This window comes from Oceanobacillus timonensis (assembly GCF_900166635.1).
GTDB lineage: Bacteria > Bacillota > Bacilli > Bacillales > Amphibacillaceae > Oceanobacillus > Oceanobacillus timonensis.
The window spans coordinates 2984138-3099480 of the sequence record NZ_LT800497.1 but is presented as its reverse complement, the minus strand read 5'-3'; the positions used below and the strand labels follow the sequence as shown (position 1 = coordinate 3099480).

Genomic DNA, 115343 nt, shown 5'->3' with positions numbered 1-115343 from the left:
CAAATACTTAATTGACTATAATCCAAATCCCAATGCCAATAATATTCTGTGGAAATGACAATATAGTTTTCCATATAAGGGTCTTTCATCGATTGCCGCAGTAATGCAGAACCAACTCCGCTGCCCCGATACTTCCGAATAATTTCAATCGCGCCTAATTCAATTAAATCCTCCATGTTATATTTGGACCATCTTTCTAATGGATCAGGATGCAAGTAAGTAACATAGCCGATAATGGTATCTGTTGTACGGGCAATAATAATTCTTGCTTCTTTTAAATCAGCAATCTCTAAGAGTGCTTCAAATTGTTTGTCTGCAGGCCTGAATGCAGTCAGTTCGTTGTGAAAATGATATTGTTCTAATTGGGAGCGTGAAACAGGACCTTCGACAGTCAGTGCACCTGCCGCTGTTTCCAAAAGGATTGAATCAAATTCCTTTGTATGTTTCATTCATCCACCACCTTTATGAGATACAACATATGCTTACCGTCTATTATACAGAAAATAGCTGCATTTTTTTAGTGTTTTTTTGAGAATTGTAAAAAAGCTTATGGTAGATAATAAAAAACTTCACGCTATAAGCAATATACCCCTATAGCGTGAAGTTTTATGAAACTGCGTGATTTAATTAATCGTCGTCGTCATCTGAACTGGATGACATACTGGCCGGAATTCCAATTTGCAGCCATTTATCTCGTTCTGTTCTTGGATAGAGCATGGAAAAGTCATCCATGTCGTCGTATCCTTCTTCTCTCAGCCAATCCGGATTAAACATAATTCCGTTGTTTCTGCTGAATGAATTTCCATCATCGTCAGATTCTAAAACGCGTCTGCTGCCTCTTGTTAAACTATTATCTTCTTCGGTCGGTACATGTTCCGAATCAAATAAATCCGTTTTAACAAGTCCTACATCCTCACATAAATCAGATGGCTCCATGCCTGAAACAGCGCAATAACTTTCCTCTACAATGCCGTCCGGACGTTCAAACGGTTTTTCTGGAGTAACTAAGGCCGGATCCACCTCTGCAGATGCATTAATAACCTCTGCCCACAATTTCATATTCCGCTCACTGTAGGAAAGATGATAAGGGTGGTTAATGGATGCAGGGGTTTCATACCCAATCCAAGTACCAAATGTAATATTCGGATTGGACGCAACAAACCAAGCATCATGATAATCTTGGGATGTTCCTGTCTTTCCTGCCCAGTCAACATTTGTATTTTGGAGCTGTGAATTCACATAACCAGCTGTTCCGTTATCAATAACATCCCGCATCATATCTACTGTTAAGTACGAGGTCTGCGGAGAAAATACTTCGACAGGGTCTGTTTCATGTTCGTAAATAACATCCCCTTCAGCGTTCGTAATTTTATCAATCATATAAGCATCTGCAAATTTGCCATCATTGCCGAATGTAGAAAAAGCATTCACATTTTCTTCTACAGATATCCCGTGATCCATTGCACCGATAGACAGCGATGGAATGGAATGGTCGCTTTCTGTTAAAGAAGTGACGCCCATCTTCTCTAAATAGGAAGCAGGGTCATCATCAATCATTTCCATATATATGGCTGCTGCCGGAATATTGTATGAATTGGTAAGTGCAGTGCGGGCAGAAACAAGCCCATAATTACCGCCTCCATAGTTTCCTGGAGAAAACGACCCTCCGGCAAATGAACGCGGATAGTCCGCAATAGGAGTTCCCGGCTGGATAATACCTTCTTCCATTGCTGGAGCATAGTCCAGTAATGGTTTAATTGTACTGCCGATAGAACGTTTTGTATCTGTAGCGAAATTCACCTGATGGTCTTCATCAAATCCGCGTCCGCCGATAAAAGAAATAATTTTTCCGGTATTATTCTCGACCATAATAGCACCTGTCTGAATTTCCTGCGTTACTTCATATTCTTCCCCTTCGCTGTTGGTTGCTGTAAAGGTTCTGGAATAACCATAGTCAGAGTAATTTTCTGCAGCTTCTTGCATGGCGTCATAGATATCTTTGTTAATTGTTGTATGAATTTGATAACCGCCGTCACGCAATTCTTTCTCTGTACGCTCTATATATTCTGCGCGCAAATCGTCATCTTCTTCCAAATCTTCTTCGGTAACGTCATCTTCTTCCATTAATATCTCTTGAATGATGTCTTTTGTGCGTTTTTGTACTTCATACGTGACATAAGGATATTCGTCTGTAGAAGAAGGGACTGCATCAATAAAGTCACTGGCAATATCATAATTAGCAGCTTCCTCCAGTTCTTCATCTGTGATAAATTCCATATCATGCATGCGATTCAACACTGTTTTCATACGATTAATACCAGGCTGTAATTCTTCTTCTGATTTTAATTCCCCTGCAGCTGTAAACGGTGTATAGGAAGATGGACCTTGCGGGAGTCCTGCCAGATACGCAGCTTGTGGAATCGTTAATTCAGAAGCTTCCACACCAAAAATACCTTTGGAGGCTGTTTGTATACCTGCAATATTACGACCGGATGAATTTCTGCCATAAGGGATAATATTTAAATAAGCTTCCATAATTTCATCTTTCGTAAAATAATTTTCCAGTCGCATTGCTAACAGTATTTCTTTCGCCTTCCGGTCAAAGGATACTTCGTCGGTCAGGACCTGATTCTTGATAAGCTGCTGTGTCAGTGTACTTCCTCCGGTCTGGACAGAAGAATTCAGAAATTCCTGTGCTGTCGCTCTTAAAATGGCTTTGGGCACAACGCCATTATGCTCCGGGAAGTATTCATCCTCTGTCGCAATAACCGCATCCGTTAATGTAGAGGAGATATTCTCAAGACCAACTTCCTCCCGATATAAATCGCTCCGGATATCCCCTAAATAAACTTCATCTGCAAAATAAATACTGGACGTTTCTGAATAATTATAAATATCATCTGCCATCGAGGCTTCACTTCTTAAAGGCTCCTCATGAACGAGAGATGCAAAGTATCCAAGCCCGATACCACCAGCAAAAATGCCGCCGATGACACCTACCACGATAGCAAATAATACCAAATTCCAAACAACGTCATACGTAATTCTTGATACTTGTTGGATAACACCTTCTTTCCACCAACTTTTAACAGTATTAAAAAAACGTTGTAGTTTTTCTTTCATAATTGACATTAGACCTCCTAATTCAACAATTATTATAACATAGAGAAAATATAGTTTGGTAGTGAGATGATAAATAGCTTGCGTAAGAAGTCCATTTATGCTATGAATAGTATTATCATATCCATTTATCTTTTATAAACATGGAAGGATCGAAGTAGCATTGGTGAATCCCTATCATAGAGAGCTGACGGGTGGTGTAAGTCAGTATATATTCCCATGCGAATTACAGTCTGGAGTTTTTCTTTTGATGAGCAGGAATAGCATTTGTTCATCAAAAGAACGGTGAAAAACATCGTTAACAAACCTTAAGTGGCTATATTATGATAGCAACAAGGGTGGTACCGCGAATCCAACTCGTCCCTTTCTTACCAGAGAGGAGGCGGGTTTTTTATTTTCTCCTTTCAAAGCGGAGAAGTAGCCGGGATTGTCAGTAAAACGAAACTATCTATTAATGGAGGAAAGAGTATGAATATTTTACAGGACTTAGAAGACAGAGGACTAGTGAATCAAGTAACAGATCGGGATGGATTAGAAAAACATCTCGAAAATAATCAAGTAACCTTATACTGTGGATTTGATCCGACAGCGGACAGCTTGCACATCGGGCATTTGGTTCCTTTAACGATGCTGCGCAGATTTCAACGGGCAGGCCATAAGCCGATTGCATTAGTCGGCGGGGGCACCGGCATGATTGGCGACCCAAGCGGGCGTTCAAGTGAACGCAGTTTAAATACCGAAGAAGTTGTTTTTGGCTTTACAGAAAGTATTCAAAAGCAAATCGCCAAAATTGTAGATATGGATGATTCCTCCAGTGATAATCAGGTTGTATCCCGTAACAATCATGACTGGCTGGGGCATATGACCATCATTGATTTTCTCCGTGGTGCAGGAAAACATTTTGGAATCAATTATATGTTGTCCAAGGATTCAGTTGCTGCAAGGCTGGCACAAGGGATTACCTTTACGGAGTTCAGCTACATGATTCTACAATCTTTAGACTTTTTACGATTATATGAAGAAGAGAATTGTACATTACAGATTGGCGGTAGTGATCAGTGGGGAAATATTACAGCCGGCATGGAACTTATTCGTCGTTCCAGGGAAAATCAAGGGGAAACAGCGGAAGTTTACGGTTTAACTGTACCATTGATTACAACGGCAGATGGAACCAAATTTGGAAAAACGGCCGGTAATGCTATTTGGTTAGATGCTAAAAAAACATCCCCATATGAATTTTATCAGTTTTGGATTAATGCGGATGACCGTGATGTTATCCGTTTTATCAAATACTTTACTTTTCTTTCTGACGAAGAAATCGCTGTGTTAGAAAAAGAAGTAGAAACACAGCCGGAAAAACGAGTTGCACAACGCCGTCTGGCAGAAGAAATGACTCGCAGTATTCATGATGAAGCTGCTCTAGAACAGGCGCAGAGAATTTCTGCAGCATTATTCAGCGGGGATATCAAACAATTAAAGCTAGATGAAGTGGAGCAGGCATTTAAAGATGTCCCAAACTATGATACGGTAAAAGAACCAATCGGACTGATTGACTTACTGGTGAATGCTTCTATCTCTTCATCCAAACGCCAAGCAAGAGAAGATGTGAAAAATGGAGCTGTCTATATCAATGGAGAACGTGTTCAAGATATAGAATATACGGTGGATGAATCGGACCGGTTAGGTGATGCTTTCACGGTAATCCGCAGAGGGAAGAAAAAATACTTCTTAATTCGTTTTCAATAAAGAAAAGACAGTCAAAAAAATAGATTTGACGTAAAAGGAAGCGTCAAATCTATTTTTATACATCGGAGTATGAAGTTCCATGTTTTATTCATTACTAAAAAATAGGGCCAGTGTTCCGGGACCGGAATGTGCACCAATGACGGAGCCGACCATTTCAATAATAATGTTTTCTTCTTTTACTCCAAATCTGTCCTGTATCATTTTTGATAGTTCCTGTGCTCGGGGTAAATCATCCCCGTGACTGATACCAATAGTTTGATTTTGTAAATCGTTGCTGCGCTTGTCCATGACATCAACCATACGTTTGAGCACTTTCTTTGTACCTCGGATTTTTTCCAGAGGAATCAGCTTTCCGCCATCCACATGCAAAAGGGGTTTAATGTTTAATAAGCCGCCGACAAAAGCTGCTGTTTTACTGACGCGGCCTCCACGATACAGATATTCCAAATTGTCTACTGTAAATATATGTTCCATCTTTGCAGCATTTTTTTCAGTTTGTTCAATAATATCGTTAAAGGAAAAATCATTCTGCGCCATTTTAGCGGCTTCTAATACTACCAAACCAAGCCCCAGGGAAGCGCATTTGGAATCAATGATATGCAGCGGTGCTTCTGGATTATTTTCTTTAAGTTCCTGCTCCACCATTTTTGCAGCTTGGCAGGTTCCTGATAATTCGGAGGAGAATGCAATATAGATCAAAGGTTTTCCTGCTTCTGCGTAGGAAGTGAAGATTTCTTTAAACTGATTGGCTGATGCTTGTGACGTTTTTGGAGCTCCGCCTTCCCGCATGGCATCATAGATCGTTTTCGGGGTAATATCGATACTGTCTTGATAGTCTTTGGATTCCAGGTGAACAGTTAATGGTATCATTTCAATATGATATTCGTTATAATAATGTTCGGATAAATCACATGCACTGTCTGCCAGAATGGTGACGGACATTATAATCACATCCATTTCTTTAAGAGTAAGATTGTATACTAAGTTTACGTTTAATAAAATAGTTAGTCAAAAATTTAATCAAGGAGGCTGTGATGTGTTTTATGTTGAAGCAAAAAGGATAAGCATTGTTATAATAGGAGCTTTATTAAATGCAGCTGCTTTAAATTTCTTTCTGATAGGTGCCAATGTATATGCCAGTGGTTTTACAGGGGCAGCTCAGCTGTTATCCAGTATTTTTAACGATTTCTTGGGGATTGGTTTATCCACAGGTATTCTCTTAGCTCTTTTAAATATTCCTGTCTTGATATTAGGTTGGATAAAAGTAGGAAAGGGATTTACGATTTATAGTATTATATCTGTCTTTTTCTCTACTTTATTTTTAGAAGTATTACCGCTCATTTCGATCTCAGAGGATATTATTTTAAATGCGGTATTTGGCGGTGTTATTGCTGGTGTCGCTGTCGGGATGACATTAAAGGCCGGGGCTTCTACAGGCGGGATGGATATTGTTGCCATGATTTTATCACGTCTGAAAGATAAACCGATTGGGAATTATTTTTTAATTATGAATTCCTTGATTATTGTTATTGCCGGTGTTTTGTATGAACCTGAAAATGCTTTATACACGATGCTGACATTGTATGTAACGACCCGGGTAATTGATGCTATTCATACCCGTTATGAAAAAGTAACTGCGTTTATTGTTACCAAGAAAACAGATGAACTGCAACAAGCTATTCATGAGACAATGGTGCGCGGGATAACCATTTTACCTGCAAAGGGAGCTTATACAAAAACAGATAAGAGTCTGATGTATCTGGTTGTCACAAGGTATGAATTATATGATTTGGAAAGAATTATTAATGAAGTGGATCCAGAGGCATTTACAAATATTGTGGAAACCGCCGGCGTTTATGGTTTCTTTAGAAAAGATTAAAAAGGTGTGGATAGGATGAAACGTTGGTATGTTATTGTTGCTGTGATAGTCTTGTTAGCAGGTTGTGGAAATAGAGGAGAAGAAGTCATTGAGCCGGCTGCTCCTGGTGAGAACGATGAAGCGGCAAGCACAGTGATGTTCCAGGAAATTGATATTACAGCAGATGGCGAACAGTTCTATATCGTTGGCCAGGCGAAGACAGATGGAGATGCTTTCTTCTATCGAGTGGAACAGGATGAAGAAACCGTGCAAGAGGAAGAAATGGTTGACTTGGAAGAATCAGATCCAGACGCTTTTCAACAATTTGAAATCATGGAGACTTTCTCGGAAGAAACACTGGAACAGGAGGAGCCTCCCATTGTCGTGATGTATGGAAAAGATGCGGATAATAATGAAATTAATCCCAATTATGTACCGATAGATACAGAAGAATAGCGTATTTTCTTCTGTCCGGTACTTTAATAAGTTATACTTATTCAGACAGTAAAAAAGAGGCGGGAAACCCCGGCCTCTTTTTAATAACCAAACTTCACAAATATTTCTTCTACTTTTGGATTGATATTTTCCCAATCCGCATCAAAATGTTTGTTGACGGTAATAAAATTTTGGTAGCCAAATACATTATCAACGTCTTCCAATTTCATTAATTCATTTAAAATTTCATGTTCGCTTACATCACCAGGCATAACAGATATACTGTTCGTCCCGGAGAAAATGATGCTGTCAGCTGTATATTTCATCGCGTTTGGATTCGGTGTCGGCGAAATATGTATTGCCATGTGCATACCTCCTCATATAATTAACCATAAGTTCATATTAACAGAAAATCAAAAAGAGATAAAGAAAGGAAAGTTGCGAATGGCAGCTTTCCTGAAATTAAATAATAATATCCTTTTTATTAAGATTTAAATATTCTTCTAAAAATATGCCAATACCATCTTCTTCATTGGATAAGGTCTGATGTTTCGATACAGAGATAAGTTCATCAATGGCATTCCCCATTGAAACGCCGACGCCGGCATAATCAATCATCTCTAAATCATTATCTTCATCGCCAAAAGCGATAATATTTTCTCTGGCTATATGGTATTCATCTGCTATACGCTTCAGACCGACTGCTTTATTCATGCCTTTTTTTATGATTTCAATAATATTCCATGGCGCTCCCCATTTACGGTGTTCGATAACCTCAGCATGGTAATCATTTAAATGCGTTCGTAAGGCTTGCACTTGCGAGGCATCTGGATAAATTAGAACGGAAGTCGGATCATATTTTAATTTTGACTTAATATCGCCGATAATGTATGGCGATTCCTCGGGGAACCCTTGAAAGATAGTCATTAAATCTTCGTTATATTGATCTAAATAAACCTGATCCTGTACCTCAGCTAATATATTATTTACTTTCACTTCGTTGGAAACATCAATAATCCGATGGGCGGTATTTAAAGGCATCGGGGTGTGAATACCTTTCCAGCTGGTATCCAGAGGATGATGCACAAATGCTCCATTAAAATTTACCATGGGCGTTTTTAATTGAAGTTCCTGGTAGTATTGTATACTGGCACGGCCAGGTCTGCCGGTAGCGATGACCACAACATGACCGTCTTCCATTGCCTGGGATATCACTTGCTTGTTCCGGTTGCTTATTTTCTTGTCATCACTTAATAAGGTACCATCCAAATCAAGTGCAATTAAATGCCTGTTTTTGTTTTCCATTCCTTCACCTCTCATCTAACTTTATCCTACCATGATTTGAAAATATGTAAAGTAAAGAAAAGTTAAATAAAAGCTGCTTTATTTGCGAAAGATATTACAAAAACTTTACAATAAAGATAGTATGTTGATAAGCGAAAGGAAGCGTGTCAAAGATGATAGGGATTTATCAGGAACCAATTAAAGGGATACCTTGTTTACATGTTGTTGATCAAAAGTATGAGGGGAAAGCACGGCCGGCTGTTATCTATTTCCATGGTTTTACAAGCGCCAAGGAACAAAATTTGCCAATTGCTTATATGCTTGCCGAAAAAGGGTTTCGTGTTTTTTTGCCGGACTCGCTGCATCATGGGGAAAGAAATGGCGGCCTATCAGATGAAAAGCGTCAGCTGGCTTTTTTTGAAATTGTGTTAAAAAACATAAGTGAACTGGAGATCTTTCATCAATATTTATTGGATCATACCCTTTTAAAAGAAGGGGCATTCGGTGTAGCCGGAACCAGTATGGGCGGGATAACAACGAGTGCTGCGCTGGTCAAATATCCTTGGGTGAACGCTGCAGCTGTTATGATGGGGACGCCAAAACTGGAAATGTACGCCAAACAATTATTGCATTATGTTGAAAAGAATGGTCAGTCTCCATTTACGCGAGCGGATTTGGATCTTTTATTCGAAAAACTGGCGGATATCGATTTGTCTACCCATATGGAGTCGCTTAAAGAACGTCCGTTAATGTTCTGGCATGGTGAAAATGATAAAGTCGTACCTTTTGAGCAGTCATACACTTTTTATCAAACGGTGCAATCATTTTATAAAAAGGAAGAGAACCTGCAATTTATTGGAGAAAAAGGCAGGGAACATAAAGTAAGTGTACCGGCAATGCATCATGCAACAGATTGGTTTGAGCGGCATCTGTTGTAAAATGATTTTATAACATGTTAAAGTATGGTTTAATAGAAGTAAGGGAAAGGAGGATAACGCACATGGATGAATCGATGAAAGAATATCTTATGGGAGCATTGGAAAATGTAATTGATCCAGAATTGGGTATTGATATTGTCAATCTTGGTTTAATATATGGTGTTGATCTGGATGAAGAAGGTATATGTGAAGTTACCATGACATTAACTGCAATGGGATGTCCACTGTCTGCGCATATTGAAGCTGATATCAAACATGCTTTATCAGATATTCCAGAAGTAAAAGAAGCCAATGTAAATATTGTCTGGGATCCACCTTGGGGTAAAGAAAATATGTCACGCTATGCGAAAATTGCCTTAGGTATTCCGGATTGATAATAATAAAGAAAGCATCTGCTGTTTTGTAGATGCTTTCTTTTATTACGAATGCTTATAGGAAAAGCAATACAAGAAGTCCAACGGCCACACAGTAGTATGCAAAATACTCCAATTTTCCGTGGCGCATGATATTCATAAACCATTTAAGGGCAAAATAGCTGGCGATAAATGCTGTCATAAATGCTACCAGATAGGGTGCCCATAGATAACTTATTGCTGGATCTTGAGCGATTTCCGGAATTTCAAGAATACCTGTCCCGAGACTTACCGGGATATAAAGCAGGAAAGAGAATCGTAAAGCTGTTTCTTTCTTCATTCCGACAAGCATAGAAGCGACAATTGTAGCACCGGATCTGCTTATTCCCGGTGTGACAGCTATAGATTGAACAAGCCCCACAATCACAGCATCCTTGGTGGATAAATCTCCATCCTGTTTACGGCCTCTGAGGTTGCGGATAATCCAAAGAAAAAGCGCAGTAATAAGTAAAGTAATTCCAACTACATTTGTACCGCTTAATGTTTCGCCAAGCACATCTCCAAACAGCAAACCAATAACCCCTACAGGAATGGTTGCAATAACGAGATAAACAACAAACATAAAATCACTTTTGACGGTTTTATCCCCTTTGAATAAGAAATTCCACGTATTAACGATTAAACGTACAATATCTTTGCGGTAAATCAGCATAACTGCCAGCAGAGAAGCGAAGTTAACAAAAATTTCAAAGGAGAGCCCTCTGGCTTCGATGTTAAATAACTCCCTGACAATGATTAAGTGTCCGCTGGAGGATACCGGAATTGGTTCGGTAACACCTTGAACGATACCAAGAATAAAATACTGGATCAATGTCCATAAATTACTTAAAGCATCCATTTTAAATACCTTCCTTTATTTTTTTCTTTTCATTTCCGAGCCTGTCTCTTATATGTAAATATGCTGAAAAATACAGACATAGAACTTTTACCTGGAGATAAAAAATCTTTACAGATTCATCTGAAATATTGAAACCCCTTGCCGCATATACTAAGACAAGGGGTTTTTCTTATTTGGTGTCTTCTTTCAAAACGAAATTGGTTAAAACAAAAATGAATACAACAAAGATGCCTGCTACAATGAGTGCATCGCGAATAACAAACGGCTGTCCTCCCATACTTGTCAATACATAAGAAACTGCTAAAGCAATAGCAACAGCCCAAAAAATAGTTCCTATAAAACGCATATGTCCACCTCGCTTTACTAACTTGTTTAAAAATTATTCTTTTCATATATTAACATTTTAACACGAAACATCTTCGCTTGCTTGAAAGATAATAAAAAAATCATGAATAAAAATCAACTGGAAGATGGCAATCATTTTTTGAGTAAAACATAACTCAACTTTGGCACTAAAAAAAGTGACTTCCACTCTATAGAAACAGGGGTTGATTGTTTCTTCCGTACAGCTATTGACAAAGATTTGAAGGTACAGTGTAAGGCGACCGCTACGGCGGACCGTTTTGCTTTCCGACGTACAGGATGTACTAGTGCAGACGTTGCAACAGGACGTTGCGTTCTTAGTCTGCCTAGGGGCACGCTCTTCAGCTAACTTTTGCCAAGAAGAGCACTTGGCAAAAGGGCATCTTCAGATGGTGCTGATCCCTCAGGAGTCAAAACGGTCCGCCTCCGCTAGCAAGGGATTCGATGCTGTTTGAGACAGCAAACTTAATAAAAGTTAAATCAGAAAGAACAAATTTTTCGTGATGCATGAATCAGTCCTTTCTATGAATGAAAGCTATTCTTGATATGAATGATCCACGATGTCATGATTTGAACTGCTAAATCAACCATTGGAAACATCAAAATGATGGTTTATTTAGGCTAAAAAGCGATTATTTCATCTCACTTCATCAGGATGTCATTTCTTCCATGTGCTGTAGAATCCTATTAGAGCGCAGGCCAACCACGTAGAACTAGTGGTTTACAGGCTGAAATCGTGACTCCAGTCACAACGCATGCACTTGCACGTCCTGGGACTACGGTTACCAATGTTGTCAGGTTAATAAATTTTCAAAAAATAATAGTTGCTATAAGCATAGAGCAATAAAGCTAACCAGCGGAGGAAAAACACGGAGACTCCTGCGGGAAAGCGCAAATGTCTTCGGTGGGGCGAGTAAGCGCAGTCCCAGTGGGAAGACCCCGCAGGAAAAAAGCGAACTTCTTTTTTCCGAGGAGGAGTGAGCTCGGGGCCCGCGGAAAGCGTAGTGTTTTTCCGTAGCGGTCATACTAACCTGACAACATTGCTACGGTTACTCGCCCTATCGAAAACATTTGTGCATCGCAGGGCGAGCTGAAGGTCCACTTGAAAAGCGGAGTGGTTGGCCAGAGCGGAGCTACACACCATATCCCGTTCAAAAATAGAAGAATGATTGAACGAAAAACAAGCAGAATAATAGAGATCATATTCATCCTGGAACAGCAAGGGTTATATGCTTACTCTTAGGTGCGAAAGTTGAGAACACAATCATTATTAATAATTAGAGGAGAGAGGAGTGTTTTGTTTGCGTATATTAGTTATTTCCCATAACCATTGGGCAGGATATCATATTGTAACAAAATTCTTGGAGGATGGGTGTTACGTTGATGGCATTCGCAATACGCAAATTGATTCAGGTTTAGAAGATTTTTTTGGAAGAAATAGTCACTTTCAAGAAGTGGATCAAATAACAAAAGATTATGACCTGGCAGTTGTTATCAATCATACTGAGGTAAAGAATGTGCACCGGCATGCGGAGAGAGTGATGCACATTCAAACCGATGCCAATTTAAATATAGAATCAGATACTCCACGTACGACCGTCATTTATGCACCTTATCTTATCGGCGAGGGGATGGAAATGGGGGAGAACGGGTTGATTTTGGATGGTGATGGCAGAACAATGCCCGATACAGACAATGATTGGCAAAAAAAAGCGATATATATCAAAGATTTCTTAAAAGTATTGATGCAATGGATAAAAATGAGCTATTTGCCTACATTAATAGAGATTATTTCTGTTAACGATAACTTAACAAACACAAAAGTTGAAAAAAAGCAGGTTCTACTGGAAAATAGAGATATAAATGCAGTCATAAAAACAATACAAACATTTAATAAGCAACTGCGGTAATGGAATGGGTGTGCTAAAGTGAAATATATCTACTATCCAATGATTCTCTTCTCGTTGATTTGCACATTGTCTGCTTGTTCTTATTTTGAGACAGGTCAAATACAAAATGTCGGGTTTATAACGGATGCTGAAATAGATAATAATCCTTGGACAGAACAAGGATATAACGCAATGCAAGAAATAGGTGATACGTACGATACGGATGTTTATTATGAGGAAAATATAGAAACCATGCACCAAGTACAAGAAACGGTGGATGAATTTGTAAACAACGGTGTTAACTTGATTTACGGCCACAGTAATATCTATGGCGAATATTTTATGTCACTTGCTGAAAGTTACCCTGACGTTCATTTTGTTTATGTCAATGGCGGTGAATCCGGTGAAAATGTGACTTCTTTAAATTTTAATGCACATGCAATGGGATTCTTTGCCGGTATGGTTGCAGGAAATATGACAGAAAGCAATGAGATCGGAGTTATTTCTGCTTATTACTGGCAACCGGAAGTAGAAGGGTTCTTCGAAGGCGTGAATCATGTTAATCAAGAAGCAGAGATAAAGTTGGATTACTTAAATGATTGGAATAATACAGAACTTGCAATGGATAATTATACAAAAATGAAAGAGCAAAATGTAGATGTTTTTTATCCGACCGGAGATGCTTTTAGTGAGAGTATTTTGAAAGCGGCCGAAAAAGATGGCCTGTATGCTATCGGTTATTTGACGGATCAGAGGGAAATCGCTCCGGATGCTGTTTTAACCAGTACTATTCAGAACATCGGTGACCTGTATCAATTGGTAGCAGACGATTTTAACAAACAGGATTTAGAAGGAAAAATCTATACCTATGATTTCCATGATGAATTTATTTCTTTAGGTGCATTTCATCCTTCCGTTCCGGATGATGTGAAAATGCAGGTGGAAAACGATATTGAAGCCTATATTGAAACAGGCTTATTACCGAATGAATATTAATACAGCATGCTATGCTGTTTGTATTCATATATCGGTGAGAATAAAAGCATCATAAAACGTGGTAAAAGCGTCTGCATGCTCCATGTAAATTGTAACTTGCTATCCAATTCATTTTATCTTAAAATTAGTACCAAGTCATAATGATTGATATTAATGTTATATAGAAGAGGAGCGCGTTTAAATGAGTATCGGTATTTTAGGAACCGGCCATTATTTACCTACAAATGTAGTTACTAACCATGATATGGAGAAAATTGTGGATACCAATGATGAGTGGATTCGGACCAGAACAGGAATCCATGAAAGAAGGTTAGCTACAGACGATATTGATACTTCAGATATGGCCTATGAAGCATCTGTAGATGCATTAAATGAAGCGGATGTTAAGGCGGAAAATATTGATTTAATTTTAGTAGCGACGGTAACACCGGATACAGCTTTTCCGTCTATTGCCTGTCGGATTCAAGAAAGGTTAGGCGCTGTAAATGCTGCGGCAATGGATGTAGGTGCAGCTTGTGCCGGTTTTATGTATGGTGTTATTACAGCAAATCAATTTGTTGCTACTGGAACATACAAAAATGTACTTGTAGTCGGAACAGAGAAGCTGTCGAAAATAACCGATTGGACAGACCGTTCTACATGCGTTTTATTTGGCGATGGTGCTGGAGCAGCTGTGATTGGAGAAGTATCTGAAGGGAAAGGAATCCTGTCCTTTGAACTTGGCGCAAATGGCGCTGGCGGGAAGGAACTTTACTTAAATAAAGAAGACCATATTATCATGAATGGAAGAGAAGTTTTTAAATTCGCTGTAAGACAAATGCCGGAATCCACCATCAATGTGGTTGAAAAAGTCGGATTGTCCCGTGAAGATGTGGATTATCTTGTTCCGCATCAGGCAAATATCCGGATTATGGAAGCTGCGAGAGAACGTTTAGGTATTTCTGAGGATAAAATGGCAAAATCGATTGAGCGTTTTGGAAATAATTCTTCTGCTTCGATCCCTATGGCTTTGTCTGAAGCAGTAAAAGAAGGTAAAATAAAAGATAATGATTTAATCGTATTAGTCGGATTCGGAGGAGGCCTAACCTGGGGTGCTGTTGCGATGCGCTGGGGCAGGTAAGTCTTATCTAGTTAAAGGAGGATAACAATCGTGGAAAAAAGAGTTGTAATAACAGGACTAGGAGCTGTAACTCCCGTTGGTAATGATGTAGCTACCATGTGGGAAAGCATTCGTAATGGGAAATCGGGTATTGACTTTGTAACAAAAGTAGATAAAGAATTATTTACAGCTAAAGCAGCTGCAGAGGTGAAGGATTTTGATCCAAATGCATATATGGACAAAAAAGATGCACGTAAAATGGATCCATTTACGCAATTTGCAGTGGCTGCTGCCAAAATGGCCGTGGAAGATGCTAAATTAGAAATTACAGAGGAAAATGCAAATCGTATCGGTGTTTGGATTGGATCTGGCATTGGCGGAATGAAAACTTGGGAGGAGCAGCACTCCAAATTTTTAGAGAAAGGTCCGAAGCGCGTTAGTCCTTTCTTCGTGCCGATGATGATTCCGGATATGGCTGCTGGACAAGTATCTATTCAGTTAGGAGCAAAAGGGATCAACTCTTGTACGGTGACTGCCTGCTCTTCTGGTGCGAACTCTATTGGAGATGCATTCAAAGCCGTTCAGCGTGGCGATGCTGATGTGATGATTACAGGCGGCACCGAAGCGCCAATCAGTGATATGGCATTTGCTGGGTTCTCTTCAGCGAAAGCATTATCGACTACAGACGATCCAAAGAAAGCATGCCGCCCATTTGATAAAGATCGAAATGGTTTTGTGATGGGAGAAGGGTCAGGCATTCTGATTATAGAATCGCTTGAATCTGCTAAGGAGCGCGGTGCAGAAATTTATGCAGAAATTGTTGGTTATGGAGCAACAGGTGATGCGTATCATATTACCGCGCCAGCAGAAAGCGGAGAAGGTGCAGCACGTGCAATGCAACAAGCCATTGCTGATGCACATCTGACTTCCGATGAGATTGATTATGTGAATGCGCATGGTACAAGTACCGACTTGAATGATAAATATGAGACACAAGCTATCAAAACGGTCTTTGGTGAAAAAGCATCCAGCTTGGCTATTTCCTCCACCAAATCAATGACTGGTCATTTGTTAGGTGCTGGGGGAGCAGTGGAATCAATTATTTCTATTAAAGCAATCGTTGATGGCGTTGTACCTCCAACGATAAACTATGAAACACCTGACCCGGAATGTGACCTGGATTATGTACCAAATGAAGCAAGAGAACAAGAAGTCAATGCAGTAATAAGTAATTCGTTAGGTTTTGGCGGGCATAATGTAGCGCTCGTATTTAAAAAATATGAAGCATAGATGATAAAGACTTATCTCTTTTTTAAAGAGGTAAGTTTTTTTATGAAAATTTGTATTTTCCTGAGGACAAGCACATAGAATGATATTAACTGGACAAGCAAGCGAGGCGAGGCGATGGGTTCTTTCTTTTTATTTTTAGTCGGATTCGGGATGACTGTTACAGGAAGTGTTACCGTGATAGCTTATTTTAATTTTCTCCCCGCTGGGTTAACATGGGTTGATTATTTTGTGTTTATAGCAGGACGATTAGAATGTTATTTTCTTCCTTTAGGCGTCTTCCTTTTATTGATTTCACTCCGCCATTTTAACGTAGAAAAATAAGTGTTTTCGCATAAAAAAATGTGAGATGGTCATAATGTATTTTAACCTTCAAGTTCAAGGAGAATAAATGTCTTTGATATGTTAAAGCGGGAAATGATTCTCTGAGGACTAAGAGATTTAAAATGGCAGATAAGGTGGGGTTAGGAAATGTTATATTTACATGATGCTTGGGTAAATTGGTTTGAAGGGGAAGAGAACGGATATAATGTATGCCCCTTTCATGAATGGAGGAAATCGGATTCGATTGAATTGCTGGATCAAGTACCGTTATTGTACATATCGAGTGAGCTTTTTGAATATATTGAAAATGATATTCTTGAACTCCCGAAAGACTTACTCGATTCGATCTACAAAAGAGCAACAATACGTAAGGGGCAAAAAAGAACAGTCTTGGAATATGCGGCTGTCGTGACAGATGGAATGGAAATTCTCGCTTTTGATACGGCAGGATACTATATCCCGGTTAGAAAAAGCAGATTAATTCCCAGACAGGAACAGTTAGTATATAGCATGATTGAAAAAGCAGAACAAAAAACATACGATTGTCAATATGAGAACTATCAAAAAGAATATCATATGCTTTCTATGCCGCCTTCCTTTATTTATGGACTTACAAGAAGAGAACGCCAACTGAAACAGCTTTTAATGATTGGTTTGGATCAGTTAAAGACAACAAATGATAAACAAGAATTACGATACTGGCTTACCGAATGGAATCCAAAAAAATACCCGTCTATCAAATACATGAATGAAGAAGAAGTTTGGGAGGCGCTGTATAATGGATTAAAAAATGGCTGGAGCCAGTCGCATGAAGAGCTTTGCAGGAAATTAATCCGCGGACAGGCTTTCCTGGAAAGAATGTGGGAAGCTGAAATAGAATCGGAAGAAAATACTTCAAAACAAAATTAATCAATAAAATCCCGGGAAGTACAATGACGTACGTTTCCCGGGATTTATTTATTTCCTGACTCTTCCTAATCCGACAGCTTTTTTTGCTTTTTTTAATGTCTTACCGGCAGTAAAGGAGGCTTTTTCTGCTCCTTTGTCCAGGATAAGGTCTAATTCTTCGGAGTCAATTAATGCTTTATATCTCTCTTGAATCGGTTCTAAAACACGGACGACAGCGTTGGCTGTATCTTGTTTAAAATCTCCGTATCCTTTATCGGCATATTTTTCCTCGATACTTTCAATGGATTCACCGGTACAAACGGAATAAATCGTTAATAAATTAGAAATTCCCGGTTTGTTTTCTTTGTCAAATTTAACAATACCTTCTGAATCTGTTACAGCACTTTTGATTTTCTTCTCAATTTGCTTTGGTTCATCAAGCATTGAGATATATCCCTTTTGGTTCGTATCTGATTTACTCATTTTTTTCGTTGGATCCTGTAAAGACATAATACGTGCACCAACTTTAGGGATGCGAATTTCCGGGATGGTAAATATATCGTTGAAGCGGTGATTAAAACGCTGTGCTAAATTACGCGTCAGCTCCAAATGTTGCTTTTGGTCATCTCCGACTGGAACGACATTGGTATTATATAATAATATGTCAGCTGCCATAAGAGAAGGATAAGTTAACAAAGCGGAAGAAACAGCTTCTTGCCCTTGTGATTTATCCTTGTATTGTGTCATCCGCTCTAATTCACCAACATAGCTGATAGATTGAAGAATCCAAGCTAGTTGAACATGCTCCGGGACTTCGGATTGGACAAAAAGAGTAACTTTATTTGAATCGATTCCCGACGCCAAATAAAGTGCAGCTAATGATTTAATATTTTTTCTTAATGCTAATCTGTCTTGCGGAACAGTTATGGCATGCTCATCAACGATACAGAAGTAACAATCATATTCATCCTGCAATTCGACAAATTGTTGTAGGGCACCTAAATAATTTCCCAGAGTCAAAGTACCACTGGGCTGAATTCCTGAAAAAATGGTTTGCAATGTTTTCACCTCATTTATTATTTTGAAGCAGAAATAATGTCTGCCTGGGAAAGGCTTAGCTGCCTTGGAGTAATGTTGCATTATTTCCCAGGCAATAAAAAAGCCCACTCATCCCTCGATTAGGGACGAATGAACCGTGTTGCCACCCTGCTTATTCTATAAAATAGAATCACTTCATTATTAAAAAAGCTCCAAAGTCCAATTCCATCTTCCCTTGATACTTGTTTGCAGCACCACAAGCTCTCTAAAATCAGCGGGAAAGATGTACTTTATCTTCTTCTGTGCTCTTCATATTTAATTAAGTTTATTATAAGTTTATTTTTGCCAAATTGCAAGTGAACTTATACATGAGAAAGCGAAGAAGTATCTAAATCTTTTTTTGGGGGATTATTTTAGCAACCTTTTATCATACAAATGAAAACTTTTTTCCGCTTTTTTCGATTTTTTCTTTTAAAAACGCTCAAAATTCCTTTATAATAGTAAGAAAATATATACATATGGGAGATTGATTGGATGAGGAAATGGAAGAGCCTGGTGATGACTTGTGCTGTTGCTGGTGCAGCATTTGTCGGTATGGGGCAAGCAGAGGAAGTTCGTGCAGAGGATGGGGCAGACGTAACAGCGCAATCACATAAAGAGCGAACCACCAGTTTAAAAGAAATAGATACATCCCAGCAGTTCAGTCGTTTTGTCATTACATCTGATTATAATTTTACATATCCGGATGCAGTAAGAGGAATCTATGTAACGGGGAACACGGCCGGTGGAGAAAAAATGAATGATTTAATAGACTTTGTGTCTTCAACAGATTTAAATTCAATGGTTATTGATGTGAAAGAGGATTACGGACATATCACTTTTGCTCCGGAAGAAGAATCGGTATACGAAGATATCGGAACAACATATATTTCTGACCCGGATGCCATGATGGAACGATTAGAAGAAGAAGAAATTTATCCAATAGCACGCATTGTTGTTTTCAAAGATAGTATTTTAGCAGAAGAACGACCAGATTTATCTTTTAAAGAGAACGGGGAAGTTTGGAAAAATGGCGGAGGAGATGCTTTTGTTAATCCATTCGAAAAAGAAGTCTGGGAATATAATGTAGAAATTGCTAAAATGGCAGCGGAAATGGGCTTTAAAGAAATTCAATTCGACTATGTCCGTTTCCCGGAAGGCTTTGAAACAAGAGATGAAGATTTGGAATACTCCATGGGAGATTATGCGGATTTGGATATGAATAATACGCAAAAGCGTGTCGAAGCAGTAACTGATTTTGTTGGTTATGCCCAAGAAGAATTGAGTAATTATGATGTGGATGTATCCGCGGATATTTTCGGATACGCAGCAACGATTGAGGAAACACCTGGAATTGGCCAGAACTTCTCGAAAATCTCAGAGAACGTGGATATTATTTCATCTATGATTTATCCAAGTCATTGGGGCTCTTACTTTGGACTTTCCAACCCGGATGAAGAACCATATGCTCTTGTTGACGAATATTCCCAAGTAGAAAATGATGTATTAAGTGATTTGGATGAACCACCAATGTCACGACCATGGCTGCAAGATTTCAGTGCTCCATGGCTGTATAGCGGACCGACATTTGAATACGGCCAAGAAGAGGTAGAAGCACAAATTAAAGCATTATATGAAAATGGAATCGATGAATTTTTACTTTGGAACGCCAATAACACTTATACGGAAGGTGTAGATTATCTAAAAGGGAAAGAAGAAGAGGAGTAATGAAAAGCCGCGGATGGGTTCCGCGGCTTTTCGTTATGCCATTTTTGTATGCGATATATCTGTTAAAATAATCCCAGCTTATATTTCACAATGGAAATGTAATCAGTTATAATAAAAAACAATAATCGATAAAGGAGCAACTTGTATGAATTGGTATGAAAAGCTGAACGATTATTTTCCGGTAGAAGAAATGAAATCCAAGCAACATATGGAGATTTTGCTGGCGGAAAAAGGCGATGTCTATTTCAAAGATGAGAGTCCGAAGCATGTATTGATGTATGCTGAATTTGATACGTTTATTTTTATTGATTACCTCTGGGTTTCTGCAAATACACGGGGACAGGGGATTGGTCATCAGCTGATGGACAAGCTGAAAGAAAAAGGCAAGGCGATTATACTGGAAGTAGAGCCAGTTAAATATGAAGATACAGATTCAAAGAAAAGATTAAAATTTTATTCCCGTGAAGGCTTTCATCATGCCAGGGCAATCGGTTATAACCGTAAATCGCTGGCAACAGATGAAGAAACCCCGATGGAGATTTTATACTGGTCGCCAGAGGATGATTCAGAGGAAGTCATTTACAGCCAAATGAAAAAAATGTATGAAGACATTCATACATATAAAGATAAGGAAATCTACGGAAAAAAATATCAGCCTTCTGATGAGGTACTGCATTATAACGAAAATGAAAAAGCAGATAATCTGTTAGCTGGTATCCAGAAACGGAAAGAAAAAGATAATAGGTAAAATAAAAAAGACTGCAGAGGATTTTGTCTCTGCAGTCTTTCGTTTTAAGAAGATTTTGTTGAAGGTTGTGCAGATGTACTTTGATTCAAACGATCCGCCAGTCCAGTTGGTGCTTTAGGACTTGAACTTCCTTCCAGTAAACTGTCTTTAAAATTATACGCACTGGAACCATGTTCGGTAAAGTCCAGCCCAGCTTTTTCTTCTTCAGCAGATACACGGATTGGCGAAATTTTATTTAATACATAAGTAAATCCGCCTGCTGTTATAGAAACCCATAACATGACTGCCAAAACACCAGTTGCTTGAACACCCAGCTGAGAAAATCCGTTGCCGTAAAATAATCCTGTATCTATCGAGAAAAAACCGATAGCCAGTGTTCCCCAAATTCCACAGGCTCCATGTACTGCAATAGCTCCGGCGGGATCATCAATACGTAATTTTGTATCGATAAAGCGGATGGTTTCTACTAATAAAATGCCGGATACCAGACCGACGAGAATGGAACCGCCTAATGAAATTTCTGCTGCTCCTGCAGTAATGCCGACTAGACCTCCTAACACACCATTCATGGATAACGATGCATCCACTTTTTTAAAACGCAGCTTTGTATAGAATGAAGAAGAGATTAGTGCAGCAGATGTAGATAATAGCGTTGTACCGATAACATATGGAACCAGGGAAGGGTCGGCTGCCAGCGTACTTCCGCCATTGAATCCGAACCAGCCTAACCAGAGTATGAATATGCCGAGCGCTCCTAAGGGTAAATTATGTCCAGGAATAACATTTACTTTCTCTCCGCTGTATTTCCCGATTCTTGGCCCAAGAATCAGTGCAACCATCAGTGCCCCGGTTGCACCGGTCAAGTGAACAACCGTAGAACCGGCAAAATCACTGAATCCAAGGGCAGTTAACCAGCCGTCGTCTTGCCAAATCCAGTGGCCTGCTACTGGGTAGATAAACACGGTCATTGCTATAACAATAAGTACATAGCTTCCCAATTTTATCCGTTCTGCAACAGCTCCAGAGATAATGGTTGCACAAGTTGCAACAAACATAGCCTGGAATACAAAGAATCCAACATCTTCTACACCATTTAAGAAAAAACCATCTGTTCCAATCATAGATCCTAAGGAAGAACCGAACATAATGCCATATCCGGCTAAGAAAAAGAGTATAGCAGCAGTACAAATGGTTAAAAAGTTTTTCATTAAAATATTTAATGTGTTTTTAGAACGGGTAAAACCGGATTCGACCATGGCGAAACCCGCATGCATAAAGAAAACTAAAATGGCTCCCAGCATGACCCAAACAAGATTAATGGATAATTCCAAAGACTCGGTTGTCGGTGTTTGAGCGTATGCTGGCGTAGTGAATAAAAATAATAGGACTGCGAATGAAAATACTTTTTTGCACATATGGTTTCCTCCTCATTTTTAATAAATGGCTTTTGTTCCACTTTCTCCGGTTCTTATTCGAATAACTTGCTCCATAGGCGATATAAAAATTTTCCCATCTCCTATTTGTTCTGTTTTACAAGCATCCATAATATGGCCGACAATCTCATCTGTTCGGTCTTCCGATACAATTAATTCTACTTTTAGCTTGGAAAGTAAGGTAACTTCAAATTCTGTAGAACGATATACACCTACCTTGCCTTTTTGCTTTCCTGTTCCGGCAACTTCTGTTACTGTCAGTCCGTCAAAACCAACTGCGGACAGTTTTTCCCGTAAATCCTGAAATTTCTCCGGTTGTATAATTGCTTCCACCTTTTTCAATAAAGATCTCCTCCTTTGATTATGTTAGAAAACCTAACACAATGAGTTATGTTATATATCATAATGGTATCTTTTTTTAATTGCAAGGTTTTTGTAAGATTATTTTGAATAAAACGTTTTCAAAAAATATGTTTAAATAGGCATGAATGATGGTAAATATAAATAAATACAGTATTTTGATGAAGAACCAGTATTTAAAGAGAAATTCTTTGCGATAAATTTTATTTTTCAGGTTTATTATCAATTAGAGAAGGGAAACTTAAAAATATGTAAGAGGCGGTAAGATAAATTAAATAAATGATTTTATCGCAACCCCTACCTTTTATTAGATATTTGGTGTATAATAAGTACATACAGGTAGATTATACTTATTATTATTTAATAAAGTTAGGTCAATGTTGAAAATACAAAATAGATTGAGGAGTGAAGTTTTATGGTAACACTTTATACCTCACCAAGCTGTACTTCATGTAGAAAAGCAAAAGCATGGCTGGAAGAGCATAATATCCCATTTACGGAGCGTAATATCTTTTCTGAACCTTTATCTCTTGATGAGATTAAAGAAATTTTGCGTATGACGGAAGACGGAACAGATGAAATTATTTCTACAAGGTCAAAGGTTTTTCAAAAACTGAATGTAAACTTTGATCAACTGCCGATGAAAGATTTATTCAATCTAATTCAGGAGAACCCCGGCTTATTACGCCGTCCGATTATTTTAGATGAAAAACGGTTGCAAGTAGGCTATAACGAGGATGAAATTCGCCGTTTCTTACCAAGAACAGTCCGGACATTTCAATTGCGTGAAGCTCAACGAATGGTTAATTAATAATAAAATAAATAAGAAGGGGTGCAGAATCTTCTGCACCTTTCTTTATGGCAAGATATGGAAAAACAAAATAAGCTTTGATAAATGACAAAATACTTGAAATACGTTAGAATAACTAACTAACATGAAAGATATAAGTGCGCCTTCTATATGTATATCCATATAGAGCAGGCAGTAATCAGATGACCCCCGTCTGTTTTTCATAAAATAAACAGGAATTGGGCATTTTCATTTCTTGTGGATTGCATTTTTGCATACAATGTGATAAATATGATTCATGATTAGGATGACACTGATTCGGGTACATCTATAATATAAACACGTTTATACTGTCGGCTCTGTTATGCAGGAGAATATGTAGGAAATGGTTCTATCTTAATGAGAAGGGGGAGCTTATTGTGGAGATAGAAAGAATTAATGAAAATACAATCAAATTTTATATTTCTTATGTTGATATAGAAGAGCTGGGTTTCGAAAAAGAAGAAATCTGGTACAACCGGGAAAGAAGCGAGCAATTGTTTTGGCAGATGATGGATGAAGTCAATTATCGTGAAGACTTCAATCCGGAAGGACCGTTATGGATTCAAGTTCAAGCAATGGAAAAAGGACTTGAAATTGTTGTGACGAAAGCAAAAGTCTCTAAAAACGGCGAACATCTGGAATTGGAAACAGAAGATGGCAATATTGATTTACCGGTAGATAATCAGTTGGAAAATATTTTGGATGAGAAATTTGGAGAGAGCAAACAAGATACAGAAACTGAAAAGGACGATGAGATGGCAGAAGAAAATTTATGGATTATCGTTGAATTTGATGAATTTGAGAATCTGATTCAGCTAAGCCATCAGCTCCATGATTTATCTGATTTTGGAGAAGAAACGTTATACACCTATAAGGGGAACTACTATTTATATATGGAATTCTCTTATGATGTATTGGATGAACATCGTCAGGAAGATGTTATCAGTCAAGTATTGGAATATGCCTCCGATTCTTCGATTTCTATTCACTTATTAGAAGAATACGGGAAAAAGATTATGGAAAATGACACATTTGAACAAGTTCGCAACTATTTTCCAAAAGATGTGTAATAGAAGGCCTACAAGAAATCTTCTGATATGATTTGTTGTAGGTCTTTTTTTGTGAAAAATTTTAGCAGGAGAAAGGGGAATCGTGTCGAATTGTATATAGTAATGGAGGTGGTACATATTGCAGCGCGCAGTCAATAAACAGGGAGAGTCCATTCTGTTGTTTCGTCAATCGCAGAAGACAATTGCAGAATGGAAACAGGACAAGGGCCGTTTTTATTGTCCGGCTTGCCAGAAAAAAGTGATTATCCGGTCAGGGGAAAAAGTGATACCGCATTTTGCGCATTTGCCATATAGAGAGTGTCTGCTTGGAGGCGGTGGAGAAGGAGCTTATCATGAAAGAGGAAAGCTGCAATTATTCAAGTGGTTATCACGTTTTGACATGCAAGTCGAATTAGAAGTATATTTTCCGGAAATCTCACAAAGGGCTGATATTTTTATTCAAGTTGATCAAAAGAAAATTGCCGTCGAATTTCAATGTGCCAGAATCGCACAGGAAGAAATAATAAATCGGATGGAGGGTTATAAAACAATAGGCATAGAATCCATCTGGATTTTAGGAGCAAAATATTTGAAGCAGAAAGGAGCCTATACTTTTCAAGCTAATCACTTTCTGGATACATTTATTCGTTCCTCCCCTAACAAGCATTATCCACAGTTATTCTTCTACGATCCATTTATATCAGAGATGGCCGTTCTTCATCATTTATATCCGCTTCAAACCTCAAAGATTTTTGCTAAACAGCTTGTATATCCGCTTCATCAATTACATTTCAAACATCTTTTTCAAAAAGAAAAAATTCCTGGCTCTTTTACTGCTTATTGGGTAAAAGAAGTACGTTATCTTCGTACAAAAATAGAAAAATCATACGGAACCATTTATCAATTACGGAGATGGCTGTATAACAAGGGTTATTTATTTCAATGCCTACCGAGCATCTGCTTTATGCCAATACCTTATCATACTTCTGTGCCGGCTCCTTTTTATAAATGGCAGACCGAACTATACGTTTCTTGTTTAGCGCATTTGAAAACGGGTGACAGGGTAGAGATTGCTGAGCTGGAAAATCTGCTTTATTCCTTTTATAGCAAAGACATGATCGATTTTTCGGACGCATTACAACACTATCTTCAGTTACTTCACCAATCCGGATATATTGAAATACGCTCGTCCACTATTCTTCGGACCAATCAAAAAATTACTTCCTATTCTTCGCAAGAAAAAGCATTTCAAGGAGACCAATCTTTTTTTCATTCATTTTTCTCGGAAAAAAAAGCAAAATACGAGCATGATTACCCTTTGCTTCGTTATACTAAATAAGAAGCATAAAAACAGTATGGCTTTAATACATTTACATCGGAAGTATTGTGAAAAACTGAAAATACTGTTGATTTAACAAAAGGAGGCAATCATCATATGTCAAAAGCAAGCAAACAATTACCAAAGCGAGATGAGATTCCTGAAGAGTTTACTTGGCGTTTAGAAGACATTTTTGAATCGGATGAGAAATGGAAAGAAGAATTTCAAAGCTTGAAAAAGGATATTTCAAAACTTACCGCATATAAAGGGAAATTAGGGGATTCCTCTGAAACATTATTAGAAGCACTGCAAGTGCAGGATGCGTTGTCAGAACGTCTTGGCAAGTTGTATGTGTACGGGCATTTGCGTAGTGATCAGGATACAACGAATTCCTTTTATCAGGGTTTGAATGCACAAGCAGAAAATCTGTTGACTACTGCGTCCAGTCAATTCAGCTTTCTGGTACCTGAAATCCTGGAAATACCGGAAGAAAAGCTGAAGCAGTTTATTGATGAAAATAAAGATCTGCAGGTTTATAAAAAAGTCTTGGATGATATTAATCACAGTCGTCCGCATGTGTTAAGCGAGAAGGAAGAGATATTGCTGGCAGAGGCGGATGAACCGATTGGAGCTATCTCACAAACCTTTGGTATGCTGAATAACGCCGATTTAACTTTTCCTCATATCACAAATGCAGATGGGGAAGAAGTGGAGCTGACACACGGCAGATATTCCACTTTTATGGAATCGCCGGACCGAAATGTACGTGAACAAGCTTTTAACGCGATGTATGACACGTATGGTTCATTTAAAAATACATTTGCTGCCACGTTGAGCGGAGAAGTGAAATCACATAATTTTAATGCAAAAGTCCGGAATTATGAGAGTGCACGTCAGGCAGCTCTGGATAATAATCATATTCCTGAAGAAGTATATGATAATTTAGTGGAGGCAGTGAATGAAAAATTACCTTTATTACATCGCTATGCCAAATTAAGAAAGAAAATTTTGGGTGTAGATGAGCTGCATATGTATGATATATATACGCCGCTTGTAAAAGATGTGAAAATGCCTGTTACGTATGAAGAAGCAAAAAAATATGTTTTAGAAGGGCTAAAACCGCTGGGTGAGGATTATGCCGGCATTTTAGAAAAAGCGTTCCATGAGCGCTGGATTGATGTGGAAGAAAACAAAGGAAAAAGAAGTGGAGCCTATTCTTCCGGAGTTTATGGTACAAACCCTTACGTCCTTTTGAATTGGCAAGATGATATAAATAATACATTTACATTGGCTCATGAACTCGGGCACTCTGCACACAGTTACTATTCCAGAAAATATCAGCCTTTCCGTTATGGAAATTATTCTATCTTTGTGGCAGAGGTTGCTTCGACAACGAATGAAGCGTTATTAAATGACTATTTATTAGAGCATCTGGACGATGAAAAAGAAAAACTTTATATTTTAAATCACTTTTTAGAAGGTTTCCGTGGAACTCTATTCCGTCAAACGATGTTTGCAGAATTTGAGCATGACATTCATGTATTGGCTCAAAATGGGGAAGCTTTAACGGCAGACAAACTGACAGAAGTTTACTATGATCTAAACAAAAAATATTATGGGGAAGACGTTGTCAGTGATGAACGAATTGGATTAGAGTGGGCACGGATTCCACACTTTTACATGAATTATTACGTATACCAGTATGCTACAGGATATTCTGCCGCAACAGCATTATCCAAACAGATTTTAGATGGAGAAGAAGGAGCGGTGGATCGTTATTTAGGATTCTTGAAATCGGGCAGCAGCGAAGACCCTATTGATGTGTTGAAAAAAGCTGGTGTCGATATGACGCAGAAACAAACCATTTTAGATGCTCTGGATGTCTTTGAGGAAAAATTAACAGAGATGGAAGCATTATTGGATAAATAAAACGAAAACAGCCGGGTAGACATGTTGCCCGGCTTGTTTTTCGTTTTAGATATAATGCATCCTGTTTTAGCGCCGGTATCCTTTTGTTTTCTGGTGAGCGATAGACGCCAGCATACAGTAAATAGATGCAAGTAATAAAGGAAGCGTAATATAGACAGGCACCAAGTTCATAAAGCCTAATAAATTAAAGAAAAAGGCAATAACAACGAATAGTATGAATAAAAGAGGAAAAAAATTACGCCGCATGGGAATGCCTCCTTAGTGGTTTTTGGTATTACTGCATTATATGTCCGAGTTATTTTTTATAGAAGAGGATGTTCTATTTCGATGTACATGACATCATGTGTTTAAAAAAATAAGAAGTGAATTTTTTGTGAAATATTGAACATAATTATTGAAAACTTGAAAAGAACTTGCTAGAATATAATTGTAAGTTGATTACAAACAAATACCCCTTTTGTTTGATCATGAAACTTTCTCCCATCCCCCCTTTGTAGTTATACAAAGACGGAAAAAAGATACACGCTGCCCCGTGTATCTTTTTTATTAAGAGAAGAACCCCTGATTTGAGATGAAAATCAGGGGTTCTTTTGCTTTCAAAATGTTATTACGGAAAATCGTACGGAGTAAAGTTCTGTTATCTAGAAAAGGGAGTAGCGAAGTATGCTGTATCTCTAGAAAATCGGTTGATGTATTTTTCTAAATGGTGCCGAGGTATCTCCAATAAGATTCATTTTTTTCACGTACTCTTTCTACAATCTGCTGAAATTGCAGTTTTTTAAGTTCTTTTTCTGTTTTATCAATGGACCAGTCATAGATAACAGACAATTCTTTTGTTCCTACGATCTGTTGTAACTGTAAATAATCAATTAAAGATGGTTTGACAGATGGAATCGGAGTACGTTGCAGGATTTCTTTTAAAACAAATTCATAGATATCGTATGGATGAAGCCCGGAAATTTTTATACCGTCGTCTTCAATTTCCTGGTTAAATAAAACAATAGTAGGTGTATAATCTACATCCATCTCATTCGCCAGTCTCAAATCACATTGCAGTGCGCGCTTGGAAGTATCGGAGAATAAATCTGTATGAAATTCTTCTATATCTAAAGCCGCTTCATCTGCACACTTTAATAAAATATCTTCATTACAGATGTTCTGTTTATCAAAAAATAATGTCTCCTGTATTTTACGGATAAATTGTTTGGAGGCTTTTTTCCCTTGTAATTCAGCAGCTTTAATGGCCAGAGCTGGAACCCAAGGGTAGTCAAGGTTCTCACGGTTGCCCGTAATCCCGGTTAAATCGGGTTGTTTCTTTTGTTTCTTTTTATTTAAACCATTTGAGTTTAATGCTGCCAGTTGTCCGCTGATGACATGTTTTATTGTGAAAAAACGGCCGTATTCAACATTTAACTTTTTTAGATAAGGATCTAATGCCCAGCATTCAGAACATAATGGATCAATAAAAACATACATTTCAATCGGCTTTTGGACGTAGTTCATATAGTTAAAAGAAGAATCTATCGGATTAGAAGATGACAGTTCTTGTTGATTCCCATTCATTTCGAATGCTCCTTTCTAAGATTTAGGGGGTGTTCATCATATGATTAGCAGTTAATGTTAAACGCTCAATCATTTCTGTATAATAAGGTTCTTCTACTTGGTTTTCTATTAATGCCCGATTCATACAAGCTAGCCATTCATCTTTGGCGCTTGGCGTTATCGGGAAAGGAAGATGTCTTCTTCTTAACATAGGATGTCCTCGTTCAGCTTCATAGAGCCTGGGGCCACCAAAAAACTGTGTCAGAAACAACTTTTGTTTACGCATTGTTTCTGTTAAATCATCTGGAAATATCGGTATTAAAACGGGGTTTTCTTTGACGTATCCATAAAAAGTTTCAACAATGCTTTCTATTTTTTCGTAACCGCCAATTCCGCTGTAAACCGTTTCTACTTCATTTTGCTTCATATCATCTGCCCCTTGTACTAGTATTGTAGCAATATAGATTCACTTCATCAAATAATCTGTACCGTAACAGACACCGACAATCCGTTTATTATCAGAAAAGTGGTCTTACAACGAACGTTTTTGATTAAAAAAACGAGCGATCTTCGGAGGTGTATCCCGCAAAGGAATCTGATAGTTTTCAAGCAGGCTGTTAAAAATCTTTTCTCCATGATTTTTTGAAGTTGCTTCCAGCTCTAATTCAGCATCCTCCGTATCTAAATAAATACTTTTATCTAAAACCAGTAATGTATTTTGATAAGGGATTTCTTTTCGAAACGTAACCATACTCCCCAAATATTCCAGTGCAGCTACATCCATAGACATTTTTTTCAGCTGTGCTATGACATTCGGGGCTTCCGATGGTGTGCCGGCAGTCCAGGATAGAAATTCTTTTTCTGTCAGTTTATCATGTGTCTCTAATAGTCCATCCGGATGCGGTTCTTTTAATGTTAAAGTATATGTCCCATTCTTTTTTCGTATTCGTAATGCAGAACCGTTTTCTTTTAAATCAAAAGAGGGCGTTTCAAAATAATAATTTGTCTGTTCAATGGTCTCAGCCTGGGAAAATAAATCTCCTGCTAATTGGTTATATTCCTGAACGGTTAATAGATTTTTAAATTCGATTTCTATCTCTTGGCTCATTTATAAATCTCCAGTTCTAAATTTAGATTATCTTTATTATGGCGTGTATAGAGAAGCTTTGCAAAAAATAAAACTTATGAATAGAAAAGCTTCTTTTGTTATGGATGAAAGTGATTTTCAAAACGATAGGATAAGAACAGCGAGCACAGTTGCCCACTATATATGTGAAGCATATTTGGGACTGTTTTCTTTCAGCGTCCCTATTTCCTTTGTACTAATGCTACTCTGTGATAAAATAAAGAAAACGATATTAGTTTACATATAGGGTGATGTTCGATGGACTGGGGAAAAACGTTAGCGCCATATAAACAGGCGGTGGAGGAATTAAAAGTAAAGTTAAAAGGAATTCGTTCCGAGTATGAAAGAGAATCCAGTAATTCGCCAATTGAATTTGTTACAGGAAGAGTAAAACCGATACCGAGCATTATCGAAAAAGCGCGTGAACGGCAAATTCCTCTTGAGAATTTAGATACATTACAGGATATAACAGGGATAAGAGTCGTTTGTCAATTTGTTGATGATATTTATCCCATCGCCGAAATGCTCAGGAAGCGCAACGACTTTCAAATTATTGAAGAGAAAGATTATGTTTTTCATAAAAAGGATAGTGGTTACAGGTCTTATCATATGATTATTGAGTATCCGGTAGAAACGGTGACAGGAAGAATCATTGTGTTGGCAGAAATTCAAATACGTACACTCGCGATGAATTTTTGGGCAACCAATGAACATTCATTAAATTATAAATATGAAGGGAATTTACCTTCAGAGGTCAAGCTGCGGCTGCAAAAAGCTGCTGAGGCCGCATTTAAACTGGATGAAGAAATGTCAAAAATCAGAAGCGAAATCCATGAAGCGCAACGTGTTTTTCATCGGAAATCATAGGTAAAGGACGGGAAAATATAATGAAGTTTAAAATTGTTGCCAGAGGGGACAAGCGATCCAATAAATTAAAAGATATGATGCGGCGATATTTGGAGTCTTTCGGGCTGGAATATCATAAAGAAGAGCCTGATTTGGTTATCTCCGTGGGCGGTGACGGCACCTTTTTAGAGGCTTTTCACCGTTATGTTCACCGTTTGCAGGAAACGGCTTTTATCGGTGTGCACACCGGTCATTTAGGATTTTATACGGATTGGACACAGGAAGAAGTGGAGAAGCTCCTGGTTGAAGTTGCAAACACTCCATTTCAAACAGTGGAATATCCATTAATGGAAGTCATTATCCGTGATGATTTAGGAAAAAAAGAGGACAGGCATCTTGCATTAAATGAAGCCATGATTAAAACGGCAGATGGCTCTTCTGTGGTCTTAGATGTAGAGTTGAAGGGAGAACATTTTGAAACGTTCCGTGGAGATGGCATATGTATATCTACGCCTTCCGGAAGTACCGCTTATAATAAAGCGCTTGGCGGAGCCATTATTCACCCGTCGCTGGAGGCGATTCAAATAACGGAGAACGCATCCATTAATAATCGGGTTTTCCGTACGATTGGTTCGCCATTAGTTTTGCCGAAGCATCATACTTGTTTCCTGAAGCCGATGGTGGATAATTCCTTTTTAATTCAAATTGATCATTTCACGAAAAATTATCATGAAGTAAAATCCATACAATGCCGCGTAGCAGATGAAAAAATCCGTTTTGCACGTTTTAGACAGTTTCCTTTCTGGCATCGTGTGAGAGACTCCTTTGTGACCGAGGTAGAATAAATGACTGCAAGCATTCAAAAAAGCTGGGTGATTGATGATGCAGGCGCCCAAATGACGATAAAAGATTTTCTGCAAAAGAAGCTAAAGTTTTCAAGAAGGTTATTGACTGCTATGAAAAAAGAGGACGGGAAATGTTTTATCAATGAAAAGGAGGCTCATATTACAGAAAGCCTTCATTTGCATGACCAATTAATGGTCATTTTTCCAGATGAAACTCCAGGCAGTATTGAAGCAACCAAAATGGATTTGGCAATCGTTTATGAAGATGATGATCATTTAGTCATCAATAAACCGACTGATCAGGCTTGTATGCCAGGCATGAACGACCGTTATTCTTCTTTAGCAAACGGTATCCAAAGCTATTACAATGCTATTGGTCATCCAGCCACCGTGCATATCGTAACAAGATTGGACAAGAATACGTCCGGTCTTGTTTTAATTGCGAAAAATCGCTATACCCATGCTTTATTATCAGAAGCACAAAAAAAGAACCAGATTCATCGTACCTATGAAGCAATCATAACAGGAAAAATAAATCCTTCTGCCGGAACAATACAAGCGCCGATTGCCCGTAAGAAAACGTCCATTATTGAACGGGAAGTAAACAAGGAGGAAGGCAAAGAGGCCATCACCCACTATCAGACCATTTCTTCCCTTGTAAGGGCTTCCTCCGTACGAATTCAATTGGAAACGGGCAGGACGCATCAAATTCGTGTTCATTTCAGCCATCTTGGTCATCCGCTCCTTGGTGATGATTTGTATGGTGGCAGAACAGATGACATGCAGCGGCAAGCGCTCCATTGTTCAACATTGGAATGGATGCATCCATTTGAGAAAAAAAGCATGCGGTTTGATTGTGCACTTCCGTTAGATATGATGAATTGTGAGAAAAACTTAGCCATCACTTCTTTGAAAAATCAGTAAAACGATCTGGTTGAAACGGTTGATGGGAAGGTACGGAAACAATGCTTTGTTTTGGAAATTGAAAAGCGGTCAGTTTATTTCCAAAGACACAGCCCGTATCTATATTAATGGTCCGATTGATTTGGCGCGGTTCTAAAACCGGGGTATGGCCATATACAATCCAGAGTTCTCCTTTGTAATGTTTTGCCCAGTCTCGCCGGATTGGCCTTCCTTGATGGTCTGTCCGACCGGTAACATCTCCGTAGAGAACAAATGACTTTGTGCGGGAATTTTTCAGTCCAATGAGGTCTTCTTTTATCCCTGCGTGAGCAACAATAAGATTCGTCTCTTTACAATATAAATATAAAGGTGCTTTTTCATAAAGTGTCATAAACTTTTCCTGGATGTTTTGTTTTTGAGATTCATCCAATTCCTTCCACTCAGCTACCGTTGTTTCCAAACCATGTTTTTCCTGGACGTGATTTCCTAAGAAATAGCGGTATAGCTTATTACAGTGATTTCCCGGTACATAATATGCTATTTTTTGTTCAATAACTAACTGATAGACAAGTTGGATAACTGCGATAGAGTTTGGTCCACGATCAGTAAGATCTCCAACAAAAATTAATTTATGATCATCCGGATGCGTATACATATTGTTTTCCTGTCGATATTTCAGCTTGTCGAGCAGTTCCAAAAGTTCATCCAAACATCCGTGCACATCTCCAATAATATCGAATTGCAACTTATAACCTCCTCTTAGCAATGGATTGAATAAAGATTCTTTCCCTAGTATAACTTATTTTCTTTGAAGCATGTGATAATAAATGAAATATTTCATTCATCTCGATTACATAAAGTAGAAAAGCTTATTTTAAGGTATTTATTGAATGAATAAGTTTGAATTTCCTTCTTTATAACCCGGCTTTCGTCTTTTAAAAAGTAACTTCCTTTCCATAGGAACAGGGGGTTGATTGTTTCTTGCATACATCTGTTGACAAAGGTTAGAAGGTAAAGTGAAAGGTGACCGCTACGGAAAAACACTACGCTTTCCGCGGGCCCCGAGCTCACTCCTCCTCGATAAAGGAGACTTAGCGATTGGCAAGCCAAAAGGCGCAGACAGAGCTAAAGTCGCTCTTATGCCCCGCGGGTAAAAAAAGAAGTTCGCTTTTTTTCTGCGGGGTCTTCCCACTGGGGCTGGGACTGCGCTTACTCGTCCCATCGAAAACATTTGTACTTCGGAAAGCGGAGTGGTTGGCTGGAGCGGAGCTATACACCATATCCTGGTCATCCTGGAACAGCTAGTTTTATATGCTTCTTCTTTGTTGTGGAAGTTGAGTTTATAATAAAAAACACGCAACCGAATTAGTGATACAAAAAAGCTGTTAAGAAAAATAATAGCCAAATGACAAAAGGATTGACAGTGAGAAAATATGTATTTAAAGTAAGCTATGGGTAATAAAGTTGCCCTAAGGAAAAAATAACGAGGAAGGAGGAAGAAGTGTCATTCTGTAAATGAATAGCAAAGAAAAGGAGGAAAGGTGCTTATTATGGTGGATAAAGCTTGCTATTTGTTTCGCATCTTGTAAAATAGGGAAGGATGTGTAAGAATAAACAAACCGCTGAAAGAAAGGAGGAATTGCGATGAAAGCCGATCAATACGATGTTCAATATCAAGAGCAATTTCAAGAACATATTGATAAAGTTCAAGAAGCATTGGAAACAGAAAATTTGGAGGAGTTTCGAACAGAATTTCTGGAAATTCATCCATATGATCAGGCTGTGTTTTTCCAGCAGCAGGAAGCAGAAAATAGAGCGCAGATATACACGTATTTATCTCCTGAAGAAATGTCAGAGATATTAATCAATATTGATTTAGATGATGTCGTTGAGTTTTTTGAGGAGATGGATCCGAGATATGCTGCGATGATTTTTTCCGAGATGCCTGTCGATGATGCGGTTGATATTTTAAATGAGCTGGATAAAGAAAAAGTAGTCAGCTATTTAACCATCATGGATAAAGAATCTGCTGATGATATAAAACAGCTCCTTCATTACGAAGAAAAAACGGCTGGTAGTATCATGACAACAGAATATGTTGTGCTGTTTGAAAATCAAACCGTTGCAGAGACGATGAATCAGCTGAAAAAAGAAGCTCCAGATGCAGAGACGATTTATTACTTGTTTGTCCTCGATGATGTAAAACATTTAGTTGGTGTCTTGTCTATCCGGGATTTGATTATTGCAGATCATGATACACAAATTAAAGAAATCATGAGTACCAAAGTGGTTGCTGTATCGGTTGCTAAAGACCAGGAAGACGTTGCACAAATGTTTAGAGACTATGATTTTCTTGCACTTCCAGTAGTTGATTTTCAAGATCATCTTCTCGGTATTATCACTGTAGATGATATTTTAGATGTTATGGAAGAAGAAGCCAGTGAGGACTACTCCAAATTAGCGGCGATGTCCAACACGGATATTAAAGATGATACAGCCATTCGTTCTGCAAGAAAAAGATTGCCTTGGCTGGTTATCCTGTTATTTTTAGGTATGTTAACGGCTACTTTGATTGCCAGTTTTGAAGAAACCTTAGAACAAGTAGCTATTTTAGCTGCTTTTATTCCCTTGATTGGAGGAACAGCTGGTAATTCAGGAACACAGGCACTTGCTGTATCCGTACGTGGAATGGCAACAGGTGAATTCGAACATACTGGGAAATGGAAGCTTCTAGGAAGAGAAGCATTAACAGGATTAATTAACGGGGTCTTCTGTGGAATTATTCTTGCTGCTATTATTTTTATTTGGCAAGGCAGTATTTATTTAGGCATTCTATTAGGTTTATCTATTATGGGTTCCCTTCTTGTAGCAACATTAGCAGGAGCACTCATTCCGATGATAATGAATCGTTTGCATATTGACCCAGCGGTAGCATCAGGGCCTTTTATTACCACGATTAATGATCTTATCTCGACGCTGATTTACTTTGGAATGGCAACAGCATTTATGAGCTATTTAATTTAATTATCCAAGTAGAAAGGGTTGTCTCCATACCAGAGGCAATCCTTTTATTTCGGGAAAAAGAGCCATCATGCGTTTGACACAAAACAAATTATAGGTTCATACACTATACAAGATTAGCCGAGAAAGGGTGTAATGACCGATGACGGATAAAAATAAAGCGAAATCTCCTTTACTTTACATCAGCCAGCCTCAATTGAAAGAATCTGCGGCACCAATGCAGGATAATTATTTTGGTAATTCCGGAATACAGAAGAAAGCAGATGTAAACCAAGCACCACCCGTGAAAAAACCCCCTTTAAAACATCATAAAAAACATGTTGATAGTACTGTTCAGAAAGAAGAACAGCAATCAAGCAAGAAAAAATTTATGGAAATGTCCATTAACGAAAAAATAGATTATTTAACAAACCGTTCTGAATTTGCTCCGCCTGTAAGGTGTGAAGTCATTGTAAATGGCAATAAGAAATATCGGGGGATTATCCGCGAAAAAGAAGAGGATATCTTGTTTTTACAGTTAAGTAATCGAAAAAGCAGCATCAAAATACCGGTGGAAGATATTGAAAACATTCAATTATTAGGTTTTTAAAAGACACCGTCCAGGCTTCTGTGACCTGGATGGTGTCTTTTATCATGCTGCCTGTTACATGTGAGTTTCCTTGTGTTTAATGAAATGCTCTGATTGCTGGTAAGCAGGTAACATGGCAGAAACAGTTTAAATCGACAGTGATACAAATACCTGTTGCTTCCATATCTTCTGTGTTCTGGTCTGTCGGATCCTTCATATGGTCAAAACCGCAGCTTTCTCCATCACTGAGTAACAACTCAAGAATAGCACAGTTATCTTTATCTACTTTCTTTACTCTGAAAATAAAGCTGGATAAGATGGGATTCATTTTGTTGTGATGGTTTTTTGTTGTGCCGAAACCTTTAAAAGGTTTGCAATCATTGCAGTATAAAATAACAGGTACGGTGTCTAAATCATTCGTTACCTCATTGGTACATAAAAGGTCGTTAATTGATTGTTCGCAGCTCGTATCACAGCAATTTTCTACAATGTCATTTTGAGCATCAACAATGTCTTTTAAAATATCTGCAACACAACTTCCGGTATCGTAATTTTTTCCACAACCCATGAGAAATTGCTCCTTTCACAATTTGAATTTACTTTCCTTACAGGATATGTGTCTTTACTATGTTGGTGTGGGCGTGTGTAGCCAAGGTGAATAACTAATTAATAAAATAAAATTCTGACTATACAAACGGAAAAAAAGTGTATATAATAAATAAAAACGGTTTCAATTTTCTGAGAAAGGGTATATATAGGTGAGTACACGAAGGAGGTGGAGAGGATGGGATATATTCTTCCGGTCCAGACTTCACAGTATGTTGATTATCATCAAAGAATACAGCCGGCGCAGAAAAAAGCTGATCATGTAGAAGCTCCTTTCAAAGTTCTATTTGAACGGAGACATCAGGAATTAAATGCAACTTATGACCGTTATTACCGCAATAGACCTGAACCTCAGAAACCGTTATCTTTACCATTAGATGCTTCGTTAATCACTGGTAAAGGAAAATATGTCAATCAATATGTATAGAAGCATTCCTTTTTATCACAGAGGAATGCTTCTTTGATTGAAGCAGAAAATCAGACTTAGTCAAGATCATCATATTTTTGGTGATTTCGATTATAGAAAGGAATAATAAATAAAGGCTCTCCTTTCGAATATTCCGCATAAAAAATTTCCGAAATATCTTGGTATCCCTGCTCACGAATAGATTCTTCCAACCAGGAAACAGGGAGATTTTTCTCCTCCAGATTATCTTTAATGATTTCTCCATCATTGATAAGTGTGATTGGTAACGTGACATCTTTAGGAGATAATTTTAAATCTTTACGTGTAGGTGTTTGATAATCTGTTTTTTTAAGAACAGAGACGGTTCCATTTGCTTCCAGGACGGCAAATTCTACTTCACTGATGGAGAAGACATCCTTTTCTCTCAACAGATGCTGCAGCTGATTAATATCCAGCTTGGTTTTTTTCATCATATCCCGGATGAGCTTTCCGCGATGAATAACAATGGTTGGACTTCCTTCGAGCATATGACGGGTCCGTTTATATTTTTGCGAAACAATTTCAATCACATACAATAGAAGGCCGTAAAGAACGACAACAAATGCTATTTCCGGTATCCCGGCATTCGGGTCAAATAACGCATTTCCTACTAATTCTCCTAACAGCAGTGCAGAAATAAAATCAAATGGCGTGATTTGTGATATTTGTGTTTTCCCTAATATCTTGGTGATGACGAATAAAGCAAATAAGCCAAAAATAAGCTCTACAAACATACTTAAGTAACTGGACATAAGATACGCTCCTTTTTCATTTACACTCTAACTTATATTGTGTACAGAAGAAGCGGAAAGATGTAAAAAAGAGCGCTTATCTTTAAGAGATAAGCGCTCTCATCCGTGAATTTATACCTTTTTTATCATAGTTACATGCGGGATACCAGCATCCATAAATTCGCCGGATGTCACATCATAACCCAGCTTTTGATAAAAATCCTGTGCATGTGTTTGTGCGTTCAGTTTTGCTTTATGAAAGCCCTGCTGGATAATTTCCTGTTCCATTTTTTGCATGATCTTTTTGCCGATGGATTTTCCGCGATGTGATTTCGCAACGCAGATACGTTCTAATTTACCTGCGCCGTTCTCCGTGAATCGCAGTCGGGCGGCAGCAACCGGCGTTTCGCCATCATAGGCGATAAAGTGCGTTGCGGATTGATCAAATTCATCTATTTCTAATTCTGGAGGTACGTTTTGTTCTTCTACAAATACTTCCTTCCGAATTTGATATACATCTTGTAATTCTTGCGGTGTAGTAGCGGTCTTTACGATCATGAATGTTTATTCCTCTCCTAATAAAAATGTTTCATACACTGTCCATGAGCCATTTTCTAATTCATATAACAGCTGGAAGCGATCAATATAGTCTTTAATAGCAAAACCTTCCATTTTTAATCTGCCTACGATATCAGAGAACTCATCATACTCTAAATCCTGCGCAATGGTAATATGCGGGACAAACGAATGCGTCTGATTATTTTCAAATATGCCTTGCTGCAGCTTCTCATTTAGTGTTTTTAGTTGTTCTTTCGGTTCAATTTTTAAATAAATCGTATTGGTTATCGGTTCGAAGGTGCTGACTTTGTTGATATGGATATAAAAAGGATCCACACTGTCGGCGATTTGGTGTAATGCCTGAACAACTTCATCAACTTGCTCCGGGTCTGTTTCAAACGGGTACTTCAATGTAATATGCGGAGGGATTAAAGAGTACCTTGGGTCGTAACGCTTTCTTAATGCATTGGCTTGGTCCTGTACCGTTTTTGAAGGAAAAATAGCGATTCCGTATTTCATTCAGACAACCTCCCAGTATATGATTAATAATCAATGATATAAACTGTATCTTCAATTAGTATAGCAAAAGAGAATAAAATATAGAAATTTTAATCAAATAAAGTAGTAAGCAAACGGCGCATATCATTCTGCCAATATTTCCATGTGTGGATGCCATCTGCCAGCTCATAGTAAGTATAAGCGGCTCCTGATTTTTTCAGTGCTTGATGTAATTGACGGTTGGGTTCTACAAAATCAGCTGTATTCCCGTCACTCATGTGTACGTCAGTTTCTTTTGTTCCAATTGTATGATAAATATCCAGTGCTGCCAACGAGGATGTTTGCTCTATATATGCTAACACGGTATCGTCAACATAAGGAGATTGCAGTCCTGCTTTTTCAAATAGATGCGGATATTTCATTGCTGTCATCAATGCCAGTGTTCCTGCTAGAGAATCACCGATAATAGAACGTTTTTTTCCTGCCTGATGTGCCGGAATTAATTCATCTAAGTATGGCACAACTTCACGTACGAGAAAATGGATATATGCCTCATTCTGTTCTCCTGACGGATGATATTTTTTTCTGCGATCATACTTATCTTTGTAATGAATTCCCACAAAAACAACGTTATGCAATGCTTCTTCATCATGAAGCTTATCGCTTAATGTAGCGACTCTTCCCATCTGAAAGTAATCTTTTCCGTCTTGCATAATACAAATTTCATATGGATAAGCATCAGAAAATGTTTCCGGATGATAAATCTGTAAGGTCATCATTTCCTCTAAAAATGAGCTGTGTATTTCTTTTTCGAACATTTTTCCTTTTCTGCGCAAATTTCCCACCTCCGTCTTTCTTGTCATATAAAAACAGTCTATCATTGTATGTTTATACTGTCACTTGAAGAAGAAGTCAATTTGAAAAAAGGATTAGAGAATGAAGTGACGTGAATACTCGATGCTGGATGAAATTTTCTATGCAGGAGGTTGTCTTTTAAGAGAAGGGGAAATGTTAGTTTGACTAATTTATGTGATGAAACTGGATTACAATTTGATTTATTTTATGACAGAACTAAGGATAATGATATCGGAAAAACTATGGTTGAAATTAGAAATAAATTTGGTGACACAGCAATTGTTCGAGCGTCTAGTTATACTGATTACTCTCGATAGGAGTAAAAAGATTGGCAATCATTTTGATTAGAGCTTATCTTTTTTTGGGGCGATGACGAAAAAAAGAAATAGTATGTCCAATAAAGATGCTCGTAAGTAAGGAAAGAAAATAGAGTATTTTCCCTTCTTAATGTTTTTGAGAGACTTAATAAGGAAAAAGAAATGAAAAAGTATTTTTTTATTTTTATTATAATTCTGTTTTGACAATATTATAGAAATTTCTATAATATTTGATAATTAAATCCATATATGAGAACATGGTTTTACACTTAATTTAAAGTAGGGGTATAATGTTAAGCATTGATTTTTAAAAAACTACTTCATTCGTGTCAATACAGCTAAAAAAGCCAATAGGAAACTAAACCTATCCTAATTTATTTACGTTTTATCCCATATAAACAAATTAATAGGTGAATATGGAGAGCGATAAAAATGGAATGCCTGTAAATTTGAAGTATATAGAAGATAATGGCGAATTTTTTGTCTATGCTGAAAATCAAATTTAACCTAGAGGTGCGCTGGGAAATGTATCGCTGGTATTGCAGGAGGATGGAACAACTGGTGGTCTTGGTGGAGCTGCTGTCGGAACTGTAACTCTACCTGTAGTTGGATCAGTCGGTGGTGGATTCGTAGGAACAGTTGGAGGCACAATTGGAGGCAGTTTAACCGGAGGCGCTACATTCTGTTAGGAGTTGAAATTTATGCAAAACAAAAAGCTATATAATCCTTTTGTTTTAGCGATATTACTTATAATAAATATCCTATGGATTTACTCTATTGTGAATTATTCTAACTTGAATTTAGGCAAAGCGTTTTTGATTAACATTCCTTTAATAACAGGAGTAGCGATCTACCTACTTGGATATATTCAGTTTCTTAAGTTTAAAAGTTATAAATGATTAATCATATTACCTTAATATTTATTATAATTTCCTTCTGGTATAACCAATGAAAACTCTAAAAACCCAAAAGTTGTCGGTAGGCAGACCGTTAAGATAGATGTTTGCCTACCGATAACTTTTGGGTTCTTTCAAGGTTGATTTTCCCACCAAAAATTTTATTTAGAAAGGTGAGATACTAGCCTTGCATTGGGATGGTATTGATTTTGAGAAAAAAGAATATACGTAAGAAACAATCTAAAACAGATATGTTTTCATAACCTGCGTCACACACGTGGAAATACTGTTTTTTGGAGTGTTAAGCCATTCAAAACGATTAGAACATGCTGATGTATGCATTACAATAAATATGTTCATTTGTCCGGATAGAATAGCTCAAGAAACAGCGAAGCAGCTCGATGATTGAATGAGTGACTCATTCGTCACTCATTCGTCATCAATAATGATTTTTTAAAACTTAGTTGTCTTTTAAAAGCCTTATGTGGTGATGAGCCGTACAGGATTTGAACCTGTGACCCCTTCCCTGTCAAGGAAGTATTCTCCCGCTGAACTAACGGCTCAAGTATACATTATGGTTTGCTGACAAACGATTCTTTGCCAACTAAAATGGAGGTATTATATGTAGCATAGACCTTGATATATCAAGGTTATTAGATAAATATATTATACAATGGACGTGATATATATTGCAAGTGTTATTCAAACCTTTTCTGAAAATACGAATGGTTTCTGATGGAATAAAGGTAAAATAACTTTCCAATTGTCTATTTGTAATCTTTCAAAAAATAGTCACAAAAACAAATTTGAATTTGGTTATGTTTAAATAATGTTGATATGTACATGTTTTTCAATTAATTAGGAAAAAGATTATCAAAAAATTCAAATGAAAGCGTTGACATTTAAGTTGAGTTCCTTTATACTGGTCAAAAGTGAACAAATGATTATTTTTTTGCACATTTGTTCAAAATGTATGTAATAATAACCTCGTTCAAAAAATAACAAAGGAGTGATATGATTAAGAAAAAATGAGTATTTCATATAAGCAGGAGGCTGTATTTCATTATGTCTAAAGCGGATTTGAGGTTATTATCAAAAATTGCATATATGTATTATAACGATAATATGTCTCAGCATGATATTGCACAGGAAATCAATGTTTCAAGAAGTAAAATATCAAGGCTGTTAGTAGAAGCACGAGAACAAGGGATTGTTCAGATAAATGTGACAATTCCTGTTACACGTTGTTTTGATTTAGAGCAGCAATTAGAAGAAACTTTTGGAATTCGTGAAGCAATTGTTGTTCCAGTATATTCGACCAAAGAGGAAAATATATTAAATTCTTTGGGGCAGGCAGGAGCAGAATATCTTGTGAACCATGTGAAAGAAGGGATGACTGTTGGTTTTTCTATGGGCGAAACGTTAAAGAGGCTTGCTTCTTATTTGGGGGATGAGCAGCAAATAGACTGTGAAGTGGTTCCGATTATGGGCGGAAATTGGCCAAAAATGGGGTATGGTCTTGATGCGAATACGATTTCTCAGAGCGTTGCCGAGAAATTAGGAGCCAAATGTTTTCCTTTATATGCGCCGGCTATTGTTTCCAATGAAACATTAAAAGAGTCTATTCTAAGTGATTTAACGGTTCAAAACGTATTTAAAAAATCATTAGAGACAGATATCACTTTTATCAGTGTAGGGGTAGAATCGTCCTCTCAAGCTCATATTCATCTATTAACGGAAGCAGAAAAGAAACAATCCAAAGAAGCGAATGTCGTTGGCGAAGTAGCTTTCTGGTTCTTTGACTCAGAGGGCAGTATTCCGGATATTGATATCCACAACAGGGTAATTGGACCAAGTATTGAACAGATCAGTAAGCATTCCAAAATCGTATTGGTATCCGGAAACAGTTATAAGAAAGAAGCAATTGCTTCTGCGCTTGCGGGGGAATGGGTGGATACATTAATTACCGATGAACATGTAGCAGCGTATTTGTTGAGAAATCAAAAAGAAGAAGGAAAACAACATATTGAACCAGAGATAGAGTTGAAGTAGCTGCGTGTAGATGATCTCTGGTATCCATCATCAAAAATGTCTCTAAGGTTGAACCTGGTTGATACCTGTTTTAAAAATATGCTTTAAAAGGCTTATACAGAGGAGAGATTCATTTTGAAAAGAGAGCTTGTTATTGGTGTTGATGGTGGGACAGAAAGTGTTCGGGCAGGAATTTTTGATTTGAAGGGAAACGAAGTAGGGGAAGGGATAACCTCTTATAAAACCTATTATCCAAAGCCGGGATGGGCTGAACAGAATCCGAATGATTGGTGGGCATCGTTAGCAGAGAGTATTAAAAAAGCAATGCAGGATGCGAATGCTACAAAAGATGAAATTCTAAGTATCGGTTTAGATACGACGTGTTCCAGTGTTGTATTTTGTAAAAATGATGGAACACCCGTGAGAAACGCGGTCATCTGGATGGATATTCGTTCTTCAGAAGAAGCGGAAGAAATGGCAGCAACCGGACATGAAGCGCTAAAATATAACGGTTTTGGAAATGTTTCTGCTGAATGGATGCCGAGTAAGGTACGCTGGGTTAAAAAGCATGAACCGGTAAATTACCATGAAACAGAAAAAATTATGGATTACGTGGATTGGTTTACATTCAAGATGACCGGCAAGAATACAGGTTCAGCAAGCACGACAACTTTTAGATGGTATTATGATGAAGAAAAAGGCGGCGTTCCTGCAGATTTTTATAAAACAATCGGCTTAGAGGATATTTTTGATAAGCTCCCGGAAGAAATTAAATATCTGGGTGAATATATAGGGGGGCTTTCTCCGTATGCAGCAGAGCATTTAGGATTAGCGGAAGGAACAGCTGTAGGTCAGGGCGGAGTAGATTGTTTAAATGGAATGATTGGCCTTGGTGTAACCAAACCTGGGAAAATGGCACTTATTACTGGTTCTTCTCATTGTAATTTAGCATTTACGGATAAATCCATTCATAAAGAAGGGGTATTCGGAACGTATCCGGGTGTTGTCTTCCCGGGAATGAAATTGGCTGAAGGCGGTCAGTCCTCTTCAGGATCCGTTATTAAATGGTTCAAAACACATTTTGGAAAAGATATTGAAAAAGAGGCTGAACAGCAAGGCGTTCGTGTTTATGACTTATTAAATAAAGAAGCGGCAGCACTTCCCCCAGGGTCAGAAGGGCTTCTTGTGCTGGAATATTGGCAAGGAAATCGAACACCTTATGTGGATGCGAATGTCCGCGGGTTTATTTCCGGTTTAACATTAAAGCATACACGAGCGCATATTTATCGGGCTATTATGGAAGCGATTGCATATGGTACAGAATTAAATATTAAAAATTTTAAAGAGAACGGCATTCCAGTTGAGGAGCTCTATTTAGCAGGAGGCGCAACGAATAGTGATTTATTTTTGCAAATTCACGCAGATGTAAGCAATTTGCCAATTAATGTGCCGGAGTCGAATCAGGTAGCTTGTTTAGGATCGGCTATTATGGCAACAGTTACAGCAGGAGCTTATGCAGACGCGGAGGAAGCCGTAAGTAACATGGTGCGGTATAAGAAGCGTATTGAACCAAATCCGGAAAATCATGAAATTTATAAATTGTACAGTGAACAATACCAGAAGGCCTATCCACAATTTAAAGAATGGATGCATGCTACAAGCAAACTGGATAGCATCGTTGCCGAAAAGGCCGTAAATCAATCTGTATAATTGGTATAAATAAACCAAAGATGTACGAAAAGGATGTTACGTTAAACCCAATATGTAAGGAGGATGTCGTGTTGAAAGCATTACGACTCTATGGACCAAAACAAATGAAGGTGGATGACATTCCTGTTCCGGAAATCGATGCGAATGAACTTTTGATTAAAATAGATTCTTGTACGATTTGCGGCAGTGATTTTCGGAATATTGCGGCAGGAGGCTCTGCACATGGAATGGAATTACCACGGGTTATGGGACACGAAATTGCGTCGACAGTTGTTAAAGTTGGAGCAAATTGGAAAAATGAATATGAAGAAGGCGAGCATATTATTGTTGCAGCAGTAAGCCCCTGTGGTAAATGTAAATTATGTCTGGAGGGCTATGAAAATCAATGTCTGAATAAACAGGCAACAGCATATAATTATGATGGAGGCTTTGCAGAGTATATGAGAGTGCCGGAACGTTCCATCCGGTCTGGAAATGTTTTAAAGGTTTCCAGTGATAAATTGCAGCAGGTTGCTTTAAGTGAGCCTTTATCCTGTGCTATTAACGGTCAGGAAATAGCTGATGTCAAACTGGGAGATAATGTACTCGTCGTCGGGTGCGGTCCAATGGGACTATTTCATATTCAACTGGCTAAATTAAATGGCGCAAAGCAGATTATCGCCAGCGATTTTGATACAAACCGTTTGGAAATCGCCAAACAGCATGGAGCGGATATTACTTTTTCGCCACAGAAAGAGGATCCAACGGAAAAGATAAAAGAAATCACCGACGGATTAGGAGTCAATGTCGTTATTGTTGCTGTACCGGTTCCGGAAATTGTCGGGGATGCATTGCAATGGGTAAGAAGAAGAGGCAGAATCAATGTATTTGGAGGAATGCCGAAACAAAGGCCGGAAGCAACACTTGATTTAAATGCCATTCACTATAATGAAATTACCATTACGGGAACTTCTGATTCAACTGCAAGACAATTAAGTATCGCTGCAGATTTAATATCAACGGGAAGAATAGAAACGGATTTTATGATTTCCAAAGTCGTCGATTTAGAAGAAGCGAGAGATATATTAGTAGCAGGACCACAACCGGAGCATATTAAAATTGTAGTGAAACCGGAGTTGAGCAGTGACGCATCGAAGAATAAAGCAGACAGCGCTTCTGTAACATAAAGAAAAACTGACATATTGGCCTAGAATAAGACGGATTGATTCCACTCTACCATGTCTCCAGACCAATATGCCAGTTGATTTATTCTAGCATTCTTGAAAATAAAATACAACTGCTGAAAGATGACCGCTATTCTATTCACGAAGAAGGAATAGCGGTTTTTAATTTGGCAAAAAAGCATGGTGATCAAGCAAGAATAAACAATTATATGAATATTTCATAACTTTTCTTTATTTCATCATTCCTGTAAAATAAAATAAGTTCTATCATAATAAGATTGAAAAGGGAAAGGACATAAAAAAGATGTTAGAAAAATTAAAAGCATACCGGTTTCCGTTAATTCTTTTAGCTTCTATAATCATTGGAGCGCTTATCGGATTAATTTTTGGGGAAGATGCAACCATCATTCAACCGCTTGGAGATTTATTTATAAATTTACTATTTATGATTGTTATCCCGCTTGTATTTTTCTCCATTTCTTCTGCGATTGCTGGAATGGACAGCATGAAAAGGTTAGGGAAAATTATGGGCTCCATGCTGACTGTATTTATCGTAACAGGCATTATTGCTTCTGTTTTTATGCTTGTTGCTACCGTTATTTTCCAACCTGGAGCAGGTGTTGATATTCCATTAAGTGCTCCGGAAGACATAGAAGAACAAAGTATGGGCGATCAATTGGTCAATACATTTACGGTTCCTGATTTTGTTGATTTGTTCTCAAGAGATAACATGATGGCGCTTATTGTGATGTCGATATTGATTGGTGTTGCAACTGGTTTATCAGGAGAGAAGGGAAGAACGTTTGGCAGATTCCTGACAAGTGCTTCTGAAGTGTTCATGAGGTTAATTAAGATTATTATGTATTATGCTCCGATTGGATTAGGCGCGTATTTTGCATCTTTAGTAGGGGAATTTGGCACAGAGTTGATTGGTGATTATGCAAAAGCAGTAATTGTCTATTACCCAGTTGCTGTATTGTATTTTGTGATTGGTTTTACTTTATATGCATTCCTTGCTGGAGGAAAAGCAGGAGTAAGCCGATTTTGGAAAAATATACTTGGGTCCGCTGCTACTTCGTTAGGAACAGGGAGCAGTGTAGCAACGATTCCTGTTAACTTGCAGGCTGCAGAACGTATCGGGGTTCCTAAAGATATCCGTGAAACGATTATGCCACTTGGCGCTTCGATTCATATGGATGGTTCCTGTTTATCAGCTATGTTAAAGATTGCCTTTATTTTTGGTGTGTTTAATCAGGACTTTATCGGGATAGATACATTTTTAACTGCTATTGGAATTTGTTTATTATCCGGTATCGTGATGAGCGGCATTCCAGGAGGCGGTTTTACAGGAGAGTTAATGATTATCACATTATACGGCTTTCCGATTGAAGCCTTGCCGATCATTACAGCTATCGGAGTGGTTGTCGATCCGCCTGCTACAATGGTTAACGCAACCGGTGATACGGTTTCCAGTATGTTGGTTTCCAGACATATGGAAGGAAAAGACTGGATGGAGAAAGCAGATGCTGCTAGAACTTAGGACTTCAGATAAGAGAATGATAGAAGGTGCTGTGTCTCAAGTAAATTTGAGAGGCAGCACCTTTTTTATATCACTATAATTTGTGGAACACTGTAAAGGGCATTAAAAATAACTGCTATAAATTAACAGTACACTTGTTCTTTTTTTGTGATATTATTATATTGTAAGAACAAACATTCGTAAAAAGTGATGCTTGGAGAGGTTAGAATGATTGGGTTTTTAACAAATGCTATAGAACAAAAAAATAAAGTAATGATTTATTATATGGACCAGGATTATAATGTCACACAGCGTATTATCAGAGTAGTGGGCATAGATGATAAGAAAATATTAGGTTACTGTTACTATCGAAAACAAGTTCGCAGTTTTAAGTTAGAAAACATTTTATCTTTTGGCCAGTTAAAGGAAGTGCGGGGACATGATGAGGTGGATAAAAAAATAAATAGAACGAATCTGCCTATTTTTACAGTTGGTTAATGTCTAGTATGTTGAAACAAACAGCGTATAATGATTTCAAAAGTCTGTTTACTCACTTTGTTTACTCACTTATTGTTTTAAGTACCTATAGTGACCTTAAAAAAGTCCTGAATCGATTCATTTTCTTGCAGTACCTTACAAAAGCCAACAGTACACAAAAAAGCCTTAGAACATTGATTTAACAACATGTCTAAGGCTTTTTTGTATTTTAAATAAAGCTTGTCTTTATTAACGAGAGTAGAACTCAACGATAAGTTGTTCGTTAATTTCAGCTGGAAGTTCAGAACGTTCAGGGTAACGAGAATATGTTCCTTCCTTTTTCTCCGCATCAAAAGTAGCATATTCTGGTACAAAGTTATTTACTTCAATCGCTTCATCGATGATATCCATTTTTTGAGATTTTTCACGAAGACCGATTGTTTGACCAGGTTTTGCAGTGTAAGATGGGATATCTACGCGAGTACCATCAACTGTAACATGACCGTGGTTAACAAGCTGACGAGCTTGTTTACGTGTACGGGCAAGGCCAAAACGGTAAACAAGGTTATCAAGACGAGATTCAAGAAGAATCATGAAATTCTCACCGTGAATACCTGACATATTACCAGCTTTATCGAACAGGTTACGGAATTGACGTTCATTCAATCCATACATGAAGCGTAATTTTTGCTTCTCTTGCATTTGCAAGCCATATTCTGATAGTTTTTTGCGTTGGTTCGGTCCGTGTTGACCAGGAGCGTAAGGGCGTTTATCTAATTCCTTACCAGTTCCAGTTAATGAAATGCCAAGACGACGTGATTTCTTCCATACTGATCCAGTAAAACGTGACATAGGACATTTCCTCCTTTATGTTTTATTTGTATAAAATAAAACGCGCGTGATCGTTCCGTTGTTCATTTTGTTTTCATGTACCATCACTCCAGTAGCAGAGAGTTACACGATACACCTTTTAAGAATTATCTTATAAAGGAACAAAATGAGTGCAAGCGTCGACTCACTTAGGCCACTTTATTATTTTACACAAAGACTAGTATATAATTTGTATGCACGCTTGTCAACAGTAAGTTGAAGAAAAACAAGCGTGCGGTAATCATTTGATGAAAAGAAGCTTGTTTCTAAAAACAAAAATGATTCATCATGCGGTTCTATCCGTTATAATGAATATATGAAAATAATTTATAAGTGCGTGTTCAAAAAGTCCGATAAATAGGATCAAGTCGGTTAAGAACGCGACGTCCTGTCGCAACACCGACACTAGCACGTCCTGTGCGTCGGAAGTTCAAGGCGACGAGCTATTTCCAAACGGAGCGTATGCTTTATAATACGTGAGTATTGGAAATAGCTCGTCAACGCAGAAATTCGCCGTGTCATTTTTATTGGACTTTTTGAACATCCTCTATAAATGTTTTTCCAACTGTGCAACGAATTGTTCCAACCCATTCTGGTCTGCAGCATCAAATCTGTCATGAACTGGACTATCAATATCTAAAACACCAATGACTTCATGATTGCGTGTAATCGGGATGACAATTTCAGAGTTTGAAGCTGCATCACAGGCAATATGACCAGGGAACTGATGGACATCAGCTATCCGCTGTGTTTTATTTTCGGAAAAAGCAGTTCCGCAAACGCCTTTTCCAAAAGGGATACGGATACAAGCCGGGAGCCCTTGGAAAGGTCCAAGCACCAATTCGTTATTGTCGGCTAAATAGAATCCAACCCAGTTTACTTCATCTAAAAAATGATTGAGAAGAGAGGATGCATTAGCTAATAGTGCGGTTTGGTTTGTTTCACCGGTGGATAAAGCATCCAGCTGTTTGCTGAGAAATGCATAGTCTTTTGCTTTTTCTCCGGAATAATCAATTTGTTGAAACATATTGTATTGCCTCCTGAAAGTAAAATAGTAAATGTTTGTAAAAAAGATGTTCAATGAGAACATGACAAATAACGACATTTGGATATTTTTTGTCGAGAATCGATTAAAGGATTTTTCCCCTTCTTTGTCGTATGAATAAGAGTAAGGAGTTGAATGAAGAATGAAAAATAACGTAACAAAACAAAAAGTAGTTAACGCTGCTTCCTCCCTATTCTTTCAAAAAGGATTTCACGGTACTTCTGTACGTGATATTGCCGACCGGGCCTCTGTGAATGTCTCCCTTATCAGTTATTATTTTAAAGGTAAACAAGGCCTGTTGGAATATGCTGTCACAAATTATTATGAAGCATATTTGGAGAAAATAGAAGCGTCACTTGAAAAAACAAGCGATGAATCTGCAATGTATCGATTAAATGAATTAATTTTTACTATTATACATTATAAGCAAATGCATCATCAATTGACATGTTTTATTCAACGCGAGTTATCTCTTGATTCTGTTTTCGTTAGAGAAATGACAGTTACATATTTAGCTAAAGAAAATTATTATTTAAAAGAATTATTTCAAGAAACCATTGGAAAAAGTGTCGGTCATGAAGAAAAAATGTATCTATTTATGCAGTTGAAGGGGATGCTGATAACGCCTTATATTTTACATTCGGATTGGAAAGGCCAGATAGTAGGGGAATTTGCACATGAACAATTTGTGAAAAAATATACCAAAAGTATACAGAAATGGATTCAATTTAATGCTACTATGAGACAGTAATGATTTAAAATAGATGTTTTTTTGCGTATAATGAAGAAAAATTGTAGAATGAGCAAGAAAAATGTAATTTTTTTAGCCAAAAGAGCGTAATACATGGTATTATAAAGGATATATAATTGTGATTTTTATTGTTATTGATATATTGATGATAGATGTTTATTGGTTGGGAGGCAAACTATGGCTGTCGTTGTAGGGATTATTTTAGCGGTTATTGTATGTTTGACCGTTGCTTTAATTATTAGAAAGCGTGTTTACGATCAGGTAGATTATTTAGAAAACTGGAAATTGGATATTACAGACAGGGATGTCGCTAAGCAGATTGCGCAGATAAAAGCATTAAATCTTTCTGGTGAGACATTGGAGAAATTTGAAACGTGGAAAGAAGAATGGGAGAAAATCATAACAAACTCTTTGCCTGACGTGGAAAAGTATTTAATGCGTGCGGAAGAAGCAGCGGATCGTTTTCTCGTGCCGAAAGCAAAGAAAATTTTAAAAGAAGCAGAGAATCATCTGGAGAAGAACGAAGAAGAGATCAAAGAAATCATGGAAGAGCTGGAGGAATTACTCCGTGCAGAGGAAGCCGGACGTGGCGGCGCGGAGGAATTAAAACCGAGGATGAAAGGTTTAAGAAGCATGCTTTCCCAATCCAGATACCAATACGGCAAGGCGGAGAAAGAATTCGATAAAGACATTGACGCATTGGAATTGATGTTAGATCAGTACTATGCTTTTGTGAATGATGGTGATTATTTAAAAGCAAATGAAAACATTCAGGAGCTGAAGGATAGTACAAAGAAAGTGGAAGACAAATTAGAAATATTTCCCGACCTGTTTAAAAAAGTAAAACAAGAATTGCCATCTCAATTATCAAATCTTTCCGCTGGTATGAAAGAAATGCGGGAAGATGGTTACCGTATTAAACATTTAGGTTTTGAAAGAGAACTGGTTACATATCAGGAACAGTTAAAAGACTTGGAAACTCAGCTTGAAACAGCAGACATAACCGATGTGGAAGAGCAGCTGCAACAGATTGAAGCGCGTATTTTAGAAATGTATGAAGCGCTGGAAGAGGAAGCAGTGGCTAAAAATTATGTAGAGCAAAAAAGCCAGGAGTATGAGGATTCTGTCAAACAAATCAGTGCTACATTTGAAGCGGCAAGGGAAGAAGTAGAAGAAATCCAAAAAGCTTATTATGTAGAAGATGATGATATGGAACGTTTTCAAACCATGGGGAAAGCGATCAAAGACTTGAAACACCATGCAGAAACATTAGCAAATAGTATGGAAGACGATAAACAATCCCATTTAGAATTGAAAAAAGAAATGGAAGCAGGTTTTAAAAGGATTAAAGAGCTGGAAGAAGACCATGAAGCCTTTCAAAAATCGATTGCAAACTTACGAAAAGACGAGCTGGAAGCACGAGATAAACTGGATGAAATGCGTGATCTGCTTACAGAATTGCATCGGAAACTAAAAAAGAGTAATATACCGGGAGTGCCGAGTTACATTTGGACTCGATTTGAGACAGCAGTACAAAAAAATAGTCAAGTAATCGAAGTGTTAGAAACATATCCATTAGAAATGAGTAATGTTCAATTTGCATTAAATGAAGCAAAACAGGCAATTGATCAGGCTTATGAACAAGTAGATATGATGTTGGATCAGGCCTTTTTGACAGAGCAGGTCATTCAATATGCCAACCGCTACCGGAGTAAAAGTCCTGATCTGAATCAGAAATTGAAAGAAGCAGAGCGATTATTTCGTAACTATGAATATGAGCTTTCATTAGAACATGCTGCAAATGCAGTAGAAGAAGTGGAACCTGGCTCGTTGAAGAAAATCGAATCGTATCAGGAGAAAAGAAGCAAAGAAACGTAAAATAAAAGCCGGAAGCACGTTATGTCTCTAAGTAGAAGTTTTGGCGGGGCGCGTAAACGTAGTCCCGAGGGCTTCTGGTTATGACAATATAAGAAATAAAAGAAAAAGGCTGCCGCTAAGCATGATATATTCATTACTTAGGCCAGCCTTACATTTTTGTTTACACGTTATTACGCGAGCTTATTGAAAAGCTCGCGGAGTGAAGTTTTATTTTAAAAAGAATCAATTAACAGTTTGATTTGTCAAGTTTTCTTTAGAAAGAAGAAGGTGAAATCATGATATATTTGGACAACAGCGCGACCACAAAACCGCATCCAGATGTGATTGACAGTTTTACAAAAGTATCAACGCATTATTTTGCTAACCCTTCATCCATCCATCCTTTAGGTGGACAAGCAGAAAAATTATTGGAAACAGCCAGACAGCAGGCAGCTGATTTAATCGGTATTTCCAAAGAAGCGGTCGTCTTTACTTCAGGAGGGACGGAAGGAAATAATACAGCCATTAAAGGTGTGGCTTTTGAGCACCAATCACGCGGGAAGCATGTTATTACAACCGAAGCAGAGCATCCGTCGATTCATGATACATGCCAAAGCTTAGAAAGACTGGGCTTTGAAATCACTTATTTACCTGTAGAAGCAGATGGTACGGTTACAGCAGCAGATGTGGAAAAAGCGATTCGGAAGGATACTATTCTGGTAACAATGATGCAAGTAAATAATGAAATTGGCTCTATTCAACCAGTTGAAGAAATTGGAGATGTTTTGAAAAAGCATCCGAAAGTATTATTTCATGTGGACGCTGTACAAGGATTGGGAAAAGTTCCGTTAAAACTCGCAGATTCAGGAATTGACCTGTGTACGTTTTCTGGTCATAAGATTCATGGGTTGAAAGGAACAGGTCTCCTATACGTCAATCATACAGCGAAATTATATCCGCTTCTTCACGGCGGCAGCCAGGAATCAGGTATCCGTTCTGGAACGGAGAATGTAGCTGGAGCTGTTTCCTTTGTGAAAGCATTGCGTTTAATCAAAGAAAAGCAGCAAAACCCTATTTTAAAAAGACTTCATGATAAATTGATGCATGCACTTTCTCAAATGGAAGACATTGAAATCAATAGTCCATCACAAGGTGCCAGTCATATTGTTCACTTTTCTGTTCCGGGCGTGAAGCCAGAAGTTATTATTCACAGTTTAAGTCAAAAGGATATATATATTTCTACAAAGTCCGCTTGTTCCTCTCGTGATCAGTCAGAGAGTCATGTGCTGGTTGCTTGCGGAAAAACAAATGATGTTGCTTCTTCCGGTTTGCGGGTCAGCTTTTCTTATGAAAATACAGAAGCAGAAGTGGAATTTTTTGTGAAAGAATTGCAACAAGCAATTCAACAATTTAAACAAGTATTGAGGTAGATAATATGCAATATGATCATATATTAATTCGTTATGGAGAATTAGCTCTAAAAGGAAAAAATGCAAAACAATTTATATTGACACTTCACGATAACATCCATCAAAAAGTAAAAGAATTTGAGGGAGTGAAGGTGGTAAGAACGCAGGGGAGGATGTTTGTCTTACTGAATGGCAATGCACCTGAACCAATCATCGAGAAACTGCGAAATGTGTTTGGCATTCACAGTTTAAGCCTGGCAATCCGTGTTGAAAATGATGTAGAAGAAATAAAAGAAGCTGCTCTTTTTGCATTGCAGCAAGAACCGGATACCAAAACATTTAAAATGAGTGTCCGCCGTACCAAAAAAGATTTTTATAAACGTTCCGGAGAAATGAATCATATTTTGGGCAGTCATTTATTAACAAATACAGAAGGCATTACGGTGGATGTACATGATCCTGATTTGGAGATAAAAGTAGAGATCAGGAAAGAAGCGACTTATATTACCAGCGGATCGATTAGATGCCGCGGCGGACTGCCAGTGGGAACATCCGGGAAATCGCTGCTCTTGCTTTCAGGCGGTATCGACAGTCCAGTAGCTGGCTTTTTAGCGATGAAAAGAGGGGTTCATTTAGAGGCGATTCATTTTCATTCTCCGCCGTTTACGAGTGAACGCGCCAAGCAGAAGGTGCTGGATTTAGCAAAGCAGTTGACGAAATATGGAAAATCTATCAACGTGCATATTGTGCCATTTACCAAACTGCAGCAGGAGATTTTTAGGGAAATGCCGAATGATTACGCGATGACCATTATGCGTCGTGTTATGTTCCGTGTCAGTGAACAGCTTTGTCAAAGAGAAGGTATCCTGTCATTAGCTACAGGAGAAAACCTGGGGCAAGTTGCAAGCCAAACAATGCAAAGTATGCATACCATCAATGAAGTAACGAATTACCCGATTATTCGTCCGTTAGTTGCGATGGATAAGGATGAGGTGATTCAGATTGCACAGGATATCGGCACATATGAGACATCGATTTTGCCATATGAAGATTGCTGTACAATCTTTGTACCGAAGTCTCCGAAGACAAAACCGAAGCGGGATAAAGTGAATTTTTATGAATCCAAGCATGATTTTACGCCTTCTATCCAAGAGGCAATTGAAGGAATCGAAACGATTAAAGTAACTGAGAAAACACTATTTAATGAAGATTTTTTAGATCTTTTATAGGAACAGAAAACAGAAAAAATTACCATTAACATTATGGTATGTTTTCACCTCTCTCGGCACATTCTATAAGTACCAAGGAGGTGAACAACATGGCAAACAATAACTCAAATCAATTAGTTGTTCCAGGAGTGCAACAAGCACTTGATCAAATGAAATATGAAATTGCTCAGGAATTTGGTGTTCAACTTGGTCCTGACTCGACATCCCGTTCTAACGGATCTGTAGGTGGAGAAATTACGAAAAGATTGGTAACAATGGCTGAGCAACAATTTGGCGGAACAAAATAATAAAAATAATTGGCTGGCTGCCTCTGCTGATGCGGAGGCAGCTTTTAATTGTGTTGAAACATTCTTTATAAGAAAGTACGTTGCACGCGGTTCCAGAAGGTGTTGTTTGTCATTTTTACGGTTTTTATTACGGTATCATCCATTTCAATATCCACCTTGTGAATCCGCTGAACAGGCCACGCTTCATTATCCAAACTAATAATAGGATAATCATTTCCATCTTGAATGACTTTCAATTGCAGTTTTCTGTGTTGACTAAGAATAAAAGAAGAACCGAGGGTCCGATAACTATTATTATTTAGAGAAGCAACTTCAGAAACCTGGAATCCGGAAAGCAATGGATCAATGACTGCGCCGCGTGCGGATTTGGAATAACCGGTGCTTCCTGTTGGAGTGGATACAACCATGCCATCACCACGGAATGTTTCAAAATGATCCTCATCTATTCTGACATCGATAACGATTGTCTTAATAATACTGGAGCGTAAAGATACCTCATTCAAACAATAGAAAGTCTTCTCGCCATTGATACTCCCTTTTATAGTTGGAAACCGACGAACTTCAATTTTATTATTTTTCACTGCATCAATCATTTCTTCAAATCTGGTTATACTAAAGTCACAGTATAATCCAATTTGGTCATCGGCAGTAATACCGGTATAGATACAGTCTTGACGAAAACCTGTTTTGCGGACTGCCTGAAGAAAGGTGCCATCTCCGCCTAGACTGACAATAATCGATGCATTTTCAGAGTCGTGAACAACATGCAGCCCATTTTGTTCGGCAAGTGATTTTAAATAATCTGTTTTTTTCCCTTCTTGTCGGGGATGATAATAAAAGAAAATATTATTCCGATTTTGCATAGGATAACCTCCAATAAATAGGATGACGATATCAGTTTCTGTTAAGCTCTGTTTCTTGATGGCAGCTAGCTGGAATATTCCGGTTGTTTTTCTTAGAGATGGTAGCTTTTAGAAATAAAATCTTATTTTCTTTTGGTGAAGAGCCTTTCTTTTATCTTAACATTTTTTAAGCAGTATATCTCTAAAGATATTTGAACAGATAGTGAAAGACTGCAGAGGAGAGCTGATTAATGAATAGTGTATACCTTATTTTGATTCTTATTGCAGGGATTATATTCATCTTTGCCTTTTTACTGCAAAGTAAATGGGCAATTCAAATGCATTATCAATTTCCAGACAAGCAAGAGCTGCAGATTTCCGTCTTTTTTTATAAATGGTGTGTCATAAAGAAAAAGCATTTGCATTTGCCGGAAGCTGACCAGATAGAAATGGGAAAGGGATATATGGATTATTATAAACTTCTGCGCAAGGGCAAACTCCATTTGTTAAAGGAATTACGGCTTCCAGCTCTATTAAAAGAATTTAAAGTGCTCGAGTTCAAATGGCTGACCCGCGGGGGGACAGGGAACGCTTTTACCACATCTGTTTTCAGTGGAACAATCTGGGCCCTGAAAGGCTGGTTAATTGGTTATCTCGGACAACATTTGGAGTTCAGCAAAAATCCACAAATCCAAGTGCAGCCTGATTTTAAAAACAGCAGTTTAGAGACCCGTTTTTCATGTATGATTTCCTTCCGCTTAGGAAAAACTATTCTCGGAATCATACGTGCTTTAAAAATGAAGGAGGTTAGAAAATGACAGAACATCCGATAGAAGGCTTAATGTCCAGCGCAATGAAGAGTATACAAAAAATGGTGGAAGTAAATACAATTATTGGTGACCCTTTAAAAGCCCCCGATGGAACAGTTATTATTCCGGTATCAAAAGTAGGCTTTGGATTTGCAGCTGGTGGAAGTGAATTTATGCCGGCTGAATTGCAGTCAAACGAAGTAGAAGAACATGAAATTCCATTTGGAGGAGGTAGTGGCGGTGGTGTGTCTATCACGCCCGTTGCTTTTCTGGTGCTGAAAGAAGGGAATATGGAGCTGGTGCATATGGACCAGCACGCACATCTATATGAAAAAATCATTGATTTAATTCCGGAATTGCTGCAGCGTCCGGGTAAGTCAGAAAAAGAAAAGCATGATGAAAGTAAGATAGAACAAAAACCGCTAACGCATAAAAAAGAGGAAAAAGAGCAGGAAAAAGCGCCTGAAAATGAAGCGAAGGAAGAAAAAGAGAAAGAGACAGATCAGAAGAAAGACAAAGAGAAAGAAGACCTGGAGTCTATTCTTACCCGTTTTGAAATTTAGTCAGGTTGTATAGTAGCTATAATTGGACAGTTCATCGCCCAATCCCCATAATAGAAATGGAATCAGAATTGTAAAGAAGGGGAGGAGAAATATCATGACAAGACAAGCTACATTTAAACAAGAACCTGTTACACTATTAGGAGATGAACAAAAAGTAGGAAATAACGCTCCTGACTTTACCGTACTTGCAAATGATTTATCGGAGAAGTCGCTGGCTGATTATGATGGAAAGGTGAAATTAATCAGTGTGGTGCCTTCCTTAGATACTGGCGTATGTTCTGAACAGACCCGCCGTTTTAATGAAGAAGCAGCTAGTCTGGACAATGTGTCTGTACTTACCATTAGTATGGATTTACCATTTGCTCAAAAACGCTGGTGCGGGGCAAATGGAATAGAAAACGTTGAAACGTTATCTGATCATCGTTCTGCAGATTTTGGGGAAAAATACGGTGTGCTTATTAAAGAGCTTCGATTATTAGCCCGTTCTGTTTTTGTTGTGGACGAAAATAATCAAATTACTTATGTGCAATATGTTCCCGAAGTCTCAGATCATCCCGATTATGATGCAGTACTGGAACATCTGAAATCAAAATAAAGAAGATAACAAAAGCATGGCCCTTGCGCAGGAGCCATGCTTTTTTCAGTTTATTTTTCCGTTTTAAATAATGGAATGAATTCTTGAGACGCAACATCCAGTAAGCCTATATCTGTTATTCGTACTTCAGGGATGACTGACAAGGTTAAAGAGGATAAGGCCATAGAAGGTGAACGTCTGCCAACCTTTACACCCATCGAGCTTGCTACTTGATTAAAAGCATCAATTTTTGGTGCAAGTTCTTCTACAGGTTCTGCTGCCATTAATCCGGCTATCGGCAGGTTTACTTGTGCTTTAACTTCTTGGTTAGATACAAGGCAAAGTCCACCGCCGGAAGCTTCTAATTGCTTTGCTGCTAAAAGCATATCTTTTGTGTTTTTTCCTGCAATGACCAAGTTGTGGCTATCGTGGGCAACGGTTGTCGCGTAGGCCCCTTCTTTTAATCCGGCGTTTTTCAATATGCCTACAAATGGTTTTCTGCCCTGCCCATGTCTTCCTGTTACGGAAACATACAAATAATCATCCGGCAGGGAAGAAATAACACCATTAACAGCTTCCAGTTCTGCTGTGCTTTTTTGTGTTGTTCCGATGGGAAGCATCTCCATTGTATTCACCGTTACTTTTCCGTTTTGTACAGGAGCAGTGATTTGAAAATCTGCTTCTGTTAATGCCGGAATGGACACGGTATTTTTGGATAATGGCGGCACTTCACTTGAAATTGTTTCTGTTACTTGCTTTTCTTTTACCATCTGTTTTCCCTCTACAAACACATCATTGATATCCATATCGTCAATGGAATTGACAAGGGAGAAGCTGGCGATATATCCAGGAGCAATCGCACCCTGATCTCTTAATCCAAAACGGGCAGCTCCGTTTAAACTCGCATAACGAACAGCGAGTGGTGCAGGAATTCCTTCTTCGATACAGCGGCGCACGACACGGCTCATTTGTCCGTTTTTCAGCATATCACTCGGTTCCACATCATCTGTACACATCGCAATATTCGAAGCGTAAGGAACTGTTTTCCATGCTTCCGCTGCAATATCAGCAAATTGGCTGACACTGGATTCGCGGATATAAACAAGCATACCAGCTCTTAATTTCTCAATAATTTCATCCGATTTACGGCTTTCGTGATCTGTGTTTACGCCGGCAGCCAGATAGGCATGTAATTCTTTTCCGTACACTCTCGGCAAGTGTCCTTCATTTAACATATTTTTTTTCAAGCCAGCTTCGACAATGCCAGCCATGCGGTCATCTTGATTAATGACTCCGACATAATCCATGACTTCCGCAATACCGACTGCTTCTGGCAAATCTAACAGTTCGTCAATATCTTCCGGCCCAAACGAAGCGCCGGCTGTTTCCACACCTGGTACAGCGGGTACACAGGATGGGATGGTAAGCAAGATTTGCACCGGCAGGTTTCTGCTGGCAGCTGCCATATATTCAACGCCTTCTTTGCCAAGTACATTGCCAATTTCATGAGGATCAATGACTGCCGTAGTAGTTCCATTACGCAAAACTTCACGGGCGAACATATCCGGCGTAACCATTGTGCTCTCAATATGCACATGACAGTCAATCAATCCTGGGATAGCGTATTTTCCTTTTGCATCTAGTTCTTTTTCTCCTTCGATAGGAAAAGAAGGTTTGTCATTTTCATAAGCGGCAATGGCGCTGAATCGATTTTCTTTGATACCGATGTCCGCTGTATATATTTCTGCGGTAAAGACATTCACTAATTGTGCATTCCGGATAACTAAATCCATTTTTATATCTCCACGTGCTGCAGCTACAATTTGGTTGCGACTATATTTCATTATTCTTTTCCTCCTTGTGAATTTCCTATTGTGTTTCTTTATTCCGCTAAGGTTATAAAATAAATAACCAATGGAATAATTAAAATAAACAGTCCGGGATGTACTTCTTTTATTTTTCCTGAGAAAGCTTTGACAACAACATACATAATAATACCAGCTGAGATACCATTTCCGAAATTAAAAGTAAATATGGTAATAACGATGGTTATAAATGCCGGGAGTGATTCGGTAATATCGGTGAAATCAATATTTTTTACAGAAGAAAGCATCGTTAATCCGACTAAAATCAATGCCGGTGCGGTTGCTTCTGTAGGAATAATCATAATAATCGGTGTAACAAATAAAGTTGCTAAAAATAGGATACCTGTAGAAACAGCAGTTAATCCGGTGCGTCCGCCTGCTTCTACACCAGCTGCAGATTCCACATAGGTTGTCATGACAGGGACGGAAAAGAAAGAACCTAAAGTAGTCCCGCCTGCATCTACCATAAAAGGTCTGTCTATATTAGGCAAGTTGCCGTTCTTGTCCAACATATTCCCTTTACCTGCCACACCCAGCATTGTCCCAAGGGTGGAGAAAAAGTCGGGAACAAAAAAGGCAAGCATAAATGGGAAATAAGCAACCTTTAATGCATCCATGATATCTAATTGAAATAATACCGGCCCAGGACTTTCCGGTAACGAAAAGATAGAGTCTGGCAATTGTGTGACGCCCATTGGAATACCAATAATGGTCACAAGTACAATACCGATTAATAAATGCCCTCGAACATTACGGGCAAGCAGGACACTCATAATAAGAAAACCGATAAGTGCCAAGATTGCGTTAGGGGAACTGACATCTCCCAATTGCAGAGAGTTCGCACTTTCATCTGCGACAACGAGTCCAGCATTACGGAAACCGATAAGGGCAATAAATAAACCGACACCTGCACCGATAGATAATTTGATGGCCGGCGGAATAAGACGAACAATCATTTGTCTTAAACCAAAAATGGTAAAAAGTACAAATAATATACCTGAGATAAAAACCATACCCATTGCTGTTTGCCAAGGTATTCCTTCTGCCAGAACCAGTGTAACAGATAAAAATGCAACAGATCCGAGTCCAGGAGCAAGCGCAAAAGGACGGTTGCTGAATAGACCCATAAGAATGGTGATGACTCCTGTCATTAGAATAACAGATACCGTAATAGGGCCTATAGGCATTCCTGCTTCTTCTAGCATACCAGGAACAATGATCAACACATAAAGCATGGTCATAAATACGGTTAATCCTGCTGTCAGCTCTGTTCGTGTATCTGTTTTATGCTCGGATAAATGAAAAAATTGATTGAGTTTATTTGTAAACTTCATGGATAGAACTTCCCTTCTGAATAGTAGTTGAATGAACATCTTAAAATGAAAAAAGTCCGGAAAATAAGATAAACTTACCTTTCCGGACTTTAACAGCTAAAGTTATGTATAACAGAAATGTATTGATGTAAATCAAAAGGAAATAGAAAATGTTATCATAGACTTTAACTTCGTAGTCCGGTTCTTTCATGGGAACCAGGTAGAAACGCTCAGACCATATTACTGAGAATATACGAGTTAAAAACACTTCAACTACTATAGCAGACAACGATTAAAAATTCAATATAAAAATGAACGTTGAAAGAGAAATGACGGATAATGTTCGTGTTTTCCGGATGACCCGTTAACTTAAAAACACAAGCCAGTGAACTTCCTTTTACATCTGGTATAAGTATTGTTAAAATAGTAAGTTGTTAGATTGGATTGGAGGACATGCCATGGAGCAATCAAATGTAGAGAAGTTATTTAAATGTATGGATGAAGTAACTGAAATAATACAAAATACAAAGAATGAAATCTATTTGGAAAGTTTGATTATAGCTTTAAATATCATGATAGATGATAGCGCGCAGGAAGCGTTGGACGATGTAACGAAACAGAAGATAACCAAACCGGTTCAAACGTTCAATGAAGAAGAATATGATGCAGAAACGTATCGAAAAGCACTCAGCCTTGCTGTTTTAAAAGGAACGAAGGGTGCGGCACAACAGCAGCATTTAATGACACCTGATACCGTTGGTTTCTTAATCAGTTATTTAGCAAATAAATTGATTGATAAAAAAGGGCAGGTCAGTATTTTTGACCCGGCCGGAGGAACAGCCAATTTACTAACCATTGTGCTGAATCAATTGGAAAATCCTTTCAAAGCATATGCTTCGGAGGTCGATTCGACTTTAATTGAACTGGCTGTATTAAATGCCAATTTACAGAAAAGAGAAATCAGTTTTTATCAACAGGACAGTTTACGGCCTTTTTTGATTGAGCCTGTAGATATGGTTGTTACCGACTTGCCAGTAGGGTATTATCCGGATGATGTGACAGCAGAAGAATATCAACTGAAGGCGGAGGAAGGACATTCGTATTCGCATCATTTGTTTATTGAGCAGAGCTTGAAATATTTAAAAGATGGCGGATACTTTCTGGCTGTTATCCCCGAATTTTTATTTGATAGTGACCAGTCGGACAAGCTGCATGTCTTTTTACAGGAAACCGCACATATTGTCGGTGTTATCCGCTTGCCGGAAACTTCTTTTAAGTCAAAAAACCAAGCGAAAAGTATATTAATCCTTCAGAAAAAAGGAGAGGGTACAAAGGAACCGAAGCAACCACTGCTTGTTCAATTACCTTCGTTTAAGAATGCCCAGGCGATGGCAGATATTATTAAACAAATCAACCAATGGTTTACATCTTATCCAAACAGGATGAATTGAGAATATAGGAGTGGAATAACAATGAGTAATATATTAGCAATTAATGCCGGCAGTTCATCTTTAAAATTCCAGTTAATTAAAATGCCGGAAGAAGAAGTAGCTGCAATCGGTATTGTAGAACGAATCGGTATGCCGGAATCTATTTTCAAAATAGAGGCAGAGGGAAAGGAGGACAAGACCGTTACAGACATCCCTGATCACAGTGTAGCAGTAAAAATGCTATTGGATGCTTTGATTTCACAAGATATTATTCAATCATTTGAAGAAATCGATGCGGTGGGGCATCGTGTTGTCCATGGAGGAGAATTCTTCTCTGATTCTGTCCTATTAAATGATGAAGTGATTCAAAAAATTGAAGAAGTGTCTGAACTGGCTCCGTTGCATAACCCGGCAAACTTAACCGGAATCAATGCTTTTAAAGAAATTTTACCAGATGTTCCGATGGTAGCGGTGTTCGATACAGCTTTCCATCAAACAATGCCGGAATCATCTTACCTGTACAGTTTGCCAAGAAACTATTATGAAGACTACGGCATTCGTAAATATGGTTTCCACGGGACTTCCCATAAGTATGTATCTGAGCGTGCAGCGGAGCTCATCGGCAGACCGCTGGAAAGTCTTCGTTTAATTTCTTGCCATATTGGTAACGGAGCTAGTGTGACGGCGATTAAAGATGGCGAATCCATTGATACTTCCATGGGCTTCACACCACTTGCCGGAGTAACCATGGGGACAAGATCCGGCAATATCGACCCGGCCTTGATTCCTTATATTATGGAACGTACTGGTAAAACAGTGGATGAAGTCCTGCATGTACTAAATAAAGAAAGCGGGATGCTGGCTTTATCTGGATTCTCCAGTGATTTGCGGGATATTGAAAGCCAGGCGGACACAAACCACCGTGCAGAATTAGCGCTGGATGTATTTGCAGGAAGAATTCATAAATATATTGGATCATATGCAGCGAAAATGAACGGTGTGGATGCTATTATTTTCACTGCTGGTATTGGAGAGAATAGCGTTAACATCCGTGAAAAAATTCTTAAGGGATTGGAATTCATGGGTATCTACTGGGATCCAAGACTGAATGACGTGCGCGGAAAAGAACAGTTCGTCAACTATCCGCATTCTCCGGTAAAAGTTATTGTAATCCCGACAAATGAGGAAGTAATGATTGCCCGGGATACGGTTCGTTTAAGTCAATAAACTTTTGCTATAATAACGTTTGTAGTTGGTTTTGATATATCATTCCTTACTGGAGACTAAAAAATAGAAGATATTCCTAAGTATTGATTAAAAAAACCTTTTCCCGTAAAAATTTTAGGGAAAAGGTTTTTTGATACATTTTTTAATAAAGGAAACCAGCGTTTTCTCGAGCGGTGCTTCCGTTTTAGCGGACAACAAGCACATCACAGCTTGCATATCTTGTAATGCTTTCAGAGACACTTCCAATCAGGAAACGCTCGACAGCATTCATTCCGGTTGCACCACAAATAATTAAATCAGCTTCAAAATTACCAGCTATTTCTTTAGCAATCTTTACTTTAGGAGATCCGTACTCAATGCAGCGGACAATATCTGTTATCCCGGCTGCTTCAGCTTGTTCCACATAATCATCTAGTAATTCTTTTGCATAGGTTTCTGCTCTTTCTGATAAAGAACGGTCGTATGCTTCAGCTGTGGAAAAAGTACGGGAATCCACCACATGTGCAAGAACGAGGCGGGCATTGTTTCTTTTAGCGATATCGAGTGAATGGCTGAATGCCTTTTCAGCAGCTTTAGATCCGTCTACTGCAACAACAATATTTGTATATTCCATGATTCATCTCCCCTTTCTATTATTATTATATACCTATTTTGAAAGCGTTACAAACAAATTCCTTGCAATTACATTAACATTCGGAAAATAGTCAAAAAATAAAATGAATAGCTGATTTTTATACGAAAAACCTTGACAACGATGTGAGTGGCATTCACGGAATGAAGAAAAGCCCTGGTTGTCGAACCAGGGCTTGGAAATGATGTTATTAGAAAGATGCATTAAGAAATCACTTGTAATGTTTTTGGATATTTTGTCAGTTCTAAAGGCATATAGTTTGTTGTGAACAGCATATCTTCAATTCTTACGCCGCCCACATTTGGTACATAAATGCCCGGTTCAATGGTAAAACACATTCCCGGCTCAATAGGAAGTGTATTTTCGCTGTGCATGGAAGGAAATTCATGTGTTTCGATTCCTAACCCATGTCCAAGCCTGTGTGTGAAATACTCTCCGTATCCTTGTTCGGTAATGTAATTTCTTGCGATTTTATCAAGTTCGCCGACAGCAGTCCCCGTTTTGCTTGCTTCAATTGCTTTCTCATTTGCTTGTAGTACTGTATTATATATATGTTTCTGTTCCTCATTAATATCTCCAAAAGCAACTGTCCGTGTAATGTCAGAGCAATATCCCTGATAAATCACACCTAAATCAAAAAGAACAAGACTGTTTTGCTCTAAGGCTGTTTTATCCGGATTTCCATGTGGAGAAGCTGTTTTCGCACCAAATAATGCCATTGTCTGGAATGACATTTCACGTATTCCTTGTTTTTTTAAAGTGTGCTCAATCGTAGCAACAACCTCTAATTCGGAGACACCTTCTTTTAATGCTTCCACGCCGGTTTTAATACCTAAATCAGCTAACTCTGCAGCAGTTCTTAAATACTCATGTTCTTTTTTGGATTTAATCAGCCGCAGATTTTGAATGGTATCTGTCGCATCAATATATGTTGCATTTGGGAAGATTTCTTGAAGCTGGTTGAAGCGGCGGATTGTTAAATGATCTTTTTCCACAGCCAACACAGACGGGTTTTTTTCCTGCTTTTTCAAGTAAGCCTGCAGTGTCTGCCAAGGGTCTTCGTGGTCATAATAACTCACGATTAGATGCTCCCAGCCGGCATTTCTGGCATCTTCTTCTTCCATTTTAGGCAGTAAGAAAATCGGATCGATGCCATCGATAAGTATAATCCCAATAACCCTTTCATGCGGATCTGTGTAATACCCGCTTAAATAATATACATTTGCTTTGGAGCTGATAAAACAACTGTCTGCTTGTTTGTTTTTAAGCTCAGCAAATAAATGATTCATTCTATCTGTCATTATTTTCTTGCCTCCTAATCTATTTGTATAACTAATCTGCCAACATGACGGATTTTCACAACTGTATTCTCTAAAAAATTATAGCAGATATTAAGAAAAAATCCGATAAAAATGAAACTTTTTGCGAAATCAATCGTATTTCTTATTGTACAGGAACCGTACAATACTATTACTTATTCCAAGAGGAGGATTTGTATGTTTCAATTTTTTAACCGAATGAAAACCATTGTCAGTTCCGAACTGAACGCAATGATTGATAAGGCGGAAGATCCTGTCAAGATGTTAGACCAGTACTTGCGGGATATGGGCAAGGATATTGAAGATGTCGAAGCTGCTGTAGCGAAACAGATGGCCAATGAAAAAATGCTGAAGCGTAAAGCAAATGATGCAAAGGCAATGGTGGAAAAGCGGCAGGAACAAGCTGAAAAAGCAGTAGAAGCAGATAATGACGAGCTGGCAACAAAGGCATTGGAAGATAAAAGAAATCAGGAAAAATCGTATGCATCTCTGCAATCTTCCTGGGAGCGTGCAGATGGGGACGTGCAAGTTTTAAAAGAAAAATTATCGGAAATGAAAAAAGAATACCAAGAAATGAAATTGAAGAAAGATTCCTTGCAGGCACGTGCAGAATCTGCAAAAACAAAAACAAAAATGAATCGTACGATGTCTTCTATCGGCAGCGATCAATCTCGCCAAGGATTTGAAAGAATGGAAGAAAAAGTACTTCAATATGAAGCGGAAGCCGAAACGTCAGAAGATTTAAATGAAAGTGCGCGCACACTGGACGATGAATTTGAAGCATTGGAAAATAATAATGGTGTGGATGATGAACTGGCTGAATTGAAAAAGAAATTGAAAAAATAACTTTTAAAAAAAGATGCATGAAATTAGCTGATAACGGGAAGACACAATACAAAACCTAATAATCATTCAAGTTATGTAAAAGGAGAGATTTGAAGTGAAAGTATCTTTTCATGGACATTCTGTAGTAAAAGTAGACACCGGAAACCATCGTATCATTATTGACCCGTATATCAATGGAAATGAGGCATGTGATTTAAATCCTAGTACAGAAAAAGCAGATGTGATTCTGCTGACTCATGCCCATAATGATCATGTCGGAGATACAGAGGAAATAGCTAAAAATAATGACGCTCTCGTTGTAGCACCGACAGAACTTGCTAATCACCTTGCGTCAAAAGGACTAAACACACATCCTTTGCATATTGGCGGTTCCCGTGAATTTGAATTTGGCAAAGTACAATTGACTCAGGCATTTCACGGATCAGCCTATAATGAAGAGGATGGATCAGTCGTTTACGGCGGTATGCCCGCAGGAATACTTCTTACTGTAAATGACAAAACGATTTATCACTTAGGCGATACAGCGTTATTTAGCGATTTAAAAATGTATGGTGAATTAAATGACATTGATATTGCCTTTATTCCAATCGGTGATAATTTTACAATGGGACCAACTGATGCATTGCTTGCAGCTGAATGGGTAAATGCCAAGAAAGTTGTTCCTGTGCATTATAATACATTCCCGCCAATTGTGCAGGATGCGGAAGCCTGGGCGTCTAAAGTGAAGGCTGGTAATGCACATGTAATGCAAATCGGGGAAACAATTACGTTATCCTCTTAAAAGCACATTACTAACAACTGAAATAGATTGATGCAGAATAAAACCGCAGTGTGTCATACAGCTCTGCGGTTTTATTTTGCATAGAAACAAGCATCTCTCATACACTTATAAAAAGGAGGATGCCGTTTTGAAAACCAATATTATTTTAAGATTGTTATTAGTTGCTTTTTTTATCTACATTGCCTGGCCGAGAATTCCGCAATCTTCCAGCTCATTGGAATTTTTGTTTTGGGGTTGCTGGTTGTTATTTGCATTTGTCTTTATAGCTGCCAATTTTGCAACACTATTAAAAATGTCTCGCCCTCCAGTTATGGAACAGGAGGGAATAAATAAAAAGAAACTGCGCAGCCATTGAGTTTTAGCTGTACCAATTGTATAATAAAACTAATATGTTTTATATAGTACAGTTGGAAGGTGATGGCAGATGGCAACGAAGCATGAACAAATTTTACAACATATTTTATCCTTGCAAGTAGGCAGCAAGATATCTGTCCGCCAAATTGCAAAGGAATTGAATGTGAGTGATGGAACTGCTTATCGGGCAATCAAAGAAGCTGAAAATCAAGGGATTGTCAGTACGATTGAACGGGTAGGAACCATCCGGATTGAGAAGAAAAAGAAGGATAACTTTGAAGAACTGACCTTTGCCGAAGTTGTCAATATTATAGATGGACAAGTACTTGGCGGTAGAGGCGGTCTGCATAAAACACTCCGCAAATTTGTCATTGGCGCCATGCAATTGAACGCAATAAAGCGTTATACACAGGCAGATTCGTTATTAATTGTCGGGAATCGCCTTGAAGTGCATCGATTTGCTTTAGAAGCTGGAGCGGCAGTGCTTATTACTGGAGGGTTTGATACAGATGATTCTATAAAACAGCTTGCCAACGAAAAACAACTGCCCATTATTTCAACAAGTTATGATACGTTTACAGTTGCAGCAATGATTAATCGTGCCATTTATGATCAATTAATAAAGAAAGAAATTGTTTTTGTTGGAGATATTGCTACACCTTTTGAATCGGCCTATTATTTAACAACCAAACAACAGGTCAAAGATTGGTATATTAATAATGAGGTTTCTTCCCATACACGATTTCCAGTAGTAGATGACCGCATGAAAGTTGTAGGCATGGTTTCCTCACGTGACATTGTTGGAAAAGAGCAAGGTACATTTGTTGATCGTATCATGAGTCGAAAACCTATTGTCGTTCAGGAAAAAACGTCTTTAGCCTCTGTGGCGCACATGATGGTATGGGAAGGAATTGAACTTGTTCCAGTAGTGGACGAGTCGCAAATACTGAAAGGTGTTGTTTCCAGGCAGGATGTATTGAAGGCAATGCAGCAAATCCAGAGGCAGCCTCAAGTTGGAGAAACCATCGAGGATATTGTTGCTACGAATATGTCAGAGATGCCAAATGAAGATGGTTTATTTGAAGCGCATGTTATACCGCAAATGACCAATCATTTAGGAACGTTATCGCATGGTGTATTTACAGCTTTAATTGCCGAAGCATGCGAAAAAATGATGAAAATAGAAAAAGATGCGGAAATCTCGATTGAAAACATTACGGTTTATTTCAATAAACCTGTACCCATCGACAGCATGTTACAGGTTAAACCGACGCTGCTGGATGTCGGCCGTTTATATGCGAAAATAGATGTAGAAGTCATTCATGAACAAACAACGGTTGGCAGGTCGTTAATTATGGCTCAGTTAATTAATCGTTAACGGATTTATAAAAAATGAGGGATAGAAAAAAGAGGATATTGACAGATTGTGAAAACGCAGGCGAAATCAAATGAAAAACAACTGGATTCAATCAAATTCCAGTTGTTTTTCAACAGACGACTTTATTCTGGGTATAATCGTCTCCACTCTTTTTGATAATGATGTGCTTCCTTAAAGCCTCGGATAAGCTGCATGACTCCAAAAATAAAGATAACAAGCCCGATAAACAAACTGAGTTGTGTGAGATAGAGTGCGTATTGGTTAATGGCAAAAGCTATCAAAAATGCTCCCAGGCAGGATCTGGCTCTGCCATTGAAATATTTTTGTGTTAATGTACTTTTCTCTTTCAGGATTGCTACTTTATAATAGATATAAAAGACAGCTGAAATGATAATTATTATTGGGAAAATAACCATGTAAACGCTCCTAATTACATAATCTGAAATTCTATGTTCATTGTACCGTTTTTTAAAGGATTAATCCAGGAGAATTCATGGTTATAATAGATATTGAAAAGGAGATTGTCATGGAAAAAACAAAAATTATTAAAGCGATTGAAGAAAATAAAAAAATTATTATACACCGGCATGTCAGACCTGATCCGGATGCGATTGGTTCACAGATGGGTTTAAAAGCATTAATCAAACATTCTTTTCCTGAAAAAGAAGTGTATGCCACAGGGGAGAATATTTCTTCGTTAACCTTTTTAGCACAGATGGATGACGTGCCCGATGATGTCTACAGAGGAAGCCTGGTGATTGTCTGTGACACGGCGAATCAGCCGCGAATTGATGATGAACGTTATCATACAGGTGATCAGCTGATAAAAATTGATCATCATCCGGTTACAGATTCTTACGGGGATACAGAATGGGTATCTACGGATGCCAGTTCCACCTCGGAAATGATTGTTGAGCTTGCTTTAGAGGCACAATCACGAGGATGGGCTTTAAATAAGGAAGCAGCCCGGTTGTTATATGCAGGAATTGTTGGAGATACAGGCCGATTTAAATTTCCGAGCACAACTGTTAAAACGTTTCAATATGCCGGAGAGCTGGTTCGTTTTGATTTTGACCGGACAGCGCTGTACGATGGGTTATATCAGGCAGAAGAGAAGGTTTTACGGCTGAGCGGCTATATTTTACAGCATTTTCAGTTATCCGAGAATGGGTTGTGTGTCATTAAATTAACAACGGAATTACTGAAAAAATATAATGTCAGCGTGGAAGAATCCAATCAATTAGTGCAGGTAGTATCAGATGTGAAAGGAATGAAGGCCTGGGTCTTTTTTATTGAGGAAGCAAATCAAATCCGTGTACGTATCCGCTCCAAAGGTGCTACTATCAATCAGGTAGCAGGTATGTATAACGGCGGGGGACATCCGTTAGCTTCCGGTGCAACCGTGTATTCATGGGAAGAGGCAAATGATTTAGCAGCTGACTTAGAAAAAGTATGCAGGGAATATGTGTAAAGCAATCATGTATCCGGGGCCGTTAGAATAGATTCAGTTTACTCATTTCTAAGGGTGTTATGAGCAAAATAGGATGGAAGGCATAACACCTTAGAATGTTCTTTGAATCGTTGTAGTAACAAGCAACGTCTCTATCTATATCACCTCACAGAATCTGGTAAAACAATGATTTTTAGATCTGGTCCAAAGACAATTTGTTTGACTGTGAATTGATAGCTCATGCTATCGAGCGTGAAGGATTTGTTTTCAATCGCCGCGATTAGCAGTTTATCAGAACGCGATACAAGTTCTACTTCCTCGCCGATAACATGATTTATCTCTTCACGGATTAACGCATCCAGCTGATCCTGCATGAGTAAATCAATTCGCATGGATTCCGGATCCTCGATTTCGACGGTGATTTTGGAAATGGTGAGCGGCTGTTTGTTTTGCTCGCTTAAATCTTCTTTATCTTTTAAAAGCGTTTCGTTTGTCTGTTCTAACTCGGTTACTTCATTGGATAATTCAATATTTTCTTGTAATAATTCTTCGTACATGGTTTCGTACATATAGATAAAGATGATATAGGAAAGGATGCTGCCAAAAAAGAATCCGACAAAAATAAGCTGCCAGCTTGTTTTTTTATGATAAGGAGGAATATGCATCAGGGAACATCTCCTTGCGAAAACCATTGAATAATAATCAGGCCGACTTTTACACCGCCCATTGCGGATAGAATGAGTAATATTTGTTTGATTAAATCCATAGGCGTACCATCAAATAACCCTCTTTCAAAGTTGGCGATAGCATCAAAGGTACCTCCAATGGCAGCGACTATCCCCCAAATTCTTAAGCGTTCTGCGATGCGGTTCATCGAGGTCAGCGCAGCATCTCCGGTAGCGAAATCGCCAATGCTTCCAATAATAGAACCGCCGATAATAACCCCTAAAGCAATGAAAAAACAATGAATAAATGCAGCGAAAAAACGTTCCTCCATACAGACACTCCTTACGATACTGCTTGTCTTATAATTGGCCACCCTAGTAATTGGAGGTGCTATATTCTATCTTATGAAGGAAGCAGCCGGGATATGAAAAATAAGAATGTATCATATTTCAGGATTTATCTGAATAGCTACATTCCGCTTCCAACGTTAAAAAACAAAATCAATAGGCACATATGTACTATCTTGTTATAATAGGTATAGAAAGAAGGCGGGTAGAATGACGTACACACATATATCAGTGAAAAGCGGTTATAGTTTAATGAAGAGCACCATCTCTATACAAAAGCTTGTTCAAAAAGCAAAAAAGTATCATTATCAAAGCTTATGTTTAACAGACGAGGCTGTTCTTTATGGTGCCGTTTCATTCTATAAAGCTTGTATAAGCCAAGGGATTAAACCGATTATCGGGATGACTGTGACGTTACAAATGGAAGAAAATGAGCAGGGTCATCCGATTATTGTTCTTGCCCAAAATAAGACAGGCTATCAACAGTTGTTAAAGTTAAGTACCTATTTGCAAACCAGCCAACTCGATAAGCTACCCGTTAAGCAGCTTGCTGCATATACAGATGGCGTCATTGGCATACTGCCTGGAAAATCATTTTTACAAGTAAATAATAATCTTGCAGAAATGGATGAAGCGCTGCTCTTTCAGCAGCTGAAAGAAGCCGAATCCTGCTTTCAGGATGGCAATTTTTATATTGGCCTGGATGCCGAATGGCATCAGCTGCCAATATGGAAAGCGTTCGATTTCCACTATGTTGCTATGCTGGATGTTTTTTATTTGGATGAACAAGATGTATTTGCTTATGATTGCTTGCAATCAATGCGTTTGGGAGAAAAGTGGGCCCCTAAAAAAAAGCAAGATTTACCCCAAGGTCATCATTTTGCTTCTCCAGAGGAAATGAAGGAATGGTTTCGTGCCTGGCCGGAACTGTTGGATAAAACGGAAGAAATCACGAATAAGTGTACAACGTATTTACATTTTGATGAACAGCATCTGCCATCTTTTCCTACACCGGATCAATTCACAGCAGATACTTATTTGCGTGAATGCTGTGAAAAAGGATTGCAGGAACGCTATAAAACGATTACAGAAGCACATCGGAATCGGTTGGAATATGAACTGGAAACAATTACAAACATGCATTATAGTGATTATTTTTTAATTGTTGCTGATTTTATTCAATTTGCCAAAGCGAATCATATTATGGTCGGACCGGGCAGGGGATCGTCAGCGGGCTCCATCGTTGCTTATATTTTAGGAATCACAGAGGTCGATCCACTAAAATATAATCTGATATTTGAACGGTTTTTAAATCCCCAGAGACTGACCATGCCGGACATAGACGTAGATTTTTCCGATATGCGGCGTGATGAAGTCATTGATTATGTGAGAAACAAATACGGGGAGGAACATGTTGCGCAGATTATTACGTTTGGCACGTTTGCTGCACGTTCTGTGCTTCGTGAACTGATGAAGACAATGGATGTTCATGAACAGGATGCCCGTTATATTTTACAAGAGATGAAGCGGGTGTCTCCAGGAAATATTCAACAATTCTTACAGGATGCAACCGAGTTAGCTGTGTATGTGAAAACATCTGAAAAATTAAAGGTTTTGTTTACAATAGCCATTAAATTAGAGGGATTACCAAGAAATATATCTACCCATGCTGCAGGCGTTGTTATCAGTGAACGGCCTTTAGTTGCAGATGTTCCTCTAACAAATGGAACAGGGGAAACTTATCTGACGCAATACGCCATGAATGAATTGGAAGCAGCAGGACTGCTGAAAATGGATTTTTTGGGACTCAGAAACCTTTCGTTAATAGAAAGAGTAGCAAAGGGAGTGGCCTTTACCTATAAGAAGGATGAGGTATTAGCAGATATTCCTGAGCAGGATGAAAAGACGTTTGCTATGTTACGAAACGGCAAAACGAGCGGAGTCTTTCAATTGGAGTCCGCGGGGATGCAAAATGTTCTTAAAGAATTGAAACCATCCTCATTCGAGGATATTGTGGCAGTAAATGCATTGTATCGTCCAGGTCCGATGGATTTCATTCCTGTTTATATCCGACGGAAATTTAAGCAGGAGCCAGTCACTTATCCGCACCCAGATTTGGAGCCGATTTTAAAATCGACATATGGTGTACTGATTTATCAGGAACAAATTATGCAGATTGCCCATCGCATTGCCGGATTCAGCCTTGGCGGGGCAGATATTTTAAGAAGGGCTGTCAGCAAGAAGGAAAAAGGCGTCATGCAGCAGCAGGAAGAAGCTTTTATCGAAGGGTGCCTCAAGAATGGTTACTCTCAAGCTGTAGCCGGTGAAATTTTTAGCTGGATTGTCCGTTTTTCCAATTATGGATTTCCAAGAAGTCATGCGGTAGCTTATAGTAAAATATCTTATCAGCTCAGCTTTTTAAAAGCACATTATCCGGAAGTATTCTTTTCATGTCTGTTAACGGATGCGAAAAATCAGCCTGAAAAAATGTCTGCTTATCAGGAGTCCTTAAAAGAACTTGCTATTGATATGCTTCCGCCGCATATTAATCGGAGTTACCAGCAATTCACGGTTGAAAAAAAGAAGGTGCGTACGGGTTTAGCTGCTATTAAAGGAATGAGCTATCAAGCATTGGTTCATATTTTAGAGATCCGTAAAGAAGCTCCTTTCGCCAATTTTTTTGATTTTTGTATGCGGATTGATATAAAAAAAGTAAATCGTGCCTCGATTCGAAATCTTGTTTTAGCTGGTGCGTTTGATACATTTCATTCCAACCGGGCAAGCCTAATCGCCACTATTGAGCCGGCGCTCGAACAAAAGGAGCTTTTTCAGGGGATGTTTGAAGATGCTTCCTTATTCCAAAATGCATTGGAATATACGGAGGCAGAAGATTATACGATGATACAGAAACTCACTTTTGAAAAAGAATTGATGGGGATCTATCTATCGGATCATCCATTTGAAAGTTACCGGAATGTGTTAAGAGCAAACGGCATTCTTTCTTTCAAACAGGCGGAGCAGTTTGTTGGGAAAAGAAAAGAAATTTTCACGGCCGGCGTTGTGGAAGAAATAAAAGTGATTCGCACCAAAAACAAAGAAAGAATGGCCTTTTTGACTGTATCGGATGAAGATAAAAAGATGGACGCTGTCATTTTTCCGGATTTATTTCGCCACATTTCAAACCGTCTGGAGGAAGAACAAATGGTTTGGATGCGTGTAGTTGTAGAAGAACGGAACAGGAAGCTGCAGTTTATTATAAAAGAAATAACCGCTTTTGACCTCTCTGAAGTAAGTATACCAGAGACAAGTAAATTATTTATCCGAATGACGAATCAAGATAAAAGGAATGTTTTAAACTATTTGCAGCAGCTGGCGGAGGAACATCCGGGGATTACGCCGATAATTGTGTATCATCCTGCCAATAAAGAAACTTACCGGCTTGCAAACAGTTACTCGCTTCAGTTAACAGAAAAGGAAATGAGGCAGCTGAAAAATAAATTCGGAAATGATAATGTGATTGTAAGATGACTGTTCTCTTTTAAGAGAACGTGCAAATAACATCAGCAAAAGAATATAAATGGATCTTCGGTTAAAACAATATAGCTGGCTGCCGATACACTTCCAATGGTGTATGGTCCGGCATCGTTTAACCGGAGAATCCTTTTATCATTTTGCTGCACATACACACACTATCCTGTTATTGAAAAGATCATAATTTAACAGTTGCAGATACTTTACACAAGCTCTTCATCTGTTATAATGAAAGGGATTTAAAAGGCTTGAACCAATATGTAAGCGTGAGTCATTTTACATATTACTTACAGTATTCAAAGGAGCGGAATTCAATGGCAAAGCTACGAGATGAGGCATTACATTTACACGAACAGAAACAAGGTAAATTGGAAGTGAAAGCAAAGGTACCAGTTAAAAACAAGGAAGATTTAAGTTTAGCATATTCTCCGGGAGTAGCGGAGCCTTGTAAAGAAATTTACGAGCATAAAGAAACGGTCTATGATTATACAATGAAGGGGAATATGGTTGCAGTAGTAAGTGACGGTTCTGCTGTTTTGGGTCTTGGCAATATTGGTGCAGAGGCCTCCCTGCCGGTTATGGAAGGGAAGGCAGTACTATTTAAAGGGTTTGCAGGGGTAGATGCTTTTCCAATCTGTCTGGGTACCCAAGACGTCGATAAAATCGTAGAGACTGTTAAATTAATGGAGCCGACCTTTGGCGGAGTTAATTTGGAAGATATCGCAGCGCCCAATTGCTTTATTATAGAAGAACAATTGAAAAGAGAGACGAATATTCCTATTTTTCATGATGACCAGCATGGTACTGCAATTGTCACCATTGCAGGTCTGATGAATGCTTTAAAATTAGTGGGTAAAGATTTTTCAAATATAAAAGTGGTGGCAAATGGAGCAGGTGCTGCTGGTATTGCCATTATCCGGTTATTAAGAAGTTTAGGCGTTCATGATATGATTATGTGTGACTCCAGAGGAGCAATTTATGAAGGGCGCACCGGAGGAATGAATAAGGTAAAAGAAAAGGTTGCCAAATATACGAATGCACAAAAAATCGAAGGAAGTCTGGAAGATGTATTAGAAGGTGCAGATGTATTTATCGGTGTTTCCGTAGGCGGTGCTTTAACAAAAGAGATGGTTGAGAAGATGAATGATGATGCCATTATTTTTGCGATGGCGAACCCGGATCCGGAAATTCTACCGGAGCCAGCAAAAGAAGCTGGAGCAAAAGTTATCGGCACAGGCCGGTCTGATTTCCCAAACCAGGTAAATAATGTGCTTGCGTTCCCAGGGATTTTTCGAGGAGCTTTAGATGTGAGAGCAACTCGTATCAATGAAGAGATGAAAATTGCTGCTGCGGAAGGAATTGCTTCTTTGATTGAAGAGGCGGAACTGAATGAAGATTATGTCATCCCTTCTCCGTTTGATAGCAGGGTAGCACCACTTGTAGCCAAACACGTTGCTGATGCAGCGATGAAAACGGGGGTCGCCCGTATTCAAGTTGATCCTGAGGAAGTAGCGGAAAAGACGAGAGTTCTTACCAAAGAAATTAATAAATAATTTGACTTGATTGTGATTCCTCTGAGATATTTTTGATCTTAAAATGTCTCAGGGGGATTTTTTGCTGGCGGAAATTTTTCAAGTCATTCTTACGGGCATATGTAGATTTTTCCTTTTTTACGTTTTAGATGAAGCGACTAAAAAACGTGTGAATAAGCGAATAAAAACCTTTTATTACCATTACATTGATATATAAATTAGTATGAATGAAAACAACGTGATTGCGCGACTCGCCATCAGGTGGTAATCTATTGGTTGGGTTTCTATTTCATTTTACAGTGATTGTTTAAAAAGAACTGGCTTCTTGCAACAGAATGAGCAATCACAATCTGAAGCGGTTTAAGGCGCTGTAACCAAGCAGACTCGGAGTTTTTAGTCGACAGAACCTTTTCCAGATTCTTTTTGAACATGTACTATTATAACTCGGTAAAATAGTTTACAATGGTAAGATAAGAAAAACGTTCTTATTTGACATCTAATAGAATGCTGGTTAGTATTTGCAATTTATTTAATATATACTTTATACAAACATGACCTAGCAGTAGCAAAAGGGGGGATAAGCTTTGCCACTTAAAGATTTTTTCGGCAAGCGTAAAAAGTATGCATCGATCCCGAGCGAGAAAGCAAAAGTAGATGTTCCAGAGGGATTAATGCAGAAGTGTGATAATTGTAAACAGATTTATTATCGAAAAGAAATAGCCAACGCTTTATATGTTTGTCCAAACTGCGGGTACCACCATCCGTTGAGAGCTTGGACAAGAATTGAGAGTTTATTTGACGAAGAAACATTTGAAGAATGGGACCAGGGATTGACATCAGCAAATCCGCTTGATTTTCCTGACTATGAGTCTAAGATTAAAAAAGACCGTCAAAAAACAGGCCTTAATGAAGGAATAGTTACCGGAACAGGAGCAGTTGAGGGGAATCAGATTGCTTTTGCAGTGATGGATTCCAACTTCCGAATGGGAAGTATGGGCTCTGCAATCGGAGAAAAGATTACAAGAGCTATCGAGAATGCCAGAGAAGAATCCATTCCTTTTATTATATTTACAGCCTCTGGTGGGGCACGTATGCAAGAAGGCCTTTTAAGCTTAATGCAGATGGCAAAGACATCTTTTGCTGTGAAACGATTCAGGGATAGCGGTAATTTAATGATTTCTGTTATGACCCATCCAACTACTGGTGGTGTATCCGCAAGTTTCGCTTCGATTGGAGATTATAATTTTGCTGAACCGGGAGCGCTCATTGGTTTTGCAGGCCGCAGAATTATCGAGCAGACCATTCGGGAAAAACTGCCGAATGATTTCCAGACTGCTGAGTTTCAATTGCAGCATGGTCAATTAGACAAGGTTATTCACCGCCATGATATGAAAAAAACGCTTGGAAAGATACTATCCATGCATGCGGATGGGAGGTAATCAAACGTGACACAGATATTAGAATTTGAACAACCGATCGTAAATTTAAAAGAAAAGATTAAAGAGCTGAAAACATTCACAGAAAACAGTGATATTGATTTACGAGAAGAAATCAAGACGCTGGAAGAGCGTTTAGCCAAACTGGAAGATGATATCTATGGGAATCTGAAGCCATGGAATCGGGTACAGATGGCAAGACATGCTGATCGACCTACCACGCTTGAATATGTGGATAGGTTATTTGAAGACTTTATTGAATTTCATGGAGACCGTCTATTTGGTGAAGATGAAGCAATTGTGTCTGGTATAGCTTATTATAAGAAACAACCGGTCACTGTGATTGGTCATCAGCGCGGAAAAGATACGAAAGAAAATATTAAACGTAATTTTGGAATGCCGCATCCGGAAGGCTATCGAAAAGCGCTGCGCCACATGAAACAGGCAGAGAAGTTTCATCGACCTATCATTACTTTTATTGATACAAAAGGAGCTTACCCGGGCAAAGCTGCCGAGGAAAGAGGGCAGAGTGAAGCGATTGCTAAAAACTTAATGGAAATGGCCGGATTAACAGTGCCTATTGTATGTATTGTCATTGGTGAAGGCGGAAGCGGCGGTGCATTAGGAATCGGAGTAGGAAATCGTGTCCATATGCTGGAGAATTCTACATATTCCGTGATATCTCCAGAAGGTGCAGCTGCTATTCTTTGGAAAGATGCAGGGGAAGCACAGCGGGCTGCTGAAACCATGCAGATTACAGCTCCGGACTTAAAAAAATTGGATGTTATTGATGAAGTGATACCGGAACCAAAAGGTGGAGCACATCGGGATATTGACGCGCAAGCTGTCTTTATTGATCAAGTACTTGAAAAATCAATAAATGAATTGAAAGGATTGTCATCTGAGGATATTGTAGAAGAAAGATGGCAAAAATATAAAAAGATTGGTTCATTTCAAAAGGTATAATGGTTTATAAAGGCTGAGAATGAATATCAGCCTTTATTTTAATTTGGATTATAATGAAAGAATCATGTAAAATAGATGATGTGGCAGACGAAAGATACATTCTATCATCAATGATTTATCTGTTTTGATTTATAATAACTCTTCCCAACGAGTTTCTTTATCTTGTATGTATACTTAAAAGGTTTCACGTGTTTTGAAAGTCCGGTACCGGGAATGCAGTTAAATAGAAAGTTATTTGATGATAGCAGCTGGTTTTCAGCCGAAGAAGAATACCGGATGGAATCAACATTTGAATATACTTAAAGAGGATGTTCAAAAACCAATAAAAATGACACGGCAGGAAAGGGGACTTCTGTTAAGAATGTCTGCGTCCTGTGGAAGTCTGTACGTAAAAGCTCATTGCCTTAAACTTTCGACGCACAGCTCTTTACGATGGGGCAAGTAAGCGCAGCCCCAAATGTTTCCGATCGGGCGAGTAAGCCCAGCTCCAGGACACCTGAGACCTTAGCCGACTTGGTCCTATTTATCGGACTTTTTGAACACGTACTAAAAACGGTGCATGGCAATACTTTAACATGAAGGTGGGTAAATAAATGAAAAGAATTGGTGTGTTAACAAGTGGTGGAGACGCTCCGGGTATGAATGCTGCCATCAGGGCAGTTGTTAGAAAGGCGATCTATCATGACATGGAAGTATTTGGCATCAAAAATGGTTACCAGGGTTTGATGGAGGGGAATTTTGAAAGAATGCACCTTGGTTCTGTCGGTGATATTATTCACCGTGGCGGCACCATCCTATTTTCAGCCAGAAGTGAAGAATTTAAAACCGATGAAGGCCAGGAAAAAGCAGTCGAGCAAATGAAGAAAGCTGGCATAGAAGGTTTAGTTGTTATCGGTGGTGATGGCAGTTTTAAAGGCGCGCAAAAGCTGACAGCAAAAGGGATTCCTTGTATTGGTGTGCCAGGAACAATTGATAATGATATCGCAGGAACGGATTTTACCATTGGATTTGATACATCTCTGAATACCATTATAGAAGCTGTCGATAAAGTTCGCGATACCGCTACTTCTCATGAACGGACGTATATCATAGAAGTAATGGGCCGCGATGCAGGAGATTTAGCATTATGGGCAGGATTGTCTGTTGGTGCAGAAAGCATTCTGATCCCTGAACAAAAGGAAGAATTCTCAGAGATTGTTGACCGGTTAAACCGGGGCCATAAGCGTGGCAAAAAGCATAGTATTATCCTGCTTGCTGAAGGTGTCGGCAGTGGATTTGAAGTTGGAAAATATATTGAAGAAACCACGGATTTAGAAACACGCGTCACGGTGTTGGGACACATTCAACGTGGTGGTTCACCAACCGGTCAGGACCGGGTATTAGCAAGCCGCCTTGGTGCTGCAGCAGTGGAGTTGCTTTTAAATAATAAAAGCAAACGGATGGTTGGTATTCGAAACAACCAAATTGTGGATAATGATATGGATGAGATTTTAAAACGGAAGCATCATATTAATAATGAAATGTTCCAGTTATCTAAAGAACTATCTATCTAATGAGGAAGGCTAAAAGCCCATATGAAGTACCTGATGAAGTTTTGGTTATGAATTGAAGGAGGAAATAAAAATGAGAAACACAAAAATAGTTTGTACAATCGGTCCAGCATCGGAATCAGTAGAAAGATTAGAGCAGTTAATCGATGCAGGAATGAATGTAGCCAGATTAAACTTCTCCCATGGAGATTATGATGAGCATGGTGCAAGGATTAATAATATTCGCGAAGCAGCTGCGAATAAAAATAGAACAGTAGCGATTCTTCTGGATACAAAAGGTCCTGAAATCCGTACAGGAAGCTTTAAAGAAGGAAGAGCAGATATTGTTCAAGGTGAAAATGTGATTGTTTCCATGGATGAAGTAGAAGGTACCGCTGAAAAGTTCAGTGTTACTTATGATGGGTTAATCAACGATGTCCATGCAGGTTCTAAAATTTTGCTGGATGATGGGCTTATTGAGTTAGAGGTACAGGAAATTAATACGGACAGTGGAGAAATTTCCACTGTGGCATTAAACTCTGGAGAAATTAAAAATAAAAAAGGCGTAAACGTGCCGAATGTATCGGTTAACCTTCCCGGAATTACAGAGAAAGATACCAATGATATTATTTTTGGAATTGAACAGGGCATCGATTTTATTGCGGCATCTTTTGTTCGCCGGCCTTCTGATGTTTTGGAAATTAAAGAGGTACTGGAGAACCATGGTGCAGAACATATAAAAATCATCCCTAAAATTGAAAACCAGGAGGGTGTGGATAATATTGACAGCATCCTGGAAGTAAGTGATGGTTTAATGGTTGCACGTGGAGATCTTGGTGTAGAAATACCTGCAGAAGATGTTCCTCTCGTACAGAAAAAACTTATTAAGCAGTGTAATACAGCAGGGAAACCGGTTATTACGGCAACACAAATGTTGGATTCCATGCAGCGCAATCCTCGTCCAACCCGTGCAGAAGCTTCTGACGTAGCTAATGCTATTTTTGATGGTACAGATGCTATCATGCTTTCCGGTGAGACAGCTGCAGGCGCTTATCCGGTAGAATCCGTGCAAACAATGAGTAACATTGCTTTAAAAGCGGAATCGGGATTAAACCATAAAGTTATTTTAGAAGAACGTTCCAAAAATGTAGATATGGAAATCAGAGAAGCCATTACACAATCTGTATCCCATACAGCATATAATTTAAATATCGGTACGATTGTTGCTCCGACAGAAAGCGGATCGACAGCCCGCATGATGTCAAAATACCGTCCAAAGGCAACCATTATTGCAGTTACAGTAGATGAATCTGTCAATCGGCAATTGGCGCTTGTATGGGGAGTTCATGCAGTGATGGGAACGCCAACGAAATCCACTGATGAAATGTTGGAAGTATCTGTGAAACGAGGATTGGAAGCAGGCGTATGCAAACGCGGAGATACCGTTCTTGTTGTTGCAGGAATCCCTGCCGGTGAAAAAGGGACAACCAACCTGATGAAAGTGCATGTGATTGGTGATGTTATTGCCAAAGGACAAGGTGTCGGCAGAAGTAGAGCATATGGGCATGTTGTCTTTGCTCAAAATAATGAAGAAGCACTTTCCCGTATGAATGAAGGAGATATTCTGGTAACACATGCGACAGAAAAAGAAATGATGCCGGCGATTGAAAAAGCTGGTGCTGTGATTACGGAAGAAGGCGGTTTGACATCGCATGCAGCGGTAGTTGGCGTCAGCCTTGGTATTCCAGTTGTTGTAGGTGTGGAGAGCGTCTTCGAATTACTGGAAGATGGCCAGGATATTACCGTAGATAGCAGCCGCGGCCAAGTATATGCAGGTCATGCGGACGTATTGTAAGTATGAGTGTCTACTATCTACTATAATAGATGATTAAAAAAGGAACAGAACCTCCGAAAAAGCTACTCGGAGGTTCTATTTTATAATGTGGATAGCTTCTTATAAAAGAAGTAATTCCAGGCGCTGAGAACAAAAACGGTTCAGTTGCAAAAGAGAAAGGGTGTTAAAAATGAAAATGAAATACCTTCTTCCAGCATTCATCATTATTCCGGCAATAGAAATCGGAGTCTTTCTATGGTTGAGCCGGCTTATCGGCGTGTTATGGGTCGTTGGATTAATTATTGCGACAGCCATGTTAGGTATTTTTCTTGCCAGATATCAAGGCATGGAAGTATTTAGACGCTCGCAGCAGCAATTACAAAGAGGGGTGCCCCCTGCCGAAGAATTTCTTGATGGAATAGCAACATTCGTTGGAGCATTCTTACTTATTATTCCAGGATTTGTGCTGGATGCAGCTGGCTTATTATTATTAATCCCATGGACAAGGAAATGGTTTAATAAGCAGTTAAAGAAAATAATCATGCAATTTATGGGAAGAAATACCATCATTTACCGCCGCTGGTAACAAGTTATCCTTTGATATAGAGAAATAATTGCTGAAACACGCCGGATTTTTTAATCGCAAGCATCATAACTAACGTAATAGGAGCAAAAATAAAGCCTAAAATGCCGAACCATTGTACACCTAAAAACATACTTATCAGCATCATTAAAGGAGAAATGCCGATAGATGTTGCGACAATTTTAGGTTCTAAAAGCTGTCTGATAATAATAACCAGCGCATAAAGTATGGATAAACCAATCGTTAATGGATAGTTAAAGGTTAAAAAACTAATAAGAATCCATGGTATAAGAATAATGCCAACACCCAGATAAGGCATAAAGTCAGCAATTGCTGCAAATAAAACAATCGTAAATGCATGTTCTACTCGAAGGACGAGAAGACCGGCGCACAAAATAACCGCAGAAAGACAAACCAGTATTACCTGTGCTCTGAAATAACCTATCACAGCCTCTTTCAAATGAGAGGTTATTTTTTTGTAGAGAACATACCAATCAGACGGTATAGTCTTACGGAATTTATACTGGATATTGTGGTAATCATAACTGATCATAAAGGTAGCCAGGACTATAAAAATAAAAACAGTAAAGGAGTTTGGCAGAACCATCAAAAAGCTCGCAGTTTGCTGCAGCAGTATGTGAAAAAAATGGGAGAAAGCCTGCGTAATCGATTCTGTCAAAGAATGTATATACTCATAGACCTCCAACCTGTAATCCACCTGCAGCGTTGTTAAAAGCGAAAGTAATTGATCATATAATGGTAAAATGTAAGTGTCCAGCAGCTGTTGAAATTGCTCCATGACATAGTGAAAATAGGCAGGGAGCTTGTCTGATAAATAAAGGATACCCTGGTAGACTTCGCTTACTAAAAAGAATAAAGCAATAAAGAATACGCTGAGAAAAAGTGAAAAAGTGCATATTAAAGCCAGTAATCGCGGCATTTTCAACTTATTTACAAACAATCTGATAAACGGCTGAAAAATAGAAGATAATAAAAAAGCTATCAAAATAGGGTAGATGTAAGGAAATAATAGAAAGAGCAAGAACACACTGCTGCCTGAAATAATAATAACAATAAGGCTGCGGGTAAGTTGTCCGATAATTTTTGATGGCATCAACATTTCCTCCAAAAAAAGACCTGATATAATCTATGCTGCAAACCATGAAAGTAGAAGTAATCAGGTGTTTGAATCGAGATTCATCTGCAGAGGAATAACTTAAATAAAAGAAATCTTATAGGTATTTAACACAATTTAAACGGTTTCAATTCACATTCTGCTTATTATCCTTTATAATGGAAGATGGGCAGCTGAAAAGATTAGTTTTTTTATCAGGCTGAAGGGTACAAATAAAGAGAAGATGTTTTTGAATATGTTTTAAAAGAGAGAATAATACATGCATTGATTCGTAACTTTCAAAAGATTTTGGTACACGTTTTATTGCCTTCAAAATGCGCGTTCCATCACCTGAACGATGCGATGCGAATATAAATTAGTACAAGTTTATTCTTACATAGCTTGAAACATCCAAGATTTGTTTGTTACCCAATTATTATTTATTTAAATGGGAATAAATACGAAATATTTTGATTATCTGGAAAGGGAGAGGTAATATGGCAAATTCAACAAAAGGATTAGAAAATATTGTCGCAACGCAGTCAGCAATTAGTTCCATTATTGATGATCAATTATCCTATGTTGGTTATAAGATTGATGATTTAGCTGAAAATTCCAGTTTTGAAGAAATTATTTATTTACTCTGGAATCAAAAGCTTCCTACAAAATCAGAATTAGATGAATTAAAGTCTGAGTTGGCAAAGAATATGGTTATTTCCGATGCTATTATTAATCATTTGCGTTCTTATGATTTGAAAAGCGTACATCCGATGGCTGCTTTACGGACAGCAGTTTCTCTGCTGGGAATTTATGATGAAGAAGCAGACGAGACAGATGAAGCATCCAATAAAAGAAAAGCGGTTCGTATTCAGGCAAAAATTGCTTCTATCGTAACTGCATTTGCAAGAATACGGGATGGGAAAGATCCGGTACAGCCGAAAGAAGGCTTGAGTTATTCTGCTAATTTCTTATATATGCTGAATGGAAAAGAACCGGAAGATATTGAAGTGGAAGCGGTTAATAAAGCACTTGTATTACATGCTGATCATGAATTAAATGCATCTACGTTCACAGCCAGAGTTTGTGTTGCAACACTTTCTGATATTTATTCCGGAATAGTAGCAGCGATTGGTGCTTTAAAAGGACCGTTGCACGGCGGCGCGAATGAAAATGTAATGAAGATGCTTCATGAAATCGGCGAAGAAGAAAATGCTATTCCATATATTAAAGAGAAGCTGGATAATAAAGAAAAAATTATGGGAATGGGACACCGCGTCTATCGCAATGGTGACCCGCGGGCTAAATTCTTAAAAGAAATGTCCAGACAGTTGACCAAACGTACAGGAGAAGAAAAATGGTATAACATGTCTATTAAAATTGAAGACTATGTGAAAGAGCATAAAGGACTGCCTGCAAACGTTGACTTTTACAGTGCGTCTGTATACCACAGCTTAGGAATTGAAGAAGATTTATTTACGCCGATATTTGCTGTAAGCAGAGCTTCCGGCTGGATAGCTCATATTCTGGAACAGTATGCTGACAACCGTTTAATTCGTCCGCGTGCAGAGTATAACGGTCCGGATTTACGGGAATATGTTTCTATGAAAGATAGAGGCTAATATCATTAAAATATGATAGAATGTAACAGGAATCATAACTAGGAGGGTTTTATCTATGACACAAGGTGAAAAAATTGTAGTAGAAAATGGCGAAATGAATGTACCAAACAAACCAATTATCCCATTTATTGAAGGGGATGGAACTGGCCCGGACATTTGGGCTGCTGCCCGCCGTGTTATCGAGGCATCTGTTGAAAAAGCTTATAATGGTGAAAAATCTGTAGACTGGCTAGAAGTATATGCTGGCCAAAAAGCTTTTGATAAAACAGGTGAATGGTTACCACAAGACACGCTGGATAAAATCGATGAATATAAAATTGCTATTAAAGGGCCTCTAACAACTCCAATTGGCGGAGGATTCCGTTCACTTAACGTAGCTTTACGCCAAGAACTGGATTTATTCACATGTTTGCGTCCAGTCCGTTATTTTGACGGTGTACCATCTCCGGTAAAACGTCCTGAAGAGGTAGATATGGTTATTTTCCGTGAAAATACGGAGGACATTTACGCAGGAATTGAATGGCAAAAAGGCACGGACGATGTGAAAAAAGTGCTTAACTTTTTACAAAATGAAATGGATGTAAAGAATATTCGTTTCCCTGAAACATCTGGTATTGGCGTGAAACCGGTATCTGAAGAAGGAACAAAACGTATTGTCCGGGCGGCAATTAATTATGCTTTAAATGAAGGCCGTAAGAATGTTACGTTAGTGCATAAAGGAAACATTATGAAATTTACAGAAGGCGCATTTAAAAGTTGGGGATATGAAGTTGCTGAACAGGAATTCGGTGACAAAGTATTCACATGGGCAGAGTACGACCGTATTGTAGAAGCGGAAGGGAAAGATGCAGCGAATAAAGCGGAAGACGATGCTGTAGCTGCTGGTAAACTGATTGTAAAAGATTCCATTGCAGACATTTTCTTACAGCAAATTCTTACTCGTCCAAAAGAGTTTGATGTTGTTGCTACCATGAACTTAAACGGTGACTATATTTCCGATGCTCTTGCTGCGCAAGTTGGTGGAATCGGTATTGCTCCTGGGGCAAACATCAACTATGACACAGGACATGCTATTTTTGAAGCAACACATGGAACTGCACCGAAATATGCAGGAATGGATAAAGTGAATCCATCTTCTGTTGTTCTTTCTGCTGTATTAATGCTTGAGCATTTAGAGTGGAGAGAAGCGGCTGATTTAATTACAAAATCCATGGATAAAACAATCGGTTCAAAAGTGGTCACTTATGATTTTGCCCGCCTGATGGATGGGGCAACAGAAGTGAAATGCTCTGAATTCGCTGATGAACTAATTAAAAATATGGATGCATAAGTAGTAAAATTCATGATGCATCAAGTAAAAAGATGAACGGGAGAAAATGTTTGCAGCAGCGGAAAGAACCGTCGTTGCAAACATTTTCTTTAAATAAACATTTAAAGAATCATGAAGGGGGTAAGTAAAATGGTTTCTGCACGAAAAAAGATTTCCGTTATTGGTTCTGGTTTTACAGGAGCAACGGCGGCATTAATGGTAGCTCAAAAAGAATTAGGTGATGTCGTCCTTGTCGATATTCCGGATATGGAGAATCCAACCAAGGGAAAAGCATTGGACATGGCAGAAGCGGCGCCAGTTCAAGGTTTTGATGCAAAAGTTACGGGTACATCTGATTATGCAGATACAAAGGATTCGGACCTGGTCATTATTACAGCAGGTGTTGCTCGGAAGCCGGGGATGAGCCGAGATGACTTAGTGAATACAAATGCCAAAATAATGAATACGGTTTCAAAAGAAATTGTTAAATACTCACCAGATACAACGATTATTGTATTGACCAATCCGGTAGATGCGATGACCTACAGCGTTTATAGAGCTTCCGGGTTGCCAAAAGAACGTGTTATCGGACAATCAGGCGTTTTGGATACAGCCCGTTTTCGAGCCTTTATAGCGGAAGAATTAAATATTTCTGTAAAAGATATCACCGGATTTGTTCTCGGAGGCCATGGGGACGATATGGTGCCGCTTATTCGTTATTCCTATGCAGGAGGTATTCCGCTTGAAAAGTTGATCTCGAAAGAACGTCTGGAAGAGATTATTCAAAGAACACGGACGGGTGGCGGTGAAATTGTAGATTTGTTAGGAAATGGAAGTGCTTACTATGCCCCGGCTGCTTCTTTAACTGTGATGGCAGAAGCGATTCTGAAGGATCAGCGCAGAATTTTACCGGCCATTGCTTATTTAGAAGGAGAATATGGGTATGATGGCATTTATTTAGGCGTGCTAACTGTTCTTGGCGGAGGTGGAATCGAAAAAATTATCGAGCTGGATTTAACAGACGAAGAAAAACAACAATTAGATAAATCGGCAGAATCGGTTAAAAAAGTAATAGACATTTTAAAATAACATTATCAGTGACAGCGCAATGGTTTTGAAAAAAGCCATTGCGCTTTTGCATGGCCAGAAAAAATAGGAAGGTCTTGCTTTCCTTTCTTATTATTTTGTACCCTCTCTCTTCCTTATTGCATAGGCTACTGTACATAGTGAAGGAGAGGGTCTGAATGAGATGAGTTTAACTATCCCGCATGTATTGTATGGATTTTTTACTTTGCTTATTTTGGTGACAATGATTTTTCGAAGAGGGATTGTTCTTCCGAGTTTACTAGGAACGTTTGTAATTGCTAGTTTTTATAAAGGAAGTATCGTCAGCGGATTTATGGCGATATTTTATGCCAATTTAGTCGCTGCACAAGAGCTTTTCAATATCTTTTTGATTATTACTTTTATGCTTGCGCTTTTAAATGCGTTAAAAGATTTACAAGCGGATGTGCTGATGATCCAGCCAATTCAGAAGGTCATGGTAAACGGCCATCTATCTTATTTTGTTTTATTGATCGTTACGTATGTTATTTCCTTGTTTTTCTGGCCGACTCCAGCTGTTCCGCTTATTTGTGCATTACTTGTTCCTGCTGCCGTAAGGTCTGGGCTCCCTGCCATTACAGCAGCAGTTGCTATTACGATTGCAGGTCAGGGAATGGCATTGTCTTCGGATTATATTGTTCAGGTAGCACCAGCTTTATCAGCAAAAGCAGCCGGTGTAGAAACAGCAGCAGTTGCGGACAGAGCTTTTGTTTTATCTGTTATTACCGGGGTTATTGCTTCTTTACTAGCCTATTTATTTTACAGAAAATCAATCCGTTCCAAAGAAGATCCGAGAAATCAGACAGAAGCAGAAAATATTCAAGACTATGATTCATCCGGGCATGAACCTGCTTCCAACCATTTATTCGCGTGGAGTCGTATTTTTGCTTGGATTGTACCTATAGCTTTGATATCGGTCGTCGGATATATGCTTTATAATAAATTTTTCGGCTCCAGTGATTTAGTGGGTGGAGAAGGAGCAGCACTTGTAGGTGGCGTAGCGGTTATTTTATTGTTATTTGCTACAGGTGTGTTTGGAAGACGTAATGCATTAGATTATGTGGGCAATCATATTACAAATGGGTTTGTGTTTGCATTTAAAGCAATGGGCCCGGTCATTCCGATTGCAGGCTTTTTCTTTCTAGGCAGTGCCGAATTTTCTAAAGATATTTTATTGGTAGAAGAAGCACCATCTTTTTTATTTGAGATTATTACTTCGATCCAGTCTGTTCTTCCGGATAGCACGGTATTTGTTGCTTTCAGCTTATTAATTGTCGGAATCATCACGGGTCTGGATGGATCCGGCTTTTCTGGTTTACCTATTGCAGGTGCTTTGGCTGCTTCGCTGGAGACAACTTCTATTGATGCAAGTACACTGGCTGCAATTGGTCAGCTGGGAGCTATTTGGACTGGTGGAGGTGCGCTAATTGCCTGGTCATCTTTAATAGCTGTAGCGGGATTTTGTGGTGTTTCAGCTATGGAATTAGTCAGAAAAAACTTTTTCCCTGTCATATTGGGGCTTTTGGCAGCAACACTTGCTGCGGTCATTTTATTTTGATTATCAGAAAATAAATTGTATGCGTTAGGATTGTTCGATAAATCGATTCTAACGCATGCTTTTTTTATGGTTGCGTTGCGTAATAAGGAAATATTCTACCGATTTATATATATCCATAGTATTTTTTGAAATTTTTTAAATATATAGTGAATATATATTTAAATATGTTAAACTGATAAAAAATTGAGAAAAAGGAGGTCATTTTGTAAAGCGCTTACAAATAAAAATAAAATAGAAGAAGGAGGGAGAGTTTTACATGAATTCGATTTTAATTGCGGTTGTAGGGATAATCGTATTTATATTCGGTTATCGTTATTATTCCAAGTTTATTGCAGAAAAAATATTTCGCTTAGACCCAAATTATGTTACTCCGGCACATCGATTCAAAGATGGCGTGGACTATGTTCCAACCAATAAATTTGTTTTGTGGGGGCATCATTTTACATCCGTAGCTGGCGCTGCACCTATTTTAGGACCGGCAATAGCTATTTATTGGGGATGGCTTCCAGCGTTTTTATGGGTGGTATTAGGCACTATTTTTGCAGCTGGTGTCCATGATTTTGGAACATTAGCTTTATCTGTCCGTAATAAGGGATATTCAATCGGGACAATTGCAGACCGTTTAGTAGGTAGAAGAGCAAAGTTATTATTTTTATTTATTATTCTCATTCTTGTATTAATGGTAAACGCTGTTTTTGCATGGGTTATTTCGAATTTATTTATTAGTTATCCTGCCAGCGTAGTTCCTGTTTTTATTCAAATTCCATTAGCTATTTGGATTGGCTATGCAGCGTATAAGCGGAATATAAAAATGCTGTTGCCCTCGGTTATTGCCTTAGTCATCATGTATTTAGCAGCCGTTATGGCAAGCAGAGTCGGTTTTCTGCAGATTGATTTAGTCGGGTATATGGGTGGAGAAGGTGGAACAGGTTTATTTGGCCTGGGTACGGTCTCCACAGCGTTCCTGATATGGATTGTTATTTTAATGGTATATGTATATATTGCATCGACACTGCCGGTATGGAAGTTACTGCAGCCAAGAGATTTTATTAATTCGCATCAATTAGTTGTTGGACTGGCAATATTGTATTTGGGGTTACTTTTTACATCTCCGAATATGACAGCTCCCGCAATAAATGAAAGTCCGGATAAAAGTTTCCTGCCGCTTCTTTTTATTACCATCGCATGTGGAGCGATTTCCGGGTTCCATGGCTTAGTATCTTCAGGAACATCGTCTAAACAGCTGGATAAAGAAACGGATGCACGTTTTGTAGGTTACTTCGGGGCAGTGGGAGAAGGGATTTTGGCACTTGTTTCCATTATTGCTGTTGGAACATTCTTTGCAAATACAGATGCATTTTCACAAGCCTATACTTCCTTTACTGAAGCAAATGCAATCGGACTGGGGACATTTATTGAAGGCGCGGCAACATTAGCAAATGGCTTGGGAATTCCGTCAGATATCGCAACAACCATTGTATCGATTATTGTAGTCAGTTTTGCTGCGACGACATTAGATACATCTGTTCGTTTGATGCGGTATATTATTGCGGAATTAGGCATTGAATATAAAATACAGCCATTAACCAAAACGCATGTAGCGACATCGATTGCCGTGCTTTCCAGTGCAGCACTTGTGTTAATTCCTGAAGGTCCGAATGGTTTCGGATCGGGCGGATATTTGATCTGGCCATTATTTGGTACAGCCAATCAATTGCTGGCTGCTATCAGTTTATTTTTAATTGCGATTTGGTTAAAACGAAGAGGCAGCAATTATATGGTGGCACTTATCCCGATGATTTTTCTGATCTTCATGACGATGTATGCAATGTTTCAACAGGTTGTCTTTGAATGGTCGTGGATAGGGACAGAATCGAATATGCTGCTGTTCGTATTAGGCTCGATTATCTTTGTGTTTGCGATATGGATAGCTTTGACCTCTTTTTCAGAGTTGATGAAAAAGATAGAAGATCCATTTGATAAAGACTGATTTTACATCCAAACCTGTTTTACGAGAAAACAGGTTTGGGTACTTCTAAGCAAGCAAAAAGCTATCATTTGGGAGGTTGTAGTATGCTGACAGATAGAATAAAACAATTGATTCAGTATTATGAGGAAGTGATTAGTCTGCCGCACAAGTCAGAGGTTGCCAGGGAATTGAGAAATGAGGATGATTTTTTCCTGCTGCTTCTATATTCTGAAATGCTGGGTATACCGAATCCAGTTTATTATTATACGTTGGAGCTATACCCTTACATCATTGAATCTTTCCATGATTGGCATTTACGGATGGGGATGGATAAATCCCCGCTTAACGGGATTCGATGTTGTTAAAAGCGGCAATGATTCGTTGGTGAAAATACATAGAAGGGGTGGGAAACGATGCTTGGAGAAAAGAATCGGATTATTTTTGTGGGAGGCAAAGGCGGCGTCGGAAAATCGAGCTCAGCTGCCGCTTTAGCAATGGAATATGCGGAGACAGGATACCGTACATTACTCGTTTCCACCGATCCTGCGCACAATGTAAGTGATATTTTTCAGCAGCGAATTGGTGGAAAAATCACAGCTGTTGAAAAAAACTTATATGCACTGGAGATTGATTCGGACAAAGAAACAGATGCGTATATCAAAAAAGTAAAGGAAAATATACAAGGCGTTGTCCATGTTGATATGATGGAAGAAGTACACCGCCAATTAGACACAGCAAAAGCCTCTCCAGGCGCAGATGAAGCGGCCTTATTTGATAAGCTCATATCAATTATTTTGGAAGAAGGGGACAGGTTTGATAAACTGGTATTTGATACGGCACCAACAGGACATACCATTCGCTTGTTGTCTCTTCCGGAATTAATGGGGATTTGGATTGAAGGTCTATTAACGAAAAGAAAGAAAACGAATACACAATATTCTCAACTATTAAACGATGGTCAACCCGTTGATGACCCGATTTACGATACATTACAAAAACGGAAACAACGCTTTGCGAAGGCAAGAGATATTCTATTGGACAGGCAAGAAACAACCTTTCTATTTGTTTTAAATCCGGAGAAATTGCCGATAGCCGAGACAAAAAAAGCAATCCTTCTCTTGGAGAAATTTCAGATTGTCATACCTTATATTATTGTAAATAAGGTATTGCCGGAGAAGGCCAGTGGTGATTTCATTGAAAAACGGAAACAGAACGAAAAAATGTATCTAGAACATATTGCGGCGGATTTTTCTGCACAAACGATATTCTATATTCCGTTTTTTTCGGAAGACATTACCAGTCGAAAACAATTAAAACAGATGGGAACTTATTTGAAGGAGGAAAAAGAGAATGCGGGCATTAGTACATGAAAATGACGGTTTGCATATGACAGAAATGGAACCTCTGGAGCCAGGGGGATCAGAAGTGGTAGTGAAATTGAAAGCGGCAGGACTTAACCGGAGGGACCTGGGTATCCCCGGCCGCAGAAAAGAATCGGAAGAAGCATTAATTCTTGGTTCAGATGGAGCAGGAATCATTGAAGAAATCGGTAAAAACGTTATTGATGTAAAAATTGGAGATGAAGTCATCATTAATCCGTCTTTACGTTGGGAACAAAACAGTGAAGCTCCGCCCAAAGAATTTGATATTCTGGGGATGCCTGACCATGGCACGTTTGCAGAAAAGATAGTCATTTCCGAAGATCAAGTAGAGCCAAAACCGGCTTATATGAGCTGGGAAGAAGCGGCGGCTTTTCCATTAGCTGCATTAACGGGATATCGGGCAATGTTTACAAAAGGCCAGCTGCAAAAAACAGACACGGTCTTTATACCTGGAGCAGGCGGCGGTGTTGCAACTTATTTAATTGCATTCGCTAAAAATATCGGGGCGCGGGTAATTACCACTTCCCGGAGTGAAGAGAAAAGAGAAAAAGCTCGTGAACTTGGAGCTGATGTTGTCATTGATACAGCAGATGATTGGGAAGAAAAATTAGGTAATGAAACGGTTGATATGGTCATTGATAGTAATGGAAAAGCAACTTTTCACCGTTCTCTGGCTATTTTGAAAAAAGGAGGCAGGTTTGTTACATTCGGCGCAACGACAGAGGATGTGATAGATTTTGATTTACGTGCCTTCTTTTATGGTCAATATAAACTGATTGGTTCCACGATGGGTTGTCGAGAAGAACTGAGGGCAGCGTTAAAGCATGCAGAAAATTATCAATTGCATCCCGTTGTCGACCGCATCTTTTCCTTAGATCAAAGTCTGGAAGCATTCAGTTATTTAGATGAGGGAAAACAGTTTGGAAAAGTAATCATCCGTATTTCTTAAAAATGATTATATAGACTAGGAACAGTTTTATTTTATTAAAAAGTAAAGGCAGGGGACCAGTATGCAGCATAGAAGTCCCGCTGCCTTCTTTTTTATTGGTACTGGTGAAATATAATGCTGTTTTTGACATATATTCATGATGTTAAGAAAGGCTCCATTCGATTCACAACTTCTTGCAGCCGTTTTTGGTTTCGTTCATATAACACTTTTGCTTCCGGGTTGTCTGTTGCTAAGGCAAATAATTCTAAATCTGCTTGGCATTTTTTCATACTGGCCAATAACAGAGCCGGTTGAGCAGGTTCAGGTACTGCAATATGATCGTCGTAAAGGTCCAGAAATAATTGGCCTTGATGATCGACTTGGCCAAGGAAAACATTGTCTACTGTTACATTTTGTTTTTCTAGCTCTGTCTCCAGCCAAGCGGGATTTAATGAGGCGTTCGCCAGAGGTTCCAGTAGTATATTTCCGTCAGCGATGACTGTCTGTGGTTCTTTAGCCGGTGCAGAGGTAATTTTTAAGTCTTTTAAGGTAACCGGCTGATTTTCTTTTTTGGGCAACACATTTAATTCTCCGGTCGGTTCCAGGACAGCAAATTCCACATCAGAAACAAGAAATTGGTTATTATTTCGTAGTTTTTCCAACAGATCATCTGTAGAATAACCTTCTTTTTTTAAATTCTCCTCCATAATCTTTCCATTTTGTATAAAAACCGTGCTCTTTCCATCTGTGAAGTCCCGGATTCGTTTGCTTTTCAAAGATAATTTTTCAATTGTAAATGCAGCAATAAACCAGACAAACATCGCTAATAAAGCATAATAAAAACTGCTGTACGGATCGACTGTATGAAAAGCGGCTATTCCTCCAAGTACAATGCCGGATATGGTTTCAAAAATATTAAGTTGTGACAGCTGTTTTGCCCCTAGCCACTTAACAAAGAAAAATAAAACGGTGATTAAAATAATGGAGCGAATAATAATCGATATCCATTCTGGCATAATTTTCCCTCCTTATGACTTATATTGCGGCTCTTGTTTATCCATATAAATAACTTGCTGATGCATATCATGCCGTGCATCTTTTATGAAACCAGTTACTTCCTCAATCGTGTTCTTTAAATCCTGTTCAGTTGTTGAAGCATGTAATAAGTCCAGACCTGCTTCAATTGATTTTAATGTAGCGTAACATGTTTTTACTTGTGATCCTACTGTCATAAAGCATCTCCCTAACCTTTTGGTTTAAATATGATGGCTCCAATGACGCCAAATATAATAGCTGCAGAAATACCGGCACTTGTTACCTCAAACATACCGGTTACGACGCCGATGAGTCCATGTGTTTCCGCTTCTTGTATGGCTCCGTGGACTAATGAATTCCCAAAGCTTGTGATGGGGACGGTTACTCCCGCTCCTGCAAAATCAATAAGTGGTTCATACCAGCCGATTCCATCGAGAACAGCTCCAGAAATAACTAAAATGGTTAATGTATGTGCTGGAGATAACTTAAATACATCGAACATTATTTGTCCAATAACGCAGATAAGCCCTCCGATAACGAATGCCCAGAAAAAAATCATAACTGTTCACCTCTTGCTTCGATTGACACAGCATGTGCAATACATGGTATAGGTGCTTTTTGCTGAATACTTAAGGTAGAATGTAAAGACCCGGTAGCCACTACTAAAATCCTTTTTAAATTGCCTTTCATCACTTCTTGAAGATAATGCCCATATGTGACGATGGCGGAGCAGGCTGCACCGCTTCCGCCGGCAAGAACCGGCTGATCTTCGCGATAGATAGCAATGCCGCAATCTTTATATTTTTCTGCTTCAATCGGTATATTTCTCTCATGTAATAAATCCAAAGAAACTTCTCTTCCCACATGTCCGAGGTCGCCAGTGATGATTAAATCATAATAAGATGGATCAATCTCCATATCCCGGAAGTGCGCCTCTATTGTATCAACAGCAGCAATAGCCATTGCCCCGCCCATATTGAATGGGTCCGTCATTCCCATGTCCGCTACTTTTCCAATCGTAGCTGATGTAACTGATGGTCCTGTGCCATTTTGAGCAACAAGCGCACAACCAGCTCCAGTTACCGTCCATTGTGATGTTGGAGGTTTCTGTCCGCCGTATTCGGTTGGATAGCGAAATTGTTTTTCTGTTGCCGCATTATGGCTGGAAGCTGCGCACAGAATATAATTTGCTCCTTTCGCATTGATAATGGAAGCAGCAAGTGCTAAGCTTTCCATTGAGGTGGCACAAGCACTGAAAGTTCCCAGAAAAGGGATGCTGCTAGTACTTGCAGCAAAACTGGTCGGTGTCATTTGGTTAATTAAGTCACCGGCAATTAAAAATTCAACGTTTTCCTTTTCAATCCGCGCTTTTTTTAATGTTGTCTGTAATGCTTCTTCCAGCATTTTCTGCTGTGCTTTTTCCCAAGAATCTTGATTGACCCACATATCTTCGTGAAGCATATCAAATGCTTCCGGAATGTTTCCTTTTGCTTCAAAAGGTCCGCCGATAGTACCTGTCGAAATAATTGCCGGATGGTTTTCGAAAACCCAGGATTGATGTCCTTTCAGCATTAGAATCCCCCCCATTGCGTCAGGATGGTTTTAATGATGGCTACGATAAATGCAGCAAAAACACCATAAACAATAACCGGTCCGGCGAGTTTAAGCATGTTGCTTCCTACACCCAGGACAAAGCCTTCTGAACGATATTCAATGGCTGAAGAAATAACAGCATTTCCAAACCCGGTTACCGGCACAGCCGTTCCTGCTCCGGCAAATTGTGCAATACGATCATAAACACCAAATCCGGTTAGCAGCATCGTAATAAAAATCAATGTAGCAGTCGTTGGATTCCCGGCTGTTTTTTCTGTGAAATTAAATTGATAAATATAAAAAGTAGAAATGAGCTGTCCGATGAAACAGATGAATCCGCCGATAAGAAAAGCCTTGATGCAGTTTTTGAAGATAGGCCGTTTTGTTTCCCGCTTTTGCTGAAAAGCTTGATAACGCTGTTGATTCGGATTTAGCTTTTGTTTCTTTTTGTCTCCCATTACATAGCACTCCTTTTCAGGTTATAAATAGAGAGGATGATGGAACAGACATCAAGTCTGTTCCTTGGATAATTGTATGATTTTCTCTATTTTTTTCTTGATTTCTTCTTCTGTTAGTGATTGGTTTTGTATTTTTTCTTCCAGTTTGGATGTTTCAAGAACAATCTTTTTGTCCGTTGATAGTTCTACCGTGAAATCTGGAAACATTTGCTGTAGTTTCTTCTGGTAGGCTTTTCTTTTATCCTGCAGTGCGAAACGTTCATGGTGGGGTATTTCAATAGTAACCAGCAGCGTATCCTTTGTATTTGCTGCGTGAACAGCTTGAATGTCATCTTTACTCTCCAGAAATTCTTTCGCCTGTGTTGCAGTGTCCTGAGACGAATTTGTGGACAGATGTTGGATGTTCGGATTTTCTGAATTAGAAGATTCATTCGTATGATGGCACCCGACTAAAAATATAATAAAGAGAAGCAGCAGGGGTATTTGTTTATATTGCATATAGTCACATCCTGTTCTTTATCTGATATGTAGCAGGGGAGACTGTACAGATAGTCTCCCGATTCTTTACATGTTTGTACAAGTCTTTTTACTGTTTATATTGAGGTTCTTCCTGCATGACTTGTTGTACTCTCGGTTCTAACTGATCTAAAATACCTTGTGTCTGTTGTGCTGCATTTTGATATAGCTGTTTTGCCTGTTTGTTGTCAGTTTGAAGTGCAAACTGCTCTAGACTTGCCTGCGCACTTTTTAAACCTGAAACAGTTTGTTGAACTTGTGTACCTACTGTCATTTTCTTCACTCCCTTTTATATCTTGCACTTATTATTTTGATGAAAAAGTTATTTTTTATGCTTGTAAACAATTACCAAGCTATGCGCCGGAATGGAAAGAAAAGATTATTTTTTAATGCACGTTTATGGATAAGAATCTGGTCAGAAAAATGGGAGCGTGCGTATAAGAAATACGAAAGATATTTATTAATGGATAAGAGAAGAGACGGTTTGAGGTTTCGGGGAGAGGTGTTTTTAACGTGAAAAAACGGCAGGGAGACTGCCGTTTTGGTTCCAAGTTTTCTTTAGTTTTACCGTTTATTTAAATTTTTTGCTTTGACAAAAGGCCCTACATCCATACGAGTTGGATTTTTGTATTTTTGGTTGATTTGTTCTGTCCATGTTTCCTGTTTATTATTAGAGCTTCGGGATTCATAATAATCTTTCATGGTTTGATCGTATTCTTGGATATAGTGCTTTTGTTTATCAAAAGGAATGTATTGATTTTCATGATAGATAGCTTGAAGTGGCATGCGCGGTTTAATATCCGGTATTTCTCTTGGATGGCCGATTGCTAAGCCGAACAAGGGAACAACATGCGATGGTGCTTTTACAACATCGTTAAAAGCTTGGATATCATTACGCAGGCTTCCCAGGTAGCAGATACCTAACCCGAGCGATTCGGCTGCAACAGCAGCATTTTGTGCGGCTAAAGCAGCATCGATTGTACCTACAATAAATTGTTCGGTACTTTCCAGGTTCTCTTGAAAAGCTTCCGAGTGTTCCACTTCATCCAACTGTTCAATGCGATGTAAGTCTGCACAGAAGATAAGTAAATGGCCATTTGTTTTGACGTGATCATGTCCGGAAATAGCATGAAGCTTATCTTTGACTTCCTGGTCGGACACGCCTATAATGCTGTAAGCCATCACATTACTGGAGCTTGAAGCGCGATGTGCACTTTCTACAATGGTTTTTATTTGATCGTTAGTTAAAGGTTTATCTGAAAATTTCCGAATAGATCGGTGGTTCATAATTGTTTCAATGATTTGGTTCAAAACGTTGTTCCTCCTTCGATGATTTCTTCTATATTTGTGAATGGACTATTTCATTGTCGATTATGAAAAACAATATTCCAATTAAGTGTATCATGGGGCTAAGATTGATTCCAAGAAACTTGCTTGTATATCTGTTAAGAATCAATGTTGCATCACGATGGGATGTGTTATTATAAAAAAAGAAATGCGTTTGCGTACAATAGGAAAGGTCAATGAAATCATAATGATCTATACGTTGGAGGATGATGTATATGAAAACATTTAAATTGCGTAAATTGGTGATATTAGATTATGATAAAGGGCTGGAAGGGACAGAAGTGAATCTGATTGACGGCCTGATTATTAACCGGGAAGATGATTATGATACATGGCTGATTGAAGGATTTACCCATCGTTCTTATTGGAGTTATTTTGAAAATAAGCAAAATGAAGAATTGATGGTTCAAGCTACCATTACAAAAGAGTCAAATGAACCTGCCTCCTTTATCACGAAAATGACTGAGATGCATGAAATCGGTGAACAAATGAACGTGATGCTGATGGGTAAAATAATTGATAAACAAAAGAATGATGTGGAGCAACTATTGAGGAAACTTGTAGAAAAGGGGTATGAGGGAGAGCATTTAATTCAAAAATTTAAAGAGATTTATTAGTATGATTGGTACGTAAGTGTGATTAGAGGAAGGGAATAACAATGAAGAAAATGTTTAATAAATATAAAAGTATTCACCAATGGACTTCTTTTCAGCTGTTGTTATTATATTATATAGCAGCAATCGCATTATCAACCATTTTGTTATCCTTACCTGTTTCGCAACAGCCGGGAGTCGATATCCCTTTTATTGATATTGTATTTACAGCGGTCAGTGCAATTAGTGTAACAGGTCTGAGTACGATTTCCATTGCAGGTTCCTTAAGCACAACGGGGATTATTTTTTTAGCCCTGATGATGCAAATTGGAGCCGTCGGAATTATGACAATTGGTACGATGCTTTGGGTTATGCTGGGAAGACGTATCGGTTTTAAAGAAAGAAATATGATTATGACCGATCAGAATCAAACTCATTTCGACGGCATGGTGAAACTAATTAAAAATATTGCTTATCTTCTGCTGATTGTGGAAGCTCTATTTTTTGTTATCTTAGGGAGTTATTTTATGACGTATTATGCTTCATTTGAAGAAGCATTTTTACAAGGGTTTTTCGCTGTTATCAGCGCTGTGACAAATGGAGGCTTCGATATTACCGGCCAGTCACTGATTCCTTTTCAGTCTGATTATTTTGTTCAAACCATCACGATGATACTTATTATCGTTGGCGCGATCGGATATCCAGTCATTATCGAGATAAAGGAATATGTATTTCAACGTAAAAAACAAGAACAAAGATTTCATTTCAGTTTATTTACAAAGCTGACAACAGCCACTTTTTTCAGCTTGATTATCGTTGGCGCCATTGGAATTTATTTATTTGATTTAAATGGTTTATTTAAAGGTATTCCTTGGCATGAATCTTTTTTTTATACATTATTTCAATCTGTCACTACGAGGAGCGGCGGGTTAGCAACAATGGATTTGAATATATTGTCGAATACGAACCATTTATTTATGTCTGCACTGATGTTTATTGGTGCATCCCCAAGCAGTGCAGGGGGAGGTATTCGGACAACAACCTTTGCGCTGGTACTTATTTTTCTATTTACGTTTATCCGCGGTGGAAGAAGTGTTAAAGTATTTCACCGTGAAGTGTATGAAGTGGATTTAAATAAAGCGGTAACGGTTACCATTTTTGCGATGATGATTGTCTTTTCTTCGGTTATTTTACTGACGATTCTGGAGCCTGTGTCATTAGAGTCCATTATTTTTGAAGTCACTTCGGCTTTTGGTACGGTTGGCTTGTCTTTAGGAATTACAGAAGATTTATCGGTGGTCAGTAAAATAATATTGATGATTTTAATGTTTATCGGGCGGGTTGGAATACTGACGTTTCTATTGATTTTCAGACGTAAAAAAGAGCCTGCAAAATTTAATTATCCAAAAGAAAGAATGATTATCGGTTAATGAATTTATTTCAAAAGGAAAAAATAAAATGGCCTGTGCCTTAGCACAAGCCATTTTTTGATTAGCAGTAAAATGCAGCTCCTACGATGATTAGTAAAATGAAAAGAACAACAATCAACGCAAAGCCGTTTCCGTAGCCGCCACCATAGCCGCCACCGTAGCCGTAGCCGCCACCATATCCATAGCCCATGCTTTTTCACCTCCTGAACTTACAGTATTACTGTATGCAGCTAGATAAAATGTGTATAGACATTCGCCCTGATTTTTAAAACCGCTGGGAGGAGAAAGGCATGTCAGTGGAATGGCATTCGCTATGAATTGGCAGTACGGAAGGAACAAGACAAGAGTTGTTAAAACAAAAGAGCCATACTTGGTAATTAACAGACAATTCTTTTTTCCTTTATTTTATGCGAAGATATTGATAAGATAGAACTATGCAAGTAGAATAATATTTCTGTACATAAATGAAGGGAGTGCTTCAGAATGGAAATGCTTTTCGGCGTCGTGTGTTTTGGTATTCTTGTATTGAATGTTGGTTATTGTGTGATGGATAGAGAATAGTTTTTCATCATTATAAAAGCAGAAAGCTGTTTCTCATCTCTAGAAGAAAAAAGAATGCAGTTTTCTGCTTTTAATCTATCCAGCCGAATTCATCTAAAGGATAGATAATTAATTCCGATTTACCGATGATATCATCTCGTGGAATAAAGCCCAGTCCATTACGGCTGTCTTTGCTGATTAGCCGATTATCCCCCATGACAAAATAATTATCTTCGGGAATTTCTAACGGCCCGAAATTACTGGTTTGTGCAATGACCTCATCACTTAAAAAATGCTGCTGGTAAATTTCGCCGTCAATATATAATCGTCCATTTTCAATTTCTATTGTTTCCCCGGGCATACCGATAATGCGTTTCACATAATTTTTGGGGGATTGCTGGATAATGACGACATCGCCTCTGTGCGGATCATCCATCGCATAAACAACTTTATTGAAAATGACTCGTTCCCCATCCTGAAGCGTAGGGTACATACTTTCTCCTTCTACAATGGAAGTGGCAAAAATAAATGTTCTAAGAAAAAAGGCCACCATTATTGTGATAATAATAATCTTTAACCAGCCTATCCATTCTTTTTTATGATTGTTATCCACAAACTCATCTCCAAAAAATACATATTCTCTTTTTATCCTAGCATGTTTACACAATCAGGCGCAAATACACCGGCCAGAAAGCCCCGGAAAGACGGGGCCTCATGCAATCAGCGGTTCTTTTTGGAATCAGATTCGTTTAAATAGGCTTCTAACCGATCTAATCCTTCTTTTAAAACATCTTCGTGATAAGCATAACTTAAACGCATATAACCTTCCCCGTTTTGCGGAAAACTGCTGCCTGGAACAAGGGCAAGTTTGGCATCATGGACAAGAGCCAGACCAAGCTCAAAGGAAGTCATATCATTTAATTGCAGCTTCGGAAAAATGTAGAAAGCGCCTTGAGGCCGTTCCACCTCTAATCCCATCTGTACCAGACGGTCATATACATAATCTCTGCGTTTTCTAAAAACCTCTTTGATATGTGCTGTATGTTCTTCGTAACTTGTCAACGCTTCTAATGCAGCGTATTGACTAATGGATGCAGCGCAGGATACATTGTATTGATGAACCTTCAGCATTTGTTTGGATAACCATTCTGGAGCGAGTGTGTATCCGATACGGAAACCTGTCATAGAATGGGATTTAGACACTCCATTGATAACAATGGTTTGATTTTTTAAATCAGAAATGGAAGCAATGGATGTATGTGCAAAATCGAATATAATTTCACTATAAATCTCATCTGATAAAATGAAAATCTCTTTTCCATGAAGGACATCTGCGAGTGCTTGTAATTCCTGTCTGGAATAGGCTGCACCTGTCGGATTTGATGGAGAAGGAAGCACAACGCATTTTGTTTTTTCCGAGATCACATTTGCCAATGTTTCCGGTGTGAATTTAAACCCGGTATTTGTTGTATCCACATGAACCGGTTTAGCACCGGCTAATGTGATAAGCGGTTCATAGCCTGGATAAATCGGACTTGGTAATATCACCTCATCTCCAGGTGTAAGTATGGTCCGGAAAGTAATATCAATTGCTTCCGATGCGCCGGAGGTAACGATAATTTCCGATTCTGGCTGATAAACCAGCTCATAATTTGTTTTATAATAATGATGGATTGCTTTCCGTAAATCAAGAATTCCCTGATTCGGTGTATACGTTGTAAAATTATTTTCAATGGCGTTAATTCCAGCTTCTTTAACATGATCCGGAGTATGGAAATCAGGTTGTCCGATAGTTAAAGAGACCACATCTTTTTCACCGGAAACGAGATTAAAAAATTTCCGGATGCCGGATATTTCAATATTTTCTACGTTATTATTTAATAAATGCTTCAACAAAATCACCTTCACTTAAAATTTTCAATAAATGTTCAAATAATTTGGATTAATATGAACAGAAATGGGTATAATAAAATTAGAGACGAAACGAAAGGAGAATACAACATGCGACCAAGATCTCTTAATTTTGAACAACTTGTCGATATGAATAGACAAGAATTATTAAACGATGAAAAAAGTATATCACAAATTGAAGAGAAGTTAGAAAAGAAACAAGAAGCTTTTTTCTTGAATCATAAAAAGAATGAAGAATTAACCGCTGAGTAGGAGAAGTTCCTGCAAAAGCGGTTTTTTCTTACCGTATATTTCAAGTTTACTCCGGTATAAAATAAAGTTAAAGCGTCGAAACTGTGATAACAACAGATTTTTTAGAAGAAAAGGTGAGAATATGTTGTCAGCAGGGATAGTGGCCATTGGAAATATTGGAATTAATAGTGCATATATTTATGTTGGTACGATGCTTTTATGCAGTTTAGGCGTTTACTTTGTAATGAAAAAAATATATAGATGGGCCATAAAAAATCAAATGCTGCGCTTCCTTGCTTATATTGGTGCGAGCATTGTTATCATATGTTTTACGATTATTTCGGGTATGGTTCAGGAAAAGGAAGTCTGGCCGTTTTTAAAAACAGCGATGCAGAGTCTTGTGTTTTTAGGGTTCAGTTTAGCCGTGTTCCCGTTACTGCATCAATTTTTATTAAAAAGAAAGTAAAATAACACTTACAAATATTTTATTTTCGTTTGAATATAAAACAAAAATATATTAGATGCTTCCTATACCTAGACATGCTGGATATGTTTATCTTTTTTTTGAGCGTGCAGGAGGCCAATCCATTTTGCCAAGTGAAGATGGTACGTAGTAGCTCGAATGCTGTTTCCGGGCCGGTTTGGAGCTTGTTTTTTCCTGCTTCCAGTTGACGTATTTACAGATAAGGCGTTTCGCCTGGGATAGTGACATTTTCACCGGCGGATTGCGGTAACTTTGATTTAATGCGCCTAAATGTTTCAATTGTTTTAAATCTTCTTTGGCAGGGGGGATATGGAAACAGTAGTCTCCAACCTTAATAAGCACTGTTGAATGCTGATTACTGAGCTTAGGATGATCGGAAAAATGCAATCCTTTTTTCACAGCTTTTTTCTCTTTTAATAATTTTTCAATGGCTTGTTTTTTTAATTGATATAACTGCTTTGGCTCGGGGGCTGTTTTTGCATGTTTATTAATGACAAATAAAGCTTGTGCCAGTTTTTGAACTTCAACGTCATGTTTCATCTTTTGTCCCTCCCTTTTTAAAAAAGGAATTATATTAATTATTACTCTAACTGAAACTTTATGGAATTTCAATACTTAATCAGAAAAAACACGAACAAATGCACTTGTTTATACTGGTTACATGTTGTTCAGCAAAAAACCTCAATTTCAAGGCTGAGGTCTTTTTACCGTGAAAAAAATAAAGAACCTCTCTGGATGTCAGAAGAGGTATTTTAATCTTTATAAGTCATTTCTTAATTTACTTTTTTTAAATCAGCAAGAATGGCATCCATGTTGTCAATTTCCACACCGTCATAATTTTTGACAACTTCTCCTTCTGGGCTGACTAAAAAGAAGGATGTGCCGTGCAGAACCTGATCGTCTCCATCAGCGGGAGCTTGAACGAGGTTTTTAAAATGTTTAATGGAAAATTCGCGAATGGTTTCAAAGTCGTATCCGGTTACAAAAGACCAGTTGTCAAAATCTGCGTCATAATTAGAGGCGTAATCTTTTAATACCTCGGGTGTATCAAAGTCCGGATCAACACTGAAAGACACCAGTTGTGCATCGATTCCTTCTTCTTCCATCATTTCTTGCAGATGGGACATATTGTTTGTCATCGGCATACAAACGGTTTTACAATTTGTAAACATGAAGTCAGCAATCCACCATTCTCCCTTCAAATCATCCAAGCCGAGCTGTTCTTCGTCTTGTGTAGTGTATTCAAATTCGGGAACTTCTTCTGACATCGTTGTTTCAATCGCATGGCTCTGTCCACATCCAGCCAATACAAAAAATAAACCAATAAGTATTAAATAATTTCTCATATAACGAAATCCTTTCCCACTATACTTATATTCATTATAGCATCGGGGAATACCTTGAGAAAGCCTCTCGTATGAAGGAATTATGACATTTTAAGAGGATGATCGAAACGCCCGATAAATAGGACGCCGTAAATTTCTGCGTTGACGAGGTGATGCCATTGTTGCTGTATTTACAAGCGTTCTTTTGAACATCCTCTTAAAACCTAAGTGGAATGTAAGGTATAGGTATGCAGTTCTGGTCTGCATAAAAATCGGTAAGGCAGTCTGGTTGTACCAATTCCTCTATTTACATAAAGCGTCAGCCTGTCTGAAATCGTATATTTTCCTTGTACATATTTTTCTGCATATGCAGGTGTATACAAGTGGCCGATAAATGGCAAACGAACTTGTCCGCCATGACTATGCCCAGATATTTGAATATCGACCGGATATTCTTTTACAGCATCTGCAAGGTCGGGTTCATGAGCTAAAAGGATGGTAAAATCGGAATTAGCCCGTTCTTCTATGGATTTGCCAATATCCGGGTTTCCAAGCATTGCATCATCCAGCCCTGCCAGTATAAAGGATGCATCTCCTTGCTGGATTCGGGTCGCACTGTTTTGCAGGAGGGTAAAATCTGCAGCTTCAAAGGTTTCATATAAAATATCTGTTCCATAACCACCATGATCATGGTTTCCATATATCCAGAATTTCCCGTTTGGGGCGTTGAGATTCTTTAATAATTGAATAAGCTTGTTATTCCAGTCATAGTTATTTGGTTCATCAACCAGATCTCCTGTAAACAAAATTAAATCAGGCTCCAAGTCGTTGATTTTCGAAATAAGGGTTTCCAGCTGTTCTAAAGTATAGTGAAAACCTAGATGTGTATCGGAAAACTGGACAATTTTAAACTGATTAAAAGCTTTGGGAATTTGGGGATCTGAAATCGATTCTTCGGTGATTGTCAGTAGAGCAGGCTCTATCTCACGGGCGTAAAAATAACTTCCGCCGCTTAAGCCGAGCAATGTCAATAAGCTTCCTAGGGATCTTTTTAAAAAGGTTCTGCGATTCATTGAATAATTTCCTTTCTGATATTCCAATACAAAAATTATAGCATGGATGGGGCGCTTTTTTCACTTTGCAAATAGCATCGTTTTAAGAATTCTATAGGAAAAGGTTTTTAATAGTTTTGAAGCATGGAATGTAACATGTTTCCATAAGAAAGCAGTATATTCATGAAAGTCTATATTTTTCCATTTTGGGAATCTGTCAATGCAATAATCGTGAGATAACTGGAGAAGTGTGTTAAAATGAAGAGTGTGTATCGTTGACGGTTGTATCGAATAATGAAGCAATCAGAGTATATCATGGGGTAAACGTAGTGTTTTTTTTATGAGGAGAGGGGGAAGTAAGGTGAGCGCAACGCAAGATAAGCAATTGACAGATATTAAGATTAGTGAAGTCCTCATACCTGCTGAGAAGGTGGCGCATGTCCAACTTAATAATCCTTTAGAACACGCATTACTAGTATTAATGAAATCCGGTTATACAGCAGTACCAGTCCTTGACGCAACCTATAAATTTGCTGGAATTATCGGCAAAACGGTCATCCTGAATGAAGTACTGGGAATAGAAAGTTTTGAAATGGAACGTTTATCAGAAATCCGAGTGATGGACGTTATGGCCGAAGATGTGCCAACCTTAACAAGAGAGAATAGTTTATTAGACGGATTGAATGCGTCCATTAACCATCCATTTGTATGTTTAGTAGATGCGGATGGCTATTTTGACGGTATTTTAACAAGAAGAGCTATATTGAAGCAAGTAAAAAAAGATATCTATATGAATGCATATAAAAAATAACAATAAGGTCTCTGGGAGTCAAAGAAAAGAGCGTCTTTCACTCCATGGAGGCCTTTCTTTACATAAGTGCCGTAACCATATTTCATAAGCAGGACGAATACCTGGTTTTCTGATGATATTAGTTGCTGACGATGGTTTCGTCTGCTAAAGTAAGAAAGAGATTATAAAAAATGGAGGAGTAGGTAACGATGGATGCAAATGAAATTATACAATTTATTTCTGATAGCAAGAAAAGTACCCCTGTAAAAGTCTATGTGAAGGGTGATTTGGACAAACTTCCAGAACAAGATGAGATAAAAGCATTTGTTGATGCGAAAAGTGGTACTCTATTTGGAGAATGGAAAGCAGTAGAATCATTTTTGAAAGAGAATAAAGCGGTTATTGAAGACTATGTGGTTGAAAATGACCGTCGTAATTCTGCGATTCCCATGTTGGATTTAAAAAATATCAATGCACGCATTGAACCAGGCGCTATTATCCGTGACCAGGTAGAAATTGGAGATGGTGTTGTTGTTATGATGGGGGCATCCATTAATATTGGAGCTGCTATTGGTGAAGGAACAATGATTGATATGAATGCTGTTCTTGGCGGCAGAGCAACTGTAGGAAAAAATTGCCACGTAGGTGCCGGTACTGTTTTAGCCGGTGTGATTGAACCACCTTCTGCAAAACCGGTTACAGTGGAAGATGATGTTGTGATTGGGGCGAATGTGGTTGTCCTTGAAGGAATTACGATTGGCAAAGGATCCATTGTTGCAGCTGGATCGATTGTCACAAAAGATGTAGAGCCAAACACATTAGTTGGCGGAACACCTGCGAAAGTATTAAAAGAAATTGACGAGCAGACAAAAACGAAAACAGAAATTAAACAAGAGCTTCGTAAATTAGATAATTAAGGCAGATGAAACGTTATGACAGCATTTGATTTGCAAACGGTCCGCAGAGAATTGCATCAAATTCCGGAATTAGGTTTTGAAGAGAAGAAAACGCAAAGTTATCTACTGGCAAAAATTCAGGAAATGGTGACCGACCGGGTTGAAGTGAAAACCTGGCGTACCGGTATATTGGTACACGTGGCTGGAACGAACCCTTCCAAGCGGATTGGTTTCCGGACAGATATCGACGGTCTTCCAATTTCAGAAGACACAGGTTTTGACTTTGCTTCCACGCATGCTGGGAAAATGCATGCGTGTGGACATGATTTTCATATGACGATTGCTTTGGCAGCACTCAGCCGGATGATTGCAGAACCGATAAACGAAGATGTACTGTTTATTTTTCAACCGGCAGAGGAAGGGCCGGGCGGTGCCAAACCAATGCTGGCATCTGAAGAATTTCTTGCCTGGAAGCCGGATACTATATTTGCATTGCATATTGCTCCGGAACTGCCAGTCGGTGAAGTATCTTCCAAACCGGGTCTCTTGTTTGCGAACACAAGCGAACTGTTTCTTGATTTTACAGGTCTTGGCGGCCATGCTGCCTATCCGCATCTTGCGAAAGATATGACCGTAGCCGCAAGTAATTTTGTTGTGCAGGCACAGCAAATTGTTTCCAGAAGGCTAAACCCGTTAGACGGCTCCGTTGTGACAATCGGAAAAATGGAAAGCGGGTTTGTCCAGAATGCTATAGCGGAAACAGCTCGACTGGAAGGAACCATTCGAACAACGGAAGCTTCTTCGATTATGGTAGTGAAGGAAGAATTAGAAAAGCTGATCAAAGGTTTTGAGATTGCTTATGATTGTCAGATAGATGTAGATTACGGTTCGAATTATTATCAGGTAGTTAATAATAAAGAATATGTAGAACAGTTTAAAGACGCCTTGCAACATACGGATATTACATATGTTCAAGCCTCTGCGGCAATGACTGGCGAAGATTTTGGAGATATGTTGAAAGTGATTCCCGGATTGATGTTCTGGCTTGGCGTAGATTCATCTCATGGACTTCATCATGCAAAACTGAATCCGGATGAAGCTGCCCTTCCTATTGGTGTGGATGCAGTAGAAACATTTTTCCGTTCATTTGATTAGCAGTATATAAAGCAATAAATGATAAAAAGACTTTTTCCATATTGGAGAAAGTCTTTTTGTCATTTGCTGAGTTATATTTTAAACTGAAGTCATTTGACAATAAAAATCAGACGCATAGATTTTCTGCTTCGGTCATATATCAGTTAAAGAGTAAAAAGAAGGAGTGACGTCATGCAGATTTATGATATACTTCCCGATTTAACAAGTGCCCGTTTATTGCAGGGAAGCAGTCTGTCGCCGGTGTTATCAAATGACGGGCCTAAACTGGTTATCTTTTGGTCTGTAAATTGTTCATCCTGTGGTTATTTACTGAAAAACTTGGCAGCTATTCCAGAAATTAAGTCAAAAAGAATCACCCCTGTATTAATCCATACCTATTTAGATAGGGAGCAGGTAAGCTTAGCCGATATAAAAAAGAAATTGGATCCGTTATATTTTAATGCCGTTTGTTTAGATGATAAAACAGATAAGCTGACATCTCTGTTCCAGTTTCGTTATGTTCCGGCGTTATATTTGTTTGATAAGCAGGAAAGGCTGCGGTTTAAACAAATCGGGAAATCTTCTGTCAGTTTAATAGAACAGCGGTTGAAACGATTAATGCATACAAGGTAGTATATGTGTGTCTCCAATGCACGGTTATGATTTGGATATGCTCTATGAAGTACATTGGTGACTAATCCTGAGCAAACTCTGTTCTTTCCAGAATGGAGTTTTTTATATGAAGAGATATTGTAAAAACATTACCACGAAAAAGTAGAGCTAACAACAGAAAAATCTTTTTAAAAAATTTTCAAATAAATTTCGCGAAACAGTAGAAATTTATTTCGGAAACCGTTATATTAGTTATTATGAAAATGGGAAAGGAGGAATAAAAGTTGAATATTTTTAAAAAATTAAAGCGCTTTTATTGGCCGTATAAGAAGTATTTTATCTGGTCTGTTTTCAGTATGCTTATTGTGACAGTGATTACCGTTGTTTACCCAATTATCCTGCAAATCACCATTGATGAAGTGGTCGCGGAACAGAGATATGGATTGATACCTTATATCTGCGGTGCTTTTTTAGGATTAATGATGGTCAAAGGTATATCTACTTTTTTCTTTCAATATCTGGGAGATTTATTCGGAATGACGTCGGTCTATAAGTTGCGGGAATCATTATATGACAAATTGCAATCGCTTGCATTTAAATATTATGATAATGCAAAAACAGGAGATCTTATGTCACGCCTTACTGCAGATGTGGAAGGATTCCGTTTCTTTTTATCTGTTGGTTTCGCAGAATTGATTCGTGTGGTTTCCTTAATGTTGATCAGTATTTCGGTAATGCTTTATTATTCCATTCCCCTAGCAATTATCACGATGGCTGCAATGCCATTTTTGGCATTCGTTGTTTATAAATTTGATAAACAGGTTCATCCTGCCTTTCGAAGCATCCGGCGATCTTTTGGCCGATTAAATACGAGGGTTCAAGAGAACATAAGCGGGATGAATACCGTAAAATCATTATCAAGAGAAGATTTTGAAATTGGGAGGTTTTCAGAAAGTAACGATAATTATCGCAGGAAATATTTATTCACTTCCGGATTGTGGGCTAAGTATTTTCCGGTAATGGAATTTATCGGGAATGTTAGTGCGGTTATTTTATTAGCGTTCGGAGGTTTTTTCGTCATCAATGGTTCGATGACAACTGGACAATTAATGGCTTTTTTTAGTTTGGTTTGGTTCATTATGGGGCCTTTGATGAACTTAGGCTTTATCATTAATCAATTTTCTCAGGCTAAAGCATCCGGGGAACGATTATTAGAGATTCTGGAAGCACACGAGGATATGGAAGAAAAGGTTGATGCTATCGATACGAAGATTCGAGGTCATGTCACATTTAACAATGTGACACTTACGTATGTGGAAGAAGATGATGCGGCATTAAAACATATCTGTTTTGATGCTCCGCCTGGGAAAACAATCGGATTAATCGGAGCGACGGGTTCCGGGAAAACAAGTATAACCCAGCTGATGACTCGATTTTATGAACCGGAAGCAGGAGATATAGTCATTGACGGACGTCCTGTTTCGGACTATAAGCTGAAAAGTCTCCGCAGCCAAATCGGTTTTGTACTGCAGGAGCCATTCCTGTTTTCAACAACAATTAAAGAAAATATTTCATTTGGTACGCCCGGAATTCGTGAGGAAGCTATTATAGCAGCGGCTAAAATGGCTCAGGCACATGATTTTATCATGGAGCTTCCGAATGCTTATGACACGCTTTTAGGAGAAAGAGGGATGGGGTTATCCGGCGGACAGAAACAGCGTATAGCCATAGCACGAGCTATATGTATTGATCCGGCTATTCTTGTTTTAGACGATGCGACATCTGCTGTCGATATGCAGACCGAGCATAAGATTCAAAAGGCACTGCAAGAAGTAATGAAGAACCGGACGTCTTTTATTATTGCACACCGTATTTCTTCTTTAAAACATGCAGATGAGATTTTAGTCATGGAAGACGGAGAAATTGTTGAACGGGGAACGCATGCCTTTTTATTAAATAATAAAGGTCCTTATGAACGTATTTATGATATACAATACCAAGACCGTGAAGAAATTATGAGTGTGGTTCATTAAAAGGAGGCGGGATACTTGACGAATGTAACAGAACCTAAGAAACAGCATCATCATTTGGAGCGATTTCACTATACAACAGATCAGACGATTGAAAAGCCTTTTAACTGGAAACAGATGTGGCGGTTACTTCAGTTTTTAAAACCATACTCCAAAACGTATTTACCTGGGGCGGTCCTAGCGATGGCGATTGCTACAGCTGTCCGTCTGGCTATTCCGATACTAATTGGGAAGGTAGCCGTCGATATTGCGATTGCACAAAATAATGGGAATTTGTTAGTTTATCTTGTAATAGGCATTGCCATTCTTTATATGATTAGTTTTATTGCTAACCGCTTCCGGATCAAATGGGTAAATATCTTAGGGCAGAATGTTATTTATGATTTAAGACAAAAGCTATTTTCTCATGTCCAGAGGTTGTCACATCGTTTTTTCGATAATCGTTCAGCAGGTTCTATCCTTGTACGGATTTTAAATGATATTAATTCTTTGCAAGAATTGTTTACCAATGGAATTATTAATCTACTAATGGATATTTTCATGTTAAGCGGCATTGTTATTATTCTTTTTGTGATGAGCCCGCCTCTTGCGCTCGCAGTCGTCATCGTCATCCCGTTAATGTTTATCATTTCCACGGCATTAAGAAGAAAAATCAGGCGTTCCTGGCAGCTGGTTCGTTTGCAGCAATCCAGAATGAATTCACATTTGAATGAAGGTCTTCAGGGGATACGTATTACCCAGTCCTTCTCACAGGAAAAAGAAAATGCTGCCTTTTTTGATGGAGTAAATAGAGGTTTCTTTCATAGATCCCGTGATGCAGCAAAGAAAAGTGCCTTTTTCAGACCGCTGGTGGATATCTGCGATGCAGCAGGGACGATTATATTAATTGCATTTGGTTCCTATTTAATTTTGAATGGGACGGTTGAATTGGGTACATTTATTTCCTTTGCTTTTTTCTTAGGCATGTTCTGGGAGCCGATTTCCCGGCTGGGACAAATGTATAACCAACTGCTCATGGCCATGGCATCGTCAGAACGTATATTTGAATTCCTGGATGAACAGCCTAATGTTCGTGAAAAAGAAGATGCGTATGAATTTGAAAAGATGGAGGGTCATATTACGTTTGATGAAGTAGCGTTTGCTTATCATGCAGACCGTATGGCTTTAAAGAAAATTTCATTGCATATGGAGGCTGGCCAGACGATTGCGCTGGTCGGGCATACCGGAAGCGGAAAGTCTACTATTGCCAACTTAATCAGTCGCTTTTATGATCCTACATCAGGGGTGGTCCATATAGATGGGCACGACCTTAAAGATGTAACATTAGACAGCTTAAGACAGAAAATTAGCGTTGTTCTTCAGGATACATTTATTTTTTCAGGAACCATTATGGAAAATATTCGTTTTGGAAGACCAGAAGCAAGTGATGAAGAAGTTAAAGAGGCAGCAACAGTTGTCGGAGCGGATAGTTTTATCAATCGGTTGGCGGATGGTTATGAGACAGAAGTAGAAGAGCGGGGGAACATTCTTTCTGCCGGAGAAAGACAGTTATTATCCTTTGCCAGAGCGCTTTTGGCAAATCCAAGTATTATTATTCTGGATGAAGCAACAGCGAGTATTGATACAGAATCAGAAGTGAAGATTCAAAATGCTTTAAAAAGCTTATTAAAAGGGAGAACTTCGATTATTATCGCGCATCGGCTGTCAACGATTCGAGAGGCAGACTGTATTTATGTTCTGGAGCAGGGAGAGATTTTAGAAAACGGAAATCATCAGGAATTAATGCAGCAGCGCGGGAAGTATTACGAGCTGGTAAAATCACAATTTACGATGCTGGATGCCATGTAGAATATAAAACAGGGGAGAGCAGGTGCTATTTTAGCTGCTCTCTTCTTTCTTTTATCGCAGTATAACTTGAAGGCTAGTGAAACATTTCTGCGCTAACCTTCTCACTGAATAAAGTTACGCTCTATGTTAATATATGTAGGAGCGAAAGAATGGAGGTTCTCATATGAAAAAAGATTTTGCAGTAATTGGTCTCGGCAGATTTGGCGGCAGTATTTGTAAAGAGCTCAGTGAAAAAGGTATGCATGTGCTGGCAATTGACTCTGACGAGACGAAAGTGAATGAATATAAAAATATTGCTTATCATTCTGTTGTTTTGGACGCAACGGACGAGGATGCCTTAAAAGAAATCGGTATTACAAATTTTGACCATGTTATTGTTGCTATCGGAGAAAATATCCAGGCCAGTATTTTGGCAGCAGTTATATTAACCGATTTAGAAATTAGAAGAATTACGGTGAAGGCACAGAATGATTATCATGATAAAATATTGAACCGGATTGGCGTGCATCATGTCGTGCATCCGGAGAGAGACATGGGAAAGCGGTTAGCGCATAATTTCATATCCAATAATATTTTAGAGTACCTTGAACTTTCAAATGAGTACAGTATCGTTGAAGTTATTGCTGGTAAAAAAATGATTGGAAAAAGTTTAATTGCTCTTGATATCCGCGC

Annotated in this window: 114 protein-coding genes, 1 tRNA gene, 1 pseudogene, 1 riboswitch and 2 other annotated features (2 of these 119 running past the window's edge); of the genes and pseudogenes, 70 read left to right on the top strand and 46 right to left on the bottom strand. The window is 38.5% G+C overall.

Annotation, left to right across the window (positions count from 1 at the left end; genetic code table 11):
- Positions 1-449, bottom strand: the 5' portion of a protein-coding gene (locus tag B7E05_RS15190) for a GNAT family N-acetyltransferase (RefSeq protein ID WP_080874999.1). The gene continues 184 nt to the left of window position 1, outside the view; 449 of the gene's 633 nt are visible here — the first part of the coding sequence; its start codon is at positions 447-449; the stop codon falls past the left edge of the window.
- A gap of 178 nt (positions 450-627) precedes the next feature.
- A complete protein-coding gene (locus B7E05_RS15185) occupies positions 628-3123 on the bottom strand; it encodes a transglycosylase domain-containing protein (protein ID WP_080876327.1) in 2496 nt (831 codons plus the stop codon).
- A gap of 132 nt (positions 3124-3255) precedes the next feature.
- Positions 3256-3488: a binding site (T-box leader), on the top strand.
- A gap of 100 nt (positions 3489-3588) precedes the next feature.
- Between B7E05_RS15185 and tyrS the strand changes: the two genes are divergently transcribed.
- Positions 3589-4866: a tyrosine--tRNA ligase gene (gene tyrS, locus B7E05_RS15180; RefSeq protein WP_080874998.1), complete on the top strand. Its 1278-nt coding sequence runs from the start codon at positions 3589-3591 to the stop codon at positions 4864-4866.
- An 84-nt stretch (positions 4867-4950) separates the two neighbouring features.
- Here the strand turns inward: tyrS and B7E05_RS15175 are convergent, their stop codons facing one another.
- Positions 4951-5808 (bottom strand): DegV family protein, encoded by an 858-nt coding sequence (locus B7E05_RS15175; protein WP_080874997.1) that lies wholly within the window; start codon positions 5806-5808, stop codon positions 4951-4953.
- 94 nt (positions 5809-5902) lie between these two features.
- On the opposite strand from B7E05_RS15175, the gene B7E05_RS15170 reads away from it, so the two are divergent.
- Positions 5903-6745 (top strand): YitT family protein, encoded by an 843-nt coding sequence (locus tag B7E05_RS15170; RefSeq protein ID WP_080874996.1) that lies wholly within the window; start codon positions 5903-5905, stop codon positions 6743-6745.
- A 15-nt stretch (positions 6746-6760) separates the two neighbouring features.
- Entirely contained in the window at positions 6761-7180 is a 420-nt protein-coding gene (locus B7E05_RS15165; RefSeq protein WP_080874995.1) for a hypothetical protein, read from the top strand.
- A gap of 80 nt (positions 7181-7260) precedes the next feature.
- Here B7E05_RS15165 and B7E05_RS15160 read toward each other — a convergent pair whose 3' ends face one another.
- Positions 7261-7524, bottom strand: a complete 264-nt coding sequence (locus B7E05_RS15160; protein ID WP_080874994.1) for a NifU N-terminal domain-containing protein — start codon at positions 7522-7524, stop codon at positions 7261-7263.
- Between the two features lie 97 nt (positions 7525-7621).
- A complete protein-coding gene (locus tag B7E05_RS15155) occupies positions 7622-8464 on the bottom strand; it encodes a Cof-type HAD-IIB family hydrolase (protein ID WP_080876326.1) in 843 nt (280 codons plus the stop codon).
- 152 nt (positions 8465-8616) lie between these two features.
- Between B7E05_RS15155 and B7E05_RS15150 the strand changes: the two genes are divergently transcribed.
- Positions 8617-9381, top strand: a complete 765-nt coding sequence (locus B7E05_RS15150; protein ID WP_080874993.1) for an alpha/beta fold hydrolase — start codon at positions 8617-8619, stop codon at positions 9379-9381.
- Between the two features lie 62 nt (positions 9382-9443).
- Positions 9444-9755, top strand: coding sequence for a metal-sulfur cluster assembly factor (locus tag B7E05_RS15145; RefSeq protein WP_080874992.1), 312 nt, complete (start codon positions 9444-9446; stop codon positions 9753-9755).
- A gap of 55 nt (positions 9756-9810) precedes the next feature.
- Here B7E05_RS15145 and B7E05_RS15140 read toward each other — a convergent pair whose 3' ends face one another.
- Positions 9811-10632 (bottom strand): undecaprenyl-diphosphate phosphatase, encoded by an 822-nt coding sequence (locus B7E05_RS15140; RefSeq protein WP_080874991.1) that lies wholly within the window; start codon positions 10630-10632, stop codon positions 9811-9813.
- 169 nt (positions 10633-10801) lie between these two features.
- Positions 10802-10978 (bottom strand): DUF2929 family protein, encoded by a 177-nt coding sequence (locus tag B7E05_RS15135; RefSeq protein ID WP_080874990.1) that lies wholly within the window; start codon positions 10976-10978, stop codon positions 10802-10804.
- Positions 10979-12296: 1318 nt separating this feature from the next.
- Here B7E05_RS15135 and B7E05_RS15130 point away from each other — a divergent pair.
- From B7E05_RS15130 to B7E05_RS15105, 6 genes are all read left to right on the top strand, one after another.
- Positions 12297-12905 carry a hypothetical protein gene (locus tag B7E05_RS15130; RefSeq protein ID WP_080874989.1) on the top strand — a complete coding sequence of 203 codons (609 nt, stop codon included), beginning with the start codon at positions 12297-12299 and terminating at the stop codon, positions 12903-12905.
- An 18-nt stretch (positions 12906-12923) separates the two neighbouring features.
- On the top strand, positions 12924-13880 hold the full coding sequence (locus tag B7E05_RS15125) for a BMP family ABC transporter substrate-binding protein (RefSeq protein WP_080874988.1): 957 nt from the start codon (positions 12924-12926) through the stop codon (positions 13878-13880).
- A gap of 181 nt (positions 13881-14061) precedes the next feature.
- The gene (locus tag B7E05_RS15120) at positions 14062-15000 is read left to right on the top strand and encodes a beta-ketoacyl-ACP synthase III (protein WP_080874987.1); all 939 of its coding nucleotides are present in this window, start codon (positions 14062-14064) and stop codon (positions 14998-15000) included.
- A 27-nt stretch (positions 15001-15027) separates the two neighbouring features.
- A complete protein-coding gene (gene fabF, locus B7E05_RS15115; protein WP_080874986.1) occupies positions 15028-16269 on the top strand; it encodes a beta-ketoacyl-ACP synthase II in 1242 nt (413 codons plus the stop codon).
- A gap of 114 nt (positions 16270-16383) precedes the next feature.
- Positions 16384-16590 carry a YuzI family membrane protein gene (locus B7E05_RS15110; RefSeq protein WP_080874985.1) on the top strand — a complete coding sequence of 69 codons (207 nt, stop codon included), beginning with the start codon at positions 16384-16386 and terminating at the stop codon, positions 16588-16590.
- A 147-nt stretch (positions 16591-16737) separates the two neighbouring features.
- Positions 16738-17499, top strand: coding sequence for a DUF3603 family protein (locus B7E05_RS15105; RefSeq protein WP_080874984.1), 762 nt, complete (start codon positions 16738-16740; stop codon positions 17497-17499).
- 48 nt (positions 17500-17547) lie between these two features.
- Here B7E05_RS15105 and trpS read toward each other — a convergent pair whose 3' ends face one another.
- Positions 17548-18537, bottom strand: coding sequence for a tryptophan--tRNA ligase (gene trpS / locus B7E05_RS15100; RefSeq protein ID WP_080874983.1), 990 nt, complete (start codon positions 18535-18537; stop codon positions 17548-17550).
- 118 nt (positions 18538-18655) lie between these two features.
- Positions 18656-18828: a binding site (T-box leader), on the bottom strand.
- A gap of 222 nt (positions 18829-19050) precedes the next feature.
- Here trpS and B7E05_RS15095 point away from each other — a divergent pair.
- Both B7E05_RS15095 and B7E05_RS15090 read left to right on the top strand, forming a co-directional pair.
- A complete protein-coding gene (locus B7E05_RS15095; protein ID WP_080874982.1) occupies positions 19051-20283 on the top strand; it encodes a putative glycoside hydrolase in 1233 nt (410 codons plus the stop codon).
- Positions 20284-20428: 145 nt separating this feature from the next.
- The gene (locus B7E05_RS15090; RefSeq protein ID WP_080874981.1) at positions 20429-21031 is read left to right on the top strand and encodes a GNAT family N-acetyltransferase; all 603 of its coding nucleotides are present in this window, start codon (positions 20429-20431) and stop codon (positions 21029-21031) included.
- A gap of 44 nt (positions 21032-21075) precedes the next feature.
- On the opposite strand, the gene B7E05_RS15085 is transcribed toward B7E05_RS15090, so the two are convergent.
- Both B7E05_RS15085 and B7E05_RS15080 read right to left on the bottom strand, forming a co-directional pair.
- Complete coding sequence (locus tag B7E05_RS15085; RefSeq protein ID WP_080874980.1) at positions 21076-22446, bottom strand: ammonium transporter; 1371 nt, start codon at positions 22444-22446, stop codon at positions 21076-21078.
- An 18-nt stretch (positions 22447-22464) separates the two neighbouring features.
- Positions 22465-22806 (bottom strand): P-II family nitrogen regulator, encoded by a 342-nt coding sequence (locus tag B7E05_RS15080; RefSeq protein ID WP_080874979.1) that lies wholly within the window; start codon positions 22804-22806, stop codon positions 22465-22467.
- Positions 22807-23239: 433 nt separating this feature from the next.
- Here B7E05_RS15080 and spxA point away from each other — a divergent pair, with 433 nt between their 5' ends.
- From spxA to pepF, 4 genes are all read left to right on the top strand, one after another.
- Positions 23240-23635 carry a transcriptional regulator SpxA gene (gene spxA / locus B7E05_RS15075; RefSeq protein WP_080874978.1) on the top strand — a complete coding sequence of 132 codons (396 nt, stop codon included), beginning with the start codon at positions 23240-23242 and terminating at the stop codon, positions 23633-23635.
- Positions 23636-24033: 398 nt separating this feature from the next.
- Positions 24034-24726 carry an adaptor protein MecA gene (gene mecA / locus B7E05_RS15070; protein ID WP_080874977.1) on the top strand — a complete coding sequence of 231 codons (693 nt, stop codon included), beginning with the start codon at positions 24034-24036 and terminating at the stop codon, positions 24724-24726.
- Positions 24727-24844: 118 nt separating this feature from the next.
- Positions 24845-26044: a competence protein CoiA family protein gene (locus tag B7E05_RS15065; protein ID WP_179134550.1), complete on the top strand. Its 1200-nt coding sequence runs from the start codon at positions 24845-24847 to the stop codon at positions 26042-26044.
- A 96-nt stretch (positions 26045-26140) separates the two neighbouring features.
- Positions 26141-27952, top strand: a complete 1812-nt coding sequence (gene pepF / locus B7E05_RS15060; RefSeq protein ID WP_080874975.1) for an oligoendopeptidase F — start codon at positions 26141-26143, stop codon at positions 27950-27952.
- 66 nt (positions 27953-28018) lie between these two features.
- Here the strand turns inward: pepF and B7E05_RS15055 are convergent, their stop codons facing one another.
- The 4 genes from B7E05_RS15055 to B7E05_RS15040 form a co-directional block, all read right to left on the bottom strand.
- On the bottom strand, positions 28019-28198 hold the full coding sequence (locus B7E05_RS15055) for a hypothetical protein (RefSeq protein ID WP_080874974.1): 180 nt from the start codon (positions 28196-28198) through the stop codon (positions 28019-28021).
- 453 nt (positions 28199-28651) lie between these two features.
- Positions 28652-29515, bottom strand: coding sequence for a ClpXP adapter SpxH family protein (locus B7E05_RS15050; protein WP_080874973.1), 864 nt, complete (start codon positions 29513-29515; stop codon positions 28652-28654).
- A gap of 22 nt (positions 29516-29537) precedes the next feature.
- Entirely contained in the window at positions 29538-29921 is a 384-nt protein-coding gene (locus B7E05_RS15045; RefSeq protein ID WP_080874972.1) for a globin domain-containing protein, read from the bottom strand.
- Positions 29922-30026: 105 nt separating this feature from the next.
- Complete coding sequence (locus tag B7E05_RS15040) at positions 30027-30602, bottom strand: CYTH domain-containing protein (RefSeq protein WP_080874971.1); 576 nt, start codon at positions 30600-30602, stop codon at positions 30027-30029.
- Positions 30603-30878: 276 nt separating this feature from the next.
- Between B7E05_RS15040 and yjbM the strand changes: the two genes are divergently transcribed.
- The 3 genes from yjbM to B7E05_RS15025 are packed head-to-tail and all read left to right on the top strand — an operon-like array spanning position 30879 to position 33235.
- Positions 30879-31487, top strand: coding sequence for a GTP diphosphokinase (gene yjbM, locus B7E05_RS15035; RefSeq protein WP_080874970.1), 609 nt, complete (start codon positions 30879-30881; stop codon positions 31485-31487).
- A 20-nt stretch (positions 31488-31507) separates the two neighbouring features.
- The gene (locus B7E05_RS15030; protein WP_080874969.1) at positions 31508-32311 is read left to right on the top strand and encodes an NAD kinase; all 804 of its coding nucleotides are present in this window, start codon (positions 31508-31510) and stop codon (positions 32309-32311) included.
- Positions 32312-33235, top strand: coding sequence for an RluA family pseudouridine synthase (locus B7E05_RS15025; protein ID WP_080874968.1), 924 nt, complete (start codon positions 32312-32314; stop codon positions 33233-33235).
- Here the strand turns inward: B7E05_RS15025 and prpE are convergent.
- Positions 33213-33959: a bis(5'-nucleosyl)-tetraphosphatase PrpE gene (gene prpE / locus B7E05_RS15020; protein ID WP_080874967.1), complete on the bottom strand. Its 747-nt coding sequence runs from the start codon at positions 33957-33959 to the stop codon at positions 33213-33215. The two genes, B7E05_RS15025 and prpE, sit on opposite strands and share 23 nt — an antisense overlap.
- Positions 33960-34858: 899 nt before the next feature.
- Between prpE and mgtE the strand changes: the two genes are divergently transcribed.
- Both mgtE and B7E05_RS15005 read left to right on the top strand, forming a co-directional pair.
- Positions 34859-36238 (top strand): magnesium transporter, encoded by a 1380-nt coding sequence (gene mgtE, locus B7E05_RS15010; protein WP_080874965.1) that lies wholly within the window; start codon positions 34859-34861, stop codon positions 36236-36238.
- A 139-nt stretch (positions 36239-36377) separates the two neighbouring features.
- Positions 36378-36824, top strand: coding sequence for a CotO family spore coat protein (locus B7E05_RS15005; protein ID WP_080874964.1), 447 nt, complete (start codon positions 36378-36380; stop codon positions 36822-36824).
- Between the two features lie 76 nt (positions 36825-36900).
- Here B7E05_RS15005 and B7E05_RS15000 read toward each other — a convergent pair whose 3' ends face one another.
- Positions 36901-37371: a CotY/CotZ family spore coat protein gene (locus B7E05_RS15000; RefSeq protein ID WP_080874963.1), complete on the bottom strand. Its 471-nt coding sequence runs from the start codon at positions 37369-37371 to the stop codon at positions 36901-36903.
- Positions 37372-37587: 216 nt separating this feature from the next.
- Between B7E05_RS15000 and B7E05_RS14995 the strand changes: the two genes are divergently transcribed.
- Complete coding sequence (locus B7E05_RS14995) at positions 37588-37836, top strand: hypothetical protein (RefSeq protein WP_080874962.1); 249 nt, start codon at positions 37588-37590, stop codon at positions 37834-37836.
- 56 nt (positions 37837-37892) lie between these two features.
- Here B7E05_RS14995 and B7E05_RS14990 read toward each other — a convergent pair whose 3' ends face one another.
- The 4 genes from B7E05_RS14990 to B7E05_RS14975 form a co-directional block, all read right to left on the bottom strand.
- Positions 37893-38606 carry a YetF domain-containing protein gene (locus B7E05_RS14990; protein ID WP_080874961.1) on the bottom strand — a complete coding sequence of 238 codons (714 nt, stop codon included), beginning with the start codon at positions 38604-38606 and terminating at the stop codon, positions 37893-37895.
- A 111-nt stretch (positions 38607-38717) separates the two neighbouring features.
- Positions 38718-39143 carry a GNAT family N-acetyltransferase gene (locus B7E05_RS14985; RefSeq protein WP_080874960.1) on the bottom strand — a complete coding sequence of 142 codons (426 nt, stop codon included), beginning with the start codon at positions 39141-39143 and terminating at the stop codon, positions 38718-38720.
- 6 nt (positions 39144-39149) lie between these two features.
- Positions 39150-39662 carry a YjcG family protein gene (locus tag B7E05_RS14980; RefSeq protein WP_080874959.1) on the bottom strand — a complete coding sequence of 171 codons (513 nt, stop codon included), beginning with the start codon at positions 39660-39662 and terminating at the stop codon, positions 39150-39152.
- Between the two features lie 89 nt (positions 39663-39751).
- Positions 39752-40486: an alpha/beta hydrolase gene (locus tag B7E05_RS14975; protein ID WP_342745027.1), complete on the bottom strand. Its 735-nt coding sequence runs from the start codon at positions 40484-40486 to the stop codon at positions 39752-39754.
- 866 nt (positions 40487-41352) lie between these two features.
- Here B7E05_RS14975 and B7E05_RS22460 point away from each other — a divergent pair.
- Complete coding sequence (locus tag B7E05_RS22460) at positions 41353-41502, top strand: hypothetical protein (protein ID WP_245833109.1); 150 nt, start codon at positions 41353-41355, stop codon at positions 41500-41502.
- A 698-nt stretch (positions 41503-42200) separates the two neighbouring features.
- On the opposite strand, the gene B7E05_RS14960 is transcribed toward B7E05_RS22460, so the two are convergent.
- Positions 42201-42272: transfer RNA gene (locus B7E05_RS14960), tRNA-Val, on the bottom strand.
- A 502-nt stretch (positions 42273-42774) separates the two neighbouring features.
- Between B7E05_RS14960 and B7E05_RS14955 the strand changes: the two genes are divergently transcribed.
- The 5 genes from B7E05_RS14955 to B7E05_RS14935 all read left to right on the top strand — a co-directional run bounded on the left by B7E05_RS14955 (position 42775) and on the right by B7E05_RS14935 (position 48630).
- Positions 42775-43761: a sugar-binding transcriptional regulator gene (locus B7E05_RS14955; protein WP_080874956.1), complete on the top strand. Its 987-nt coding sequence runs from the start codon at positions 42775-42777 to the stop codon at positions 43759-43761.
- Between the two features lie 114 nt (positions 43762-43875).
- Entirely contained in the window at positions 43876-45450 is a 1575-nt protein-coding gene (locus B7E05_RS14950; RefSeq protein ID WP_080874955.1) for an FGGY-family carbohydrate kinase, read from the top strand.
- Between the two features lie 71 nt (positions 45451-45521).
- Positions 45522-46616, top strand: a complete 1095-nt coding sequence (locus tag B7E05_RS14945; protein ID WP_179134549.1) for a zinc-binding dehydrogenase — start codon at positions 45522-45524, stop codon at positions 46614-46616.
- A 301-nt stretch (positions 46617-46917) separates the two neighbouring features.
- The gene (locus B7E05_RS14940; RefSeq protein ID WP_080874953.1) at positions 46918-48153 is read left to right on the top strand and encodes a dicarboxylate/amino acid:cation symporter; all 1236 of its coding nucleotides are present in this window, start codon (positions 46918-46920) and stop codon (positions 48151-48153) included.
- 207 nt (positions 48154-48360) lie between these two features.
- Positions 48361-48630: a hypothetical protein gene (locus B7E05_RS14935; RefSeq protein WP_179134548.1), complete on the top strand. Its 270-nt coding sequence runs from the start codon at positions 48361-48363 to the stop codon at positions 48628-48630.
- A 228-nt stretch (positions 48631-48858) separates the two neighbouring features.
- Here B7E05_RS14935 and rpsD read toward each other — a convergent pair whose 3' ends face one another.
- Together rpsD and B7E05_RS14925 are read right to left on the bottom strand one after the other, a co-directional pair.
- Positions 48859-49461: a 30S ribosomal protein S4 gene (rpsD, locus tag B7E05_RS14930; protein ID WP_080874952.1), complete on the bottom strand. Its 603-nt coding sequence runs from the start codon at positions 49459-49461 to the stop codon at positions 48859-48861.
- A gap of 565 nt (positions 49462-50026) precedes the next feature.
- The gene (locus tag B7E05_RS14925; RefSeq protein ID WP_080874951.1) at positions 50027-50506 is read right to left on the bottom strand and encodes a GAF domain-containing protein; all 480 of its coding nucleotides are present in this window, start codon (positions 50504-50506) and stop codon (positions 50027-50029) included.
- A 160-nt stretch (positions 50507-50666) separates the two neighbouring features.
- Between B7E05_RS14925 and refZ the strand changes: the two genes are divergently transcribed.
- From refZ to B7E05_RS14900, 5 genes are all read left to right on the top strand, one after another.
- Entirely contained in the window at positions 50667-51275 is a 609-nt protein-coding gene (gene refZ, locus B7E05_RS14920) for a forespore capture DNA-binding protein RefZ (RefSeq protein WP_080874950.1), read from the top strand.
- A 177-nt stretch (positions 51276-51452) separates the two neighbouring features.
- Positions 51453-53153, top strand: a complete 1701-nt coding sequence (gene ezrA / locus B7E05_RS14915) for a septation ring formation regulator EzrA (RefSeq protein WP_080874949.1) — start codon at positions 51453-51455, stop codon at positions 53151-53153.
- Between the two features lie 275 nt (positions 53154-53428).
- Positions 53429-54562, top strand: a complete 1134-nt coding sequence (locus tag B7E05_RS14910; protein ID WP_080874948.1) for a cysteine desulfurase family protein — start codon at positions 53429-53431, stop codon at positions 54560-54562.
- Positions 54563-54567: 5 nt separating this feature from the next.
- The gene (gene thiI / locus B7E05_RS14905; RefSeq protein ID WP_080874947.1) at positions 54568-55770 is read left to right on the top strand and encodes a tRNA uracil 4-sulfurtransferase ThiI; all 1203 of its coding nucleotides are present in this window, start codon (positions 54568-54570) and stop codon (positions 55768-55770) included.
- 89 nt (positions 55771-55859) lie between these two features.
- Complete coding sequence (locus B7E05_RS14900; protein ID WP_080874946.1) at positions 55860-56057, top strand: alpha/beta-type small acid-soluble spore protein; 198 nt, start codon at positions 55860-55862, stop codon at positions 56055-56057.
- Positions 56058-56122: 65 nt separating this feature from the next.
- On the opposite strand, the gene B7E05_RS14895 is transcribed toward B7E05_RS14900, so the two are convergent.
- A complete protein-coding gene (locus B7E05_RS14895; RefSeq protein ID WP_080874945.1) occupies positions 56123-56920 on the bottom strand; it encodes an NAD kinase in 798 nt (265 codons plus the stop codon).
- A 230-nt stretch (positions 56921-57150) separates the two neighbouring features.
- On the opposite strand from B7E05_RS14895, the gene B7E05_RS14890 reads away from it, so the two are divergent.
- The 3 genes from B7E05_RS14890 (at position 57151) to tpx (ending at position 58866) form a co-directional block, all read left to right on the top strand.
- The gene (locus B7E05_RS14890) at positions 57151-57717 is read left to right on the top strand and encodes a DUF2953 domain-containing protein (protein ID WP_080874944.1); all 567 of its coding nucleotides are present in this window, start codon (positions 57151-57153) and stop codon (positions 57715-57717) included.
- Positions 57714-58271, top strand: a complete 558-nt coding sequence (gene ytfJ / locus B7E05_RS14885; RefSeq protein ID WP_080874943.1) for a GerW family sporulation protein — start codon at positions 57714-57716, stop codon at positions 58269-58271. The genes B7E05_RS14890 and ytfJ overlap by 4 nt, the downstream gene beginning before the upstream one ends.
- 94 nt (positions 58272-58365) lie before the next feature.
- Positions 58366-58866 carry a thiol peroxidase gene (gene tpx, locus B7E05_RS14880; protein WP_080874942.1) on the top strand — a complete coding sequence of 167 codons (501 nt, stop codon included), beginning with the start codon at positions 58366-58368 and terminating at the stop codon, positions 58864-58866.
- Between the two features lie 50 nt (positions 58867-58916).
- Here the strand turns inward: tpx and ade are convergent, their stop codons facing one another.
- The gene (gene ade, locus B7E05_RS14875; protein ID WP_080874941.1) at positions 58917-60689 is read right to left on the bottom strand and encodes an adenine deaminase; all 1773 of its coding nucleotides are present in this window, start codon (positions 60687-60689) and stop codon (positions 58917-58919) included.
- A gap of 38 nt (positions 60690-60727) precedes the next feature.
- Positions 60728-62044, bottom strand: a complete 1317-nt coding sequence (locus B7E05_RS14870; RefSeq protein WP_080874940.1) for an NCS2 family permease — start codon at positions 62042-62044, stop codon at positions 60728-60730.
- 152 nt (positions 62045-62196) lie between these two features.
- Positions 62197-62300: riboswitch (purine riboswitch) on the bottom strand.
- A 181-nt stretch (positions 62301-62481) separates the two neighbouring features.
- On the opposite strand from B7E05_RS14870, the gene B7E05_RS14865 reads away from it, so the two are divergent.
- Entirely contained in the window at positions 62482-63474 is a 993-nt protein-coding gene (locus B7E05_RS14865; RefSeq protein WP_080874939.1) for a class I SAM-dependent methyltransferase, read from the top strand.
- A 21-nt stretch (positions 63475-63495) separates the two neighbouring features.
- Positions 63496-64680: an acetate kinase gene (locus B7E05_RS14860; RefSeq protein WP_080874938.1), complete on the top strand. Its 1185-nt coding sequence runs from the start codon at positions 63496-63498 to the stop codon at positions 64678-64680.
- Between the two features lie 184 nt (positions 64681-64864).
- Here B7E05_RS14860 and B7E05_RS14855 read toward each other — a convergent pair whose 3' ends face one another.
- Positions 64865-65293 carry a universal stress protein gene (locus B7E05_RS14855; protein ID WP_080874937.1) on the bottom strand — a complete coding sequence of 143 codons (429 nt, stop codon included), beginning with the start codon at positions 65291-65293 and terminating at the stop codon, positions 64865-64867.
- Between the two features lie 221 nt (positions 65294-65514).
- Entirely contained in the window at positions 65515-66612 is a 1098-nt protein-coding gene (locus B7E05_RS14850) for an aminopeptidase P family protein (RefSeq protein WP_080874936.1), read from the bottom strand.
- 195 nt (positions 66613-66807) lie between these two features.
- Here B7E05_RS14850 and B7E05_RS14845 point away from each other — a divergent pair, with 195 nt between their 5' ends.
- The 4 genes from B7E05_RS14845 to B7E05_RS14830 all read left to right on the top strand — a co-directional run bounded on the left by B7E05_RS14845 (position 66808) and on the right by B7E05_RS14830 (position 69989).
- Complete coding sequence (locus B7E05_RS14845; protein ID WP_080874935.1) at positions 66808-67476, top strand: PspA/IM30 family protein; 669 nt, start codon at positions 66808-66810, stop codon at positions 67474-67476.
- Positions 67477-67570: 94 nt separating this feature from the next.
- Positions 67571-68257, top strand: coding sequence for a metal-dependent hydrolase (locus B7E05_RS14840; protein WP_080874934.1), 687 nt, complete (start codon positions 67571-67573; stop codon positions 68255-68257).
- A 127-nt stretch (positions 68258-68384) separates the two neighbouring features.
- Positions 68385-68612, top strand: a complete 228-nt coding sequence (locus B7E05_RS14835; RefSeq protein ID WP_080874933.1) for a hypothetical protein — start codon at positions 68385-68387, stop codon at positions 68610-68612.
- A 69-nt stretch (positions 68613-68681) separates the two neighbouring features.
- Positions 68682-69989, top strand: coding sequence for a DRTGG domain-containing protein (locus tag B7E05_RS14830; RefSeq protein ID WP_080874932.1), 1308 nt, complete (start codon positions 68682-68684; stop codon positions 69987-69989).
- 122 nt (positions 69990-70111) lie between these two features.
- Here the strand turns inward: B7E05_RS14830 and B7E05_RS14825 are convergent, their stop codons facing one another.
- Positions 70112-70405, bottom strand: a complete 294-nt coding sequence (locus B7E05_RS14825; RefSeq protein ID WP_080874931.1) for a YtpI family protein — start codon at positions 70403-70405, stop codon at positions 70112-70114.
- A gap of 110 nt (positions 70406-70515) precedes the next feature.
- Here B7E05_RS14825 and B7E05_RS14820 point away from each other — a divergent pair, with 110 nt between their 5' ends.
- On the top strand, positions 70516-71460 hold the full coding sequence (locus tag B7E05_RS14820; protein ID WP_080876325.1) for a DHH family phosphoesterase: 945 nt from the start codon (positions 70516-70518) through the stop codon (positions 71458-71460).
- Positions 71461-71600: 140 nt separating this feature from the next.
- Here B7E05_RS14820 and ytrI read toward each other — a convergent pair whose 3' ends face one another.
- Both ytrI and ytrH read right to left on the bottom strand, forming a co-directional pair.
- Positions 71601-72104: a sporulation membrane protein YtrI gene (gene ytrI, locus B7E05_RS14815; protein ID WP_080874930.1), complete on the bottom strand. Its 504-nt coding sequence runs from the start codon at positions 72102-72104 to the stop codon at positions 71601-71603.
- The gene (gene ytrH / locus B7E05_RS14810) at positions 72104-72436 is read right to left on the bottom strand and encodes a sporulation membrane protein YtrH (RefSeq protein WP_040979768.1); all 333 of its coding nucleotides are present in this window, start codon (positions 72434-72436) and stop codon (positions 72104-72106) included. Before ytrH ends, ytrI begins: the two co-directional genes overlap by 1 nt.
- A 226-nt stretch (positions 72437-72662) precedes the next feature.
- Here ytrH and dnaE point away from each other — a divergent pair, with 226 nt between their 5' ends.
- The 7 genes from dnaE to B7E05_RS14770 all read left to right on the top strand — a co-directional run bounded on the left by dnaE (position 72663) and on the right by B7E05_RS14770 (position 83866).
- Positions 72663-75980 (top strand): DNA polymerase III subunit alpha, encoded by a 3318-nt coding sequence (dnaE, locus tag B7E05_RS14805; protein WP_080874929.1) that lies wholly within the window; start codon positions 72663-72665, stop codon positions 75978-75980.
- 317 nt (positions 75981-76297) lie between these two features.
- Complete coding sequence (gene ystJ / locus B7E05_RS14800) at positions 76298-77536, top strand: NADP-dependent malic enzyme (protein WP_080874928.1); 1239 nt, start codon at positions 76298-76300, stop codon at positions 77534-77536.
- 563 nt (positions 77537-78099) lie between these two features.
- Positions 78100-78954 carry an acetyl-CoA carboxylase, carboxyltransferase subunit beta gene (gene accD, locus B7E05_RS14795; RefSeq protein ID WP_080874927.1) on the top strand — a complete coding sequence of 285 codons (855 nt, stop codon included), beginning with the start codon at positions 78100-78102 and terminating at the stop codon, positions 78952-78954.
- Between the two features lie 6 nt (positions 78955-78960).
- Positions 78961-79917: an acetyl-CoA carboxylase carboxyl transferase subunit alpha gene (accA, locus tag B7E05_RS14790; protein WP_080874926.1), complete on the top strand. Its 957-nt coding sequence runs from the start codon at positions 78961-78963 to the stop codon at positions 79915-79917.
- A 593-nt stretch (positions 79918-80510) separates the two neighbouring features.
- Positions 80511-81470, top strand: a complete 960-nt coding sequence (gene pfkA / locus B7E05_RS14780) for a 6-phosphofructokinase (RefSeq protein WP_080874924.1) — start codon at positions 80511-80513, stop codon at positions 81468-81470.
- A 70-nt stretch (positions 81471-81540) separates the two neighbouring features.
- On the top strand, positions 81541-83301 hold the full coding sequence (gene pyk, locus B7E05_RS14775; protein ID WP_080874923.1) for a pyruvate kinase: 1761 nt from the start codon (positions 81541-81543) through the stop codon (positions 83299-83301).
- Between the two features lie 169 nt (positions 83302-83470).
- Positions 83471-83866 (top strand): FxsA family protein, encoded by a 396-nt coding sequence (locus tag B7E05_RS14770; protein WP_080874922.1) that lies wholly within the window; start codon positions 83471-83473, stop codon positions 83864-83866.
- A 4-nt stretch (positions 83867-83870) separates the two neighbouring features.
- On the opposite strand, the gene ytvI is transcribed toward B7E05_RS14770, so the two are convergent.
- Positions 83871-84977, bottom strand: a complete 1107-nt coding sequence (ytvI, locus tag B7E05_RS14765) for a sporulation integral membrane protein YtvI (protein WP_179134547.1) — start codon at positions 84975-84977, stop codon at positions 83871-83873.
- Positions 84978-85474: 497 nt separating this feature from the next.
- On the opposite strand from ytvI, the gene citZ reads away from it, so the two are divergent.
- From citZ to B7E05_RS14725, 8 genes are all read left to right on the top strand, one after another.
- On the top strand, positions 85475-86596 hold the full coding sequence (citZ, locus tag B7E05_RS14760; protein ID WP_080874920.1) for a citrate synthase: 1122 nt from the start codon (positions 85475-85477) through the stop codon (positions 86594-86596).
- 34 nt (positions 86597-86630) lie between these two features.
- Positions 86631-87926 (top strand): NADP-dependent isocitrate dehydrogenase, encoded by a 1296-nt coding sequence (gene icd / locus B7E05_RS14755; protein ID WP_281252508.1) that lies wholly within the window; start codon positions 86631-86633, stop codon positions 87924-87926.
- A gap of 129 nt (positions 87927-88055) precedes the next feature.
- Positions 88056-88994, top strand: coding sequence for a malate dehydrogenase (gene mdh / locus B7E05_RS14750; RefSeq protein WP_080874918.1), 939 nt, complete (start codon positions 88056-88058; stop codon positions 88992-88994).
- A 160-nt stretch (positions 88995-89154) separates the two neighbouring features.
- Positions 89155-90567: a hypothetical protein gene (locus tag B7E05_RS14745; RefSeq protein ID WP_080874917.1), complete on the top strand. Its 1413-nt coding sequence runs from the start codon at positions 89155-89157 to the stop codon at positions 90565-90567.
- A gap of 256 nt (positions 90568-90823) precedes the next feature.
- Complete coding sequence (locus B7E05_RS14740; protein ID WP_080874916.1) at positions 90824-92557, top strand: carbon starvation CstA family protein; 1734 nt, start codon at positions 90824-90826, stop codon at positions 92555-92557.
- An 83-nt stretch (positions 92558-92640) separates the two neighbouring features.
- Entirely contained in the window at positions 92641-92901 is a 261-nt protein-coding gene (locus B7E05_RS14735; RefSeq protein ID WP_080874915.1) for a cory-CC-star protein, read from the top strand.
- A gap of 48 nt (positions 92902-92949) precedes the next feature.
- Positions 92950-93906: an ArsA family ATPase gene (locus B7E05_RS14730; RefSeq protein WP_080874914.1), complete on the top strand. Its 957-nt coding sequence runs from the start codon at positions 92950-92952 to the stop codon at positions 93904-93906.
- Positions 93887-94867: a zinc-binding dehydrogenase gene (locus tag B7E05_RS14725; RefSeq protein ID WP_080874913.1), complete on the top strand. Its 981-nt coding sequence runs from the start codon at positions 93887-93889 to the stop codon at positions 94865-94867. The genes B7E05_RS14730 and B7E05_RS14725 overlap by 20 nt, the downstream gene beginning before the upstream one ends.
- Positions 94868-95001: 134 nt before the next feature.
- Here B7E05_RS14725 and B7E05_RS14720 read toward each other — a convergent pair whose 3' ends face one another.
- The 8 genes from B7E05_RS14720 to nfsA form a co-directional block, all read right to left on the bottom strand.
- The gene (locus B7E05_RS14720; RefSeq protein WP_080874912.1) at positions 95002-95862 is read right to left on the bottom strand and encodes a DUF421 domain-containing protein; all 861 of its coding nucleotides are present in this window, start codon (positions 95860-95862) and stop codon (positions 95002-95004) included.
- 12 nt (positions 95863-95874) lie between these two features.
- Positions 95875-96078: a DUF1657 domain-containing protein gene (locus tag B7E05_RS14715; protein WP_080874911.1), complete on the bottom strand. Its 204-nt coding sequence runs from the start codon at positions 96076-96078 to the stop codon at positions 95875-95877.
- 11 nt (positions 96079-96089) lie between these two features.
- Complete coding sequence (gene spoVAE / locus B7E05_RS14710) at positions 96090-96440, bottom strand: stage V sporulation protein AE (RefSeq protein ID WP_080874910.1); 351 nt, start codon at positions 96438-96440, stop codon at positions 96090-96092.
- Positions 96437-97453: a stage V sporulation protein AD gene (gene spoVAD, locus B7E05_RS14705; protein WP_179134546.1), complete on the bottom strand. Its 1017-nt coding sequence runs from the start codon at positions 97451-97453 to the stop codon at positions 96437-96439. Before spoVAD ends, spoVAE begins: the two co-directional genes overlap by 4 nt.
- The gene (gene spoVAC / locus B7E05_RS14700; protein ID WP_080874908.1) at positions 97453-97932 is read right to left on the bottom strand and encodes a stage V sporulation protein AC; all 480 of its coding nucleotides are present in this window, start codon (positions 97930-97932) and stop codon (positions 97453-97455) included. Before spoVAC ends, spoVAD begins: the two co-directional genes overlap by 1 nt.
- Before the next feature lie 51 nt (positions 97933-97983).
- Entirely contained in the window at positions 97984-98430 is a 447-nt protein-coding gene (locus B7E05_RS14695; protein WP_080874907.1) for a hypothetical protein, read from the bottom strand.
- Between the two features lie 88 nt (positions 98431-98518).
- Positions 98519-98722 (bottom strand): DUF1657 domain-containing protein, encoded by a 204-nt coding sequence (locus tag B7E05_RS14690; protein ID WP_080874906.1) that lies wholly within the window; start codon positions 98720-98722, stop codon positions 98519-98521.
- Positions 98723-99012: 290 nt separating this feature from the next.
- Positions 99013-99759, bottom strand: a complete 747-nt coding sequence (nfsA, locus tag B7E05_RS14685; protein WP_080874905.1) for an oxygen-insensitive NADPH nitroreductase — start codon at positions 99757-99759, stop codon at positions 99013-99015.
- Between the two features lie 251 nt (positions 99760-100010).
- Between nfsA and B7E05_RS14680 the strand changes: the two genes are divergently transcribed.
- Together B7E05_RS14680 and B7E05_RS14675 are read left to right on the top strand one after the other, a co-directional pair.
- Positions 100011-100412, top strand: a complete 402-nt coding sequence (locus B7E05_RS14680) for a YwpF family protein (RefSeq protein ID WP_080874904.1) — start codon at positions 100011-100013, stop codon at positions 100410-100412.
- Positions 100413-100453: 41 nt separating this feature from the next.
- Entirely contained in the window at positions 100454-101818 is a 1365-nt protein-coding gene (locus B7E05_RS14675) for a TrkH family potassium uptake protein (protein ID WP_080874903.1), read from the top strand.
- Positions 101819-101879: 61 nt separating this feature from the next.
- Here B7E05_RS14675 and B7E05_RS22455 read toward each other — a convergent pair.
- The 3 genes and pseudogenes from B7E05_RS22455 to B7E05_RS14660 form a co-directional block, all read right to left on the bottom strand.
- A pseudogene (locus B7E05_RS22455) lies at positions 101880-101960 on the bottom strand (YjcZ family sporulation protein); the annotation flags it as partial.
- 489 nt (positions 101961-102449) lie between these two features.
- A complete protein-coding gene (lepB, locus tag B7E05_RS14665) occupies positions 102450-102971 on the bottom strand; it encodes a signal peptidase I (RefSeq protein WP_143833239.1) in 522 nt (173 codons plus the stop codon).
- A gap of 107 nt (positions 102972-103078) precedes the next feature.
- Entirely contained in the window at positions 103079-104251 is a 1173-nt protein-coding gene (locus tag B7E05_RS14660; RefSeq protein ID WP_080874902.1) for an aminotransferase A, read from the bottom strand.
- Positions 104252-104359: 108 nt separating this feature from the next.
- Between B7E05_RS14660 and B7E05_RS14655 the strand changes: the two genes are divergently transcribed.
- Entirely contained in the window at positions 104360-104521 is a 162-nt protein-coding gene (locus B7E05_RS14655; RefSeq protein WP_080874901.1) for an FbpB family small basic protein, read from the top strand.
- A 124-nt stretch (positions 104522-104645) separates the two neighbouring features.
- Positions 104646-104966, top strand: coding sequence for a hypothetical protein (locus tag B7E05_RS14650; protein WP_080874900.1), 321 nt, complete (start codon positions 104646-104648; stop codon positions 104964-104966).
- A gap of 87 nt (positions 104967-105053) precedes the next feature.
- On the opposite strand, the gene B7E05_RS14645 is transcribed toward B7E05_RS14650, so the two are convergent.
- From B7E05_RS14645 to B7E05_RS14635, 3 genes are all read right to left on the bottom strand, one after another.
- On the bottom strand, positions 105054-105524 hold the full coding sequence (locus tag B7E05_RS14645) for a YkyB family protein (protein ID WP_080874899.1): 471 nt from the start codon (positions 105522-105524) through the stop codon (positions 105054-105056).
- Positions 105525-105757: 233 nt separating this feature from the next.
- Positions 105758-106330: an SCO family protein gene (locus tag B7E05_RS14640; RefSeq protein WP_080874898.1), complete on the bottom strand. Its 573-nt coding sequence runs from the start codon at positions 106328-106330 to the stop codon at positions 105758-105760.
- A 203-nt stretch (positions 106331-106533) separates the two neighbouring features.
- Complete coding sequence (locus B7E05_RS14635; protein ID WP_080874897.1) at positions 106534-107382, bottom strand: metallophosphoesterase; 849 nt, start codon at positions 107380-107382, stop codon at positions 106534-106536.
- Between the two features lie 340 nt (positions 107383-107722).
- Between B7E05_RS14635 and cbpB the strand changes: the two genes are divergently transcribed.
- From cbpB to B7E05_RS14600, 7 genes are all read left to right on the top strand, one after another.
- Positions 107723-108172 (top strand): cyclic-di-AMP-binding protein CbpB, encoded by a 450-nt coding sequence (cbpB, locus tag B7E05_RS14630; protein WP_080874896.1) that lies wholly within the window; start codon positions 107723-107725, stop codon positions 108170-108172.
- Positions 108173-108360: 188 nt separating this feature from the next.
- Complete coding sequence (gene dapD, locus B7E05_RS14625) at positions 108361-109068, top strand: 2,3,4,5-tetrahydropyridine-2,6-dicarboxylate N-acetyltransferase (RefSeq protein WP_080874895.1); 708 nt, start codon at positions 108361-108363, stop codon at positions 109066-109068.
- Positions 109069-109083: 15 nt separating this feature from the next.
- Entirely contained in the window at positions 109084-110202 is a 1119-nt protein-coding gene (locus B7E05_RS14620) for an N-acetyldiaminopimelate deacetylase (protein ID WP_080874894.1), read from the top strand.
- A 171-nt stretch (positions 110203-110373) separates the two neighbouring features.
- Entirely contained in the window at positions 110374-110814 is a 441-nt protein-coding gene (locus B7E05_RS14615) for a TlpA family protein disulfide reductase (protein ID WP_080874893.1), read from the top strand.
- Positions 110815-111077: 263 nt separating this feature from the next.
- Positions 111078-112826 (top strand): ABC transporter ATP-binding protein, encoded by a 1749-nt coding sequence (locus B7E05_RS14610; RefSeq protein WP_080874892.1) that lies wholly within the window; start codon positions 111078-111080, stop codon positions 112824-112826.
- A 114-nt stretch (positions 112827-112940) separates the two neighbouring features.
- The gene (locus B7E05_RS14605; RefSeq protein WP_245833262.1) at positions 112941-114671 is read left to right on the top strand and encodes an ABC transporter ATP-binding protein; all 1731 of its coding nucleotides are present in this window, start codon (positions 112941-112943) and stop codon (positions 114669-114671) included.
- Between the two features lie 163 nt (positions 114672-114834).
- Positions 114835-115343 carry the 5' portion of a potassium channel family protein gene (locus B7E05_RS14600; protein WP_080874891.1) on the top strand. Its footprint extends 154 nt past the window's final position, so 509 of the gene's 663 nt are visible here — the first part of the coding sequence; it begins with the start codon at positions 114835-114837; its stop codon lies off the right edge, out of view.

Coding starts and splice junctions, on each gene's coding strand:
- B7E05_RS15185 (WP_080876327.1), bottom strand. CDS start 3,123: ATGAAAGAAAAACTACAACGTTTTTTTAATACTGTTAAAAGTTGGTGG.
- tyrS (WP_080874998.1), top strand. CDS start 3,589: ATGAATATTTTACAGGACTTAGAAGACAGAGGACTAGTGAATCAAGTA.
- B7E05_RS15175 (WP_080874997.1), bottom strand. CDS start 5,808: ATGTCCGTCACCATTCTGGCAGACAGTGCATGTGATTTATCCGAACAT.
- B7E05_RS15165 (WP_080874995.1), top strand. CDS start 6,761: ATGAAACGTTGGTATGTTATTGTTGCTGTGATAGTCTTGTTAGCAGGT.
- B7E05_RS15160 (WP_080874994.1), bottom strand. CDS start 7,524: ATGGCAATACATATTTCGCCGACACCGAATCCAAACGCGATGAAATAT.
- B7E05_RS15155 (WP_080876326.1), bottom strand. CDS start 8,464: ATGGAAAACAAAAACAGGCATTTAATTGCACTTGATTTGGATGGTACC.
- B7E05_RS15150 (WP_080874993.1), top strand. CDS start 8,617: ATGATAGGGATTTATCAGGAACCAATTAAAGGGATACCTTGTTTACAT.
- B7E05_RS15145 (WP_080874992.1), top strand. CDS start 9,444: ATGGATGAATCGATGAAAGAATATCTTATGGGAGCATTGGAAAATGTA.
- B7E05_RS15140 (WP_080874991.1), bottom strand. CDS start 10,632: ATGGATGCTTTAAGTAATTTATGGACATTGATCCAGTATTTTATTCTT.
- B7E05_RS15135 (WP_080874990.1), bottom strand. CDS start 10,978: ATGCGTTTTATAGGAACTATTTTTTGGGCTGTTGCTATTGCTTTAGCA.
- B7E05_RS15120 (WP_080874987.1), top strand. CDS start 14,062: ATGAGTATCGGTATTTTAGGAACCGGCCATTATTTACCTACAAATGTA.
- B7E05_RS15110 (WP_080874985.1), top strand. CDS start 16,384: ATGGGTTCTTTCTTTTTATTTTTAGTCGGATTCGGGATGACTGTTACA.
- B7E05_RS15105 (WP_080874984.1), top strand. CDS start 16,738: ATGTTATATTTACATGATGCTTGGGTAAATTGGTTTGAAGGGGAAGAG.
- B7E05_RS15095 (WP_080874982.1), top strand. CDS start 19,051: ATGAGGAAATGGAAGAGCCTGGTGATGACTTGTGCTGTTGCTGGTGCA.
- B7E05_RS15090 (WP_080874981.1), top strand. CDS start 20,429: ATGAATTGGTATGAAAAGCTGAACGATTATTTTCCGGTAGAAGAAATG.
- B7E05_RS15085 (WP_080874980.1), bottom strand. CDS start 22,446: ATGTGCAAAAAAGTATTTTCATTCGCAGTCCTATTATTTTTATTCACT.
- spxA (WP_080874978.1), top strand. CDS start 23,240: ATGGTAACACTTTATACCTCACCAAGCTGTACTTCATGTAGAAAAGCA.
- pepF (WP_080874975.1), top strand. CDS start 26,141: ATGTCAAAAGCAAGCAAACAATTACCAAAGCGAGATGAGATTCCTGAA.
- B7E05_RS15055 (WP_080874974.1), bottom strand. CDS start 28,198: ATGCGGCGTAATTTTTTTCCTCTTTTATTCATACTATTCGTTGTTATT.
- B7E05_RS15050 (WP_080874973.1), bottom strand. CDS start 29,515: ATGAATGGGAATCAACAAGAACTGTCATCTTCTAATCCGATAGATTCT.
- B7E05_RS15045 (WP_080874972.1), bottom strand. CDS start 29,921: ATGAAGCAAAATGAAGTAGAAACGGTTTACAGCGGAATTGGCGGTTAC.
- B7E05_RS15040 (WP_080874971.1), bottom strand. CDS start 30,602: ATGAGCCAAGAGATAGAAATCGAATTTAAAAATCTATTAACCGTTCAG.
- yjbM (WP_080874970.1), top strand. CDS start 30,879: ATGGACTGGGGAAAAACGTTAGCGCCATATAAACAGGCGGTGGAGGAA.
- B7E05_RS15030 (WP_080874969.1), top strand. CDS start 31,508: ATGAAGTTTAAAATTGTTGCCAGAGGGGACAAGCGATCCAATAAATTA.
- B7E05_RS15025 (WP_080874968.1), top strand. CDS start 32,312: ATGACTGCAAGCATTCAAAAAAGCTGGGTGATTGATGATGCAGGCGCC.
- mgtE (WP_080874965.1), top strand. CDS start 34,859: ATGAAAGCCGATCAATACGATGTTCAATATCAAGAGCAATTTCAAGAA.
- B7E05_RS15005 (WP_080874964.1), top strand. CDS start 36,378: ATGACGGATAAAAATAAAGCGAAATCTCCTTTACTTTACATCAGCCAG.
- B7E05_RS15000 (WP_080874963.1), bottom strand. CDS start 37,371: ATGGGTTGTGGAAAAAATTACGATACCGGAAGTTGTGTTGCAGATATT.
- B7E05_RS14995 (WP_080874962.1), top strand. CDS start 37,588: ATGGGATATATTCTTCCGGTCCAGACTTCACAGTATGTTGATTATCAT.
- B7E05_RS14990 (WP_080874961.1), bottom strand. CDS start 38,606: ATGTCCAGTTACTTAAGTATGTTTGTAGAGCTTATTTTTGGCTTATTT.
- B7E05_RS14985 (WP_080874960.1), bottom strand. CDS start 39,143: ATGATCGTAAAGACCGCTACTACACCGCAAGAATTACAAGATGTATAT.
- B7E05_RS14980 (WP_080874959.1), bottom strand. CDS start 39,662: ATGAAATACGGAATCGCTATTTTTCCTTCAAAAACGGTACAGGACCAA.
- B7E05_RS14955 (WP_080874956.1), top strand. CDS start 42,775: ATGTCTAAAGCGGATTTGAGGTTATTATCAAAAATTGCATATATGTAT.
- B7E05_RS14940 (WP_080874953.1), top strand. CDS start 46,918: ATGTTAGAAAAATTAAAAGCATACCGGTTTCCGTTAATTCTTTTAGCT.
- B7E05_RS14935 (WP_179134548.1), top strand. CDS start 48,361: ATGATTGGGTTTTTAACAAATGCTATAGAACAAAAAAATAAAGTAATG.
- rpsD (WP_080874952.1), bottom strand. CDS start 49,461: ATGTCACGTTTTACTGGATCAGTATGGAAGAAATCACGTCGTCTTGGC.
- B7E05_RS14925 (WP_080874951.1), bottom strand. CDS start 50,506: ATGTTTCAACAAATTGATTATTCCGGAGAAAAAGCAAAAGACTATGCA.
- refZ (WP_080874950.1), top strand. CDS start 50,667: ATGAAAAATAACGTAACAAAACAAAAAGTAGTTAACGCTGCTTCCTCC.
- ezrA (WP_080874949.1), top strand. CDS start 51,453: ATGGCTGTCGTTGTAGGGATTATTTTAGCGGTTATTGTATGTTTGACC.
- B7E05_RS14910 (WP_080874948.1), top strand. CDS start 53,429: ATGATATATTTGGACAACAGCGCGACCACAAAACCGCATCCAGATGTG.
- thiI (WP_080874947.1), top strand. CDS start 54,568: ATGCAATATGATCATATATTAATTCGTTATGGAGAATTAGCTCTAAAA.
- B7E05_RS14900 (WP_080874946.1), top strand. CDS start 55,860: ATGGCAAACAATAACTCAAATCAATTAGTTGTTCCAGGAGTGCAACAA.
- B7E05_RS14895 (WP_080874945.1), bottom strand. CDS start 56,920: ATGCAAAATCGGAATAATATTTTCTTTTATTATCATCCCCGACAAGAA.
- B7E05_RS14890 (WP_080874944.1), top strand. CDS start 57,151: ATGAATAGTGTATACCTTATTTTGATTCTTATTGCAGGGATTATATTC.
- ytfJ (WP_080874943.1), top strand. CDS start 57,714: ATGACAGAACATCCGATAGAAGGCTTAATGTCCAGCGCAATGAAGAGT.
- tpx (WP_080874942.1), top strand. CDS start 58,366: ATGACAAGACAAGCTACATTTAAACAAGAACCTGTTACACTATTAGGA.
- ade (WP_080874941.1), bottom strand. CDS start 60,689: ATGAAATATAGTCGCAACCAAATTGTAGCTGCAGCACGTGGAGATATA.
- B7E05_RS14870 (WP_080874940.1), bottom strand. CDS start 62,044: ATGAAGTTTACAAATAAACTCAATCAATTTTTTCATTTATCCGAGCAT.
- B7E05_RS14865 (WP_080874939.1), top strand. CDS start 62,482: ATGGAGCAATCAAATGTAGAGAAGTTATTTAAATGTATGGATGAAGTA.
- B7E05_RS14860 (WP_080874938.1), top strand. CDS start 63,496: ATGAGTAATATATTAGCAATTAATGCCGGCAGTTCATCTTTAAAATTC.
- B7E05_RS14855 (WP_080874937.1), bottom strand. CDS start 65,293: ATGGAATATACAAATATTGTTGTTGCAGTAGACGGATCTAAAGCTGCT.
- B7E05_RS14850 (WP_080874936.1), bottom strand. CDS start 66,612: ATGACAGATAGAATGAATCATTTATTTGCTGAGCTTAAAAACAAACAA.
- B7E05_RS14845 (WP_080874935.1), top strand. CDS start 66,808: ATGTTTCAATTTTTTAACCGAATGAAAACCATTGTCAGTTCCGAACTG.
- B7E05_RS14830 (WP_080874932.1), top strand. CDS start 68,682: ATGGCAACGAAGCATGAACAAATTTTACAACATATTTTATCCTTGCAA.
- B7E05_RS14825 (WP_080874931.1), bottom strand. CDS start 70,405: ATGGTTATTTTCCCAATAATAATTATCATTTCAGCTGTCTTTTATATC.
- B7E05_RS14820 (WP_080876325.1), top strand. CDS start 70,516: ATGGAAAAAACAAAAATTATTAAAGCGATTGAAGAAAATAAAAAAATT.
- ytrI (WP_080874930.1), bottom strand. CDS start 72,104: ATGCATATTCCTCCTTATCATAAAAAAACAAGCTGGCAGCTTATTTTT.
- ytrH (WP_040979768.1), bottom strand. CDS start 72,436: ATGGAGGAACGTTTTTTCGCTGCATTTATTCATTGTTTTTTCATTGCT.
- dnaE (WP_080874929.1), top strand. CDS start 72,663: ATGACGTACACACATATATCAGTGAAAAGCGGTTATAGTTTAATGAAG.
- ystJ (WP_080874928.1), top strand. CDS start 76,298: ATGGCAAAGCTACGAGATGAGGCATTACATTTACACGAACAGAAACAA.
- pfkA (WP_080874924.1), top strand. CDS start 80,511: ATGAAAAGAATTGGTGTGTTAACAAGTGGTGGAGACGCTCCGGGTATG.
- pyk (WP_080874923.1), top strand. CDS start 81,541: ATGAGAAACACAAAAATAGTTTGTACAATCGGTCCAGCATCGGAATCA.
- B7E05_RS14770 (WP_080874922.1), top strand. CDS start 83,471: ATGAAAATGAAATACCTTCTTCCAGCATTCATCATTATTCCGGCAATA.
- ytvI (WP_179134547.1), bottom strand. CDS start 84,977: ATGCCATCAAAAATTATCGGACAACTTACCCGCAGCCTTATTGTTATT.
- citZ (WP_080874920.1), top strand. CDS start 85,475: ATGGCAAATTCAACAAAAGGATTAGAAAATATTGTCGCAACGCAGTCA.
- mdh (WP_080874918.1), top strand. CDS start 88,056: ATGGTTTCTGCACGAAAAAAGATTTCCGTTATTGGTTCTGGTTTTACA.
- B7E05_RS14745 (WP_080874917.1), top strand. CDS start 89,155: ATGAGTTTAACTATCCCGCATGTATTGTATGGATTTTTTACTTTGCTT.
- B7E05_RS14740 (WP_080874916.1), top strand. CDS start 90,824: ATGAATTCGATTTTAATTGCGGTTGTAGGGATAATCGTATTTATATTC.
- B7E05_RS14735 (WP_080874915.1), top strand. CDS start 92,641: ATGCTGACAGATAGAATAAAACAATTGATTCAGTATTATGAGGAAGTG.
- B7E05_RS14730 (WP_080874914.1), top strand. CDS start 92,950: ATGCTTGGAGAAAAGAATCGGATTATTTTTGTGGGAGGCAAAGGCGGC.
- B7E05_RS14725 (WP_080874913.1), top strand. CDS start 93,887: ATGCGGGCATTAGTACATGAAAATGACGGTTTGCATATGACAGAAATG.
- B7E05_RS14720 (WP_080874912.1), bottom strand. CDS start 95,862: ATGCCAGAATGGATATCGATTATTATTCGCTCCATTATTTTAATCACC.
- B7E05_RS14715 (WP_080874911.1), bottom strand. CDS start 96,078: ATGACAGTAGGATCACAAGTAAAAACATGTTACGCTACATTAAAATCA.
- spoVAE (WP_080874910.1), bottom strand. CDS start 96,440: ATGATTTTTTTCTGGGCATTCGTTATCGGAGGGCTTATCTGCGTTATT.
- spoVAD (WP_179134546.1), bottom strand. CDS start 97,453: ATGCTGAAAGGACATCAATCCTGGGTTTTCGAAAACCATCCGGCAATT.
- spoVAC (WP_080874908.1), bottom strand. CDS start 97,932: ATGGGAGACAAAAAGAAACAAAAGCTAAATCCGAATCAACAGCGTTAT.
- B7E05_RS14695 (WP_080874907.1), bottom strand. CDS start 98,430: ATGCAATATAAACAAATACCCCTGCTGCTTCTCTTTATTATATTTTTA.
- B7E05_RS14690 (WP_080874906.1), bottom strand. CDS start 98,722: ATGACAGTAGGTACACAAGTTCAACAAACTGTTTCAGGTTTAAAAAGT.
- B7E05_RS14680 (WP_080874904.1), top strand. CDS start 100,011: ATGAAAACATTTAAATTGCGTAAATTGGTGATATTAGATTATGATAAA.
- B7E05_RS14675 (WP_080874903.1), top strand. CDS start 100,454: ATGAAGAAAATGTTTAATAAATATAAAAGTATTCACCAATGGACTTCT.
- B7E05_RS14655 (WP_080874901.1), top strand. CDS start 104,360: ATGCGACCAAGATCTCTTAATTTTGAACAACTTGTCGATATGAATAGA.
- B7E05_RS14645 (WP_080874899.1), bottom strand. CDS start 105,524: ATGAAACATGACGTTGAAGTTCAAAAACTGGCACAAGCTTTATTTGTC.
- B7E05_RS14640 (WP_080874898.1), bottom strand. CDS start 106,330: ATGAGAAATTATTTAATACTTATTGGTTTATTTTTTGTATTGGCTGGA.
- B7E05_RS14635 (WP_080874897.1), bottom strand. CDS start 107,382: ATGAATCGCAGAACCTTTTTAAAAAGATCCCTAGGAAGCTTATTGACA.
- dapD (WP_080874895.1), top strand. CDS start 108,361: ATGGATGCAAATGAAATTATACAATTTATTTCTGATAGCAAGAAAAGT.
- B7E05_RS14620 (WP_080874894.1), top strand. CDS start 109,084: ATGACAGCATTTGATTTGCAAACGGTCCGCAGAGAATTGCATCAAATT.
- B7E05_RS14615 (WP_080874893.1), top strand. CDS start 110,374: ATGCAGATTTATGATATACTTCCCGATTTAACAAGTGCCCGTTTATTG.
- B7E05_RS14605 (WP_245833262.1), top strand. CDS start 112,941: ATGTGGCGGTTACTTCAGTTTTTAAAACCATACTCCAAAACGTATTTA.